Source organism: Bradyrhizobium sp. 61 (assembly GCF_023073075.1).
Classification (GTDB): domain Bacteria; phylum Pseudomonadota; class Alphaproteobacteria; order Rhizobiales; family Xanthobacteraceae; genus Bradyrhizobium; species Bradyrhizobium barranii.
Genome location: NZ_JADPIU010000041.1, coordinates 1 through 113,827, shown reverse-complemented (window position 1 = coordinate 113,827; position 113,827 = coordinate 1). Strand labels below are relative to the sequence as shown.

General features: G+C 61.6%; 110 protein-coding genes and 12 pseudogenes (1 of these 122 cut by a window edge). 71 read left to right on the top strand and 51 right to left on the bottom strand.

The genetic code is table 11. The features are described from left to right. The 3 genes and pseudogenes from IVB46_RS12470 to IVB46_RS12460 form a co-directional block, all read right to left on the bottom strand. Positions 1-341 carry the start of a DUF1254 domain-containing protein gene (locus IVB46_RS12470; RefSeq protein ID WP_247342870.1) on the bottom strand. The gene continues 1,114 nt to the left of window position 1, outside the view, so the window shows 341 of its 1,455 coding nt (coding positions 1-341); the start codon lies at positions 339-341; its stop codon lies off the left edge, out of view. A gap of 52 nt (positions 342-393) precedes the next feature. Beyond that, positions 394-770: pseudogene (locus tag IVB46_RS12465) on the bottom strand (sulfatase-like hydrolase/transferase); the annotation flags it as partial. A gap of 562 nt (positions 771-1,332) precedes the next feature. After that, the gene (locus tag IVB46_RS12460; RefSeq protein WP_247342868.1) at positions 1,333-1,740 is read right to left on the bottom strand and encodes an Ig-like domain-containing protein; all 408 of its coding nucleotides are present in this window, start codon (positions 1,738-1,740) and stop codon (positions 1,333-1,335) included. 491 nt (positions 1,741-2,231) lie between these two features. On the opposite strand from IVB46_RS12460, the gene IVB46_RS12455 reads away from it, so the two are divergent. From IVB46_RS12455 to IVB46_RS12415, 9 genes and pseudogenes are all read left to right on the top strand, one after another. Continuing rightward, entirely contained in the window at positions 2,232-2,855 is a 624-nt protein-coding gene (locus tag IVB46_RS12455) for a nucleoside deaminase (protein ID WP_247342866.1), read from the top strand. Between the two features lie 434 nt (positions 2,856-3,289). Continuing rightward, positions 3,290-3,622, top strand: coding sequence for a hypothetical protein (locus tag IVB46_RS12450; RefSeq protein ID WP_247316043.1), 333 nt, complete (start codon positions 3,290-3,292; stop codon positions 3,620-3,622). Between the two features lie 58 nt (positions 3,623-3,680). Beyond that, a pseudogene (locus IVB46_RS12445) lies at positions 3,681-4,023 on the top strand (haloacid dehalogenase-like hydrolase); the annotation flags it as partial. A gap of 211 nt (positions 4,024-4,234) precedes the next feature. Beyond that, positions 4,235-5,242, top strand: a complete 1,008-nt coding sequence (locus IVB46_RS12440) for an AraC family transcriptional regulator (protein ID WP_247342864.1) — start codon at positions 4,235-4,237, stop codon at positions 5,240-5,242. 497 nt (positions 5,243-5,739) lie between these two features. Further along, positions 5,740-6,681 (top strand): helix-turn-helix domain-containing protein, encoded by a 942-nt coding sequence (locus IVB46_RS12435; RefSeq protein ID WP_247342861.1) that lies wholly within the window; start codon positions 5,740-5,742, stop codon positions 6,679-6,681. A 188-nt stretch (positions 6,682-6,869) separates the two neighbouring features. Then, on the top strand, positions 6,870-8,588 hold the full coding sequence (locus IVB46_RS12430; RefSeq protein WP_247342883.1) for an arylsulfatase: 1,719 nt from the start codon (positions 6,870-6,872) through the stop codon (positions 8,586-8,588). Between the two features lie 292 nt (positions 8,589-8,880). After that, positions 8,881-9,654: pseudogene (locus IVB46_RS12425) on the top strand (hypothetical protein). A 143-nt stretch (positions 9,655-9,797) separates the two neighbouring features. After that, the gene (locus tag IVB46_RS12420) at positions 9,798-10,145 is read left to right on the top strand and encodes a hypothetical protein (protein WP_247316039.1); all 348 of its coding nucleotides are present in this window, start codon (positions 9,798-9,800) and stop codon (positions 10,143-10,145) included. A 72-nt stretch (positions 10,146-10,217) separates the two neighbouring features. Further along, a complete protein-coding gene (locus tag IVB46_RS12415) occupies positions 10,218-10,562 on the top strand; it encodes a hypothetical protein (RefSeq protein ID WP_247342859.1) in 345 nt (114 codons plus the stop codon). Between the two features lie 276 nt (positions 10,563-10,838). Here IVB46_RS12415 and IVB46_RS12410 read toward each other — a convergent pair whose 3' ends face one another. After that, entirely contained in the window at positions 10,839-11,009 is a 171-nt protein-coding gene (locus IVB46_RS12410) for a hypothetical protein (RefSeq protein ID WP_247316037.1), read from the bottom strand. A 735-nt stretch (positions 11,010-11,744) separates the two neighbouring features. Between IVB46_RS12410 and IVB46_RS12405 the strand changes: the two genes are divergently transcribed. Next, positions 11,745-13,877 (top strand): tetratricopeptide repeat protein, encoded by a 2,133-nt coding sequence (locus IVB46_RS12405; protein ID WP_247342881.1) that lies wholly within the window; start codon positions 11,745-11,747, stop codon positions 13,875-13,877. Between the two features lie 77 nt (positions 13,878-13,954). On the opposite strand, the gene IVB46_RS12400 is transcribed toward IVB46_RS12405, so the two are convergent. The 6 genes and pseudogenes from IVB46_RS12400 to IVB46_RS12380 form a co-directional block, all read right to left on the bottom strand. Next, entirely contained in the window at positions 13,955-14,656 is a 702-nt protein-coding gene (locus tag IVB46_RS12400; RefSeq protein ID WP_247342879.1) for an LssY C-terminal domain-containing protein, read from the bottom strand. Positions 14,657-14,857: 201 nt separating this feature from the next. Continuing rightward, entirely contained in the window at positions 14,858-15,940 is a 1,083-nt protein-coding gene (locus tag IVB46_RS12395) for a transporter (protein WP_247342857.1), read from the bottom strand. 974 nt (positions 15,941-16,914) lie between these two features. Further along, the gene (locus IVB46_RS12390; protein ID WP_247316035.1) at positions 16,915-17,100 is read right to left on the bottom strand and encodes a hypothetical protein; all 186 of its coding nucleotides are present in this window, start codon (positions 17,098-17,100) and stop codon (positions 16,915-16,917) included. Further along, positions 17,084-17,218, bottom strand: coding sequence for a hypothetical protein (locus tag IVB46_RS44875; protein ID WP_256468599.1), 135 nt, complete (start codon positions 17,216-17,218; stop codon positions 17,084-17,086). Before IVB46_RS44875 ends, IVB46_RS12390 begins: the two co-directional genes overlap by 17 nt. 760 nt (positions 17,219-17,978) lie before the next feature. After that, positions 17,979-18,230 (bottom strand): annotated as a pseudogene (locus tag IVB46_RS44870) (DUF736 family protein); the annotation flags it as partial. Positions 18,231-18,290: 60 nt separating this feature from the next. Beyond that, positions 18,291-18,657, bottom strand: a pseudogene (locus IVB46_RS12380) (DUF736 domain-containing protein). 184 nt (positions 18,658-18,841) lie between these two features. On the opposite strand from IVB46_RS12380, the pseudogene IVB46_RS12375 reads away from it, so the two are divergent. The 7 genes and pseudogenes from IVB46_RS12375 to IVB46_RS12345 form a co-directional block, all read left to right on the top strand. Further along, positions 18,842-20,478, top strand: a pseudogene (locus tag IVB46_RS12375) (arylsulfatase); the annotation flags it as partial. Between the two features lie 172 nt (positions 20,479-20,650). Continuing rightward, positions 20,651-20,941, top strand: a complete 291-nt coding sequence (locus IVB46_RS12370; protein WP_247342855.1) for a DUF308 domain-containing protein — start codon at positions 20,651-20,653, stop codon at positions 20,939-20,941. A gap of 49 nt (positions 20,942-20,990) precedes the next feature. Continuing rightward, positions 20,991-21,260, top strand: coding sequence for a DUF308 domain-containing protein (locus IVB46_RS12365; protein ID WP_247342853.1), 270 nt, complete (start codon positions 20,991-20,993; stop codon positions 21,258-21,260). Positions 21,261-21,302: 42 nt separating this feature from the next. Then, positions 21,303-21,665: a DUF3302 domain-containing protein gene (locus IVB46_RS12360; protein ID WP_247342851.1), complete on the top strand. Its 363-nt coding sequence runs from the start codon at positions 21,303-21,305 to the stop codon at positions 21,663-21,665. Next, positions 21,662-22,819, top strand: coding sequence for a biotin/lipoyl-binding protein (locus IVB46_RS12355; protein ID WP_247342849.1), 1,158 nt, complete (start codon positions 21,662-21,664; stop codon positions 22,817-22,819). The genes IVB46_RS12360 and IVB46_RS12355 overlap by 4 nt, the downstream gene beginning before the upstream one ends. A 253-nt stretch (positions 22,820-23,072) precedes the next feature. Continuing rightward, positions 23,073-23,531, top strand: coding sequence for a hypothetical protein (locus tag IVB46_RS12350; RefSeq protein WP_247342846.1), 459 nt, complete (start codon positions 23,073-23,075; stop codon positions 23,529-23,531). A 19-nt stretch (positions 23,532-23,550) separates the two neighbouring features. After that, a pseudogene (locus IVB46_RS12345) lies at positions 23,551-23,841 on the top strand (helix-turn-helix domain-containing protein); the annotation flags it as partial. Between the two features lie 246 nt (positions 23,842-24,087). Here the strand turns inward: IVB46_RS12345 and IVB46_RS12340 are convergent. Further along, the gene (locus IVB46_RS12340; protein WP_247316019.1) at positions 24,088-24,270 is read right to left on the bottom strand and encodes a zinc ribbon domain-containing protein; all 183 of its coding nucleotides are present in this window, start codon (positions 24,268-24,270) and stop codon (positions 24,088-24,090) included. A 147-nt stretch (positions 24,271-24,417) separates the two neighbouring features. On the opposite strand from IVB46_RS12340, the gene IVB46_RS12335 reads away from it, so the two are divergent. After that, complete coding sequence (locus tag IVB46_RS12335; RefSeq protein ID WP_247004992.1) at positions 24,418-24,618, top strand: hypothetical protein; 201 nt, start codon at positions 24,418-24,420, stop codon at positions 24,616-24,618. A 139-nt stretch (positions 24,619-24,757) separates the two neighbouring features. Here the strand turns inward: IVB46_RS12335 and IVB46_RS12330 are convergent, their stop codons facing one another. From IVB46_RS12330 to IVB46_RS12310, 5 genes and pseudogenes are all read right to left on the bottom strand, one after another. Further along, entirely contained in the window at positions 24,758-25,177 is a 420-nt protein-coding gene (locus tag IVB46_RS12330) for a hypothetical protein (RefSeq protein ID WP_247316018.1), read from the bottom strand. A gap of 104 nt (positions 25,178-25,281) precedes the next feature. After that, complete coding sequence (gene repC / locus IVB46_RS12325; RefSeq protein WP_247316017.1) at positions 25,282-26,514, bottom strand: plasmid replication protein RepC; 1,233 nt, start codon at positions 26,512-26,514, stop codon at positions 25,282-25,284. A gap of 263 nt (positions 26,515-26,777) precedes the next feature. Further along, positions 26,778-27,794 (bottom strand): plasmid partitioning protein RepB, encoded by a 1,017-nt coding sequence (repB, locus tag IVB46_RS12320; protein ID WP_256468598.1) that lies wholly within the window; start codon positions 27,792-27,794, stop codon positions 26,778-26,780. After that, entirely contained in the window at positions 27,794-28,996 is a 1,203-nt protein-coding gene (gene repA / locus IVB46_RS12315; RefSeq protein ID WP_247315821.1) for a plasmid partitioning protein RepA, read from the bottom strand. Before repA ends, repB begins: the two co-directional genes overlap by 1 nt. Positions 28,997-29,329: 333 nt before the next feature. Then, a pseudogene (locus tag IVB46_RS12310) lies at positions 29,330-30,417 on the bottom strand (hypothetical protein). A 140-nt stretch (positions 30,418-30,557) separates the two neighbouring features. On the opposite strand from IVB46_RS12310, the gene IVB46_RS12305 reads away from it, so the two are divergent. Continuing rightward, a complete protein-coding gene (locus IVB46_RS12305) occupies positions 30,558-30,761 on the top strand; it encodes a transcription factor (RefSeq protein ID WP_247316016.1) in 204 nt (67 codons plus the stop codon). A gap of 284 nt (positions 30,762-31,045) precedes the next feature. Here the strand turns inward: IVB46_RS12305 and IVB46_RS12300 are convergent, their stop codons facing one another. Together IVB46_RS12300 and IVB46_RS12295 are read right to left on the bottom strand one after the other, a co-directional pair. After that, a complete protein-coding gene (locus IVB46_RS12300; RefSeq protein ID WP_256468597.1) occupies positions 31,046-31,414 on the bottom strand; it encodes a DUF5615 family PIN-like protein in 369 nt (122 codons plus the stop codon). Continuing rightward, the gene (locus IVB46_RS12295) at positions 31,414-31,647 is read right to left on the bottom strand and encodes a DUF433 domain-containing protein (RefSeq protein ID WP_247316012.1); all 234 of its coding nucleotides are present in this window, start codon (positions 31,645-31,647) and stop codon (positions 31,414-31,416) included. The genes IVB46_RS12300 and IVB46_RS12295 overlap by 1 nt, the downstream gene beginning before the upstream one ends. Before the next feature lie 212 nt (positions 31,648-31,859). On the opposite strand from IVB46_RS12295, the gene IVB46_RS12290 reads away from it, so the two are divergent. Then, positions 31,860-33,059 carry an RHE_PE00001 family protein gene (locus IVB46_RS12290; RefSeq protein ID WP_247316010.1) on the top strand — a complete coding sequence of 400 codons (1,200 nt, stop codon included), beginning with the start codon at positions 31,860-31,862 and terminating at the stop codon, positions 33,057-33,059. Between the two features lie 9 nt (positions 33,060-33,068). Here IVB46_RS12290 and IVB46_RS12285 read toward each other — a convergent pair whose 3' ends face one another. Further along, positions 33,069-33,254, bottom strand: a complete 186-nt coding sequence (locus IVB46_RS12285) for a DUF2285 domain-containing protein (protein ID WP_247316081.1) — start codon at positions 33,252-33,254, stop codon at positions 33,069-33,071. A gap of 157 nt (positions 33,255-33,411) precedes the next feature. Here IVB46_RS12285 and IVB46_RS12280 point away from each other — a divergent pair, with 157 nt between their 5' ends. Further along, entirely contained in the window at positions 33,412-33,753 is a 342-nt protein-coding gene (locus tag IVB46_RS12280) for a type II toxin-antitoxin system PrlF family antitoxin (RefSeq protein ID WP_247316009.1), read from the top strand. After that, positions 33,750-34,253 (top strand): type II toxin-antitoxin system YhaV family toxin, encoded by a 504-nt coding sequence (locus IVB46_RS12275; RefSeq protein ID WP_247316008.1) that lies wholly within the window; start codon positions 33,750-33,752, stop codon positions 34,251-34,253. The genes IVB46_RS12280 and IVB46_RS12275 overlap by 4 nt, the downstream gene beginning before the upstream one ends. A gap of 406 nt (positions 34,254-34,659) precedes the next feature. Here the strand turns inward: IVB46_RS12275 and IVB46_RS12270 are convergent, their stop codons facing one another. The 7 genes and pseudogenes from IVB46_RS12270 to IVB46_RS12240 form a co-directional block, all read right to left on the bottom strand. Beyond that, a complete protein-coding gene (locus IVB46_RS12270) occupies positions 34,660-34,971 on the bottom strand; it encodes a DUF736 domain-containing protein (protein WP_247316007.1) in 312 nt (103 codons plus the stop codon). A gap of 552 nt (positions 34,972-35,523) precedes the next feature. Further along, entirely contained in the window at positions 35,524-35,820 is a 297-nt protein-coding gene (locus tag IVB46_RS12265) for a type II toxin-antitoxin system RelE/ParE family toxin (RefSeq protein ID WP_247316006.1), read from the bottom strand. Beyond that, the gene (locus IVB46_RS12260) at positions 35,817-36,125 is read right to left on the bottom strand and encodes a type II toxin-antitoxin system RelB/DinJ family antitoxin (protein ID WP_247316005.1); all 309 of its coding nucleotides are present in this window, start codon (positions 36,123-36,125) and stop codon (positions 35,817-35,819) included. The genes IVB46_RS12265 and IVB46_RS12260 overlap by 4 nt, the downstream gene beginning before the upstream one ends. Positions 36,126-36,255: 130 nt before the next feature. Then, a complete protein-coding gene (locus IVB46_RS12255) occupies positions 36,256-36,567 on the bottom strand; it encodes a DUF736 domain-containing protein (RefSeq protein ID WP_247316004.1) in 312 nt (103 codons plus the stop codon). Positions 36,568-37,242: 675 nt separating this feature from the next. Continuing rightward, positions 37,243-38,170: pseudogene (locus IVB46_RS12250) on the bottom strand (zincin-like metallopeptidase domain-containing protein). A 294-nt stretch (positions 38,171-38,464) separates the two neighbouring features. Further along, complete coding sequence (locus IVB46_RS12245) at positions 38,465-39,052, bottom strand: hypothetical protein (protein WP_247342843.1); 588 nt, start codon at positions 39,050-39,052, stop codon at positions 38,465-38,467. 394 nt (positions 39,053-39,446) lie between these two features. After that, positions 39,447-39,734: a hypothetical protein gene (locus IVB46_RS12240; protein ID WP_247342839.1), complete on the bottom strand. Its 288-nt coding sequence runs from the start codon at positions 39,732-39,734 to the stop codon at positions 39,447-39,449. Between IVB46_RS12240 and IVB46_RS12235 the strand changes: the two genes are divergently transcribed. After that, positions 39,681-40,751: an IS5 family transposase gene (locus IVB46_RS12235; RefSeq protein ID WP_247342876.1), complete on the top strand. Its 1,071-nt coding sequence runs from the start codon at positions 39,681-39,683 to the stop codon at positions 40,749-40,751. The genes IVB46_RS12240 and IVB46_RS12235 overlap by 54 nt on opposite strands. Beyond that, positions 40,751-41,095: a hypothetical protein gene (locus IVB46_RS12230; RefSeq protein ID WP_247342836.1), complete on the top strand. Its 345-nt coding sequence runs from the start codon at positions 40,751-40,753 to the stop codon at positions 41,093-41,095. Before IVB46_RS12235 ends, IVB46_RS12230 begins: the two co-directional genes overlap by 1 nt. A 352-nt stretch (positions 41,096-41,447) precedes the next feature. Here IVB46_RS12230 and IVB46_RS12225 read toward each other — a convergent pair whose 3' ends face one another. The 5 genes from IVB46_RS12225 to IVB46_RS12205 form a co-directional block, all read right to left on the bottom strand. Further along, positions 41,448-42,614, bottom strand: coding sequence for a serine hydrolase domain-containing protein (locus tag IVB46_RS12225; protein ID WP_247314852.1), 1,167 nt, complete (start codon positions 42,612-42,614; stop codon positions 41,448-41,450). A 226-nt stretch (positions 42,615-42,840) separates the two neighbouring features. Continuing rightward, complete coding sequence (locus IVB46_RS12220) at positions 42,841-42,999, bottom strand: hypothetical protein (protein WP_247314853.1); 159 nt, start codon at positions 42,997-42,999, stop codon at positions 42,841-42,843. 360 nt (positions 43,000-43,359) lie between these two features. Further along, positions 43,360-43,578, bottom strand: a complete 219-nt coding sequence (locus IVB46_RS12215; protein WP_247314855.1) for a hypothetical protein — start codon at positions 43,576-43,578, stop codon at positions 43,360-43,362. An 84-nt stretch (positions 43,579-43,662) separates the two neighbouring features. Next, positions 43,663-43,818: a hypothetical protein gene (locus IVB46_RS12210; RefSeq protein ID WP_247314856.1), complete on the bottom strand. Its 156-nt coding sequence runs from the start codon at positions 43,816-43,818 to the stop codon at positions 43,663-43,665. A 225-nt stretch (positions 43,819-44,043) separates the two neighbouring features. Further along, entirely contained in the window at positions 44,044-44,253 is a 210-nt protein-coding gene (locus tag IVB46_RS12205; RefSeq protein ID WP_247314857.1) for a response regulator, read from the bottom strand. A 305-nt stretch (positions 44,254-44,558) separates the two neighbouring features. Here IVB46_RS12205 and IVB46_RS12200 point away from each other — a divergent pair, with 305 nt between their 5' ends. The 5 genes and pseudogenes from IVB46_RS12200 to IVB46_RS12180 all read left to right on the top strand — a co-directional run bounded on the left by IVB46_RS12200 (position 44,559) and on the right by IVB46_RS12180 (position 47,490). Next, positions 44,559-44,759: a hypothetical protein gene (locus tag IVB46_RS12200; RefSeq protein WP_247314858.1), complete on the top strand. Its 201-nt coding sequence runs from the start codon at positions 44,559-44,561 to the stop codon at positions 44,757-44,759. A 570-nt stretch (positions 44,760-45,329) separates the two neighbouring features. Then, on the top strand, positions 45,330-45,749 hold the full coding sequence (locus IVB46_RS12195) for a hypothetical protein (protein WP_247314859.1): 420 nt from the start codon (positions 45,330-45,332) through the stop codon (positions 45,747-45,749). 20 nt (positions 45,750-45,769) lie between these two features. Next, positions 45,770-46,030 (top strand): annotated as a pseudogene (locus IVB46_RS12190) (efflux RND transporter permease subunit); the annotation flags it as partial. Between the two features lie 260 nt (positions 46,031-46,290). Further along, complete coding sequence (locus tag IVB46_RS12185; RefSeq protein ID WP_247314861.1) at positions 46,291-46,797, top strand: hypothetical protein; 507 nt, start codon at positions 46,291-46,293, stop codon at positions 46,795-46,797. A gap of 81 nt (positions 46,798-46,878) precedes the next feature. Further along, entirely contained in the window at positions 46,879-47,490 is a 612-nt protein-coding gene (locus IVB46_RS12180; RefSeq protein WP_247314863.1) for a class I SAM-dependent methyltransferase, read from the top strand. A gap of 99 nt (positions 47,491-47,589) precedes the next feature. Here IVB46_RS12180 and IVB46_RS12175 read toward each other — a convergent pair whose 3' ends face one another. Together IVB46_RS12175 and IVB46_RS12170 are read right to left on the bottom strand one after the other, a co-directional pair. Further along, the gene (locus IVB46_RS12175; protein WP_247314865.1) at positions 47,590-47,937 is read right to left on the bottom strand and encodes an ATP-binding protein; all 348 of its coding nucleotides are present in this window, start codon (positions 47,935-47,937) and stop codon (positions 47,590-47,592) included. Continuing rightward, entirely contained in the window at positions 47,889-48,701 is an 813-nt protein-coding gene (locus tag IVB46_RS12170) for a histidine kinase dimerization/phosphoacceptor domain -containing protein (protein WP_247314867.1), read from the bottom strand. The genes IVB46_RS12175 and IVB46_RS12170 overlap by 49 nt, the downstream gene beginning before the upstream one ends. A gap of 643 nt (positions 48,702-49,344) precedes the next feature. Here IVB46_RS12170 and IVB46_RS12165 point away from each other — a divergent pair. Continuing rightward, positions 49,345-49,545 (top strand): hypothetical protein, encoded by a 201-nt coding sequence (locus tag IVB46_RS12165; RefSeq protein WP_247314869.1) that lies wholly within the window; start codon positions 49,345-49,347, stop codon positions 49,543-49,545. Positions 49,546-49,563: 18 nt separating this feature from the next. Continuing rightward, complete coding sequence (locus IVB46_RS12160; protein ID WP_247314870.1) at positions 49,564-49,968, top strand: hypothetical protein; 405 nt, start codon at positions 49,564-49,566, stop codon at positions 49,966-49,968. Positions 49,969-50,132: 164 nt separating this feature from the next. Here the strand turns inward: IVB46_RS12160 and IVB46_RS44765 are convergent, their stop codons facing one another. Further along, the gene (locus IVB46_RS44765; RefSeq protein WP_253075425.1) at positions 50,133-50,450 is read right to left on the bottom strand and encodes an adenylate/guanylate cyclase domain-containing protein; all 318 of its coding nucleotides are present in this window, start codon (positions 50,448-50,450) and stop codon (positions 50,133-50,135) included. 79 nt (positions 50,451-50,529) lie between these two features. Continuing rightward, positions 50,530-50,658: pseudogene (locus IVB46_RS44760) on the bottom strand (hypothetical protein); the annotation flags it as partial. Positions 50,659-50,828: 170 nt separating this feature from the next. Here IVB46_RS44760 and IVB46_RS12150 point away from each other — a divergent pair. Further along, positions 50,829-50,930 (top strand): annotated as a pseudogene (locus IVB46_RS12150) (thiaminase II); the annotation flags it as partial. 257 nt (positions 50,931-51,187) lie between these two features. Here the strand turns inward: IVB46_RS12150 and IVB46_RS12145 are convergent. Next, entirely contained in the window at positions 51,188-51,448 is a 261-nt protein-coding gene (locus IVB46_RS12145; RefSeq protein ID WP_247314871.1) for a hypothetical protein, read from the bottom strand. A 226-nt stretch (positions 51,449-51,674) separates the two neighbouring features. Next, complete coding sequence (locus IVB46_RS12140; protein ID WP_247314872.1) at positions 51,675-51,866, bottom strand: hypothetical protein; 192 nt, start codon at positions 51,864-51,866, stop codon at positions 51,675-51,677. Between the two features lie 840 nt (positions 51,867-52,706). Here IVB46_RS12140 and IVB46_RS12135 point away from each other — a divergent pair. From IVB46_RS12135 to IVB46_RS12090, 10 genes are all read left to right on the top strand, one after another. After that, positions 52,707-53,369, top strand: a complete 663-nt coding sequence (locus IVB46_RS12135; protein WP_247314874.1) for a response regulator transcription factor — start codon at positions 52,707-52,709, stop codon at positions 53,367-53,369. 57 nt (positions 53,370-53,426) lie between these two features. After that, entirely contained in the window at positions 53,427-55,196 is a 1,770-nt protein-coding gene (locus tag IVB46_RS12130; protein ID WP_247314875.1) for an ATP-binding protein, read from the top strand. A gap of 293 nt (positions 55,197-55,489) precedes the next feature. Next, a complete protein-coding gene (locus IVB46_RS44865) occupies positions 55,490-59,443 on the top strand; it encodes an autotransporter domain-containing protein (protein ID WP_256468596.1) in 3,954 nt (1,317 codons plus the stop codon). A 334-nt stretch (positions 59,444-59,777) separates the two neighbouring features. Then, on the top strand, positions 59,778-60,509 hold the full coding sequence (locus IVB46_RS12120; RefSeq protein WP_247314876.1) for a sulfite exporter TauE/SafE family protein: 732 nt from the start codon (positions 59,778-59,780) through the stop codon (positions 60,507-60,509). Positions 60,510-61,706: 1,197 nt separating this feature from the next. Continuing rightward, entirely contained in the window at positions 61,707-62,975 is a 1,269-nt protein-coding gene (locus IVB46_RS12115) for an NHLP bacteriocin system secretion protein (RefSeq protein WP_247314878.1), read from the top strand. Between the two features lie 12 nt (positions 62,976-62,987). Next, positions 62,988-65,204, top strand: coding sequence for an NHLP family bacteriocin export ABC transporter peptidase/permease/ATPase subunit (locus tag IVB46_RS12110; protein ID WP_247314879.1), 2,217 nt, complete (start codon positions 62,988-62,990; stop codon positions 65,202-65,204). Between the two features lie 38 nt (positions 65,205-65,242). Beyond that, positions 65,243-68,095, top strand: coding sequence for an NHLP bacteriocin export ABC transporter permease/ATPase subunit (locus IVB46_RS12105; protein WP_247314880.1), 2,853 nt, complete (start codon positions 65,243-65,245; stop codon positions 68,093-68,095). Between the two features lie 63 nt (positions 68,096-68,158). Then, the gene (locus IVB46_RS12100) at positions 68,159-68,668 is read left to right on the top strand and encodes a cyclic nucleotide-binding domain-containing protein (protein WP_247314881.1); all 510 of its coding nucleotides are present in this window, start codon (positions 68,159-68,161) and stop codon (positions 68,666-68,668) included. Positions 68,669-68,793: 125 nt separating this feature from the next. Continuing rightward, positions 68,794-68,973, top strand: coding sequence for a hypothetical protein (locus IVB46_RS12095; protein WP_247314882.1), 180 nt, complete (start codon positions 68,794-68,796; stop codon positions 68,971-68,973). 369 nt (positions 68,974-69,342) lie between these two features. Beyond that, positions 69,343-70,701 carry a site-specific integrase gene (locus IVB46_RS12090; RefSeq protein WP_247314883.1) on the top strand — a complete coding sequence of 453 codons (1,359 nt, stop codon included), beginning with the start codon at positions 69,343-69,345 and terminating at the stop codon, positions 70,699-70,701. A gap of 99 nt (positions 70,702-70,800) precedes the next feature. On the opposite strand, the gene IVB46_RS12085 is transcribed toward IVB46_RS12090, so the two are convergent. Next, positions 70,801-71,772, bottom strand: a complete 972-nt coding sequence (locus tag IVB46_RS12085; protein WP_247314884.1) for a GlxA family transcriptional regulator — start codon at positions 71,770-71,772, stop codon at positions 70,801-70,803. A 166-nt stretch (positions 71,773-71,938) separates the two neighbouring features. Continuing rightward, complete coding sequence (locus IVB46_RS12080; protein ID WP_247314885.1) at positions 71,939-72,895, bottom strand: GlxA family transcriptional regulator; 957 nt, start codon at positions 72,893-72,895, stop codon at positions 71,939-71,941. A 147-nt stretch (positions 72,896-73,042) separates the two neighbouring features. Between IVB46_RS12080 and IVB46_RS12075 the strand changes: the two genes are divergently transcribed. From IVB46_RS12075 to IVB46_RS12040, 9 genes are all read left to right on the top strand, one after another. Continuing rightward, the gene (locus tag IVB46_RS12075) at positions 73,043-73,921 is read left to right on the top strand and encodes an alpha/beta hydrolase (protein ID WP_247314886.1); all 879 of its coding nucleotides are present in this window, start codon (positions 73,043-73,045) and stop codon (positions 73,919-73,921) included. A 301-nt stretch (positions 73,922-74,222) separates the two neighbouring features. Continuing rightward, positions 74,223-74,366, top strand: a complete 144-nt coding sequence (locus tag IVB46_RS12070; protein ID WP_247314888.1) for a hypothetical protein — start codon at positions 74,223-74,225, stop codon at positions 74,364-74,366. A gap of 42 nt (positions 74,367-74,408) precedes the next feature. After that, positions 74,409-74,783, top strand: coding sequence for a hypothetical protein (locus tag IVB46_RS12065; protein WP_027568291.1), 375 nt, complete (start codon positions 74,409-74,411; stop codon positions 74,781-74,783). A gap of 162 nt (positions 74,784-74,945) precedes the next feature. Continuing rightward, positions 74,946-75,080 carry a hypothetical protein gene (locus IVB46_RS44860; RefSeq protein ID WP_256468594.1) on the top strand — a complete coding sequence of 45 codons (135 nt, stop codon included), beginning with the start codon at positions 74,946-74,948 and terminating at the stop codon, positions 75,078-75,080. A gap of 85 nt (positions 75,081-75,165) precedes the next feature. Further along, positions 75,166-75,333: a hypothetical protein gene (locus IVB46_RS12060; protein WP_247314889.1), complete on the top strand. Its 168-nt coding sequence runs from the start codon at positions 75,166-75,168 to the stop codon at positions 75,331-75,333. 114 nt (positions 75,334-75,447) lie between these two features. Next, on the top strand, positions 75,448-76,458 hold the full coding sequence (locus IVB46_RS12055) for a nitrilase-related carbon-nitrogen hydrolase (RefSeq protein ID WP_247314891.1): 1,011 nt from the start codon (positions 75,448-75,450) through the stop codon (positions 76,456-76,458). Between the two features lie 134 nt (positions 76,459-76,592). After that, positions 76,593-77,414, top strand: a complete 822-nt coding sequence (locus IVB46_RS12050) for an alpha/beta hydrolase (protein ID WP_247314893.1) — start codon at positions 76,593-76,595, stop codon at positions 77,412-77,414. 87 nt (positions 77,415-77,501) lie between these two features. Beyond that, on the top strand, positions 77,502-78,440 hold the full coding sequence (locus tag IVB46_RS12045; RefSeq protein WP_247314895.1) for an NAD(P)H-binding protein: 939 nt from the start codon (positions 77,502-77,504) through the stop codon (positions 78,438-78,440). 265 nt (positions 78,441-78,705) lie between these two features. Then, positions 78,706-79,209, top strand: a complete 504-nt coding sequence (locus IVB46_RS12040) for a hypothetical protein (RefSeq protein ID WP_247314896.1) — start codon at positions 78,706-78,708, stop codon at positions 79,207-79,209. 902 nt (positions 79,210-80,111) lie between these two features. On the opposite strand, the gene IVB46_RS12035 is transcribed toward IVB46_RS12040, so the two are convergent. Continuing rightward, positions 80,112-80,843, bottom strand: a complete 732-nt coding sequence (locus IVB46_RS12035) for an autoinducer binding domain-containing protein (protein WP_247314897.1) — start codon at positions 80,841-80,843, stop codon at positions 80,112-80,114. 204 nt (positions 80,844-81,047) lie between these two features. On the opposite strand from IVB46_RS12035, the gene IVB46_RS12030 reads away from it, so the two are divergent. From IVB46_RS12030 to IVB46_RS11965, 14 genes are all read left to right on the top strand, one after another. Continuing rightward, positions 81,048-81,683: an acyl-homoserine-lactone synthase gene (locus IVB46_RS12030; RefSeq protein ID WP_247314898.1), complete on the top strand. Its 636-nt coding sequence runs from the start codon at positions 81,048-81,050 to the stop codon at positions 81,681-81,683. 43 nt (positions 81,684-81,726) lie between these two features. Continuing rightward, positions 81,727-82,302 carry a type IV secretion protein gene (locus IVB46_RS12025; protein WP_247314899.1) on the top strand — a complete coding sequence of 192 codons (576 nt, stop codon included), beginning with the start codon at positions 81,727-81,729 and terminating at the stop codon, positions 82,300-82,302. Between the two features lie 72 nt (positions 82,303-82,374). Continuing rightward, on the top strand, positions 82,375-82,671 hold the full coding sequence (locus IVB46_RS12020) for a TrbC/VirB2 family protein (protein WP_025038371.1): 297 nt from the start codon (positions 82,375-82,377) through the stop codon (positions 82,669-82,671). After that, on the top strand, positions 82,671-83,009 hold the full coding sequence (locus IVB46_RS12015) for a type IV secretion system protein VirB3 (protein ID WP_247314900.1): 339 nt from the start codon (positions 82,671-82,673) through the stop codon (positions 83,007-83,009). Before IVB46_RS12020 ends, IVB46_RS12015 begins: the two co-directional genes overlap by 1 nt. Continuing rightward, positions 83,002-85,368 carry a VirB4 family type IV secretion/conjugal transfer ATPase gene (locus tag IVB46_RS12010; protein ID WP_247314901.1) on the top strand — a complete coding sequence of 789 codons (2,367 nt, stop codon included), beginning with the start codon at positions 83,002-83,004 and terminating at the stop codon, positions 85,366-85,368. The genes IVB46_RS12015 and IVB46_RS12010 overlap by 8 nt, the downstream gene beginning before the upstream one ends. After that, complete coding sequence (locus IVB46_RS12005; protein ID WP_247314902.1) at positions 85,365-86,087, top strand: type IV secretion system protein; 723 nt, start codon at positions 85,365-85,367, stop codon at positions 86,085-86,087. Before IVB46_RS12010 ends, IVB46_RS12005 begins: the two co-directional genes overlap by 4 nt. After that, positions 86,084-86,329 (top strand): EexN family lipoprotein, encoded by a 246-nt coding sequence (locus IVB46_RS12000; protein ID WP_247314904.1) that lies wholly within the window; start codon positions 86,084-86,086, stop codon positions 86,327-86,329. Before IVB46_RS12005 ends, IVB46_RS12000 begins: the two co-directional genes overlap by 4 nt. Positions 86,330-86,340: 11 nt before the next feature. Then, on the top strand, positions 86,341-87,327 hold the full coding sequence (locus tag IVB46_RS11995; protein WP_247314907.1) for a type IV secretion system protein: 987 nt from the start codon (positions 86,341-86,343) through the stop codon (positions 87,325-87,327). Positions 87,328-87,678: 351 nt separating this feature from the next. Further along, complete coding sequence (locus tag IVB46_RS11990; RefSeq protein WP_247314945.1) at positions 87,679-88,350, top strand: virB8 family protein; 672 nt, start codon at positions 87,679-87,681, stop codon at positions 88,348-88,350. Beyond that, positions 88,347-89,198 (top strand): P-type conjugative transfer protein VirB9, encoded by an 852-nt coding sequence (gene virB9 / locus IVB46_RS11985; RefSeq protein WP_247314909.1) that lies wholly within the window; start codon positions 88,347-88,349, stop codon positions 89,196-89,198. The genes IVB46_RS11990 and virB9 overlap by 4 nt, the downstream gene beginning before the upstream one ends. Before the next feature lie 12 nt (positions 89,199-89,210). Continuing rightward, positions 89,211-90,356 carry a type IV secretion system protein VirB10 gene (gene virB10, locus IVB46_RS11980; RefSeq protein ID WP_247314911.1) on the top strand — a complete coding sequence of 382 codons (1,146 nt, stop codon included), beginning with the start codon at positions 89,211-89,213 and terminating at the stop codon, positions 90,354-90,356. Then, positions 90,353-91,384 carry a P-type DNA transfer ATPase VirB11 gene (gene virB11, locus IVB46_RS11975; RefSeq protein ID WP_247314913.1) on the top strand — a complete coding sequence of 344 codons (1,032 nt, stop codon included), beginning with the start codon at positions 90,353-90,355 and terminating at the stop codon, positions 91,382-91,384. The genes virB10 and virB11 overlap by 4 nt, the downstream gene beginning before the upstream one ends. Continuing rightward, a complete protein-coding gene (locus tag IVB46_RS11970; protein WP_247314914.1) occupies positions 91,350-93,296 on the top strand; it encodes a type IV secretory system conjugative DNA transfer family protein in 1,947 nt (648 codons plus the stop codon). Before virB11 ends, IVB46_RS11970 begins: the two co-directional genes overlap by 35 nt. Continuing rightward, positions 93,268-94,458, top strand: coding sequence for an LPD7 domain-containing protein (locus IVB46_RS11965; RefSeq protein WP_247314915.1), 1,191 nt, complete (start codon positions 93,268-93,270; stop codon positions 94,456-94,458). Before IVB46_RS11970 ends, IVB46_RS11965 begins: the two co-directional genes overlap by 29 nt. Before the next feature lie 488 nt (positions 94,459-94,946). Here IVB46_RS11965 and IVB46_RS11960 read toward each other — a convergent pair whose 3' ends face one another. The 4 genes from IVB46_RS11960 to IVB46_RS11945 form a co-directional block, all read right to left on the bottom strand. Next, positions 94,947-96,149: an MFS transporter gene (locus IVB46_RS11960; protein WP_247342832.1), complete on the bottom strand. Its 1,203-nt coding sequence runs from the start codon at positions 96,147-96,149 to the stop codon at positions 94,947-94,949. A gap of 114 nt (positions 96,150-96,263) precedes the next feature. Next, a complete protein-coding gene (locus tag IVB46_RS11955) occupies positions 96,264-96,746 on the bottom strand; it encodes a cupin domain-containing protein (RefSeq protein ID WP_247314917.1) in 483 nt (160 codons plus the stop codon). 48 nt (positions 96,747-96,794) lie between these two features. Beyond that, the gene (locus IVB46_RS11950) at positions 96,795-98,219 is read right to left on the bottom strand and encodes an NAD(P)/FAD-dependent oxidoreductase (protein ID WP_247342829.1); all 1,425 of its coding nucleotides are present in this window, start codon (positions 98,217-98,219) and stop codon (positions 96,795-96,797) included. An 11-nt stretch (positions 98,220-98,230) separates the two neighbouring features. Beyond that, positions 98,231-98,725 carry a DUF302 domain-containing protein gene (locus tag IVB46_RS11945; RefSeq protein WP_247314919.1) on the bottom strand — a complete coding sequence of 165 codons (495 nt, stop codon included), beginning with the start codon at positions 98,723-98,725 and terminating at the stop codon, positions 98,231-98,233. Between the two features lie 273 nt (positions 98,726-98,998). Between IVB46_RS11945 and IVB46_RS11940 the strand changes: the two genes are divergently transcribed. Continuing rightward, the gene (locus tag IVB46_RS11940; RefSeq protein WP_247314921.1) at positions 98,999-99,715 is read left to right on the top strand and encodes a peroxiredoxin-like family protein; all 717 of its coding nucleotides are present in this window, start codon (positions 98,999-99,001) and stop codon (positions 99,713-99,715) included. Positions 99,716-99,754: 39 nt separating this feature from the next. On the opposite strand, the gene IVB46_RS11935 is transcribed toward IVB46_RS11940, so the two are convergent. Further along, on the bottom strand, positions 99,755-100,642 hold the full coding sequence (locus IVB46_RS11935; RefSeq protein WP_247314923.1) for a LysR family transcriptional regulator: 888 nt from the start codon (positions 100,640-100,642) through the stop codon (positions 99,755-99,757). A 190-nt stretch (positions 100,643-100,832) separates the two neighbouring features. Between IVB46_RS11935 and IVB46_RS11930 the strand changes: the two genes are divergently transcribed. From IVB46_RS11930 to IVB46_RS11920, 3 genes are all read left to right on the top strand, one after another. Continuing rightward, positions 100,833-101,657 (top strand): 3-hydroxybutyrate dehydrogenase, encoded by an 825-nt coding sequence (locus IVB46_RS11930; protein WP_247314925.1) that lies wholly within the window; start codon positions 100,833-100,835, stop codon positions 101,655-101,657. Between the two features lie 70 nt (positions 101,658-101,727). Continuing rightward, a complete protein-coding gene (locus IVB46_RS11925) occupies positions 101,728-102,879 on the top strand; it encodes a patatin-like phospholipase family protein (protein ID WP_247314928.1) in 1,152 nt (383 codons plus the stop codon). A 90-nt stretch (positions 102,880-102,969) separates the two neighbouring features. Next, positions 102,970-103,209, top strand: coding sequence for a DUF2798 domain-containing protein (locus IVB46_RS11920; RefSeq protein WP_247314930.1), 240 nt, complete (start codon positions 102,970-102,972; stop codon positions 103,207-103,209). A 142-nt stretch (positions 103,210-103,351) separates the two neighbouring features. Here the strand turns inward: IVB46_RS11920 and IVB46_RS11915 are convergent, their stop codons facing one another. The 4 genes from IVB46_RS11915 to IVB46_RS11900 are packed head-to-tail and all read right to left on the bottom strand — an operon-like array spanning position 103,352 to position 105,879. After that, positions 103,352-103,864 carry a DoxX family protein gene (locus tag IVB46_RS11915; protein WP_247342826.1) on the bottom strand — a complete coding sequence of 171 codons (513 nt, stop codon included), beginning with the start codon at positions 103,862-103,864 and terminating at the stop codon, positions 103,352-103,354. Continuing rightward, positions 103,861-104,643 carry a DNA-binding domain-containing protein gene (locus IVB46_RS11910; protein WP_247342823.1) on the bottom strand — a complete coding sequence of 261 codons (783 nt, stop codon included), beginning with the start codon at positions 104,641-104,643 and terminating at the stop codon, positions 103,861-103,863. Before IVB46_RS11910 ends, IVB46_RS11915 begins: the two co-directional genes overlap by 4 nt. Next, positions 104,633-105,535 (bottom strand): DUF692 domain-containing protein, encoded by a 903-nt coding sequence (locus tag IVB46_RS11905; protein ID WP_247314937.1) that lies wholly within the window; start codon positions 105,533-105,535, stop codon positions 104,633-104,635. The genes IVB46_RS11910 and IVB46_RS11905 overlap by 11 nt, the downstream gene beginning before the upstream one ends. A gap of 38 nt (positions 105,536-105,573) precedes the next feature. Next, a complete protein-coding gene (locus tag IVB46_RS11900) occupies positions 105,574-105,879 on the bottom strand; it encodes a DUF2282 domain-containing protein (protein WP_027544620.1) in 306 nt (101 codons plus the stop codon). A gap of 296 nt (positions 105,880-106,175) precedes the next feature. Between IVB46_RS11900 and IVB46_RS11895 the strand changes: the two genes are divergently transcribed. Continuing rightward, entirely contained in the window at positions 106,176-108,269 is a 2,094-nt protein-coding gene (locus IVB46_RS11895; protein ID WP_247314939.1) for an adenylate/guanylate cyclase domain-containing protein, read from the top strand. A gap of 1,454 nt (positions 108,270-109,723) precedes the next feature. Beyond that, positions 109,724-111,064 (top strand): Na+/H+ antiporter NhaA, encoded by a 1,341-nt coding sequence (gene nhaA / locus IVB46_RS11890; RefSeq protein WP_247342820.1) that lies wholly within the window; start codon positions 109,724-109,726, stop codon positions 111,062-111,064. A gap of 561 nt (positions 111,065-111,625) precedes the next feature. Here nhaA and IVB46_RS11885 read toward each other — a convergent pair. Both IVB46_RS11885 and IVB46_RS11880 read right to left on the bottom strand, forming a co-directional pair. Continuing rightward, entirely contained in the window at positions 111,626-112,324 is a 699-nt protein-coding gene (locus tag IVB46_RS11885; protein ID WP_247314674.1) for an ABC transporter ATP-binding protein, read from the bottom strand. Beyond that, on the bottom strand, positions 112,321-113,827 hold a 1,507-nt coding region (locus IVB46_RS11880), incomplete at its 5' end, for a branched-chain amino acid ABC transporter ATP-binding protein/permease (RefSeq protein WP_247342816.1). The genes IVB46_RS11885 and IVB46_RS11880, both read right to left, overlap by 4 nt.

The window sequence follows — 113,827 nt, the reverse complement described above, 5'->3', positions numbered from 1 at the left end:
ATGGGCCCGCCCTTCGTGTTCATGAGCGAAAAGACGTACGGGGTTTGATTGTTCGGCGTCAGGAAGCCGTGCCGGGAGACCATCGGCTTCGAGAAGTAAATGATGTCTTCGTTGACGACTGCGCCCAGCTGGCTTTTGGCACTCTTGATCAGGCCCATCATGCTAGCGGCCGGCGCGCCCCAGATCACGGCCTGCGCGCCGCGCTGGAAAGCAAGCTGGTAGGCCAACTCGTCGCCGGCCTGCAACTGCTTGCCAGTGACCTGCTGGGCATTTGCGGCTGGTGTCAACGCCGCACCGAGTAGAAGCCCGAGGATCGCAACAAACTGCTTTCTCATGCTCATCGGATACTCCTTTGTTGCTGCCGGCTCAGCATTGTCATTTTCGCGCGGCGTTGCCGAAGCCCTCCGAGTGGTGGTTCCGCCCGGTCAGCAGCGCGGCCCGCGTCGGTGAGCTCAGCGAGGTCGTATGGAAGTTTGTGTACCGCAGCCCGATGGCGGCGATGCGGTCCAGGGTCGGTGTCGGGATCACGCCGCCAAAGGTGCTGAGCGCGCTGAAGCCAACATCATCGGTCATGATCAGAAGCACGTTGGGCGCGCCCTTCGGGGGGTACGACCCGTGCCGGCCAATAGGGCTTCGTTGGGATCGATCTCGCCCCTGAACGATTGTGGTGGATTTGGCAGATAGCGGCCGTTGACGGTGGTCGTCGCGCCGGGCGAGCCGAGTGTGCCGGTCGTTTGCTGGGCTCCCGCGGAAGCGCAGGCAAAGGCCATCAAGATGGCGGCCAATATCAACGTATTCCTGCCCATGGCATTCTCCTACGTTGTCAGCAGATTCGCAGAGCTTGATAGTCGGCCAGTCGACACGCGGGGTCTCGGACCGCCGCGTGCAGCGAACGCATCCTCTGTCGGTTTCTTGTTCAGTCACCTTACTGAAGGTGGCGGGCCCCCGACTATGCAATTTCGGCAGCATGGCTTTCTCCTGAGCTGGGCACGATGTCGCTGCTGTCTAGATTCGGGCAAACCAGCCGACCCTTCGTAGCGGGGACCCTGTTCGGGTGACCGGCAAGCTGGCTTGCGCAGTTGGTGCAGCGAGACAGAATGGCTCAAGTGCGAAAAGTCGAAGAAAGGCATAGCAGTGCGGTGCCTCATCTGCGTCGAAGGAAGGCGCCGGCTACTAGCTCGATACGATTGATTGCACGGCAAACCGATTCTCTGCTTAGAGGCTCCCAACGCAGTGCTTCGCAGCGACGAAGTCAAATCCTCCGAAGTCCCGGGCCACGCCAGGGTCTTCCAGGTTGAAAAATACGTGATCCGCCGTGCCTTCGGGAGCTGCTCAGCGAACTGTCGCATTCATGGTGATCACCGACATTCCAGCGGGGCCGTCGATATCCTTTCCTGTCGCCTGTATCACGAACGTGTCTGTGCCGGTAAAGCCCGGGTTCGCCGTGTAGGTGTAGGTGGACACATTCACCATGTTTACCCTTCCGTTCGAGGGCGCTTGCGTGATGGTGGCGCTTAGGATTTCACCATTCACATTGAGCGAGAAGAGGCAGGTGCCGCCCGGGGAAACATCAAAATAACCCGTCGCAGGAAATCCCCAGGTGGATGCACTTCCGATCACGGGGCACTGGGTCTGCGCCTGCGCCGTTACGAAGAAGGCGAGCAATGCCAATGTTGTGCCGATGCCGGTGGCCGCAACACCCGCCAGAAGGCCATGCCATAATGCGCGTCGAACTTTCATTGGCTTCCTCCATTCGGTCTTGCCAACTCGACTAGAGTCCAGCCGGAGGAAACGTTTCGTGCTATGCGATTTCGGCAGCTTAAGTTCGCGCATCACCGTTCGAGGTCCGGAGCCTCCAATTGTGCCTCCTCCGCTATGGCGGCCTATGCGGTTTCGGCAACCTGTGCTGCAGTCGATCGGAGTGACGTTAGCGCGCCTTTTGAGGGGAGTGTTGTCGCCCTTCCACGCCGTTGGAAGCACAGGGAGGGGGCAACTCGCCCACACGTCGAAGGACCACTTAAAGGCCGTTCGTCCGCCCCGGGGGCCTCGTTCGGAGAATTCCGAATCTGCATAGTCAGCCTTGCGACCCGACATTAGCTTTGCATGGCTTATCGGTAGGCAAAGCGGGCTGACATCCCTTATCGAGCGCCATCGCGCGGCGTTCGGCGAAAATCCATCAGCGACGCTGCGACGCGCGCTGATGGACAGCGCGAGAACGGAGCGCAATGAGAATGCCCGATTCAGAGTCCGATGCGACCATGATGCGTCGTTGCGTTGCTCTTGCCCAATCTGCGGGGCAAAGTGGGGAGTACCCCTTTGCCGCCGTCATCGCTCGGCGGGGCGAATTCATTTGCGAATCCCTCAATATGGTCAGAGCCGAAGGAGACGTTACGCGACACGCCGAGATGGTTGCCATTGCCTCCGTCCAGAAGAAGCTCCGCACGACAAGCCTTGATGATTGCACGCTCTATTCAACCATTGAGCCCTGTGCGATGTGTTCTTATGCCGTCCGGGAAACCAGGATCGGACGAGTGGTGTTCAGTTTGCGGTCACCGCTCATGGGCGGCCACTCGCGATGGAAGGTTCTGACCGATAGTAACCTGTCCTCGACATTGCCCGAGGTGTTTGCTCCGCCGCCCATCGTCCTGTCCGGATACCTACAACACGAAGTTCAGACGGTGTTCCAGAAACGAAATCCGCTGAGCTGGCAATTTATCAAAGCTCGAAGGGTATTCGTCGAGAGTTCCGGTCTTGAGCATATCGACATTTCGAGCACCAAGTCGCGGCTCGGCCGCTGGCCCAGTCTCGCAAACTTGGCCAGGGCTGTGGTTCTCGATCGGCTTTGGCGTGGTTAGGGATCATCACATCCGCGGCGCATGATCCCGGCGCGCCGCAGCCGCTGGCTCCCGATCTTATCTTCTTTCTCCGGCAGACATCGGACCGACGGTTCGGCCTCCGAGAATGGTTTGAGTCTATGCAGGGTCCGTCGCGATCTGCAATCGGCGATCAGCTGAAACCTCCGCTCTGAAGAGAGTAGAAGCGATGGTCGCCCCCGGGCAAGGTTTCTCAAAGGGCAAGTCGTTTCCCGATTCAACGTTTGCGAGATTCCGAATCTGCATAGTCATGCGAACCTGGCATTAAGACTTGATTGCTCTCGGCAGGCGGGCGATCGGCGTCCGATAGCTGCCAAGTCTTCGTTAGTCTAGCGATCAAACTCGGAAAGGCTGAAGATGAGAGACTGGAGCCCCTTTTGGGGCCAGCCTGAATATTAGATCGAAGGGATGGTGTTATGAAACGTTTATCACTGGCCATCGGCATGGTGGCCGCGCTCGCGGCTACCGGTGCATCGGCTCAATCGCTTAACCTGACCGGCACTTATACGTGCGTTAACATGTGCCGGGGAAGCCTACCTGCCCATATCACGCAGAACGGACCTGCACTTAATCTCTTGACCGAAGGAGGCATACCTGCACAAGCATGGCCGGACTGGTTTGCGCCGACAAGCCGGATCTGGATTGATGCCTTCAACGATGGTGCGGTTTATTCCCCCGATGGCATGGTCATTCAGTTCGACAATGGGACCATCTGGCAACGAGGTTTGTCACCGCGACAGCGAAGATAAAGACCGACAAGCTCGTCCCACCCCGTTAGTGCCAAGATTAATCATGGTGTTGCCCTGATCATCCCCTGCTTTCGCGCGGACCGATCCTTTGCCGTCCTGGAGCGACACGCCCGCAAAACAAGCCATTGTCGAATTCTTAGGCCGCGTCACCAGAACCGGTAGCGCGGATTCATCGCACCTTCCGATTGCATTGCCATATTCGACAATGCCGGCACGCTTTGAGTGGAGCAACCCAACTCGCCTTCGCGCTCGATCGCATCCGGGCGCTCGCCCTCATGCATCCGGAGTGGAAGGACAAGCTGCCTTTCAAGGCAGTTCTCGAAGGCGACATCAAGATGCTGGCCGAGTCCAGTGAGCCCGGCCTTGTCGAACTCATCATGGCTACCCACGCAGGCATGACTGTGGCGTCACAGACCGGGCATTGATTTAAGTCAAGATTCCGCCGATTGATCAGAGGTATTAGAAAAGCTATATTACAACCGCGATTTCGGGTCGCCGCCATCGCACGGCCTATTTTGCTTTTGCGATCCGAAGCTCAGTCCTCCTGACGTCCGTCGCCGTAACACCGGTTGTCTGACCAAATAGTAATTTCTGTCTTGGGGGAGAACAGAAATGGCGTTGAGTAGAGTTCTTAGTTTTACCGATCCGTCGGCGTGCCAGCAAGTTATTCGGTTTGCCGACGTCGAGTTATATCCGATAGCCAAAGGAAGTTTTCATGCCGAGCTTACACAGATCGGCATGAACAGGCTCTGGATGCATCGATTTCATATCGCCCTGCCACAGGTCAATACTGTCGCGGTCAGGCCCGGCCGTACATCGATTGGCTTTCTTACCGAACCTGAGTCATCACCATTCCTGCACTGTGGCTTGGAAGTCTTGCCCGGCGACGTCGTCGTGAACCGGCTCGACATCGTACATCAACGATCCGAGGCTGACCTTCATTATGGAACGATGTCTCTTCCGATCGATGATCTGGACGCCGCTGCCGAGACAATAATGGGGCTTGAGTTTCTGAAAGCGCCGCAGAAACGAATTATTCGCCCGAATTCTGCACTGATGCTCCGACTCTTAAGACTGCACAAAGGCGTTGGGCAGCTTGCGCATGACACTCCGGATATTCTGGAGTTACCCGAGGTCCTTCGGGCGTTGGAGAATGAGCTCACTCACCTCATGGTGAGGTGCCTTGCCGAGGGCGCCGCCATAGAGCCGACCGCCGGCAGCCGTCGTCACGACACCATCGTCGCGCGGTTCGAGGAATTCTTGGAGACAAATCCGGACCGGCCGCTCTTTCTTCCCGAAATTTGCGCAGCGATCGGCGTCGCGGAGCGGACACTTCGCGCCTCCTGCGAAGAGCATCTCGGCATGGGACCAATCCGCTATCTCACCTTGCGCCGAATGCACCTCGTGCGGCGGGAGCTCCTGCGCTCGGATCCGTGCGAGGCCACCGTCACGCAGATAGTTACAGGCCACGGCTTTTGGGAGCTCGGGCGCTTTTCGGTTGCCTACCGCGCACTGTTCGGGGAGCCGCCGTCGTGCACCTTGCGGCGCCCCGCGCACCAACCGGAAGTCTATTTAAAACGCCCGTCAGCGCTCGCAGCCACGAACTTGCAGGTCGCTTGACTGTTCTCCTAACGTCCACTTTGCTCTCAAAGGTGACTTCGGACGTGATGAACACGATCAGGCAGCGCCAACTGGCGGACAGAATCCGTTTAGGGCGGTGCTGAGCTCGCACGCCGAAAGCCGATCTTGCCGATTCTTTTCCGTCGGCCGGCCCCACAATCCCATTCTCCGTGCCGTAATTGAATAGCGGCCTTGGCTCTCAGCCGTATAGCGTTGTCTGACAAATTCTCCGGGAAACGAGCAGCTCGCGCCGTTTCGGTTCTGAAATACCGCCGTCAAGCGGTTCTTCCATAGAACGCGGCACTGTGGTTGCGCCATGTGGTCGAGATCATCTGCCGGCTTGCCGGAATTGCATAGTCGTCACATTCCAACATCAACCTCGAACTTCCGAACCCGCATAGCCGAAGGCGGCCCACTACGTAATGCTGCCTCCATCAGTCAGACCGATCGTTCAATGGGTCGCAAGAACTGTCCGCCGGTCCGACGGGACGGGGCATATGGTAGAAAGTGGTACACGCACCTTTAGCGACGCTGACCGCTACGCCGGCGGATTCGGCGACGCACGCATCAATCTTACGATAACGGGTGCCGGCGATTTCGAGGCACGGTTGACACGGCTGAAGTTGAAACATCTGGAAGTGTGTTGGTACTGCGAAAGCCTTCCGTGCATCGCCTATCTTTCGCTGCCCCTCGGGCAGATTCTCCTGTCATTTCCGCTCGGTACGACGTCCCTTGTATCCGATGGATTTGCATTGCGGAACGGCGACATGGTTTTGCACGGCCGTGGCGGGAGCACGCATCAACGATCCAAGGGTGCATGCCAGTGGGGCTTGATATCGATATCGCCCCAACAGTTTGAGAGCTGCTGCAAGGCGTTGACCGGACAAGAGATTGCACCGCCGCTCGCGAGCAGAATACTCCGCCCCGCCCGCGCGGACGTATCAAGGTTTCAGCGTCTCTTCAGAGAAGCTTGCCATCTTGCGGAAGCCAAACAGAAATTGATCGAGCGCCCTGAGGTTGCAAGAGCGCTGGAGCAGGAAATGTTTCACGCGATCGTCAATTGCCTTGCCACCGACGAGACCGACGACAGTCTCAAGACAAGACACCATCACGCTGTCGTCATGAGTCGTTTCGAGGAAAGCCTCAGCAAACGCATTGATCAAAAACTGAAAATGCCTGCGCTTTGTGCAGAGATCGGCGTGCCGGAGCGTAGCCTGAGGAATTGTTGCGCCAAATTCCTCGGCGTAAGCCCCACGCGATATCTCTTGTTGCGGCGATTGAATAAGGTTCGTTCGGCACTGCGTCGTGCCAACCCTTCGATAGCCACTGTCGCCGAGGTCGCCCGAAATCATCAATTCATGGAACTTGGGCGCTTTGCAGTGACCTATCGCACTACCTTTGGCGAGTCTCCTTCCGTCACGCTGCAACGTGATCCGTAACCTTAACCTGCCGAAAGCGCATAGCGCATCATGGCGCTTCGATCAATTTTCGATTCGCGAGGCGTCCGACAGATTGCCGAATGTGATCCTGCGCGGATCGGCAAAGGCAAAGACGGTCGGTGGGTGGAGTTTGGCGGAGGCTGCGGCCCAAGTTTCGGCAGTCGACACAGAGGAAAGCAACCATGAGCATGTTCAGAACAATCTGGGGCGCTCTTGCCGTGCTGTGTACCGCCACGACAGCGGCGAGCATTCCTGCCTCCGCCCAGCAGGGACAGAAGCCCAACATCCTCTTCATCATGGGTGACGATATCGGCTGGATGCAGCCGAGCATCTACCATCAAGGTCTGATGGTCGGGGAAACGCCGAACCTCGATCGGATCGGCCAGGAAGGTGCGAAGTTCATGGACTACCTCGCCATGCAGAGCTGCACCTCCGGGCGCAATGCTTTCTTCACCGGCATGTATCCGCTGCGCACCGGCATGGTCCAGCCGCAGATTCCGGGCAGTCCCACCTATCTGCAGCCTGGCACGCCGGCGCTCGCCAAGTTCCTGCTCGACCTCGGCTACAACACCGGCGAGTTCGGCAAGAACCACCTCGGTGACCACACCGCCGCGCTGCCGACCGCGCACGGCTTCCAGGAATACTGGGGCTACCTCTACCACCTCGACGCCATGCAGGCGGTGAGCTTCCCCGACGTCAACAAGAATCCGACCACCCAGGCCTTTGTGCCGCCGTGCAAAAACACGCCGATCCCCGGCCTGCCTGAGGTCCCCGGCGCGGTGGACCCGAAAACGACGACCTGCGCGACCCCACCGCGCCCGATCATCTGGTGCAAATCGAGTGACGGCACGTCGAAGAATCAGACGTGTCAGGACCAGGGTCCGCTGACGCTGGAGCGCTCGAAGACGGTGGACGAGGAAATCTCAGCCAAAGTCATCGACTTCCTCGACCGCAACGACCCGAAGAAGACCGGCAAGCCTTTCTTCGTTTGGTACAACCCGGCGCGCATGCACGTCACAACGCTGTTGTCGGACAAATACTTGGCTATGCTCGGCGTAGTAGGCGGCAAGGATTGGGGCATCAATGAAGCCGGCATGAAGCAGATGGACGACAATATCGGCTATGTGCTCAAGAAGCTCGAGGACATGGGCCAGCTCGACAACACGATTGTCGTGTTCACCACCGACAACGGTGCCGAAACGATAACTTTCCCCGATGATGGGATCACGCCGTTCAGAGGTCAGAAAGGCGAAGCTTGGGAGGGCGGCTACCGCGCTCCCGCTGTCATCCGCTGGCCGGGAGTCATCAAGCCCGGTACGATCAAGAACCAGCTGTTCGCCTCGCTCGACTGGTTGCCCACCTTTGTCGAGATCGCCGGTGGTCCGAAAGGTGATGGGCTCAAGAAGCAAATCGAGGCCGGCCAATATCCCGGCATCGTCAAGACGACCCTCGATGGCTTCAACCAGATCGACTACCTGACCGGCAAGTCGGACAAGTCTGCCCGGGACTACTTCTTCTACTACTCCGGAGCCAAGCCTGCGGCGGTGCGTTACAAGAACTGGAAGACCTACTACGACGTGGCCGGGCCCGGGCCTGCTGGCTGGCTCAAGGGGCCCGTGAAGTGGAACTTCCCGCTGATCCAGAACATCAAGTGTGACCCGTTCGAGCAGAACGTGTCCCCCGACGATGCGAAGTCGCTGCTCTATTTCGGCGGCTCATTGGCGGCGCCGAGCACTGCCTACATGTACGACGCGCTTGCCATGTTCCCGATGGGCCAGTCATTGTGGCTCATGGAGTTGGAGTCGTACCGCGAGTTTCCGCCGATGCAGGTGCCGTCGAGCTACAACCTGGATCAGGTCATAGGACAGATCAGGGAAACCAAGACTACAACCCATCAGGGCGAATAGGGGCATCGAGGCAATGAAGAAGGGGGGCGGCCATGGCCGCCCCGCTGTCGATCCGCGCTTGATTGGAGTCCAGGTCCGCGTGCCATGCCCCCTGTCCTCTCTGTCTGAGCCTCAGGTGCGGCATCGATTGAATTGCAGGAGGTCAAAAAGCAACACGAGGCTCATCCGAGCGACTAATCGCGTAGGACAAGTGTGAGCAAGTGGGCGCCCCATGACGGGCGCCCGCACTCGGGACGGTGCAAGAACCAGGACAGACGGAGTCGCAACCATGACCAAGACACACAGCGCTTGCATGATCATCGCCGTGCTCCTCGCCAGCGCGGGACCACTTCTCGCGCAAACCACGCCTGCGGTGCCGCAGCACGTACCGCTGCAGAAGACGATCGGCCAACCCAGCCCGGATATCGTGCCGTCATTGATCGTCATGAACGCCGGCGGCGCCAGCCTGCAGGGCGGTAAACTGACCCTCACCGGCGTAGCGCCCAACTCGATCATTTTCGCGGACCGTCCGGTGCGGGCGGCGGGGCATTCGCTCACGACCGACCTGCTGCAGGAATAGTCGCCAAAGAATGAGAGCGATGAGAGCTTTACCAAGGATCCGCCTAACGCCACCGTCTCGGTGTTCAGCGCGGACGGGTCGAAAGTCCGCGATGCCGTCGTGGTGCTGAAGACGGCGAAGCTCGAAGGTGACCGACTGATGTTCGACGTGGATGTGCTCGAAGGCGACCTGGCCGGCAGCGACGGCCCGGCGGCGATCTTCATCGATCGCTTTGGTTTCGGCGGCTTCCACGCTGGCGGCTTCCATGCCGGCGGCTTCGGCGGCTTCCACGCCGGTGGCTTCCGCGCCGGCGGCTTCCACGGCGGCTTCGATCGCGTCGGGTACGGCCGCGTCGGCGCTGTCGGCGTCGGCTACCATCCCTATGTGGCGCGCGGCGCATGGTATCGCGGGGGTTACGGTGCTGCAGCGGTCGGTGCCGCCGCGGTGGGTGGGGCTGCCCTGGGTGCGGCGGCGGCAAGTGCCGCCTATCCCTACTGTGGCTATTACCCCTACCCGCCTTGCTACTGAGGCAACTCAAATGATGCGGGTTCTATTGGACCACGGTCCAATAGAGCTCGCAGATCAGCCGAGCCGGGTCCGAGCTGGGTTTGGAGGATCGATCATGCGCAAACTAAGAAGCCCTGGGGCTTTTCGCGGCGCTCACAGCCACAATGGCAATCGTTTCGCCGGCATCAGCGCAGCAACCGCGGAAGCCCAATATCCTCGTCATCATGGGCGACGATATCGGGTACTGGAACAATGCCGGCAAGCCCGAAGGGATTCACCTCATGATCGGCCGTCGGCCGTATGCCGCGTTCGGCAACTCCACGGGCGACCGCGAGATGCTGGAGTGGACGGGTGCGGGTGCCGGCGCGCGGCTAAAGATGCTAGTGCTCCATGACGATGCCGTTCGTGAGTACGCCTACGGCCCTGCGCAAGGTCTGCCGGACAGCAAGGTCACGCCTGCGCTCTTTGACGAGGCGACGAAGGACGGCTGGGCGGTAATCAAATCAGCATGAAGAACGATTGGAAGCGAGTGTTCCCGTTCGAGCAGTAGCACTGCCTCCGCAAGCACGTCTTCGAGATTGGCCATGCTGATGTCATTCGGAATGCTTCATCGCCCTCGCGCGCCTGAATTTGCACTGTCGGGTTCGCCCATCACGGCTTTATGCAAGCGCCGCCGACGACGCATCGGGTTTGTGTTCGTGGTCTTTATAGTGCTGAGTTGCTCGACCGGACAATCCTACGGCGCCGAGAATCTCGAATGTCCAGAAATCGGTTCGAGGTCCGTTCCCGATCTCATCGGCGACGTTTCTGGTGGCGGGCTGTTTAGCACCGAAAATCGCGTCGACCTCGCCAACGAGATCACGAGTCGATCAACCGGCTGCAAATCGCTAGCCCCACTATTTCATGGGCCGATGTGCAGAACGCCCTGATCGCTGCCTATTGTCGTGTCGTGGCCCGCAAGCCCGAGATCACCGCCACCGAGCAATGGGAGCGCATGCGCCAGTTCAACAATGTCGGCAGATCGCGGCGAGCATGATGCCAGCGGGAGCACTGATCATCGCCAATGTTCCTCTTCCTCCAGACGTGTATCGGGAACTGAAGAGGCAGGCCGATGTATCCAATCAGACGACGGCCCAATTGATGACAACCATCCTGACGCGCGCGGCAGGGAAATAGCCGATCGTTGGACAATGCTGGTGCCGGGATCATCCCCCTTGGCACTTCAGCTTGGCGAGATCGACGTTGACGCTGCATTGCTCGGCGATTGTCTCGACCGCGCGCGTGAAATCGGGATCGCGCAGCAAGTCCTGGTAACTCATTCCGCGGACGGCCGCCCTTGAAGGCAGCGACAGATTGACAACCAGCGCGACCAGCAAACACAGTAACGTGGTCAAGACAATCTTGGATCTGCGTGACATTTCCGATCTCCCGATTCCACATCGCAGTTGGGAGCAGCAAGGCTGCCGTGCCTGCTCACTCGCCGAGCGTGCATGATAACACACGGTGTGCCTGCTCGACATTGCCCTTTGGGGCCAATCCCGCAAGCCGTTTGATCCTATCGGCGATATTGTTCCGCCAGGATACGCCATCGATTGAAGCGGACGCCCATCAGGGGTGCCGCCGGCTTTCGAGGCATCCATTCGATGACTTAAATGCGATGACTTGGGCCGGCCGACATGCCTTTCTGCCGAAACTGCATAGCGTACTCAGGTCGATTCGACCCAACTTCTCGTCGCGGATCTGCATTAGGATTTTGGGAGTCCTCTTAACCATACAGCGGGTAACAATTCGTGGCGCGCAAGGAGATCAGAGCCGACAGGAGCGATAGGGTTTCGAGGCGCCCTTCGGCCTCGACGGGCGCCCATGCCGATGGCGCGCGCGCCTCGCCCCGCCGCTCGTGGAAGTCGGCGACCCGCATAGTGGTGCTGGCGACAGTCGCCGCCCTCGCCGGCGTGACCTTGCTGTTCGTCACCGAGGACGGATTCGTCTTGCCCAAAGCTCTTCGCAGCAGCGGCGCGTCCCCTGCCCTGGCCTTTGTCGGCAGCGAAGCCTGCGCAGGGTGCCACCAGGCCGAAACCGCGTTGTGGAAGGAATCCCAGCACAAGCATGCCATGCAGCATGCTACGGCCGCTTCCGTGCTCGGCAATTTCGACGACGCCAGTTTTGACTATTTCGGCGTCCATTCCCGCTTTTTCAAAAAGGACAGCAAGTTCTTCGTCAAGACCGACGGTCGCGACGGCAAGCTTGCGACCTTCGAGGTCAAATACACCTTCGGCATTGATCCTTTGCAGCAATATCTGATCGAATTTCCGGATGGCCGCCTGCAGGCGCTTTCGATCGCCTGGGACAACCGGCCGAAGGATCAGGGCGGTCAACGCTGGCTTCACCTCTATCCCAATGAAGAAATCAAGCACGACGACGTGCTGCATTGGACTAGGCTCAATCAGAACTGGAACTTCATGTGCGCGGAGTGCCATTCAACCGGCGTGCAGAAGAACTACGACGCGGCCAGTGATCGTTTCCACACGACATGGGCGGAAATCAGCGTCGGCTGCGAGGCATGTCACGGCAAGGGCTCCCGCCACGTCAGTTGGGCGCACAGCCAGCGGAGCTGGTTTGGAAAAGATGATGACCCGCGCAAAGGGCTGGCCGTCTTCTTGAACGAGCGCGATGGCGTCACTTGGCACTCCGATCAGAAGACCGGCAATCCGCAACGCAGCGTCGCCGCTGCGGCGACACGCAGGGAGGTCGAGACCTGCGGGCTGTGCCACGCGCGACGCGGCGAATTTTCGGAAGACTGGGTGCCGGGACAACCCCTGTCCGACACGCACTCCGTCTCCCTCCTTGCTCGCGGGCTTTATCATGCGGACGGGCAGATGCGCGACGAGGTCTACAATTACGGACCGTTCAAGCAGAGCAAGATGTTCGCGGCCGGCGTCACCTGCAGCGACTGCCATGAACCCCATGCCGCCAAACTCCGCGCTCCAGGCGATGGCGTTTGCCTACAATGCCACGCCTCCGACAAGTATGAAGTTGCCTCACACAATCGCCACCAGGGCGTAACCCCGGCAGCGACCTGCGCGTCATGCCACATGCCTGTCAGCACCTACATGGTGGTCGACAGGCGGCACGACCACAGCCTTCGAATTCCGAGGCCAGATCTCTCCGTGAAGCTTGGTACCCCCAACGCATGCAACAACTGTCACGCCGACAAATCCGCACAATGGGCGGCCGACGCGATCGAGCGCTGGCACGGGACCGACCGGAAAGGTTTCCAGAATTACGCCGAGGCATTCCAGGCTTCCTGGACCGACCGAACCGACGCGGCCACGCTGCTGGCTATGGTGGCGGCCAGTCCCACAGCGCCGGCAATCGCCCGTGCGAGCGCACTCAGCGAACTTCATTCGCGGGTTTCGCCCGCGAATATCGAGCTCGGCCGCAAGGGATTGGCCGATCCCGATCCGATGGTGCGGATCGCCGCGCTTGACATGCTCCACGGCCTTCCGGGCGACCGGATCTGGCCGCTCGTCGCGCCGCTTCTTTCCGATCCAAGCCGCGGCGTTCGTATCAGGGCGGTGTCCGTTTTGGCCGCCGTGCCTCCTGCCAACCAGGGTGTCTCTGACCGCGCAGCATTTTACCGAGCGGCGGCCGAGTTGGTTGCGGCGCAACGCTTCAACGCGGACCGGCCCGAAGCCCGCGCGACCCTCGGAAACTTTTACGCACGGCGCGGGCTGACGGCCGATGCAGAGAGCGAATACAAGGGAGCCCTGCGGCTCAGCCCCCAATATGCGCCTGCGGCGATCAATCTGGCGGACCTTTATCGGCAGCTTGGCCGCGATGGCGACGGAGAAAGCATTCTGAGAACAGCCATCACGTCTTCACGCCAGGACGCAGGCTTGCACCATGCTCTCGGGCTCACCCTGACGAGGCAGAAGCGGCCGAACGACGCGCTTGACGAATTCCGCGCAGCAAGCGAGCTCGAACCTGACCGGTCGCGCTACGCCTATGTCTACGCCGTGGCGCTGCATTCCTCGGGCCGCATTGGTGAATCGATTGACGTCTTGAAGGAGAACCTGGCCCGGCATCCGGACGAGCGCGACACGCTGTCTGTCCTCGTTATGTTCAACCGCGATTCCGGAAACATCAATGCCGCCCTCGAATACGCTGAGCGACTCTCTCGCCTCGTCCCGAATGACCGTGAATTGACTCGCCTCACCGACGATCTTCGCGCACGGGCGAAGTGATATGAGTGACACAGACCGTCGCTATCATTGGCTGACCGCACCGCTGATGCCGTACCAGATCTGATCCTTCAGAACTATCAGCGGTGGTGGGGAATTGTCTCCCGCGATTCTGTTCGCTTGGCACCATCGACCACCAGCGTCGCGACGAGGATTTCTCTGTCCGTATGGTACGGATCGCCTTCGCCATTTCGGCCGAACAAGGTCGGGCCCGTTCCGGAAATCTGGAAGAAATTTTGCGCTATGCCTTGCCTCCCGCAAATCCGCATCAGCAGGTCGCGTTCGGCATCGATGTCCGGAGCGATGTGATGGGTCACCTGCCCCGTATCGTGGCTGAGACCGACATCGCGATCGAACGTGACTAAAACCAGCCAGACCGGACGGCCAACGGTTCCTTTTTCAAGAACCATCCAGAACCGGACGTGGTGCCGCCTATCCGCGCTTCTGCCATCCGGCTTCTCGTGCGCGAGTTGCTCCTTCATTCCTTCATAGTAGAGCGGGCTGACAGGTACATCATGGTATGGTCGATCAAGCACCACGCTGCCGATAATTTCGATACTGGTACGCAACGTAATTGGATCGGCCCGGAACCAGCCGGCTGCATGCATGGCGCTTGGGACATCTTCCTTGCCGCCGATAAGTCCGACATTGAGCGGATCGCCCGGGATGCCACTCGCGGTACGGGTTACCAGAGGCAAGGAAGCGAGACCCGGTTCGCGTTCGTGATGGCTCCAAAATGCGGGCAGTATGACATAGGCCAGCATCAGGTAGGCGATCAGCATCCCCACGAGAACGATCCACCATCGTCGCCTAGCTGCAATCTGCTCCGTGCGTTGCCGCCATCGACTTGATTGCGATAGCGTTGTTCTGCAGTGCACCCTTTCACGCTCGCGAGACCGGCCAAGCTCACGTGCCTGGTTCAGGATCAGCTAGTTCAAACAGGTGCTCCGTTCGTCACAGGGTGACGGGTTGGCACCGCGCTTTTATTTCGTGATCCTGGGCCTCGTGGGCGCAGCGGGCGTTGCCGCCGCAGGCTGAAGATTGAACGTCAGCCAGACGTTCCAGCCTGCTGGCCGATTTTCATTGGCGAATTCGCCGTAGGCTTTCAGGTTCAGATATCCCTGCATGTCTCCGACCGGGAAAATGTAGCCGACCTGCGGTCCGACGCCGAGCACCCGCGACCGGAAGCAGCCGACGCGATCGCCGGAGCCACTGTCGCAGCCGAGTTCCTGATAGGCGTAACCCACGAGGCCGACCTGCCACTGCTTGGTCAGGAATTGCGACGCGCCCCAGTCGAAGTGCATGTCGACGCCACTTTGATACTGCGTAGCCGTGTTTACGAAGTTGTAGGTAAATCCGAGCACTCCCGAAAATTCATGCCCGGTCTGTGGGTTGAAATAGGTGTAGCCGCCGCCAGCGTCGATCGCCCCGTGCCCGAGCCCTAGATTTGCGAGACGGGTTGACTGGTAGGCGCCAACCGGGATGTCCCCGGTAATATAGGTCATGTAGTTGTGAACACCGGCATTCCAGCGCAGCGCGAACTGCGGGATCAGATCGCCAAATGCAATGATCGAGCTGTCGATGCTGTCGAAGCGCGAGAAGGGGAACGTGGCGCCGCCCGGTCCCGTCAATGTCCCCACCAGCGATCCCGCAAGCGATGTGGAGTTGGAGCCGTAGGTCGCCAACAGGCTGGCAGAGGCCTGCCCGCCCAGCACCGGTGTCGCAAAGGTGTAGGTCCCGGCCACAAGGCCAAGATTCACATTCGCATTGACGTTGGCGTTCACGTTGACGTTCAGGTTCGCAGGAATGCGACCGATCGTGATCTCGCGCGCCCGCGCCACGTCGCCACCGGCGGAAACCGAGGTATGATAATAAATCGTGGTCACCGACCAGCCCGACGCCTGCTGGGGCACGGCCGCAAGGCTGCCAAAGAATCCAGGTATCCAAAAACTGATGCCGTCTTGATCGGCGCGCGCCGCGTCGGGGAGCACGAGTAACGCGGCAATTGCCGCGGCGCCCAGCCGCCAACCGAACGCGGCCGCTGATACCGATTTCCCGCTCTTCATCTGCCAAATCCTCCCGCTCTTCTACGGCCCTCCTGTCACAACTGAAGAACGAACCGGCGTGCGAAGACCGGAAATGAGTAGATACTACCACAGCGCGTCTGTGCGAAATCGACGCTTTCCTGCTCGTGTATCATTAGCGAGAGACTGTGCCTTCCATGCCACAATCTCCCGGCGTGCACGCCTCCTGCTTTTGCCGTTTTTGCATAGTGTCTTACAAAAACAATCCCGGCGGCGACGCGCACGAGCTGTGCATCCCAGGAGAGCATCGGCGGAACGCCCAGTTATGTGAGTCTCCTGACGTGCCTTCAAATGTCGAATTGGAAGTGATTTGAATCTCTTGCTTCATCGTGAAGCTTTTCTGCAATCGTCCCGACGCTCATACGCGGCCAACTCATGTCCGACCCAGAGAACTCAGCTCAGGTACCTCGCAGGTTCAATAGACCGCAGCGACGAAGGACAATCGAGACGAGTGAATGAGTACTGGACGGGACGTCGCAGGGTTTCAGAAGGAGTTTCGCCGAACAAGGCTAGAGCCGGGATTTCACTATCACTCAGGAAATAAGCGACCTGCGCCATCGCGGTCACGCCGCCTCCCGACCGCACGGCGGACCTGTCGTCGTGAGGTGCCTTCGCGATGTATTGCTCTTGTTGCCCGGCAGCTCGGGCGGCTGCCTTGCCGCCTGCGAGATTCCCTCCGTGACAGGAGGCGCAACGGCTGGCGGCCCCCGCTGGACTGCGCCAATCGGTTCGAAGCCGTTCTGAGAAGAGAGGCCTGATAGCGGGCATGCTGCGTCCTTCGAAAACTGGACGCGATTCTTGGGCTTGTCGCCTCATGGGGAGATCGCTTTCCCCATGGCGGCAAGTAGAGCCAGGGCCTTCAGAAGGTCAATCGGGAGACATGCAACAAGCAGGGGCCTCGCTGAAGAGTGATCGTAGAGCTCACGCCCCGGAACAGCATTTAGACTTGTTCCAAATCAGTCGCCCTTCTCTTTCATTGGCCGCAACGACCAGCCGAGTTTCTTGAGCTCGCGCAGATCGCTTGACGCTTCCGCAAGCAGCCAGTCGCGGAACGTCACGATCTTCGGCAGTGTTGCGGTGGCCTTCGGGCAAACGATCCAGTAGGTCTTCGAAAGGCGGAGCGATTCAGGAAACGGCCGCACCAGCCGTCCGTTGATAATATCCCAGGCCGCCAAGGTCGATATGTGCGAGCGCGATGCCTTGGCCGTTGATCGCGGCGTCGATCACCGTGCTCGCGCGGTTCAGCACCGGACCGTGCATGACATCAGCACCGTCGAGCCCCGCCGCCTGCAGCCAGTGTGTCCAATCGGCCCGGCTATCCAGATGCAGCAGTGGAAAGTTGAGGATGTCGGCGGGTTAGTTGAGGCGGCGGCGTCCTGATATCAGCTTCGGGCTGCACACACCCGCTCCATCAGCTCGTTGCTTCCCAGGCGTTTCCATTACCAGTCGAGGGCGCTTCCACACGCCCGACCGGTCCCTGCGGCTTCACCGCTTCGGCCGTTCGAGCGCTCGGACCTTCATCCGACTTCTGCGGCATAATTCCCCCGAGGTGCATGGGCGTTTCGCCCTTCCCATCGTTCGGCCCTTCGTCCCGCCTTCGCCGAGGCTTCGGCGGGACTACTATGGCCTCTGCTGACTTCTCGCTCCAACGGCCTCACGGCCGTCGTCGCCCTTTCAGGCGCAAGGCGAGATCTCCCCGGGTAAGTACATTGACCTTCGCTGCACGACCGCCGGATCTACGTCGCCTGGCCTTGGTCACGAGAGCTTCGCGGTTACGTCCCGCTCGCCCTGCTCGGCTCCGCCTTCTATCCGGTTCCTGATCGTCGGCCTGCAGCTTCGTTCCAGCTTCCTTCACGCCGTCCTCGCGGCCCGACGCTATGCGGTTCGCTTCGTTCACTGTGACCAGCTCACGAGAGGACTTCCACCTCCAAGTCAATGCCCATGCCGGACGCACACGCAAAAAGCCCCGCCTCCGGAGAGGCGGGGTGGATGATCCAGATCGATCAGTCGCCGTTGCGGAGATCAGGGTGAAGCCCTCGTCGCCTTCGACCTTCACCAGCGAGGCGTAGATCGGCGCCGGGAAGCTCGGATCGTCGAGCTTGACCGAGAGGTATTCGCGATCGGTGTCGCGGGCGGTCTTCTTCCAGGTAGCGCCGAACTCGGTTTTATGAGGTGTACCGCATAAGCCGATTATGCGGAGCTGAGCGTTATGCGGAGCGGTGTGCTTTGAGTGCCGGATTTCCAGCACGTTGCGGACCGCGGCACTCCGCATAATCTCATGGAGGAGAAGCCGCGGCGCCTCGCGCAAGGCGAGACGCCGCAAGCTTGCGGGTCAGCGCGACCAGACCAGCGCGTAGCCGTCATCGACCGCGACGAGGTTCGCATAGATCGGCGCCGGGAAGGACGGGTCGTCGAGCTTCACCGAGTGATAGACGGTGTACGGTGTTCTCTTTCGAAATCCGCTGCCGCGCGCCGCCTATCTCGACGTTGCCGGCCAGCACGCGCAGGTCCGGAGCCTTCTCGTTCTCGGAGGGTTCGGCCGGAAGGAAGCGCGCCTTCATGTTGAGCGAGAGCGCCTTGATGGTGCCGGTGTACGAGCCATCTTCGGCGCGGGTGTAGGTACCAATCTGAGCTACAAAACTGGGCACTCCAAAGCCCGCCGTTTTTGCGCTTGAAGCGGCGACAAGGGAGAAAGCCATGCTGCCGAAATTGCATAGTCGGGGCCTGCCACCTTCAGTAAGGTGACTGAACAAGAAACCGACAGAAACGGCCGGAAGTGAAGGCGCCTAGGATGCGTTCGCTGCACGCGGCGGTCCGAGGTCGCCCATGTCAAGTCACCGACCATCAAATCATGCGAGTCTGCTGACAACGTCGGAGAATGCGATGGGCAGGAACACGAATACGTTGATATCGGCCGCCATCTTGACGGGCTGGCCTGCGCTCCCGCAGGAGCCCAGCAAATGACCGGCACACCCGGCTCGCCCGGCGCCACCACCATCGACGGCAGATACTTGCCGCCACCGCCACAACCGTTCAGGGGCCAGATCGACTCCAACGCCGCGCAGTCGAAGCCGTATTGGCCGGCGCTCACCGTGCCGCCCAAGGGCGCGCCGAACATCCTGTTGATCATGACCGATGATGTCGGCTTCAGGGCGCCCAGCACCTTCGGCGGCGTAATTCCGACGCCGGCCCTGGACCGCATCGCCCAGACGGGTCTGGGCTACACGGCGTTCCACACCACGGCGCTGTGCTCGCCGACGCGCGCCGCGCTCCTCACCGGCCGCAACCATCACTCGGTGGCTACCGGCGTCGTCGTCGATCAGGCGACCGGCTACAACAGCGTCATCCCACGCGACGCCGTCGCCATCGGCGAGATCCTCCGGCAAAACGGATATGACACGTCGTGGTACGGCAAGGACCACAACGTGCCGCAGTGGGAGGGAAGCCAGGCCGGTCCCTTCCACAACTGGGCGACCGGACCCGTCAAGGGCTTCGACTACTACGGCTTCATCGGCGACGACACCAGCCAATGGGAGCCGAACAACCTGTTCCGCAACACCACACCCATCGCGCCTTATCTTGGCCAGCCCGGCTGGAACCTGTTCACCGCCATGGCCGACGAGGCGATCGCGCGCGTCAAGATGCTGAACGAGGTGCAGCCCGACCGCCCGTTCATGATCTATTACGCGCCCGGCGGCACGCACTCGCCGCATCACCCGACGAAGGAATGGGCCGACAGAATCAGCGCAATGCACCTCTTCGACGAGGGTTGGAACAAGCTGCGCGATACGATCTTCGCCAACCAGAAGAAGCTCGGCGTGATTCCGCAGACCGCTCAGCTCACCGCCTGGCCGAAAGACCTTCCGCAGCGGGACACGCTCTCGCCCGAGGCGAAGAAGCTCTACATCCGGCAGGCCGACGTCTATGCGGCGTACCTGGCGTATACGGACTCCGAGATCGGTCGTGTCATCCAGGCCGTCGAGGACGCGGGCAAGCTCGACAACACGCTGATCGTCTACATCAGCGGCGACAACGGCTCGAGCCCCGAAGGCACGCTCCATGGCCTGTACAGCGAGTTCGCTGTCGCGAACGGCGTGAACCCGACGGTGGAAATGAACATGAAGTTCTACGACGCCTGGGGCACCGACCAGACCTACCCACACTGCGCGGTGGGCTGGGCCTGGGCCTGGGACACGCCGTACCAGTGGACCAAGGAGGTTGCCTCCCACTCCGGCGGCACCCGCAATGGCATGGCCATGGCCTGGCCCGCGCGCATCAAGGACGCCGGCGGCATCCGCGACCAGTTCCACCATGTGATCGACATCGTGCCGACGATCCTCGAAGCGGCGGGCCTGCCGGAGCCGGCGACGGTGAACGGCATCGCGCAAAAGCCGATCGAAGGCGTCAGCATGGCGTACACTTGGGACAAGAGCAGCGCGAACGCGCCAGGTCGTCGGACGACGCAGTATTTCGAGATGTTCGGTTCCCGTGCGATCTATCACGACGGCTGGATCGCGTCGGCGCCTCCCGTCCACGCTCCCGTGGGACGAGACCTTCAACGTCGGCCTCGATACCGGCACGCCGGTGGACGATCTGGACTACCAGGTGCCGTTCCGCTTCACCGGCAAGATCGATATTCTCGACTTGGACAACCCGATAGCTAGCCAATTCCGGGCTTTCAAGGAGAACGCCATGGCGACCACAAATGCACAAGTTGGCAATATCAGACGCGACGTCAATGAGGCGATCCGCAGTCATTGGGTCCTGTTCCTGATCCAAGGCCTGATCATGGCCGCGCTCGGGCTTATAGCGGCGGTCGAGCCGATGGTCGCAACCTTCGCGGTGGAGATTTTCGCCGGCTGGCTGTTCCTTTTCGGTGGCATCATTGGGCTCGCTAGCGTGTTCACAGCTCAGCGTGTACCCGGCTATATTGGTGGTCCCTGCTCACTGCCGTGTTATCGATTGCTGCCGGCGTCTATCTGATCTCGCGGCCGCTTGCCGGCATTCTCTCTCTCTCACGCTCGTCGTTGGCGTGTATTTCGCCGCGCAAGGGATCACACAGATCATCACCGCGATCCAACACCGCAGCGTACTTGGATCATGGATCTGGCTGGTGGTCGGTGGAGTGGTCAATCTCATCCTATCCGCGATCATCGCGTCGGGCTGGCCGGGCACGGCGGCATGGACGCTTGGGCTACTGTTTGGCATCAACCTTTTCATGTGGGGAATGTCATTGGTGATAACCGCGATCGGATGTCGCGCCGTAGCCCGCGCTCCGCATGCGACAAAGGCCGCCGTGTAGCAATGCCGGCGGCCGTGCTGCGCTTTTGAGGGAGTAACCGTAATGGATGCTCTTGTCGGCTTCAGCGTCGGCTTTTGGGACTACGTGACGTTCGTAAGCCTCGCCGTCATCGGCGCAGCCTGCATCGGCGTTCTCATATTCATCCTCGGACTTCCAGGTCGCATCGCCATTGCGCGCAAGCACCCGGAGGCTGAGGCAGTCTATGCTATGGGATGGCTCGGCTTCCTGGCCGTCGTGCCGTGGATCCAGGCATTTATCTGGGCGTTCAAGCCAACCTATATCATCGACATTCGTAATCTGCCGAAGGAAGCAAGACGCGAAACCGACGCGATCATTGCGCGCCTCAAAGGTGAGGCCACGACGCCCGACGCGGGAGGGCCGCCTAACAAAGGTGCGCCGTTATGACCGCCGGACTTCTCATTCTCATCGTCTGCTTTACAATCTTCTGGCTTGTCTTCTTCAAGTTCAGGTTGCTGAGGCTCACCCCCGCCTGGGGCCTCGTCTTTGGCCTTGTTGTTCTCCACCTCCTGCTAATATTCGTTATCGGCTTGAGATTCGTGACACCTAACTCCACCAACGCCACGGTGGTGCAGCACACAATCCAGCTCATCCCACGTCTGCCCGAGCCCACCCTTGTGACCGCCGTGCTCGTCGAAGAGAATACGCCCGTGAAAAAGGGCCAGCCGCTGTTCCAATTTGACCGCCGTCCCTACGAATACAAGGTACAGCAGCTCGAAGCACAACTCGCCGAGGCCAAACAAAATGTCAAAGTTTTGAAGCTAGACGTCGCAGTCGCGGCGCAAGACGCGACGAAGACCAAGGTTGATCTCGAGTACCAGCAATATCAAAAACGGATGTTCGACAAGCTGGCCGAGGAGCAAGCGGTTCGCGAGGACCTAGTCGAACAATGGCTCTCGCGAGTTAACTCTGCGCAGGCGACCAATGACGCAGCGGAGGCCGCGCTGGAACGTGCTCAAGTCAGGTACAAATCCGAAATCGAGGGCGTCAACACCACCGTCGCCAATGTCGAAGCGCAACTTCGTCTGGCACAATATTATTTGGACAACACGACACTAGTCGCTCCGGAGGACGGCCGCATTCTCAATCTGCAGGTCCGCCCAGGAATGGTGTCCGGCATCGTTCGTATTGGCGGCATCGCGGCCTTGATCGCGGAGGCTGATCGCTATGTGCTCGCAACTTTCTTTCAGGAGAACCTCAAATATGTGTGGCCAGGGCAACCGGTCGAGGTTTCGTTCGACCTCTATCCCGGCCAAATCTTCTCTGGAAAAGTCGACAGCATTTGGCGCGGCAATGGAGTGGGCCAATACCTCCCGAGCGACGAAATTCCAAAATTCCAACAGCCCGCCCCCAATGTCCCCCAAGGTCAATACGCGGTAAAGCTCCTTCTAGACGGCACAAACCAGCCGGAATTCCCAATCGGCGCGCAAGGCACTGCGGCCATTTACACGAGCGGTGAATACGGCGCTTGGGCTGCGCTGCGCAAGATTTCGATCCGTACCCATTCATGGTCGAACTGGCTCTACCCAATCAATTTCTGAAAAAATGCGCCGGATCAAACAATCGCCGGAGAAGCACAATGTTTCGCAGAGCGAGTGCCGCTACTACGGCATTTCCGGACGCAACGCCCTTATTATCGTTAGTTCTTCGATGGAAATGCTGGGCGTTCGTACTCCTGCTGAGTGGTCTATTCGTCTGCCTGCCGGGGCGCGGCCACGCGGCTGGCCTCGACTGCCCTGAAATTGGACCTGGCGCGCAGCTCCTAATCTTCTCACCGACTTTCAGGTAAAACTGGTGACGTCCGGCAATAGTGCCGATCTTGCCAACGAAATAAACGACCTGATCAACAAGCTGCAGATCGAGAAGCCCAACATTTCGTACGCTGAGCTGACGAATGTGATTATCGCGGCCTATTGTCCGATTGTCGCGAACACAACGAGTTTAATGGCGTCCGAGAAATGGCGTCGCATGCGCCAGTTCGATAGCATCCTGCAGCAGCAGCTCGCCGCCAACACGTCCGCTCCGGGAATCCTCATCATCGCCAACGTTCTGCTTCCGCCCGCAGTTTACCGTGAGCTCCGCAGCCAGGCAGCAAAAGTTGATCAAAGTCCGGCGCAATTGATGGCGGCGATTCTCTCTCGGGCGGCCGAAATTAGCGTTGCGACGCGCAACTCGATCACCTCGTTGGCGCGAGTGAGCAGAGCCGGCGGGATCGTGAGGCCAGCGCTAGTACCCACTTTTCTTGGACCGTGAGTCGTGATTCAAGGTCGGGATGATCCCCGAAGCAAGAGAAGTCCACCTTTCGCGGAAAGATCGCAAGGTGCTTGAGGCGTGTTGTCGCTCGCCGGTGACGTTGCAGCGGGATTTGAAGCGGGCGCGGATAGTTCTGTTGGCGGCGGACGGGCGCAGCACCCGCTCGATCGCCAAAGAAGTCGGCGTCCAGCCACGGATTGTCAGCCTTTGGCGGCACCGCTATGCCGATCACGGCCTTGAAGGGCTACAAGACAAGCCGCGGCCCGGCAAACAGCCGATTTATACGAAGGCCACCGACAAGCGGATTCTGAACGACGTACTCGCCATCTGGATGCAACCCCGCCCTCCGCATCCATGCGACCGACCGTGCTGCGAGGCGTGAAACAGATGCTAGCGTCGCTGGGCATGCCGGCCCCGAGTCCGGGATGATTCCGCCGGCACGCGCGATGGAACGAAGCTGGGCCTTCGGGGTGCCACGCCCCATCGTCGGAGAGGGTTGTGAGCACAATCGGCCGCTGCAGCAATCCGGCTGCCGGGCTCGATTTCAACTCGAACGTTATTTGGCCGGCGCTCGCAGCGGGCTTTCCGCCCACTTCCAGGCGGCGGGATCGCGCAGCGGATCGTCCTCGCATACCAGGCAGATGTAGCGCGGCCGTCCGGGCGGGACGTCGTCGGGCACGGCCGTCATCGGCTTACCGCACTTCGGGCAAAACTTCCGGCTGAGGTAGAGCGGAGTCATGGTTTTTGCCTGCCGGGACCAGCTTAGTTCCGCGTGCGCCGCGAGCACAAGTAGATCGACGAAAATTGTCCGCATACACCAGACCGCTTGACGTGGAGCGCGTCTCACACTGAAATCCGATTTTCAGTGAAGTTGCGGGGTGGCGGCGTGGAAGAGTTTTACAGGGGCTTCGCGCAGCGGGCGCGCGATCTGGCGGAGAACGCGGACCCATTCACCAAGCGGCGGCTACTCGACCTAGCCCAGCGATACGATCTCAAGAGCCGACCGGGAGCCCCGGGCGGTCGGACCCTCCCGCCGCCGCGCGCGATGCCACCGACGGCGCTGTTTTCCGGCTCCGGCGAAGCTTAAGACTAGTCGGAGCGCGGTCCGGTCGTCGGTTTCTATGTTTTCATCGACCGGTCTGGGTGTCGGCCGCCCGCGGTCGCGGTGCTCGCGTTAATACAAGCTGGCCCAACAGCACTGAGCCACGCACGCGCGCCGCGAAGGGTCATCGCCTGCGCCGCGCGATCTCGTCAGCGACCATGCCCTCCGCCCGCACCAGCCGTTCATGCAGAGTCTCGAACATATCAAGGATGTCATCATTGGGTTCATTCTTGCCCTGCTCGATGGCTTCGGCGACGAGTTCATCGAGAGGCGTCTCCTCCAATTGGCCTTTCTCCAAGAGCTCTTCAAACAGACTGGCGCTGCTCGGCTGCGGTTGGATGCGACCGTCGGAGTTGCACCAGACTGTGAATGTCTGAAGTCCCAGAACAGCGTGCTCGACCATCTCCGCATCCAACGGAATCAGCGTCCCCCAGGCCTCGCCCGCCTCGTCCGCGAACCCCGCCACGTACATCCGCGGCTCCGCGGCGCCTTCATCCCGAGGCTGGAAGAACGGCGTGAGGATGATTGGAGGGTGTTTTGCCATGACGATCTCTCCGAACGCTTTGCGTCGACCCGGCGCAGCAGCCGGATTAGCGCGGGTAATTTGATCACACGAAAAAGGCAACCTGGGAACGGCGCCTCATCGCCTTACGCCCGCTGCTTGTCTCGCCGGCGAGAATTGATCTGCGCCATCAGGATCGGGCCAAGCGAAAATTCGCCGACCTCGGCTTTTCGCGTCAGGCCGCGCAGATAACCGCCGGCGGAATTGATCGCCGTCCCGCGCTGCAGGATACACGCGACGACAATGGCGGCGGGCACCTCGCCCATGACCTTTTGAGCCTCCTCCCAGGCGCTCGGACTGATCCCCAGCATTGATCGTACGACGGCTGCTGTGGCCAGGAAATCGCGCCAGTTCGAAACCCCACCCTTCGCATAATCGACGATGTCAGGACACGCACTCAGGACCATTCCTAACGGATACGCCCCCTCCCCGACTCGCGAGGGTTGAGGTTTGGGCTCAGCTCCCGCCGCCCTGCCTTCTCGAAGGACAGGTTCAAGATCAATAGGGGCCTCTGGTTTTGAATTCTGTATGTGGCGCTCAGAATGGGACTCATTGGCGCTCGGATTCTTGGATTTGATGTGCTCTTCCAGAAGATTGAGTACGTCGTCGGCGAGCTGCGACAACTCGTCGGCGATCGGCTCGAGCTCCTGGCGCGTAGCCGTACGCGGAATCTGGTCGACGATCGCGCGGAAGGCAGCATGCACGACCTGCCAATCGGCAGGCCCCTGCCCTCCCCTTCGCGTCGGAACGGCTTCCTCGATGCCAGTTGCAATCATCTTCGCGATGTCGCGCCGGCAGAGCGTGATGCGCTCTCGTACGAGTTTGAGCGCGCGGGCCTCGGCTTCGATATCGGCCGCCAGGCTCTCGAACTCCTCCGAGCGCACGACCAGCGGCGACAGATCGAAGCCGAAGGCGAGCTCGATTTCGCCGGCATTGTCCTTCCGCGCATAGCGCTTGCCATTCGGACTGTCGCGCCGAACGATCAGGCCCGCGTCAACCAGCACTGCGAGATGACGCCGCAGCGTCGATGCCGGCATGCCGTGCGCTCGCCGAGTGAGTTGATGGTTCGAGGGGAAGACGATCAGATCATCCTCCCCCGTCAGGGCGGTTTCGGGATGGAAGGTCAGCAGCGCGTTTAGGACCGAGAGCGAACGCTCCGATACCCCAAGGCGCGGCCGCGCCGTGCAGATGGCGTGGAAGATCTTCCATTTGTGTACGATCTTTTCGGGAGGACGCTCCGTTGCAACCATCTGGCTTGTCACATGGGCAAGCGTCAGCGATCGCCGCCCAAAGGGCGTCGTTGGGGAGTGTGACTGCATGTCTTTGCCTCATGCGGGCAAAGAAAATCTGCTCGCCGAAACGGCGCCGTTGCTAAAGACGCTTGACTGCGATTCGCGAAAGTGATTCTCTGTCAGTCGCCAAACGTGACGAGAGAAGGCTTTCGGACGGAGACGTTCCGGGGGCCTTTTTTCTTTTCCGCTATGCTCCTACGGTTAGAGGACGGAAACGCGGGTACGCATCGCGCTGCCCGACCATGAGAGGTCCGGTCGGCGCCATATCCAAAGCGGCGACACGCGTGATGTCATTCATCGGTGCGCCCCTCGCGAAAAGATCGGTAGAGTTCCGGCAACCGCGAAATCACAAAGTCTCCAAACGCAGGCGCGGCCTTTTCGTCGAGCGCTAGCGTGACGCGACCTTCGCGACGTTCAATCTTCACAATCTTCTTGCCGTCGTCATCGGCCCAAGTTGTCGGCCGTGGAGCTTTTGGCTTGCGGGGCGCGAGCGCGGCGAACGCTATCGCGAACCGTTCATCGGAAGTGGCGCGCACAAAACGATCGCTAGCAATGCTGTCAGCCAATGCCTTTTGATCGTGGCGACCTACAATCCGCTCTGCGAGCTCCATCCAGCGCCGGCGGCCGGTCTTCGGCGCTGGCCCGATCGCATCGACTAGGCTCCGTGGAAGGGTCCGCGCGACAGTGATGAGGCGGGAGAGCTCCGTCTTGTCGACGCTGAGCGCCGCCATGATGATCTCACGTTTGAATCCACGATCCTCGAGAGCGGTGGCATATGTTGCCCGCTCAATGAAGGAGAGATCCTCCCGCTCACCATTCTCCTTGCCTTGTGCTACCACCAGGTCTTCGTCGCTGAGGTCACGAACCACGGCCCGCGCGGGGCGGCCAAGTTCGGCGAGCGCACGGACGCGACGATGGCCGTAGGCAATCTGAAACCGACCTGGGCTGGTCGGATGCGGGCGAAGGAGGATCGGAACCAGTTGCCCATTGGCGCGTATCGATTCGACGAGAGCGGAGTGCTTCTCGTCGACGCTCGTCATGCGATCCGGAACTATCGAGGCATCAATCAAATCTGGGGCGATTTCAACGACGGTTTGACCGGCGGTGAGTCGTTCGGTCAAGGCCTTGGCGGCATCGCGCTCCGCGGACAACATCTCGAGCGAACGGCTCATGGCACCGACTGCCCCGCGCGACCCGTGTGTTGGTTGGGATGGTCTCCAATTGTCGCTAGGCTCACCTGACGGCTGTTCGTTGACCGCGGTCAACTTGTCGTCCATCAGCTCAGCAAGCAGGTTTTTTCGACCCATTAGGCCCTCCCCCATGCAGCCTGGATAAGGCTTTGGATTTCGCCGTTGACGCTATCCAGCGATTCCATCGCGCGGTCGTAGGTAGCGCGTGTGAACTGATCGCGGCTGACCTCATAGAGCGTTTGCTTCGTGATGCCGGCGTCCGAGATCGCCGTACTTTTCAGCATCATATTGGTGACCATGCGGTCGCCAAACAGCGAGCGCATGAAGCCGACCATTTGGGCCTGCGGTCCATCGCCGGGCTCATAGCGCGTGACGAGATAGCGCATCCAATCGTAATTCATGTTGCCGCCCGCCTTGGCGACGACGGCAAGGAGGTCGGATGTCATGATTAGGAATTGGCACATCGACATGACATCGAGCATTTGCGGATGCACCGGAATCAGAATTGCGGTTGCTGCACAGAGCGCGGAGAGCGTGAGAAATCCAAGTTGAGGCGGACAATCGATCACGACGACGTCGTAACGGTCCTGGACCGTGGCGAGGGCACGCGCAACGCGGGCGAAGAAAAGCGGGTCACCCGACTGGCGCGCAGCTAAAGCTTTCGGGGTTTCATGTTCGAATTCCATCAGTTCGATATTGCCGGGAACAATGTCGAGCCCCAAAAAGTAAGTCTGCCGAATGATCTCATTCAGCTCGCGACGCGCGTCGTCATAGCGGATGGCGCCGTAGAGAGTTCCGTTCTCTTCGACGTCAAACTCTGGCTGATAGCCGTGCAGCGCGGAGAGCGAGGCCTGCGGATCGAGATCGATTGCGAGCACTCGATAGCCCTGCAGTGTGAGATGTTGAGCGAGATGCGCGGCGGTGGTGGTCTTACCCGATCCTCCCTTAAAATTAACGACGCCAATGACTTGCAACTGTTCGCCCGCGACGCGATGCGGTCGGTATCGGCGCACGCCCTTGCCGGATTCGTCGAGATAAGCACGAAGGCTTTGGATGTCCTCGAATGTGTACGATCTTCGACCCGATGGACTGGTGTCCGGCTGAGGGCCCCTACCCTCCAGCGACAATTGGCGGAGGTAACCGTCATTGATACCGACGAGTTTAGCGACTTCGCCAGATGTGAACCGGCGAAGATGCTTGCGTGCTTTTGGCGGGAACAGCTTCGTTCGGTGGGCGTGAAGTTTCGCGGATAGTTCCCGCGCGTCTGCCGCGATCGTATCGTGGATCGCCTGGGGTGCGGCAGATGGGATTGACGCCATCGCTTGTTGGTCGTTCAGGGCCACGGCTTTCTCGCGTAGTTACGAATTTCGGATGCGGGGCATGCGCAAAGCGTGGCAACTACGCCCGATTCTGAGCGGTCGCGCAACAATTAAAGGGTAAACGAATCCTTAACCGGTCACTTCAGCTTGCCACATGCGAATGGAAAAGTTGACCGCGGTCAACTTGGGAGATTCGACGTGCCCGCCCCCTCATCCGTTTGCTCTGGCCAACTCGCGCGCGAGACCGGCCAAAGTTGACCGCGGTCAACTTTCTTGAATTGGGCCGAATCGGCCTTCATGAAGTCTACCTAAGATCGTCCATGGACGGCGCCATCAAAAGCCGTAGCTTCGATCCGCCCAGCGCAGCAGCACGCGAGCGTCGGGATCGGGCAGGCGAATGCGCTGCGCCTTCAGGCTTGCGCAATCGCCATGCCGATGTCGGAATCAACCCAATGGCCGTGGGTCATCAGGAAGAACCAGCCGAAGGACAGGCCGACCTCACTGTCCAAGGCCTCAATCCGATCCATCAGGAGATGCACCGAAACATCCGATGACATGAGCAGCCGCTCCTTCGGGGGCTTCAGCGGCCGGGGGATGAAACCGACTTCGCGCTCGCCCCTGTGGCTATAATCTCGAACATCGAGCGCCCAATGCTCAAAGACGCGATGGGCGCGGGCGCTCGATCCCTCCCAGTCTTGAATGAAGCGCACCTCGCGCGGCACGTACTCGAACCAGTCGGGAACCGCATCGAGGAATGGCGTTTCGCGCGTTCCCTGAGGCCCGACTTCACGGATCACGCGCCGCTCGATCTCGGGCCGCTTGGCCTCCCGCTTCTCGCGCTCGACACGACTGCAGCGATCGAGGAAACTGCGGATATGGACGAATGCGCCGCCGGCGCGGTCGAGCAGGCGGTAGACTGGACCGGCGAGCCGCTCCGTCTCGGGCAGAGACTGGCTGGGCCAACTGGGATCGAGCAGATCCTCTTCGCCCCAAGGTCGATAGTCCGGATTAACGATCGGACCAGCGCGCCACTCGATTTCTCGTCCAAGTGCGATCTGGATATAATCGGCGGCCCCGGATCCGGTCGGGGCGAAGACGAAGGCGCGGGTCCCGCGCCACTCGGTGATCTGCAGATCAGTGTCTCTCAGGCGCGTCCAGAGCGCCTTGATATCCCCGCAATCTTTGACGAGTTCGGCCGTCATCCACTGCCGCAGCTCCCCGACTCGGGTGCAGTCGGGTCGAATGACCGATCGGGTGTCGCGCCAGTAATCATCGTCGACGTGGGCTAGGCTGAAATCGAAACTCGGAAAGGCCGCGGCGAGTGCGGGCATGAGATCCGCGTCGGCCGAGGCGGGATCTAGCCCTGCCAGAACGGCCTCGATTGAGGCCGCATCGGGAATGCGAAGAGGGGTGGCGCTCATAGAACGTTAACCATAATAATTTAGGCCTCCGCCGACTTCTTATGAACTTCTCCATCAGATTTGGCGAGAATCCTCGGCCTTCACGAGATGCATCCGGAATGTTGTATAAGGATACACGATACGCGCTGGAGGAGCGCCTCATGGCCTTCCATATCAAGAAGCCGGAAACCGACGCGCTGGCCCATGAGCGCGAGCAGGGCAGGCCGTCCCTGGTCGACCTAGGCGTCCAGTTTTGTCGCGATTTGAGGACAAAGGCCAATCCGCAAAACGGCAAACCTGCCGACAAGGCGTTCCGCGACAGCCTGTACGAGGAAGCAACGCCGAACTCGACGATACCGGGGTGACTCTGCTTGATGTTGGTGTCGACTTTGGCCGGAAGCTGCGTGCCCGCAGCAATGCGCGGGGGGGGGGCCGATAAGGTACTTCGTGACGGTCTATTCGACGACGCCTGACCTCGATCGCGTCCGCGCAGACGACCGGCGCCAACCGAAAAAACGGCGGAAGGGGAGGGGGCTGGGCTGACGTGGTCGTCTCTCATCCATCCGGGGCCTGGGCGGACGGGATTTGCAGGTGCCTTGGCGCCAGAATCGCCGATTCTGCGGGTTGATTTCCGCCCCTGTCATGAAATTTACGACCCGAGCGGGAGGATACGCACCCGCGCCCGGTCGAGATCGATGGAGATCAAGGCGCCTTCGGCGAGCTCGCGCTCGGTTTGTGCGATTGCACGGAGCACGGCGCTGCCGATCGCCACTGGCGTCAGCAAATCGGCCCGAATCTGGATGACGCTCGGCTTGCGGCGCTGCGTCGCGGCAAGGATCGTCGAAAAATCGAGGTCGTTGGTCACCACTACATGATCGTGCCCGGCCGCCCATTGCATCAGCGTGCGATCAGACGCGTCCACCGCACCCACCGCCGACCAATGCACCGCTTCGAACCCCGCGTTCTGAAGGAAAGGAACCCAGCTCGGCGACAGGTTCATGTCAATCAGGAATCGCATCAGGATGCGTGCTGCAGATCGACCTCGCGCTCCTCGGCCCGCCAGGCGGCGTAGCGCAAGGCCTCAAGCACGTCCTCGCGCGCGAGATAGGGATAGTCGGCAAGCAGCGCATCGATGCTGCGGCCGGCGCCGATCTGGCCGACGATCATGCCGACGGTAACGCGCTGGCCACGTATGCAGGGTTTCCCGCCCATCACGGCAGGATCTTGCGTAATTCGCCTAAACTCGTTCATGCGTTTCACCTCGACATCGCAACGCCAGCCTATCATAGTTGGCGCCAAGCGGGCACTCGAGATGACAGAGCATCCGGGAAGAACAGGCTCCCCCGCAACAGAGGAGGAGGGACGACCTTTGGTCGACCTCAGGGGCCTGGAAACGCGATTTCCCAACACCATCGATAAGCGGTGGTTTCGATTAGGAGAGCTGGCCGGGAACAGGCCTCGCTATGACGGAAGCCAAAGCCATGTTAGCTTCCGTTGCGCCGCTTCCTGTTAAGGTTATCAAGACCTTGCTGCCCAGCTACAAAATCCCCGAACCGCTGCCTTGGGCCCAGCTCGCCGGGCCGCTCGCCGTCGCCGAGGATGCGCTCGCCCGCTTCGACGAGCGGCTGGCCAAAAGCCCAATACGCGACGGCGCGATCAGCCGGATGCACTTCACTGATGCCTGCGCCAGTCTGTGGCTCGACGGCGAACTTGTCCACCTCGACGACCTCGTCCTCCACGACGCCGGCATGGACGTCCGCGCCCCGACCCACGAGCTGACCCGGGCTCATGCCGTGCTGCGCGCCCGTCGGCGCATCGCCGAGGCGAAGCCCGATTGGGTGCTGTCCGTTGCCGGGCTCGCTGGCCTCCGCGGACGGAGCGAGCGAGAGGAGGGGACGGGCAACCGGGAGGAAGATGAGGGAAGTTTTGAGGTTGACGAGGACGCGGAGCGGGAGGAGGCGGGTTTCGAAGGACCGCTTGGCGCCATCAACACCGATCCCCACCTGGCCGCCGCCTTCGCCGCGGTCGACGCCGCGAACGCCAGGGCGGAGCGCAGGCTCGCCGACGAGGCCCGGTCGCGGCCGGAGCGGGATTCCCTCGTCTACGATCCCGACTGGGACGAGGACGGCCGCCTCGACGACTGGCGCGCCGTCGTTGACGAGACCCGCACGCTGCCGCCGACCCTGGCGGCGGCGATCGCCGCGGATGCCTGGAACGCGATCCAACCGCTCGAGCACACGCCTTGGCTCGGCCGCCTGCTCGCAGCTAGCGTGTTGCGGGCCCGCGGCAAGACGCGCTGGCATCTGCCGTGCCTGCATGCCGGGCTGAAGGGCATCTCGCGTGAGCGCCGGCGGCCGCGCGACGCCGCAGCGCGGCTTGCCGTGCAGCTCGAGGCGATGACGGCCGCCGCCGAGGCCGGCCGCAAGGACCACGACCGCTGGCTGATGACCAGAAACCTGCTCGCCCGCAAACTCGCCGGCCGGCGCGCCACTTCAAAGCTGCCGGCGCTCCTCGATTACGTGCTGACCCGGCCGATCGTCTCGGCGGGCATGATCGCCGAAGAGCTCGGGATCACGCCCCGTGCGGCCCAAAACCTCGTTGCCGAGCTCGGCCTGCGCGAGGCGACCGGGCGTGGACGCTATCGGGCCTGGGGCATCCTGTAGGACGCCGAGTTAGTGCGGTGCCCCGCCACGAAGCAGATGCCGATAGCCGTGCTCCGTCATCCAGTGGGCGCGGGCGAGATGGGATCTCCAGGCGCGGCGGGCACGATCAGGCTCTTGGGCCGAATCAAGGTGCAGCACGATCCGCGCAACCTCTTTCCAGTCGGCGCCGTCGGCTTCGGCGTCGAGCAGGCGCAGTTAGGTGACCAGGTGCTCTTCGTCGTAGCCGGTCAGAACGGAGGCGGTCGGTGCATCGCGCACCGTGGCTCTTGCTGTATCTCGATCACGCCCGCTGGCGGCTTGACATACAATGCAAATGCATTACATCGAAGAGTGTGCAACCCCGGAGCCGGCCATGGCGAAAACGGCTGAAATTCTCGAAATCCCCGCCACCATCACTGAGCGTGGCCAGACGACCGTGCCCGCGGCAATCCGGAAAATGCTCGCGCTCGGCAAGCGCGATCAGGTGGTGTTTCGCGGGCTTGCGGATGGCACCGTCGTGATCGCGAAGAAGGTGGCTCAGGTCGAGGATGGCGATCCGGTGATCGGCAAGTTTCTCTCATTTCTCGCGCGCGACATGGCGAAAGAGCCGTCGCGGATTCGGCCGGTGCCGCGCTCACTCGTGTCCCGCGGCAAGGACCTGGTCAAGGGCGTTAAAGTCGATCTCGACGCGCCGCTTGCGGATGACGAGGCGTGAGCGACAAGACGCTCGAAATCAACGGCTGGACGATCTACGCGCACCCGCTGTTTCTCGACCAGCTTGAGGCGATGATCGGCGCCGTCGAAAAAGCGCGGAAGAAAGACCCGCAAGGATACAAGAAGAAGCGCGCTACAAAACTGCTCGCGGCCGTTCTCAAGGTCGCGTTCGAAGACATTCCGAGCGACCCGACGCGCGACACCTACCGCCAGGGCGGCACGCTCGGCGACGCGTACAAGCATTGGTTCCGGGCAAAATTCCTGCAGCAGTTCCGGCTGTTCTTTCGCTACCAGCAGTCCGCGGACGCGAAGGTGATAGTGTTGGCTTGGGTCAATGACGACACGACGTTGCGCGCTTATGAGAGCGCAGACGACGCCTACGCGGTGTTTCGCAGGATGCTCAATCGCGGCAATCCGCCCGACAGCTGGACCAACCTGCTCGCGGCGGCGAGCGCAGATTCGGCGAAGCAACGGCTGGCTCGCGCCGCTCCTAAGACATAGCTCTCGCTCGGCCAGCAACCGAGCGTTCGGTGGGGTTCGGGCGTCTCGGCGGATGGTAGCGGAGCAACTCGCCACCCCGGCGCGACGCAGGATCTCGTCGCGGAGCCCGGCCTGCGCAGGGCGACCAGACAGCGACGTATTGCGCGTGGGACGTTTTGTAATCGTGCCCTGGTGCGGATCAATAAAGGTCACTCTCCTCGCTTAGATTAATGTTAGTTATCGTAGTCCAACTACGACTTTGGCCCCAGTTCAAACTGGTCGGTTCATATCCCCGTAGCAAGGCGGCGATTCACAGGGATAAGCTAAACAGGCTCCATACCCGCGCCGGCGCCCTGAGCGTGCGCACATCTGCTGGTGTCAATGCAGAAGCGGCCCCGCCTTTCGGCGAGGCCGTTGCCGCGGGCCCTCAATCCCGGTTCGGGCGGGACCAGATGAGCTGGTGACCGTCCTGGCCTTCCACCTCGATCAGGGTGGCGTAGATTGGAGCGGGGAAGCTCGGATCGTCCAGCTTGACCGAGAGGTAATCGCGCTCGGTGTCCTTGGCGGTCTTCTGCCAGGCCGCACCCAGCTCGACGTTACCGGCGAAGATGCGGAAGTGCGGTCCCTTGTCGGAGGGGGTCTCGACCCGAACCAGCTTGGCTTTGGCGTTGAGGGCGAGGGTGCGAACCGTGCCGGTGAAGCCGTTGCCGGTCGAGGTGAAGGTGCCGATCGTCGCCATTGTGGTGTCCTTTCAGTTTCCCGGGCCGCGCCCATCGCGGCCTCGATGGCTGGCGACAGACCGGAGGCGGTCGACCCGCACCCCGAAGGGGCCGGCACGCAGTAGAGGGCAGCCAGGGCGCGACTTTCTTGTTTTGCGCGAGGAATGGACGCGCAGCGGCCAGGGGAAGAAAGTCGTAACCGGCTGTTGCGGGGGTAAGAGCGAGGCGGCGCGCAGCGACGACGCCCTTCGGTCAGACATGCCAATCGAGGACGACGTGGGTGTGCCAGAAGAAACGGCCGTGGGACGCGATGGCGGACAACGCTCCCCGCGACGTTGCAACTGATCATGTATTCCAGACCAACAGTGCCCTAAGGCCGGCGCTGAAAGTCCGTGGCGAGCCTGAGTTAACACCGCGCTTGATCAACAGCAGCATTTGGGAGCCCGAGTACGGACACCAAAGGCATCCGACAAACTCTCCGGCCACCTCTTCCAGCCGAACCCGGAGCATTGACAAGAATAGCCGCAAAAAGGGATCCAGCTCCGGTCGCAGGATACTGTACGGAGCCGGCCTCAATCGTCATTGGTAAGTTCGTCGGGCCACATCTGCGCGCCATGAAGCACGCGCAAGATGCGAACGGTTTCACCGTCGACCAGGTAGGCCGCGACATAAGGCGTGCGCGGGATGACCAACTCGCGCGTGCCAGCGACACGCCCGGGCCGACCACTGTCGGGAAAGTCGAGCAGGCGCCGCGCGGCATCGGCAATCTGTTCATCAACATGAACCGCCGCACGGGGATTCTCGGCTTCGATGTAGCTAAAAAAGCCGTCGCGATCGGACAACGCGAAGCGCGACCAGACGAGTTTCACCGTTCATGCTCCGCCGCTTTTCGAAGCGCTGCGGCACGGCGTTGCGCGAAATGCGCTTCGACCTCGGAATTATCGAGATTGGGCCGGGTATCCGCCAGCGCCTGGCGCACCTTCTCGCGAAACCAGCTATCGTAAGCTTGGCTGTTGCTCACGAGCTCCAGCGGAAGCATCCCTTCGTTGGCCGTGCGTGTCAGCAGGATCCGCACAGCGTCGGATACTGTGAGACCCATGTTTTCCAGAACCGCGGTGGCCTTTTCCTTTACGTCCGCATCGATTCGGGTTTGGACAAGGGCATTCGAAGCCATAGCGACCTCCTTTGTTCGCGGCTAATGTAATGCATTTGAATGACATGCGCCAGAGGCGTCACAGCCCCGTGACCGGGGAGCACAACGGCAAAACGGCCCCGCCTTTTGGCGGGGCCGCTGTCGCGGGCCCTCAGTCCCGGCTGGGGCGGGACCAGATGAGCTGGAGGCCGTCCTGGCCTTCCACCTCGATCAGGGTGGCGTAGATCGGAGCCGGGAAACTCGGATCGTCCAACTTGACCGAGAGGTAATCGCGTTCGGTGTCCTTGGCGGTCTTCTGCCAGGCCGCGCCCAGCTCGACGTTACCGGCGAAGATGCGGAAGTGGGGTCCCTTGTCGGAGGGGTTCTCGACCCGAACCAGCTTGGCCTTGGCATTGAGGGCGAGGGTGCGAACCGTGCCGGTGAAGCCCTTGCCGGTCGAGGTGAAGGTGCCGATGGTCGCCATTGTGGTGTCCTTTTTTCAGTTTCCCGGGCCGCACCCCTCGCGGCCTCGATGGCTGGCGACAGACCGGAGGCGGTCGACCCGCACCCCGAAGGGGCCGGCACGCAGTAGAGGGCAGCCAGGGCGCGACTTTCTTGTTTTGCGCGAGGAATGGACGCGCAGCAGTCCAGGGGAAGAAAGTCGTAACCGGCTGTTGCGGGGGTAAGAGCGAGGCGGCGCTTAAGCGACGACGCCCTACGGTCAGACATGCCAAATCGAGGACGACGTGGGCGTGCCAGAAGAAACGGCTGAGGAACACGAATTGCGATCATCAATACCTTGACCGAGGAAAGAACCCGATCACGGCTCATCGCACACATCTGGCAAACCGCCAGGCTTGCGCGTTGAGGTACGAACCGGGAAGGCGGGCGCGCTGCTCGGCCCTCAAGAGTCACACGGCCCGCAAAGTAAACCCGCAGACCACGAGCGTGATTTGCGCGGCAAAGCGACGACCCGTGCAAAGCCAGAAGTCGTACCCTCGAAGGAAGGCAAGCAAGATCGCCGTCAGGTCGCGGTATCCAGCACGAGAAACAGAGGGCGCTGGCCGTCGAGCGGCCAAGCAAGGGGCAGCAGTCTCGGCGCTGATCGCCGGATAAGTAAGGGCCGGCAAGCGCCGGCCCCAATCACGCTGTGCGCTCATCATGCCGCTTCCTCGACGTCTGCTGCCTTCGGCTGCAGGTCGTGCAAATAGGCGGCGGCGCGTTGCGCTTGCGCAGCAGCCGAGAAGATAAAGCGCTTCTCATTAGACAAGACCTCCAACCACGACTTGACGTAGCTTGCATGATCCGGCCGCGGTTCAAGTTCGGGAACGATCCCGAGATCCGCGCAGAGGAAGCAGCTCCCGAGTTCGGCTATCAGCTCTTCGCGCGCGCGTTCGCTCCGATCCTTGCCGTAACGGCTGAGATCGCGATTAACGCGGTGAGCGGGAGCGGTCCAATGCACGGTCTCATGGGCTCTGACGGCGACATAGGAACCCGTGTCGCGAAAACTTTCGATCGGCGGCATCTGAATATGATCGGACGAAGGCGCGTAAAACGCCATCGAGCCGCCGTGCCGAACGATCGCCCCGGTGTTGGCAAAAAAAAGCGTCGGCGTGCGCGTTGCGCTCGATCGTTGATGCGACGGCGGGCGGACGACCGTAGTAATGCGCGGGCAAGCCATCGATTTGATCGACGCAGAAGACGGTATAAGCTTTGAGGAAGGGGATATCCCGTTCGATTTCGTCGCCGTGAGCGTCGGTCTCCGTCTTGGTGAAGCGGCTCGCATACACCACAGTGCTGCCGGTCTCACCCTTACGGACATGCGCACCAAGTTCACTGGCCTGCTTGAACGTCATCCAGATCGGCGAGCAGAAGCCGCGCGCGATGGCTTCTGACCAAAGCAGCAAGACGTTGATGCCCGTATAGGGCTGGCCGTTGTGTCGCAGCGGTCGGGTGATGCGGCCCGCCATATTCGTGGCGGTCCAGGGTTGAACCCAGGGGCGCACGCCGCGTTCGAGCTCGGCGATAATGCGGTCCGTGATGCGGGTGTACAGGTCGCTTCGCGACTTTTCTCCGTTCCTGCTCATTATAATAACCTCCGTTCGGGAGGCCGCGCCATCACGGCCCCTCACGGGGTCCGCCACCGCCGGGCCCAAAGTCCGCGCACCCGAAGGGCCGAAGCAGAGCGAAGGACAGCGAAGCCGTTGCGCGGACATCGGGTCCGGCGCAGGACCACGCACGGGGAGGGGCCGAGGATGGCGAGCAGCACGAGCGGCGATTCCCTTTGTTAAAGCAGCGACATGAAAAAGGCCGGTCTCGACGACCGGCCCGTCACGTGGCTACTGTGGAAGAGGCGCGGGGCCGAGGCCCCGCGCCGGCGGTCAGTCGAACGCCGATATCTGCGCCTTGGCCGCTTTCCGACCGACGGTGTCGGCCGTGTTGTCGATGGGACGCTCGAAAGGCTTCCAGGTCTCGCCGACGACCTGTTCGTAGGCGGCGACGGCGCCTTCGGCGGCCATGCGAAGCGCGTGAGCCTGCGCGCCCATGTCGGCGGCGAATTCACGCTTGCGCTGTGCCTGGCTATCGAAGCCGACCGGACCATCGAGGTCCTCATCGCGGCTGTCGTTGGCGAGCTTGGCGGTCGCATCTCGCGCTTCGGTGACTGCCCGGGTGTAGAACTGGCCGGCGCCGTGGGCCGACCCGACATAAGCACCGACGATCCGTTGCAGGTGGATCTGCATGGCGCGTTCACTCAGGCCATCCCTGAGTGCGTCGGCGGTCTCGATGACGAGCCGCTTGTGCAAGTCGCGGATGCCGTCGCTGTCGAGGACCGCAAGGCCGAAGCTCTCGGAGATGCGCAGTGTCTGTGCGGAGTCGGGGCAGACGAGGCGGACCATTTCGAGGGTCGTGCCGCGGCGGAGCGGGATGACACGGGCCGAGGAGCGGGGAGAGCGGGCGGTCTTGGTCATCATGAGATCCTTTCTCGGTTTCGCCTTGGGAAGCGATCGGGCCCTTGTCCGTCGCCCCCTCGGGTGCGGTCGACCAGAACCGGCTTCAGCGAGCCGCTTCAGGGGGCGGTGGCTGCCAAGGCGAGCATGGGTGGGTTGCGGGCGAGCGGGCCTTCAGGCCTGCGAAGAACGCGGCCCCCATCGCGAGACGGCGGCCGCCGATCGCCTCGCGACTTGCCCTTGAAGCGGATCGCGGCCGGTTCAGACCGCAGCACAAACCGAGGGAGTGACGGGCAAGGGTCAGCGGCGCGCCGAAACCGTGAGAGGTTGGACCAAACCCGCTGAAACTCTCCGCCTAGACATGAAGTGTTTGCGCGCGCGCCGCTCGCGCTCCAATTGGTGGGCCCTTCGCCTCTCACCGCCACGCAGCGGAAACGCGATGACGCGTCCGAAACTGGGCGATCGCCGTCTCCTGCCGATCGAGCTTGCGCGTGAGAGCGTCGATCTCGCCGCGACGAGCCAAGGCGAGCTCCGCGACATGCTGCTGAAACAGCCGCTCATCCGCATTCGTCCAGCTCGATGCGTTACGGCCGCGCTGCCTTCGCTTCGTCCGGTCGGTGATCGTCAGCCGTTCGGCCCGTGACGCGATCTGGCGCTCGATGAGGCCGAGACGGCGCTGCGTCTCGGCTTGCGCGGCTTCCATCCGCTGCGAACGATCCGGACGATTGTGAACGAGGCGCTTTCGGCGCTGGAGCGCGAGTTTGCCGCGCTCTATTCGCCGATTGGGCGGCCGTCGATCCCGCCGGAGAAGCTGCTGCGGTCGATGCTATTGCAGGCGTTTTATTCAATCCGCTCGGAGCGGCTTCTGATGGAGCGGCTGGAATACGACCTGCTGTTCCGCTGGTTCGTCGGAATCGGCGTTGACGACGCAGCCTGGGACCATTCGGTGTTCTCGAAGAATCGCGACCGGCTGCTGGAAGGCGACATCTCGGCCAAGTTCCTCGCGGCGTTGCTGGCGCAGCCCAAGGTGAAGAAGCTTCTGTCGAGCGATCACTTCTCGGTCGATGGCACGCTGATCGAGGCCTGGGCCTCGATGAAGAGCGTCAAGCCGAAGGACGGCTCCGGCGAGCCGCCGGCGCAAGGCGGCGGGCGCAATGCCGAAGCGGACTTCCATGGCCAGAGACGCTCAAACGACACCCATGCTTCGATCACCGATCCCGATGCTAGGCTCTATCGCAAGGGTAAAGGCAAGGAGACGAAGCTGTGCTTCATCGGGCATGGGCTGATGGAGAACCGCCACAGCCTGCTGGTCGATGCCTGTCTGACGCTGGCGGACGGGCACGCCGAACGGGTGGCCGCGCTGCACATGATTGAGCCTCGTGCCGACCGACCGACAGCGATCACACTTGGCGCCGACAAAGCCTACGATGCAGAAGACTTCGTCAACGAGCTGCGCTCGATGAACGTGACGCCGCATGTTGCACAGAACACCAGCGGCCGCAGCTCTGCGATCGACGGGCGAACGACCCGACACGGCGGCTATGCCGTCAGCCAGCGCATCCGCAAGCGCATCGAGGAGGCATTCGGCTGGATCAAGACGATCGCACGGCAAGAGAAGACGAGCTTCCGTGGCCGTGATCGCGTCGCATGGGCTTTTACCTTCGCTGCCGCCGCCTACAATCTGGTGCGGCTGCCGAAGCTGATAGCGGAGGCCGGCTGATGGCCAGGGTACCCGGCTTCACCAAGGCCTTTGCCGGCCGCTGGCGCATCGTCGAAATGGACAACTGGGACAGCGACTTTCTCGATCTTGTCGAAGAGGCGCATCTCACCTTCGAGGGTAAGTCCGACGGCGAAATTGCCTTCGGAGCGCTGAAGGGCTTTCTCGACGTCCGCTACGGCGCGCGAGACGGTTCGGCCTGCGCGGAGTTCTCATGGGAAGGACACGACGAGAATGACCCGGCCTGCGGTCGCGGATGGGTTATGATCGGCGCTGCGGGCAGGCTCGTCGGCCACTTCTACATACATAATGGCGACGATTCAGGCTTCGTTTGCGAACGCGGCTGAGTTCTTCAACAGCCTGCTAGTGCATCTTACAGGTCGATTTGCAGGGACTTTGCGCGAAATCGAGGAACAAACTGTCGTGCGTCCTCTTCGCACCTTTATTCGCCTCTTCAGGCCCAAACAGGAGTGCTTTTAGCGACCCAGTTCGGTACCGAGGTGGCGCGCCGGAGGACCGACGGGTTGGTTGGCGCGTAATGGCCTCATGCGACGGGAAGCACGGCGCGTCATGGATGAGTTGCGGCAGGCGATTCAGCTCCGCCTGAGAGCGAGGCCGGATCATCGAAATCATGGACGTTCAGGCCCTTCGCAGGATTATCCGTCACACTGTCGTCGAAAGGACGGGCCCGGACTTAGGTCAACTCGACGACAAACCAGCCTCGACCTCGGCGTTCAGAAGAGTGGACATAATTTTCTGTCCCACTGGCGAAGCGAGGGCGCCAGCGGACAGAACCACTACGCCATTGCACGACGGAGCGTTTGCGCCGTTCTGAACCCAGCTCTCAAACCCCATCCACGAGCTGAAGCCTGGTACGCCCCCATCTTTCGACAGGACACGTCCCGCGGCGCCGGCGATATTCGGAAAGAACCATCCAATTCCGACCGTGGGGCCCTGCGCCTGTACGCTGCAGGTGCCCGTCGTACCGCATTGGCCACGGGCCGAGCCGGTCTGCTGCTGCGTCTGCAGGATGGCGAATTCCGTTGGCGAAGGCTGCAGTTGGCCCATGTTGTAGAGCAGCCATTGAAGCATGTCCGAGGCGCTACTGACGATCGATCCGCTCCCGAACACCATCGGTGGGCACGGCAGGTAGCTCTGGTTTACGGTGAAAGCCGTCGTCCCGTCATATCCACACGCCATGCTGGGAACTTGGCTCGTATTGAACAACGCGGTGTTGCCCATGCCCAGATCCGCGCACAGCTCCGCGAGTTGCCCGTTGTACGCATTATAGACGTCGACGTAGGGGTTCTGCGGGTTGAGGCCGACGATAGCCAGGAGGGACCAGGCAAGGTTTGAATACGTGTAGCACTGGCCCGCGGGGCAGATCCAAGCCGAGTTCTGTCCGCTGTTGAACCAATCGACGAGCTCGGCGAAGGTCTGCAAGTTACTGGCCGGGCAGAATTGTCCACGCGGATCGGGAGGCAGGCCATTGTCCTGCGGAAACCCCGAAGCATAAGTGACGATGTCGGCAACCGGAATCCCGCTGATTGCTGCAGGCAGGGAAATCGAGGGCATGCAGGACCCAACCGTATTTCCATCATATGTGCCTTGAAGACCGTAAAAAATTCTGGATGTGAAAACTTTTGAAATGGATCCGATTTCGAACAGAGTATTTGGCAGGTTCGCAGCGCTCACGAAACTATGGCTTGAGTCCCAAACCTCAATCTTAGAGGGAGAGAAGAACTTTGCAGAGGGGACGCCGGAGCCGTCAAAATCCGTAAAGACGTATACTGCCATCGCCATGTAATCGCTGACAGCGGCGTCTATGATGCTTTGGATCGCCGAGCTTGGGTCCGATAAAGCCATGAGCGCCTCTCCCCATTACACGCTGGATCGCAAGCAAACTTTAGCGCCTTTCGTTTCGGTTGTCTTCATTATAATAGAACCGTATAGGTTGATTATAAATGCGTAGTGAAGAGCGTCCTAAGTCCCGTGTGGGCGCTATGTCTGGGTTTGGCCCATCTGCGACCTCGGAGACCATCCGCTCTTTGGCCGCTGATGGCGGTAAACCGGACACCAGGCGGCCAGCCGCTCAAAACAGGTCCGCCGCGATGTTCAGGCCGTATGTCATGGCGGCCATCAGCGACAGGAAAAGACCGGCTCCGCAAAAGATCAGGATGGTCTTCAGTCCGTCGGCGTCGACGTCCGCGCCAATGGAATGCGATAGCACTTTCGCCAGTGCGGCCATCATCGGTCTCCTCCTCCAGACAATGCAGCGATGAAGAACAATAGCCTGCGGCGGCGGGATGAAGCCGGACCAGGCGGAGATTTCGCTGCTGCCCGCGCCCGATCTCGTGGAGGAGCGTCGGAAGTCGTTCGAGCCCGTCGCGCTAGGATCCCTCAGCGTCCTGACGGATCGGGTCTCCGGCAACATCGGAATCCCCTAGGACGCGCTGACGCCGATCCTGCAGATGCTGGTCGCCGGTCGGCTCAAGTTCGTGCTGATGCGCGGGTCCCGGTTTCGCCACCGCAGCGTCAGGCTGAACAGCCTCCGGCTCGAGACGAAGCTCACCGAGGACGACGTGTAGACTTGGCCGGGCGGGTGGACCAGTCAGGCCTCGCCCGGTCCGGAGAAGATCGACGCCGGCGGCGTCGTGCGCGGCACCGGCAGCGGGCGCTCGACCGCTCTCGCTGGCCGTACGGCGCTACCGCCCTTCAGGTCGTATTGCTCCGCCAGCTTCTGCAAACGCCTTCTGGTGAAGGGATCGGCCTTCTCGGCCAGGTCGCGCACGCGCTGCGCCAGACCTCTGTAGAACTCCTTCCGCTCCATGACGCACTCCTACGAAATCACTGCTCGCAGGAGTTGACTATATCCGCGGCCGGGGAGTCAAGACGCGGCACTCCCGGCAGTCATTCAGAAGAGAGCGGCTCCGAGCTCGAGGCCGAAGGTCATGACCGCCGCCAGGGACAGCAGCAGACCCGCGCCGCAGAAGATCGCGACGGTCGTGAATTGCTCGATGTCCACATCCGTGCCGGTCGCGCTCGCCAGCGCCTTGGCCGCCCAATCCATGCTTCGATCTCCTCGAAGAAAACGGTGACGACGGCAAGGGTAGCGGATGTTCGCGCCAGCGCGTGTGAAGCTCTCACGCGCCAGCCGAATGTGGATCGGTCCCCGGGCTGGGATTAGTCCCAGTCGTGGTGCGGCGACGGCTGAGCGCGGTATGTCCGCGAGGGAGATCTAATTGACGATCCACGCCGCTCGGCGGCTCTCCGTACTGCTATGGCCGAAGCCGCTTCACTTCGGAGGCTTGAGCTCGCCGGCGAGCCAGCCGACCGCGTCCGTCTGCATCGGATCCACGACGATCGAGATCTTTTCGGTCCGCTCGCAGGTCGAGCACTCGAACGTGCGCTCTTCGAAGCCATGTGCGCCAGGCGAGATGCGCGCCAGCGCCATCCGGTGCTTACATACCGGACACATCGGCCGATCGGTGCTCGATGCGATCATCCCTGTGATCCCCGGCGCGGATCATACGACGTCCGGAGCCGGAGTCTGCAATATTCGTGAGCGGAGCTTTTCCCGTAGCGAGGAACGACGCCGGTCCGGTGCCGTTGCTTCGTCAGGCCGCGCGCAAATGCGTGGCCTGCGCGGCTCCGCCCTCAAGCCCCCCCAGTCCCCAAAGGCGGGGCCACGCTCATCCTGCATCGCGGGAAGTCCGGTTTCGGGCGAGTTTTTCTTGCAGCATTTAACTTGTTTGAATCCCGGCAGCGGACGAGTGATGCATCATGCGGCCACCGCAGGGGGAGATCTCCATGTTCGACGCCGAAACGACAGCGCGCTTGCGCGCCGTCCTCGATGAGGTCTGCGAAACCGTGTCCCGCTATGAAACCGGCACCAGGACACACGTGGCCTCGAAGCTCCTGGAATGCGCCATCAGGGGCGAGACCTCGGTGGTCAATCTCAAGCAGGTCGGGCGGAGAGCCTTGAGCGAAGCGCCCACCATGTGGCGATAGGCCGGCTGGCTCCGCAAAAGACTTCCTCGGACGATGGCCACCGCGGCCTAGGAGCGCATCATGGCGTAGTCGTCTTCACGTGCTGCGCCTCCGCCACGCCTCGACCAGGCAGATCCCGAGGACGAGGAGCAGGATCACTGCCCATCTGAACTCACCGCCGATCTCGGCCGAACGTCTACGCATGCTGCCCAACGCGTTCGCCGCGCAGCGGCTCCTGTTTACGGGACGAAATTTATTCCCTCAATCCGGCTCGTCGCCCGTCCTTGTCGCCGCACTCGCGGCGATCAGTATCGCCTTCGCTGCTTCCCCGACCGAAGCCTGGCCGCGTCCGGCAGTTCCTACAAAGGAGCGCGTTTGAGGCTGCGACGGCCCCTTCGGCCGATGATGCAACCTGGAATCGCCGAGGAGCAGCTCGAGTGTGCGACCCACATCCGATGGAACGGCCGCCGCCCGGACCGATTGATTTGTACGGAAGGGCCGCTCTCAAGGAGCGGTCATCCGTTCGGCACGATTTGAGCGCGCTGTGACTCCGGTGGACATCGCTGGCGGCAACGTCAAGGAGGAATAGCCATGAGCGACCAAGTGCGGCAGGCCATTCATCGGACGGCGCGGATGCTCGCCCTGTACCTCGTGCTCGGCGGATCCGGCCTGGGACTCCAAAACCAGGCGCTCGCAGGCTCCCGCTTCGACGGGACTTGGAATCTGGTCTTCGTCACCCAGCGCGGCGCTTGCGACTCGACCTACAATTTTACGGTCAATGTCGTGAATGGCAACGTCAGCCACCCGAACATCCTGACCTTCAGAGGCCGTGTGACGCCGTCCGGGGCCGTTCGCGCCTCGGTCAGAGTCGGACAGAAGTACGCATCGGGATCGGGCAGGCTGTCCGGAGCGTCGGGCAGAGGCATCTGGATGCGGTCGCGCGGACGGGTCGCGCTGTGCAGGCACTTGGACCGCGCAGAGGAATTGATCCGACGCTCCGGACAGCCTTGAGCTCGACTAATGTTCGTGGAATGACGGTGGTCGCCATCGTGGCCGGCCTGCTGCCGATCATGTGGAGCACCGGCACCGGATCCGAGATCATGCAGCGCATCGCGGTGCCGATGATCGGCGGCATGACCTCCTCGACGCTGCTGACGCTGATCGTGATCCCAGCGATCTTCGGGCTGATCAAGGGCGTCGGTCTGCCGCCCGAGTCGCCCGCGGAAGTTGTGCCTCTGCCGCCGATCAGGTCCACACGGCGTCGGGAGCCGATTCCCGAGCGAGCCGAATGAGGTGAACCATGATGAACGACATGACGTCAGGAATGATGGGAGGAATGGGGCTCACGTTCGCCCTGGTCGTCATCGTTCTGGTCTTGGCGGCTGCGGCGCTGATCAAATATCTCTCCAAGGGAGATTGAGGATGCGTCGTCCCGTTCTTGCAGCATTGGCTGCCACCCACACCTGTTCTCGCGGAGCAGGATGCGGCCGCGCGAGGCGAACGGGATTTCCGGGCCTGTATGCCCTGTCACTCCCTCGAGCCGGATCGGAACATGACCGGCCCCAGCCTCGCAGGCGTGTGGGGCCGCAAGGCGGGTAGCCTGCAAAGCTTGGAGCGCTACTCCGACGCGCTCAAGTCGTCCGGAATCATTTGGGACGACCGCTCCCTTGACGCCTGGCTGACTGACCCGGATCGCATGGTGCCGGGCAACGAAATGCCTTTCAATGGCATCAAGGATGGCCGCGCCCGTGCCGATCTGCTCGCGTTCCTTAAGGAAGCCACGAAACCCGGCGGCCCGGCCCAGCGGAATGCCCAGGCTCCGATGGGCAGTATGGGAGGCATGATGGGCGGAATGATGGGTGGGGGCGGCCGCGATCCCAACTTGAAAAGTCTCGATCCGAACATGCAGGTTAAGGCGATCACCTACTGCCACGACACCTATCGCGTCACCACCGCGGACGGCAAAACGCGCGCATTCTGGGAACGCAATCTTCGCATGAAGACGGATTCCGGCAAAGATGGCCCGCAAAGCGGCGCGCCTGCGCTCGTGCGGGAATGATGGGCGACCGCGCCGATGTGATTTTTGCCGCGCCCGCCGAGATCAGCAAGACAATCGAACCGCACTGCTAGGAGATTCCCAATGGGCTTCTACAACGACGTCATTTTGCCGCGGCTCTGCGATCTTGCGATGCGGAACAAGGATCTACTGCCCTACCGCGAGCGGGCGATCCGTGCGGCACGGGGCCGGGTGCTCGAGATCGGCATCGGATCTGGCCGCAATCTCCCCTTCTACGGGCCGGCCGTGAAGCAAGTCGTGGGGCTCGAACCCGGTCCGAAGCTCCTCGAGATGGCGCGCCACGCCCGACAGCCGGATATTCCCGTCGAATTCGTCGAAGCTTCGGCCGAGGCGATTCCGATAGAGGACCGCAGCATGGATACCGTTGTGACGACCTGGACTATGTGCAGCATCCCGGATATCGACCGCGCTCTCGCGGAGGCCCGCCGGGTGCTGACGCCGGGCGGCAAGTTGGTCTTCGTCGAGCACGGCCGCGCGCCCGAACCGCGCGTGCGGTGGTGGCAAGATCGCCTGACGCCCGCATGGAGGCGCATCTCAGGCGGTTGTCATCTCAATCGAGACATTGCTGACGTGCTTCGCAGAAACGGCTTTGATATCGAAGTGATGCACACCGGTTACATGAATGGACCGAAACCTATGACCTTCATGTATGAGGGCCAGGCGAGCCCTCGTTGATGCCGCCATCGATTCGGGCAAATGGCGTCCCCAAGCCCGCCGAACTTTCAGTTGTTCTCGCTGGCGGACGATCCCGACGGACTCTGGGTCGCGCCAACATTAGGAAGGATTTCGCGCCACGAGCTTTCGATCGACATTCATCGTCACCCGAACGCCCCGGCCGGGCGCGGACTCGACATTGAAGTCCGTTTTCGCATTTTCCTTCAACGTTTGAACAATAAGTGCGCCGATCTTTCCCGGAACCGGCCAGCAAATGCCTTCCGGCAATCCAACTCCATCGTCCGCGACGAAGACGCGATACCGGTTGTCGCTCCGGCGCAGACATTCGATCGTGATCACGCCCTGTTCGCGACCATCGAATGCACGTTTGAAGGAGTTGGTCAGGATTTCATTTACAACTAGTCCGACCGACAGCGCGGTGTTGACGGAGACAGGCGCATATTCCATTTTCTGCTCGAGCCTAATTCCTCGACGGCGCAGGTGTTCATGACCGCGGCGGCGATCTGGCTCAAGTAGTGGCCGAGGTCGATCTCATCGCCGGCGCCGTCGTTCGAAAGCGTCTGGTAAAGCAGATGCAAGGACTCGATGCGACCGGCAAGCGTCTGCAGGTTGACCTTTTCGCCCCGTCTTTCGTTGCGGGCCTCGAGCCGCATCAGCGCGACGATCAGTTGAAGATTGTTCTTCACGCGGTGCTGCAGTTCCCGGAGCAGGATATCCTTGTCGCGAATCTGCCGTGCGTACTCCTCCCGTTCCGCGCGCGCCCTGTCGGTTATGTCGATCAGCGCGGCGATGCGATAATTCTCGGTCCCGTCCTCGTTTTGAATGAGACCGGAGAACGCTTCGACGACAAGCGCCCTTGGGTGCTCCGCCCGGAAGGTGCCGAGAAACTCTTCTTCGCTTTTCAGCACGGACAGATCCAGCGTGACGTTTGAATCGTTTTCGTCCCTGAACCCAGCCAGAATCGACCAGCCCTTGCCGCGGCAATCGTTCACGTTCTGGCCGATTAGAGTTTCAAATGCTTTGTTCGCGTAACAGATGCGCTGATCGCCGCGAAAGAACTTCGACACCACGATGGCAATGGGGATGCAATCGAGGAACTGCTTGAACTCTTCCGTCTCGAGCGCCCTCGAGAGTTCCGCCGAGTCGAAGAGATCGTTGATCTGCTGCGCCGTGGTTTCCGATGGCTCTGGATCGGGTTGCTCGGATGACATGATCGGTCCCTTTCTTCAGCCCCATGGCGCTGCTGAGGCGGCGGCACTATGGCCAGCATCTTTACCGGCGCCGGTGGGAAACGGCCAATGATGGCACAGGTGAGGGACCGGCGTCGCCTGCGTAATCGGGAACGGAAAGTCATCCCCTCGACGACCGGAATGACCGAACGACTCATGCACGAAAGCAACAATGGCGACGTTTGGGCGCGCGCGTGCGATCTGGCCTCGAGGCCATCCGACGTGAAACACCAGGCCGTTAGCGAGCGGTCCGCCGCGAACGGAGCCGAGGAGCAGGGCTCGTATACCATTGCCGCTCGGTCGCACTGAGTGGCCGGCCTGCGCGCCAGCCCCGGTGGCTGCGAAGTCGAACAGAGGGTGCTCCGCCGGTGGCCGCCCCACCGCGCTTCACGAGCTTTCGATTGCGCTCTCCCGGAGGTTGCGCTGAATGAGAGCAATATTGCGAACCGGTTTTCAGCGCAGGTCCGCCGGTAGAGACGACCTTGTCCTCCGTGGTTTCGGGACTGGGTCGCCTGTCTTTGGGGGAATTGGGGCAGCTACTCTGACCGCTCACCTTGTTCAAGATTCCGAATCCCAAAATCGAAAAATTGCGCTAGGATCGGGGTTTCCCGCATAGGGGCATTTCATGTTCGACACCTCCACCACCGCGCTTTTGCGCGCGGTTCTCGACGAAGTCTGCGAGAGCGTTTCGCGCCGCGAGATCGGAGCGCGCACCCACGTCGCCACGAAGATACTGGAAGCCGCCGCCCGCGGAGAGGTGTCGCCCGAAACTCTCAAGCAGGTCGGGCGTCAAGCTCTCTCGCAAGCCCCGACCATGTGGCGCTGACCGGGCGAGGAGGCGGGGGTGAATTTTCAGGTCACGGTGCTGAAGATCCTGGTGAGCTACCCGGATGGATTTGCCGTGATGGCCGACCTCAAGCGCGACATGGCGATCCTGGCGACCAGCGGTCGGGACTGGGCCGACCGCACCAAGCGGCTGGCGGCGCGCGTGCCGGACCTGGACATCTTTTCGCAAGGCCTCGTCGCGCGCGAGAGTGGCGGCTGGAAGATCACTGCCGAGGGGCGGACGGTGCTGGAACTCATGGAGGCGCGCCCGGTCGCCGACCTGGCGATAGAGGCGGTACCGGCCGTAGATGCGCCGTTGCCGCCGCTGCCGCAGCCGGCCGAGCGGGCGAAGCGCCGTCGCGAACGTCGCGAGCGTGCGCGCGAGGCGCGTGAACGGGCCCGGGCGAACGCTTCCTCTGCGTAATGGCGCCCTGCAGACGTTCCTGGATCGAAGCCGTAGGTCATTGCGGCGAGAGAGCGACGCGAGCCATCGCGACTTAACGCAGCGCGCATCGTGCTCTTGTACTCTCGCAACAGGTTCTTCCGTGAGAACCGTCGGCCTTCGCCTCGCCGCATTGCTGCGATCGCTTATGTCGGCATGGGACTGATTGTCATGCGATGGACTTCCATCTTTTGACCGATGCCCTTCAGGTTTTCGTAGTTGCGCGACACCGAGCTTGATTTGACGATATCACCCACGCCTGGCGCCTCCATCACCGTTGCACTGATGCAAACTTCGTCGACTTCTGCGAGACCTTGCACGCGTGCGGCGATATTCACGTCCTGTCCGAAATAGTCGATCCGGTCGTTGAGCGTCACCGCAATCGCCCGCCCCCTGTGGACACCGACCTTGAGGCCCAGCGGTCGCGAAGCAGTCCGGTTGAATCGCGACAGCTCTTCGATCATCTCGATGGAGGGCGCACACCGCGTCCTGGGGACGCTCGAACCCGGCCATGACCGCGTCGCCAATCGTCTTGATAATGGTGCCGGATCGCTCACTGATGATCCTGTTCAAGATCTCGAAGTGTTGGCGAACCAAGAAATACGCGTTCACATCACCAACGCTTTCATACAGCGGGGTCGACTGCTTCAGATCGGTGAACAGAAAAGTCATGTCTGAGACTTTGATGCTCTCGCCCTCATCCACCAGCTGCGCCTTGTAGAGTTCGCGGAAGCTCGGGGTGAGCAGCAACCGCTTGCCCGAAAAAAACGGTTCATATTCGACCAGATGGGGCGCGAAACCGAAGGGATACTGGACGAACCAGAAGCGGCCGCGATCGCCGGCCGGCCCGCGAGGCAGAGTTGATTGCGATCTTCAAGGAAGCCACCCGACTCGAGGCAGACTTCTGGGAGATGGGCTGGCGCGCGGGCCAGCGTGTCGAATAGCCCCTTTGGTAGTTGTCAGGCTCATAACCTGAAGGTCATAGGTTCAGATCCTATCCCCGCAACCAAGATTGATACTGAAAACCCAGCAACCTCAATGGATTGCTGGGTTTTTGTTTTTAAGATCGAACCGTTGCCCTAGCAAAATCAATGACTTGCTTTCGTATGTTCAAATCACCCGCAACCAGTTGCGGAATGCATAAGCGCGTCGGGCAAACAGCGACGATTGCGTATTCCTTGATGTTGGGGAGGAGGACGGATCATTGACGCGCAATCCGATCATCCTTGTCGTCGAACAGTGTGAGGGAGGCGAGGCCGCACAGTCCCGGCCGGCCCATGGGGCGTGAATAGAAGTCTCGCGCGGCCTGCCGCGCGAGTATCCTGACCAAGGCGACAAGGCGTGGGTCGGGCTTCGATGAGGTGGGCAACGCAAGCTCGTTGGGCGCCTTGAAGCCCACACCGATCGCTTTGGGTGCTGTTTTTCCGGGTCTTTCGATTGCGTGCCCGAACACTGCGCGCATGATTGCGTCCTCCGTGGCCACCCCGCATTCATCCGAAGAGCGCGGTCGCGTGGACTGGCGTCAGCTCCGTCGGAACGTTCATCCACGGCAGTTTGACGTTCTACAGAGTCCGGTTTGCGCCAAGTGCAGCAGCCAACAAGAACGAAATGACCAATGCCCTGCCCGCAGGAGCATCGGTCACTGTAAAGGCCCGGCAAGTTCCAACCGATCCCGCCGTTGCTCAAAGTCAGATGGTCGGACTGACCTGAGCAGAACTCATCGTTGCGTACGGCCAGCCACCGCCCGACACTTTGTCCAGGGAGCTGTCGACGAGCGCATCCTTGTCAGGCGCCATCGAGATCTGGGATGCATTGTTCTGAGCCGTGTCCTTGAGAGCTTCGGCTTCACCTTTTGAATTCGTATCCTGCGTGTCGGTCATCTCAATCTCCAAATTCATCAATGCAAGTGTTGTATTCGACGTTGTAGCTGCTCGCTAACCCCCTGGGCCGTTGACCGAGTAGGAGGCTCGCGCTGCTGAACTGAACGGCCAAGAGCCGCCTGACACATCGTCCAGGGAGCTATCGCTCAGCCCATCTGCCGTCGTCGAGATCTGGGATGCGTTGTTCTGAGCGGCGTCCTTGCTGCTCCCGAGAGGCTCCGCCGTCGCCGTTGAATTCGCATCCTGCCCATTGGTCATCTTCAATCTCCACTTTGATCTATGTTGATCAGTCAAACCCGACGTCGGAACCCTGCGCTCGGTGAATTTCGGGGATATGGCGGTCCGAAGGGACCGCGGTCTCTGAGCTGTGTGCTCAAAAACCAATCATGTCCGCTTCCCAGGAATGGAGCGAAGCGGACATGCCAAACCAGGCCATCATGCCCGGAACGTCACCACGCCCCGTGGGTGGGAGGCACGCGACCGCCGGACACATCGTCCAGCGAGCTGTCGTTGAGTGCATCCTTTTCAGACGTCGAGATTTGGGGTGCCTTGTTCTGAGCGGCATCCTTGAGGCTCTCGGTCGATTCGGCCGGCGCTTTCGAATTTGTGTCCTGCCTATTGGTCATATTCAATCTCCACTTTCATCAAAGCTGATCGGTTAAACCCGACGCGGCAATCTTAAGGTGAGCAACCGCAGCGAGATTACCGAAGCGACCACGTGCAAAAAATACGGCAGGTGGCGTATTTCGCATTAAAGTGATCTGGCAAATAGATTTGTGGATCCAAATCCTGGCTTGGCGTTGATTGAGATCTTAAGGCCGTTATGGGCGGGTGCGATACATGGGTGGACTGGTGAGGACGATCATTGCTGACGATCACGCCGTCGTTCGGGAAGGCCTGAAGCAGCTTCTGTCGACCGTGGACGGGCTTGCAGTCAGTGGAGAGGCGGCGGACGGTGAAGCCGTTCACCGGTTGCTGAACGAAAGCTCCGCCGATCTTCTCATACTCGATCTCGGCATGCCCGGTGTGAGCGGATTTCAGTTCATCGCCAACCTGAAAGCCGAATGGCCGGAGCTGCGCGTTCTGGTCCTCACCGCCAATGTTGAACCACGTTCCGTCCGGGCCGCTATCTCCGCAGGCGCGAATGGCTATTTGACCAAGAGCGGCGATCCTTCCGAACTCATCTCTGCCATCGATGCCATCAAAAGAGGCAATGCCTATGTGGCGGAGGAGGTTCGCTTTGCGGTGGACCAGCATGACGGCCCGAATGAAACCCCGGAGCCCACGGCTGCGATAATGTCTCCGGTCGCGCTGACAAGGCGCGAGCGGCAAATCCTGGGGATGATCCCTCACGGCGCAACCAACCGCGACATCGCCAGCCGTCTCGGCATCAGCCCGCTGACCGCCCGGAAACATCGCGAGAATCTCATGCGGAAGCTCGATCTGCACAGCGGCGCCGAATTGACTGCCTACGCGGTTCGTCTCGGCCTTCCAGCGGGCTAGCGCAACGGCAACTCGCAAACGAAGCCGCCGCATCTGCCGGCGCGCGGAGAGGTTTCGATGCAAGAAGACAAGATACGCGCGGCGCTCGTCGAGCTTTTGTATCGCAATTCCTATGGGGTGGTGGTCGCCAACATCCTCATCTCCCTGGCGGCGGCGTACGTCCTGAGGAGCACGGTATCGGCGAGCTGGTTGATCGGATGGCTCAGTGCAGTGTATCTGCTCACCGCCACACGCGTCCTGGCCGCGCGCCGGTTCTTCAGCCGAGATCGAGAGCCTGGGTCCGTGTTGCGATGGGCCTGGCTTGCGGCTGCGTTTTCCTGCGTGTCAGGCCTGCTGTGGGGAATGCTCGGCTGGGTTGGGTTCCTTCCCCAGGAGCCTGTTCTTTTTTCATTCACCGTCATTGTCTTGACCGGTCTGATCTGCGGCACGGTGCCGTCGCTCTCGGCGTTTCCGCCTGCTCTCGTCGGCTCGATCATCGCTACGGTGCTGCCGATCACGGTGCGCTCGATCACCAATGGAGGTGACATCTCCGGCGCATATCTCTCTTTGCTTGCCGGGCTTGTGACCATCAATTTCTATTACTGCCGCACAACGTACCGCATGCTGCGCGAGTCCATCAGGTTGCGCCTGGAAAATGTCGAGCTCGTCGGTCACCTTGAGGAAGAACGCGACCGCGCACAAGCCGCTGATCGTGCCAAAACGCGTTTCCTTGCGGCCGCCAGTCATGACCTGCGCCAGCCGATCCATGCCTTGAGTCTGCTGATCGCCACGCTCGCGGCGCTGGGTCACCGCGGCGCTGTCCAATCCGGCGATGCACGCGATCTGGCCGGCAAGGCAAAATCCATTGTCGGCAACCTCAGCGCCCTTCTGAATGGGTTGCTCGACATCTCCCGGCTTGATGCCGGCGTCGTCACTGTTGCGAGGGAGACGGTGAATCTGTCCCAACTGTTCGACCATCTCAGCAACGAATTCGCTTCAGTGGCGAAGGATCGCGGCCTTGATTGGCGCGTTGTTGAAAGCAGTCTGAAGGTGGACAGCGATCCCATGATGCTGAAGCGGGTCCTGGGCAATCTGCTGTCGAACGCCTTTCGATACACGGGATCCGGCGGCGTTCTGCTCGGCTGCCGCAGGCGCGGCGCTGCGGTGGAAATCCAGATATGGGATACCGGACCCGGCATCCCCGCAGATCAGCAAGCAATGGTCTTCGAGGAGTTCGTGCAATTGCAGAACCCGGCGAGGGATCGCACGCTAGGCCTTGGCCTCGGCCTCGCCATCGTTCGCCGCACCGCCTTGCTGCTTCAACATCCCCTGAAGCTCGTCTCCGTCACCGGGCGCGGTTCGATGTTTTCGGTGACGGTTCCGCAAGCCAGTGCGGTGGCAACTCCTTTGCCCGATAACAAGGCATCGCCCGCAGGCATCGCCGTCAGCATCATGGTTGTGGAAGACGAAGGGGATGTCCTCGATACCATGGTGCAGTTGCTCACGCTCCAGGGGCATCGCGTGTATGGCGGCCGATCTGCCGCCGAGGTGCAACAGATTCATGCAGCGGCGATGGTGGCCGGCGATGCGCCGGTCGATCTGATCATCGCCGACTATCGCCTCGGAGACGGTGCTACGGGGCTGGATGCGATCGAGGCTCTCTGCGCCCATCTCGGCCGCGCGGTCCCCGCCGTCATCGTGACCGGAGATACCTCGCCGTCGCGCATCCGGGAAGCCACCGCCGGCGGTCATCGCATTCTGCACAAGCCGGTCACCGGCGAGGAATTGCACGAAGCGATCGTTGCCGCCTGCGTCGGCGGCAAGGAATCGATCGATAGTGGTCGCTAGAAGGATGTGTGACTGCCCCGAGCTTGGCGATCGTCCCGCCACGGCTGCGATTGTGTCTCGGCGCTGATCTCCACGCCACCATCTGCTGGGCGGGCCCTTCGACATTGGCCTGCCTGCCGGCGACGAAATACGACATCTGCCGTATCGCTCGTGAATCGACCCGGCGATATCTTTCGCCCCGACTGGACGCGCTTGGACAGCAGCCGGTTGGTCAGCTTGACCGGCGCGGCCTCCGATTGGCGCGCTCACATCTCTGTTTGGAAGCGCAGTTGGGTCTGCGGGCTGGAAAAGAATTGCCAACAAGAACCACTTCCGACCCGAAAGTGCGCCGGCGCGGCTTGCTCGCAAGCACCGCACTTGTCGGCGCGATCGTCTCCACCTCCCTCGTTGTTGGCGTCGTCTCCACCTTCGCCGCGGGTGGCGATGGCGGCGGCAATGCCGGATCGGGTGGCGCAGACAGCACGACGACCGCGGGTGGCAACGGTGCACCGGGGGTGGCGGCGGGACAGGGCGGTGGCGGCGGCGGCGCCGGCAGGGGGCCCGGACTTTTCGGCGCCGGCACTGGTGGCGGCGTTGGCGGAACAGGCGACAATGGCGCCGCGGGTGGCGCCGCGGGCAGCGATACGACAGCGGGCAGCGATGGCAGCGCCGGCGTGGCGGCCGGCGATGGCGGCGGCGGTGGCGGTGGCGGCGGCGCGGGGAATGCGCTCGTCACCGGAAGCGGCAGTACGATTGGTAATTTTACTGCGAGCGCGGGTGGCAAGGGCGGCGACGGAAACGGCTCTGGCGGCGGCGGCGGAGGAGGCGCCGGCGGTGCTGTCTTCATTATATCCGGCTCGGGCTCGATAAGTGTCTCTGCCTTCTCTCAGAGCCTGGGAGGCGCGGGTGGCGCGGGTGGCGCAAGTGCGGCGGGGCTGGGCGGTTCGGGCGGCTCTGGCGGTGCAGGCTTTATCCTGTCGACCAGCACCGTGGCGCTGGCCGCGGCTTCCCTTGTCGGCGGCGGCGCAGGTGGCGCGGGCGGTGTTGGCGGCACGGGGACAGGCGCTGGAGGCGCCGGTGGAGCCGGCATTTGGGCCGGTTCCACAACCATCAACAATTTCGGTGGCACGATTACCGGCGGCAATGGCGGTGCGGGCTCGACCAACGGTGCCGGTGGCGCAGGCATCATCGGCTCCGACCTGACGATCACCAACACCGGAACCATCGCGGGCGGACTTGCCGGCGACAGCGTGACGCGGGCCAACGCCATCACCTTCACCGGCGGCACCAATACGCTGGAGCTGCGGGCGGGATCGACCATCACCGGCAATGCGGTGGCGTTCAGCAGTGCCGACACGTTGCGGCTCGGCGGCAGCACGAATGCGACGTTTGACGTGTCTACGATGGGCGCGGCAGCACAGTATCGCGGCTTCGGCATTTTCGCGAAAGCCGGCACCAGCACCTGGACGCTGACCGGCACGAGCGCCTTTAGCGGCACGACCCTCGTCAGTGCCGGGACGCTGCTGGCCGGCAATGCCGGCGCGTTCAGCGCCACCAGCGCGATGACGATCAATGGCGGCATCGTCGATCTCGGCGGGACTGCGCAGACCATCAACAATGTGGCGCTGGCGGGCGGCGTGTTGAGCAACGGCGCGTTGACCGGCGCGGTGACCTCGACCGGCGGCACGCTGAGCCACGTCGGCGGCAGCATGAGCCTGACGGCGAACGGGGGTGTCACCAATATCATCACCCTCAACACGTATACCGGCGCGACCACGGTGAACAACGGCGCAACCTTGCTTGGCGCCAGCCCCGATGCGTTCAGCGCCGCCAGCGTGACGACGATCAACACCGGCGGCACGGTTGATCTCGGCGGTTTTGCGCAGACCATCAACAATGTGGCGCTGGCAGGCGGCCGACTAAGCAACGGCTCCTTGACCGGCGCGGTGATCTCGATCGACGGCGATCTGGTCGATGTCGGCGGCGGCATGAGCCTGACGACGAACAGCGGCACCACCACCCTTGGCGGCACCAACACCTATACCGGCGCCACCACGGTCAACAACGGCGCGACCCTGACGGGCTCCGGTATCAACGCCTTCAGCGCCGTCAGTACGACGACGATCGGCATCGGCGGCGTCGTCAACCTCAACGGCTTTTTGCAGACGATCAATACGGTGGTGCTGGCGGGCGGCCGGCTGGGCAACGGCGCGCTGACCGGCGCGGTAACCTCGACCGGTGGCACCATCGCCAGCGTTGGGGGCAGCATGAACCTGACCGCGAATGGCGGCACCACCATCTTCCTGGTCGGCAACGCCTATACCGGGGCCACCACGGTCAACGACGGTGCCACCCTGTTCAGCGTTGTCGACAATGCGTTCAGCACCGCCAGCACGATGACGATCAACACCGGCGGCACCGTCAATCTCGGCGGCACCGCGCAGACGATCAACGCGGTGGAGCTGGCGGGTGGAACGCTCAAGAGTGGCTTGTTGAACGGCGCGGTGACCTCGACCGGAGGCACGCTCGACGGCCTCCGCGGCGGCATGAGCCTGACGACGAATGGCGGCACCACCACCGTCACCGGCCCCAATGCCTATACCGGTCCCACCACCGTGAATAGCGGCTTGTTGTCGGTCAACGGGTCGATCGTCAGCGACGTGACCGTCAATGCCGGCGGAACGCTCGGCGGCAACGGCACTGTCGGCAACACCACCATTAACGGCGGCGCGTTGGCGCCGGGCAATTCGATCGGCTTGCTCACCGTGCAAGGCAACCTCGTCTTCACCGCGGCTGCGAGCTACATGGTGGAGGTTTCGCCCGTCAGCGCCGACCGCACCAACGTCACGGGTGCGGCGACGCTTGGCGGCGCGACGGTGAACGCGAGCTTTGCGCCGGGCACTTACGTCGCCAAGCAATACACGATCCTCAATGCGGCAGGCGGCGTGAACGGCACATTTTCATCGCTGGTCAACACCGATCTGCCGTCGGGCTTTACTTCAAGCCTCAGCTACGATGCCCATGATGCCCATAACGTGTATCTCAACCTCGTGCTCGCCTTCATTCCGCCGCCGGGTACGGGGCTGAACGCCAACCAGCAGAATGTCGGCAATGCCCTCGTCAATTCTTTCAACAGCACTGGCGGCATTCCGATCGTGTTCGGGGCGCTGACGCCGGCAGGGCTGACGCAGCTTTCCGGCGAAGCCGGCACCGCGCCGCAGCAGACCACCTTCAATGCGATGAACCAGTTTATGGGCGTGATGACCGATCCGTTCGTCGCTGGACGCGGCGACGGCGTCCCGGTCGGCGGGACGGCTGTCGGTTACGCCGATCAGGGAGCCTTGGCGTATGCGCAAACCCGCAAGCCAAGTGACGCCTTGGCTGCGATCTACACCAAGGCGCCGCCGCGCGCGCCTACGTTCGAACAGCGCTGGAGCGTGTGGGCGGCGGGCTTTGGCGGGTCGCAGACCACCGACGGCAATGTGGCTCTCGGCTCGAACAACACCACAAGCAGCATCTATGGCACGGCGGTCGGCGCCGACTACCGTTTCTCGCCGGATACGCTCGTCGGTTTTGCGCTCGCCGGCGGCGGCACCAATTTCTCGGTTGCAAATAATCTCGGCGGCGGTCGCTCCGACCTGTTCCAGGCCGGTGCGTTCATTCGGCACAATATGGGTGCGGCTTATCTGACCGGTGCGCTTGCCTATGGCTGGCAGGACATCACCACGGATCGCACGGTGACAGTTGCCGGCGTTGACCGGCTGCGCGCCGAGTTCAGGGCCAATGCCTGGTCAGGCCGGCTCGAAGGCGGTTACCGCTTCGTGGCGCTAGGTTTTGGGCTCACGCCTTATGCCGCTGGACAGTTTACGACCGTCGACCTGCCAGCTTACGCTGAAGCGGCCATCGTCGGTAGCAACATCTTTGCGCTGACCTACAATTCGAAGAGCGTCACCGATAGCCGCAGCGAACTCGGCCTGCGCGCTGACAAATCCTTTGCGATGCAGGCCGGCATCTTGACGCTGCGCGGGCGCACGGCGTGGGCGCACGATTTCAACGCGGACCGTTCGATCGCGGCCACCTTCCAGACGTTGCCCGGCGCGAGCTTCGTCGTCAGCGGCGCGGCGCAAGCGTCCGACTCTGCGCTTGCCACCGGCGCCGTCGAGATGAAATGGCTGAGTGGCTGGTCGACAGCGACGACATTCGAGGGAGAGTTCTCCAACGTCACGCGCTCCTACGCCGGAAAAGTTGTCGCGCGATACCAATGGTGACCATCTGCGTATCGTTTGTGGGCATCCGGGGACCGCGCAACGGGCCGCCTACAAAAAGGAAATTTGGACATGGCAATTACCGATAGCTCCCACACCCGGCGACCATCGCCACCTCTCAAGGCGTGGACAATCGCCGTCCTGGCTGGCTTCGGCATTTTACACGTCGTCGGGGGATACGTGCTGCATCACGCGTCGAGTATTCGGCCCATCGAAATGGCAGCAACGGCGATCCACGGCGATTAGTTGGATTGGTCGTTGTCGCTCGAGTGAGTTCAGGCGACCTCATGTTGTCCTGCCATTTGACGACGATCACCATTTTTGAGGAAGCGGTACTATGTCAGACATAGCGGCCTATTTGGTACTGAGTGGGGCGGTTTTCGCGGGCGCGTTCGTGTCCGGCCTTTCCGGGTTTGCGTTCTCGGCGGTCGCCGGCGCCATCCTGCTACACGTTTTTCCGCCCATGGAAGCTGTGCCATTGATGATGGCTTGCAGCATCACCGTGCAAGCGGCCACGCTGATTGCGCTACGCAAGAGCATGCAATGGAAAACCAGCCTCGTTTTCATCGCTGGTGGACTATTAGGAATTCCGATCGCGGTCTATCTCCTGCAGAAGGTGGATACCGGGATCTTCAGACTGGGTTTTGGAACTCTCTTATCCCTTTACGCGACATATGCCTTCTTGCGGCCGACGCCTGCCTTCTCGCGTCGGATGGAGAGCCGGAGCCGGAACGTGCTGGTAGGGTTTGGTGGGGGACTGGTCGGCGGGTTGACCGCGATGCCCGGCACACTTCCTGCGATCTGGTGCGACATCCATGGTCTCCCCAAAAATCAGCAGCGCGGCCTGGTTCAGCCCTTTATATGGGTAATGCAACTGTTCGCCCTCGCTCTCATGCTTTCGCACCACAGCCTCTCGTTAAAGGTCTTGATCGACTTTGGCATTTCTCTGCCCGCCTTAGCTGCTGGAACGGCTGTGGGTATCGTCCTGTTCGGACGGATCAACGAATCAGCCTTCAAACGTATTATCCTGGGCTCGCTGCTGTTTTCGGGACTTTGCCTTGTGATCTAGCAGGGGGGCTTTGTGGAAAGGTGTGAGTGGCTTCTGGCAGGACATCTCACACTTCGCCGCCACCTGCGGCGGCGCAGGGCGTCTCGACATTAGCCTCCTGACCGACGACGAAATACGGCATTTGCCGTATCGCCCAGCGACGGAGATAAAGATATGAAGCTCGGTCATGGGGACGAATGTCGTCTCGAGCATTCGCATGAGACGCTTGGCATTGATGAAACCGGAGATGGAATATGACCGTTGCGCAAGATGCGAATAAACAAGGGGAAGCTGAGGGCCTCGCGGACGCCGCTCAGGACAGAAGTTCCCAGACGTTGTTGACGTCTGAAAAGGATGAGCTCGGCGATAAGTCCCTGGACGATGTTTCAGGCGGCAGCTCTGGGCGGCCATTCACTACCACTGGCAAGGGGGGCTAGAAGGCACCTGAGCCGACGACGGCTCGAAGAGGTCACCTCTGCCGCCGCCCATCGGTCCGGAAATGGTCCATCTCGATATAGGCATGTCCGCTCTACCCATTCCTGGAAGAGCGAACATGCATTGAGCGCGGGTTGCAATGTCGGGCCCCGATCAGCATGGATGAAACATGGAGATTGAATATGACCAACGGGCAGGACACGAATCCGACAGGGCAGGCCCAGCCTGGTGAGAGGCCCAAGGACGGCGCCGCGAACACGATCTCGTCGACGTCTGACAAGGATGCACTCGGCGAGGGCTCCCTGGACGATGTAGCAGGGGGCGCTTGGCCGAGCAGCACCACTAAAACCACGGTCGTCCCTCCGACTATCTGACCTCAGGGTTCATAGCGTGACCGGCTTGGATATTGCCGAGCCTTTGCGATGACCGATGGTCCCGCGCGCGGGGCGTCGGTCATTTTGCCTTTGGTGCGCCATTGCGGCGGCGGCATTTGACCGCCTCGAGACAGCCATGCCTGCCAATCAGGCATTGTGCTTCGTATGACGCGGCGGGCTGCGGCCAAAGCGAGCGGACGATGTCGAAAAGCTGTTCGCGTGGCCCGATATGAGCGAGTTCGGCGTGGCTGCACGAATGCCAGGCTGCGAGCTGAAGGTTTGGGTTTCAAAAAGCGCGCGGTCAAAGAATTTGCCAGCGCGGGCAGGCGATATCCTGCTTGAAAAGATGAAAGCATTCCGGCTCAACTTGAGCCCAGCCGAAGTGGGTTCGGCATTTGCGGGAGCCTGTGTGAAGCGGGGGACGGAGCGAATCTTTCGGGACGCGGCCATCGAGCGGCTTTCGAATCCCGAACAGCTCGATCATGTCGTCGGCGTCACGCGCCCGTTCGACTGGATGGCCGCAGCGGCGCTGGCGCTGGGTCTTGCCGTGCTGCTCGCCTGGAGCGTGCTGGGCCGCATTCCGACCCGCGTGTCCGGCGATGGCATTTTGTTGAGCAGCGGTGGTCGCCTGGTCGACGCCGTGTCCGCGGTCAGTGGAAGGCTAGCCTCGCTCGACGTCGGTATCGGCGACGAGGTCCGCCGTGATCAGGTGATTGCCCGGGTCGCGCAGACCGAGACCGAGCAGCGGCTTCAGCAGGCGAGGGACGTCCTGCGCGAGCGCGAGCGCGAGCATGCCGAGCTCACCGGGGCGATCTCGCGCGAGATCGATGCCAAGCTTGCGAATTATGCGGCTCAGGAAGCCGGCCTTGCCAACGTGATTGCGGCCGCCGAGCGGCGCACCGCCTATCTCACAGACGAGGTGGCCAAGCTCGAGCCTGCCGCGGCAAACGGAACCGTCACGCGCAGATATCTCGAGGACCGCCGGGTCGAGCTCAACAATGCGCGGGAGCGCATCACCGACGCGAAGAACGACATCCTCAAGCTCAACGCGCAGCGGCTGGATCTGCAGAGCCAGCGTGAGCGCGATCGGCTGCAGTCGGAATTCAAGGTGAACGATGCAAGGCGGACGGTCGAGCAGATTGCAGCCGACCTGGAGCGGGGGTCGCGGATCGTCAGCCCCGCTGATGGCCGCGTCGTCGAGGTCAAGGTATCCGGCGGCGCCGTGCTGACAACGGGGACGCCGATCGTGGAAATCGAGACCGCGGGCCAGGTTCTGGAGGCGACCGTCTATATGCCGCCGGACCGCGGCAAGAACATCAGGCCGGGTATGGAGGTTCGTGTCGAGCCGACCACCGTCAAGCGGGAAGAATACGGCGCGATTGTCGGCAGGGTGGTGACGGTCTCGGATTTCCCTGTGACGCCGCAGGGCATGTTGGCGGACCTGCACAACGACGCGCTGGTGAAGCGCTTTTCGCAGGACGGCGCGCCCTATGCGGCGAAGGTGACCCTGGAGCGCGATCCTTCTACCGCCAGCGGGTATCGCTGGACCTCCGGCAAGGGGCCGCCGATCCTGCTCTCGAGCGGCACGTTGACCCGCGCCGAAGTCACGACGCGCGAGCAACCGCCGATCGATCTGGTGATCCCGCTGATGAAGCGGCTTAGTGGCATTGGTGGCTAGGAATACCAGTGCATGACCGGGTTATCGCATCAAGCTGACAACCGGCCGGGTTTGCTCGATCGCCTCGGCAACAAGATCGGCCGCATGCGACGGCGCTGGGTCACCCCCACGGTGTTCCAGATGGAAGCACTGGAATGCGGCGCAGCCTCGCTCGCGATGATTCTGGCCTATCACGGTCTTTGGGTGCCGCTGGAAAAGCTGCGCGAAGCCTGTGGCGTTTCGCGGGACGGCAGCAAGGCCAGCAATGTGCTGAAGGCTGCGCGACAGTTCGGATTGACCGCAAAAGGTTTCAGGAAGGAGCCGGCGACGCTCCATGAGCTGCCGATGCCCTCGATCATCCACTGGAACTTCAATCATTTCGTGGTACTGGAAAAGCTGGATTCGGATTGCGCCTATGTCAACGACCCTTCCGTCGGGCGTCGCAAGGTCGGCCACGAGGAATTTGACGCAGCCTTCACCGGCGTGGTCCTGGCGATGGAGCCGGGTCCCGGGTTCAAGGCAGGCGGCCGCGAGCCCGATTTCTTTCCGCTGCTGCTGCGGCAACTGTCGAATTCATTCGGGGCGGTGGTGCTGCTGGTTGCACTCAGCATGGCGCTCGTGGTGCCTGCCATACTGGTCCCGGCATTCGCGAAGATCTTTGTCGATGACGTGTTGATCAAGCGCGCCGAGGGCTGGTTCACGCCTTTATTGATCGGCATGGGGATCACCGCGCTGGCGCGGGCGCTGATGACCGCGTTTCAACAATCGTTGCTCCTACGCATCCAGACCAAGCTCACGGTGACGATGGTCAGCCGGTTGATCTGGCACGTCCTGACCCTTCCGATGGAGTTCTTCACTCAACGGCATTCGGGCGATCTCGCCAACCGCGTCGCTGCCAGCGAACAGATCGCCCAGCTCCTTTCGAACGGGGTGGCCGCCAATGCGCTGAATCTGGTCTCGGTCATCTTCATCGCCATCACGATGGCGTTCTACGACGGCCTTCTGGCCGCGATCAGCGTCGCCATGGCTCTGCTCAATGTCGTCGTTCTCAGGCTGGTTGCGCGCCAGCGCGAGGACTTCAACCGCAAGCTCGTCATCGAACGGGCCAAGCTGAACGGAAGCACCATCGAGATCATCCGCACGATCGAAACCATCAAGGCCGGCGGTCTGGAGGATGACGCCTTCGCGCGCTGGGCGGGATTTCAGGCAAAAGTCCTGAACGCCGAGCGCGATCTCGGCGTCTACTCGACTTTCCTGGACGCCTGCCCGATCTTCCTGACTGGATTGACCATCGCGGTCGTGCTGGGCGTGGGCGGCTTACGGATAGTCGATGGCGCATTGACCATCGGCGGCCTCGTCGCGCTGCAGGCGCTGCTTGCGAGCCTGGTCGAGCCGGTCAACGCGCTCGTACAGCAGACCACTGCGTTCCTTACCATCAAGGGCAATTTGTTCCGGATCGAGGACGTCTTCAACTATCCCGCCCGTCCCTTGGTGCCGATTGAGCACGCGCCGGCAGGCATGCCGCCGAAGCTCTCGGGCCGGGTCGAGCTCAAGGATATTTCGTTCGGCTATTCCGCGCTCGAGCCGCCGCTGATTGAGGATTTCTCGCTGGTCGTCGAGCCCGGCCGCCGGGTGGCCCTGATCGGGTCATCTGGCAGCGGCAAATCCACGATCGGACGGTTGATCAGCGGGCTCTACCGGCCGTGGTCCGGCGACATCTGCATCGACGGCTGGCCACTTGCGGAGATTCCCCAGGAGATCTTCACCAACTCGGTCGCCTATGTCGATCAGGAGATCCTGCTGTTCGAAGCGACCGCCCGCGATAACCTCACGCTCTGGGACGACACCGTGCCCGAAGCCAGCGTGTCGCGCGCGCTGAAAGATGCGGTGATCCATGAGGAAGTCGCTGTCCGCGCCGGCAATTACGATTGCCAGATTGCCGAGGACGGCAGGAATTTCAGCGGCGGCCAGCGACAACGGCTTGAAATCGCGCGGGCGCTGGTGGGCAATCCTTCCGTGATCGTGCTCGACGAGGCGACTTCAGCGCTGGATCCGATCGTCGAAAAGGCAATCGACGATAATCTCCGGCGCAGGGGCTGTACCTGCATCATCGTCGCCCACCGGCTCAGCACGATTCGCGACTGTGACGAGATCCTGGTGATGAACAACGGGCGGGTCGTGCAGCGGGGGACGCATCAGGAGCTGCTTGCCGAGGGCGGCGAATATGTCCAGCTGGTATCGGCCGAATGAACAGTGCGTATCAGCCTCCACATCTCGAAATCCCGCCCTTGAGCGAAGACGCCTCGTCCGCCCCGGTGGCGCTCGAGAGCCATCGACCGCTGCCGATCAATGACGTCGATCGCGTCCTTCACGTCGTGCGTGGCTATGTCGACATTTTTGCGGTGAGGGAGACTGCCGCGGGCGAGCCGAGCCGGCGGCATCATCTGTTTCGGGTCGAGCAGGGCGGCGTCGTTTTCGGCCTGCCCGGTATCTGCGATGCGAGCGGCAATTCGCTTGCCGCTATTGCGGTTGGCGGTCTCGAGACGGAGATCGTGATCGGTCGTCGCGGCCGTTTTGCGGATCGGGACAGGATCGACGCATGGACTGCGCAGGTCGCAGGACTCATCGCAGCCTCCCCTGCAGGAGCACTCGTGCAGCAGGCCGCGATCGGATCGCAATACACCCTGGCGTCGACGGAGTTTCTCCGGTTGTCCGGCCGGCGGGTCGGCTGGATTGGGATCGAGCGCGGGACCATCGGCGTGATGGCGATGCCGGAGAGCGATGCCTCAGACGTCCCCGTGCCCATGCCGCCGGGAACGTGGATCGTCGCCCGTGAGGAGGCCACCCTGACGGTTCGGGAGAGCGGGGCGTTTCCGCTTGCCGAGATATGGGCCGGCCTCGATCGATTCCATGCACGCGTGATGGAGAGCCTGCGTCGCAGGATCGACGAGGACGCCGTCGCGGAGGCCGAGCGCCTGCGCCAGCGTTCGAATCTCAACCGGATGCGGACCAGAAGCGTTGTTGGTCGTCTTGCCGGGATCATCGCCGCCGAAGCCGGATCGCAGTCCGGCACGGTTGGCGCCAGCCATCTGCTTGCCGCCTGCCGGGAGATCGGAGATGCCATGGGCATATCGCTCGAAGCTCCGGCCAGCATGCTGTCCGGAAGCGACGATCTCGCGAACGCAACGATCATCGCAAGGGCGTCGCGGGTGCGGAGCCGCCGCCTGTTGCTGCGAGCGCAGTGGTGGACAAACAGCGCCGGTCCGTTCGTTGCGTTTCTCGGCGAAGACCGACGGGCTGTCGCGGTCCTGCCGGGGCCAAGCGGTCGCCACATCATCGTCGATCCCGGTGCCGGCACGCGCCGCGACCTGACGCGGGCGACCGCATCCGAGCTGGCTCCCGAAGCTGTGACGTTCTATCGGCCGCTGCCGTCGCGGGCCCTGATGGTTCCCGATCTCTTCACATTCGGCGCCGCGATGGTTCGGGCCGATCTCCTGCGCATCATGCTGGCGACCTTGTGCCTCGGCCTTCTCGCGCTGGCGCCGCCCCTGGTCACCAAGCTTCTGATCGATTCCGTGCTGCCGCGCGCGGAAGCCGACCAGCTCCTGATCTGCACCATCGCGCTCATTGTCGTGACTTTGGTCGCCGGCGGATTTCAGATGATGCAGGGGATCGCCATGCTCCGGCTCGAGAGCCGGCTGGATTGGGCGTTTCAGGCGGCGGTCGTCGACCGTCTGCTGCGGATGCCGGTCGCGTTCTTCCGCGACTTTTCCGTCGGCGATCTCGGCGACCGCGCGCTTGGGATCGAAGCCGTGCGCACGATCGTCACCGGCCGCGTCATTCGCGGATGCTTGGCCCTGGTACCCTGCTTCTTCAGTTTTGCCGTGATGCTGTACCTCGATGTCAGGCTTGGCATGTTGGCTGCTGCACTCGCCGTGCTGCGCGTCGCAATCGTGGTGGCGATCAGTCTGGCCCGGCTGTCGCATGAACGCGAGAGCCTTCATCTGCAGGGACTGCTGGAGGGATTGGTTCTGCAGTTTATCACCGGCGTCGGAAAACTGCGGATCGCCAATGCGACCATGCACGCGCTGGCCATCTGGGTCGAGCGCTTCGCCGAACAGAAGCGCAATTTCGTCACGTCGCAGCGCGCGCGAAATCTGCAGAAGAGCCTCGAAGCGGCATTTCCGCCATTGGCGACGCTGCTGATCTTTGCGGTGGCTGAGAATGTGTCTGGCCTCAAGCACGACCTCGGCACCTTCCTCGCGTTCTATGCGGCATTCGGCCTGTCGCTCGCTGCGGTCGGCGAGTGGGCGCAGGCCGTCGGCGAACTGCTGGTCGCCATCCCGAGGATCGAGCGGCTCCGGCCGATCATCTCGACGGCGACTGAAATCAGCGACGACCGGAAATCGGTCGGCGACATCAGCGGCGCGATCGAGTTCGCCAATGTGTCGTTCCGCTATGGTGGCGACGGGCCGCCGATTCTCGACGACATCAGCCTCAGCATCGGCGCAGGCGAGTACCTCGCCATTGTCGGCCCGTCGGGAAGCGGGAAATCGACACTTTTCCGTCTGCTGCTCGGCTTCGAGAAGCCTCAAGCGGGCGTAATTTTTGTCGACGGTAAGTCACTCGAGACTATCGACATTGGACTGCTGCGTCGGAAGGCCGGTGTCGTGCTGCAGAATTCCAGGCTCGCATCCGGCAGCATCTATGACAACATCTGCGGCGGAGCCCAACTGTCGATTGACCGCGCCTGGGAGATTGCACGGCTGGCGGGACTCGATGCCGACATCGAAACCATGCCCATGGGCATGCAAACGATCATTGCCGAAGGCATCAGCACGCTTTCGGGCGGTCAACGCCAGCGACTGCTGATCGCGCGGGCGCTTGCCCACGGGCCGAAGCTCCTGCTGATGGATGAGGCGACCAGCGCGCTCGACAATCGGACCCAGGCCGTTGTCAGCGATTCGATATCGCGGCTCAATCTGACTCGCATCGTCATCGCACACCGGCTCAGCACCGTTCAGTCGGCGGACCGGATTGTCGTCCTGGGTGGTGGGAGGATCGTACAGACCGGCACCTTTGGCGAGCTGATGGCGCAGCCGGGCCTGTTTACGGATTTCGCAGAACGTCAACTGGCTTAGGGAGCCGATATGCGCAAGGTCCTCTTCATATTTGGCGTGCTGAATGATTCCGACATCGACTGGATGGCGCGTACCGGCTTCCGCCGCGGAATTGGACGACAGGAAGTCTTGATCCGGGAGGGCGTGCCGATCGACGCGATGGTCCTGCTGTTGCAGGGAAGGATGGGCGTGAGCGTGTCCGGCGCCGGTGAGATCGCCCAGCTCGAGGCCGGTGACTTCATTGGCGAGATGTCGCTGGTCGATTCGGTGCCGCCCTCGGCCACGGTTGCTGCGAAGATCGATTCCGTCGCCCTTTTTCTCGACAAGAAAATCCTGCTCCGGAAGCTCGCGGGAGACCACGCGTTCGCCAGCCGATTTTATCGCGCTCTCGCAATCCTGCTGTCGGATCGCCTGCGGGCCACCGAGCGCAGGATGGCCTACGGCGAGCAGGACCATGGACTGGGTGACGAAGCGATACGCCTGAAGGATGAGCTTGATCCTGGCGTCCTCGATCAGGTGTCGGTGGCAGGCGAGCGATTTGACCGTCTGCTCAAGTTTGTCGAGCAGGTCGCGATGAAGGGTGCCAAATCCTGAGGTCGAGGCAGGGCCTTTCGGAATTTCCCGCTTACCGACGACGAAGTACGACATCTGCCGTATCGCTCGCAAACGAATCCAACGGTACCTTTCCCCCTCAAGCGCACCAAGCAAAGGAGCATTTGATGACGGACGACAAGTTGCATCAACAAGCGAACAGCGCTCCGACTGGGCAGCAAGTGAGCGAGCAAAAGATCTCGTCAAACTCGCATAAGGATGCGCTCGGCGACAGCTCGCTGGATGACGTTTCAGGCGGGCTTTGGCCGTCTGTAATGTCCGGCAGCACATACAACCGGACCATCTGATTTCTTGCTGACCAACAACGCGCGTCATCCGATGGCGTGATCGAAGAGTTCGGCCCGGCCGCGGTGCATCGGGCCGGAAATAGCCATCGCGTAAATACTCGCTTCTCCGCTTTGCCCATTCCCGGTGGAAAGGGCGTCAGGTCATCGTGCGCCCGACACGGTTCGAAGGTGTGACCTCTGCCTTCGGAGCAAGATAACGTACCCATCCGAAAAATGCGATAGGGCACGCTATGCTACGCTATCCACCTGAAGCAACTGGGTATTCTCAACAACAACAGCGACGTTCCTATCCGAAACCCCGCACCGATTTTCTCCCGCCTGCTTACGCGTTGCTTACTTGGGAGATCGCGCCTGGAACGAAGGAACGTCATGGTCAAGATCACGAAGAGGGTTGTCGAGGCGGCGGATGCCCGAGAGAAGGACTACCTCATCTGGGACGACGAGCTACCGGGCTTTGGACTCCGGGTTTTTAGCTCCGGAAAGCGCAGCTACGTCATCCAGTATCGATCGAGAGGTCGGTCTCGTCGATACACAATTGGGCTTCACGGAGCCTGGGCACCAGAGACGGCACGCCGAGAGGCAAGGGTGCAACTCGGCCGGGTCGCTGGGGGTGATGATCCCGTCGAAGATCGCCAACTCGATCACAAGGCGATCACTGTGAGGGAGCTGTGCACCCGCTATCTCGCGGATCTGCAGGCCGGCCTCATCCTTGGGAAAGGCGGGCGACCGAAGAAGGCCTCAACGATCACCACAGACACGGGCCGCATTGAGCGGCACATCATTCCGCTCCTAGGAACCAGGCGGGTCAAGGATCTCACCAAGACCGACATCAACAAGGTCCTCAAGGACATCATGGCCGGAAAGACCCGGGTGTCGGTCAAGACTAAGAAGCTGCGCGGCAAGGCCATCGTCCGGGGCGGCGCTGGAACGGCCACGCGTACCGTGGGCCTTCTCGGCGGCATCCTTACCTACGCCGTCGAAGCAGGGATCATCGAGAGCAACCCGGCCCATGGTATCCGCAAGCCAAAGGACAATGTGCGAAAGCGTCGACTGTCGGAGGCGGAGTATCGAATACTCGGTCGGATGCTCCGCGACGCCGCCAAGCAGCAGAAATACACCACGATCGGGGACATTGTCCGTCAGATTGCGCTGACCGGCTCCCGGCGAAGCGAAATGATCGGCTTGAAATGGACGGAGGCTGATACCGAGGCGAGTTGTTTGCGACTGGAGGACAGTAAGGAAGGTGAATCGATCCGCCCCGTAGGATTGCCTGTCGTCGAATATCTCGAGCAGCGTCGCACCGACCATGTCGGCACATTTGTTTTCCCGGGGCAGGGCGAGGACAACGCGTTCGGCAGTTTCCCGAGCCATTGGAAGCATATCTTCAAGGACTCCCCGCTATCCGATGTGACGCCGCACGTCCTCCGTCACAGCTTCGCGAGCATGGCCAACGATCTCGGCTTTACCGAGGTGACCATCGCGGCTCTGGTCGGTCATGCCAAAGGTTCGGTGACGAGCAAGTACATCCATACGCTTGACACCGCGCTCATCATGGCTGCGGACACCATCTCGGGCTATATTCAGGGGCTCCTTGACGGCATCGAATTCAAGCAAACCGCCTACGCGTTGGACCGCGATTCACGAAAAGCCGCGCTGGCCCGCTTCTTAAAGAAGGCATCCAACGGCGACCACGAAGACGGCGAAGAGGATCGCCGCTTGGCCGCCTAGGTATAATCGGCGCTTAGTGGGGTTGCAGGCGACTTATCCCCAAAGAGAATGCGCTCCGTAGATGCCAATCCTGACAGAAAACCTCGGCCAGACCCAAAGTCAGGCAGTCGCCACCGCCTCCCGTCGAGCAATCCTGCGCAACACCTCCGGGGGCACACCGAAGGCCCGGAGAAACGCCCGCCGCATGCGTTCGCGGTCAGCAAAACCCGCTTCCTGCGCTACGACGTTAACCGTGTGCCGCCCTTCCTCCATCATGAACCTGGCAGCTTCCAGCCGAAGTCGCTCGACAGCCTTCGCCGGGGGCTGACCCGTCTCGGCCAGAAAAGAGCGGCTGAACTGACGAGGGCTGAGGTTGGCGACGGCCGCAAGCTCCTCGATTGTGAGCGGATTCCGCAGATTTTGACGGATGTACGCCACGACCAATTCTATGCGATCGGATTTCGGCGTCATGTCGAGGAGAGCGGAATGCTGTGTTTGTCCGCCCATCCGACGTTGATTAATGACCATAAGCTTGGCAGCGACCTTCGCAACTTCGGGACCCAGGTCCTTATCGATCATCGCTAGGACAAGGTCGATTCCTGCGGTCATTCCAGCCGACGTCCAGATCGGACCGTCATTGATGTAGATCCGGTCCTCCTCCATCCTGACATCCGGAAACCGAGCCTTGAAACTTGCCGCTTGAATCCAATGCGTTGTCGCACGGCGACCATCAAGAAGTCCGGCTTCAGCGAGAACAAACGCCCCGTTGCAAAATGAAGCGGTGCGCCTCGACGCCCTCGCAGCTTCTTGCACGAAGGCAATCAAGTTTGCGCTCGATGGGGCCATTTCGAACGCGGTGATCGCGCCGACAATAATTGTATCAAAAGCCGGATCGCCGAATGCTTCGGTGTCAACGGTCAAACCACAGGAAGATCGAACGGGACCGCCGTGCTCTGACAACAGATGGAGGTCATAGTGGGTATCGGCCGGAGGCGGCTTCGCAAGCCCGAATCCCGTCATTTCGAATGCCGTCATGGGCGCAAGACTCAAGAGCTGGAAGTCGTGCGGGACAATGAGACCTACCCGATGCATGGCTGCTCCTACTGTCCGAAATGTGGATGATAGTCCAGACGGGTATCATCCAGGAGGCATGCTCTGCTGTCGAACCCGGATGCTCACGCACGGGCCGGATGGCCGAGAGCGCCGTTCGGCCCCGCATTGAGAGCCAGACTCAAGCCTACATTTTTTATAGCCCAAGTCAGGCAGCCGCCACCGCCTCCCGTCGAGCGTTCCTGCGCAATATCTCCGGTGGCACGCCGAAGGTCCGGAGGAACGCGCGACGCATGCGTTCTCGGTCCACAAAGCCCGTTTCCCGCGCCACGACGTTAACCGTGTGCCGTCCCTCTTCGATCATGAACCTGGCGGCCTCCAGCCGGAGCCGCTCCACGGCTTTTGCTGGTGACTGGCCGGTCTCAGCCAGAAAGGCGCGGCTGAACTGGCGGGGGCTCAGGTTGGCGACCGCCGCAAGCTCTTCGATCGTCAATGGGTTCTGCAAATTTTGGCGGATGTGCGCCAGGACCAATTCGATGCGATCGGACTTCGGCGTCATATCAAGGAGTGCGGAATGCTGTTTTTGTCCACCCATCCGACGCTGGTTCATGACCAGAAGCCTAGCGACCATTTTCGCGGCTTCGGGACCGAGATCATTATCGATCAACGCCAGAACGAGGTCGATCCCCGCGGTCATTCCCGCCGAAGTCCAGACCGGTCCGTCATTGATGTAGATGCGGTCCTCCTCCGCCCTGACATCCGGGAACCGAGCCCTGAAACTATCTGCATGAGCCCAATGCATCGTCGCGCGTCGACCATTCAGAAGGCCCGCTTCAGCCAGCACAAACGCGCCGCTGCAGATCGAGGCGATCCGCCTGGATGCTTTGGCTGCCTCCTGCACGAACGCGATCATGGTCGCATCGGACGAAGGCATGTCCATCTCGGTGATCGAACCCACGATAACTGTGTCGAAGGCGGGATCTCCGAACGCCTCGGTTTGCAGCGTCATTCCTGACGAAGACCGAACCGGACCGCCATGCTCTGACAACAAATGGATGTCGTAGCGCTGGTCGGCGGGAGGCAGATTGACGATTTCGAATGCCGTCAGAGCCGCAAGGCTCATCAGCTGAAACCGTTGCGGCACGATGAAACCGACCCGATGCATTTTCGCTCCTGTGGCACGAATGGTGGCAAGAACGACCTACGTCAGCCCCGCCGTAATCGCTAGAGTCCGAGCAACAAATCTCGCACTGGCTCCTCGCCGCTAAGCGACACCCATGTCAGCGCTTCCGTGAGGAAGAAAGGATGATGCATGTCTTCCGATCACGCCGCCTTCGTCGAGCATCGCATTTCTAGGGGCGAAGGAAAAGTCTACGCTCGAGATTATGCGGGTTCTGGCCCGGCCTTCGTACTCATGCACGGCTTCCCCGACAATCTGCACATCTGGGACGACCTGATTCCGCACTTGGTCGCCAGCGGGCGGCGCGTGGTGACGTTCGATTTTTTGGGCCTTGGCGCCTCCGACAAGCCCGCCGGCACCGTCTATAGCTTTAAGCAGCAACTTGGCGACCTTGAAGCGGTGGTCGAGGGTCTGGGTCTGGGTCTGGGGACGATCGTCCCGGTCGCTCACGATTCCTCGGGGATGGCGGCGCTCAACTACGCGCTCACCCATTCGGACGGTGTCGATTCCGCGATCATGCTCAACTCGGCCTATAGCGAGGACTCCACGGTTCTTTGGCCCGAGATGATCACGCTGTTCGCGACCCGGAGCATGCAGCCCCTGGCCATGGCGATCGCCCAGAGCCCCGAACAGTTTGGCTGGCTGCTGAGATGGCAGCAGAAGAAATTCCTGGATTCTTTGCCCGAGGCGCAAAAGTCCCATTTCAGCGCGTTCATCGGTCCGCTGATCAGCGACAACTTTATCGTCCAACCTGGCGCCGGTCCTGCCTTCGTCCAGTTGGCGGCGGAATTCTTCGATGAACATGCCCGAAACGCAAAGCATCTGACGGCGCTCAAGACGCTGGATATTCCAGTCAAGCTGATCTGGGGACGGTACGATCCTTACTTCCCCGCCGCCATGGCCGAGCGGCGCCAGTCTCAGCTCAAGAATGCGTCCCTCACCGTCATACCGGCAGGTCATTGGCTGCAGGCCGACGAGCCCGCGCAAGTGGCGAAGGCGATGCTGTCATGAGCCGCGTCCTCGACAAGCTCGCTGTGAACGCGACCCGCATGACCAGGCTCGCCTGCTTCGGCGCCCTCGTCGCGATGTTCGTAGCGATCAGCCCGGCCACTTCGTCCGCTCAGTCGGCACCATCTTCGGGCCTTGACGTACCGACCACCAAGCTGCTGGCGATCGGACCTTCACAGCCAAAGGGACGCCGGACCAGTGGAAGCCGCTCCTTCCTTCTGAAGTGCGCGACACCGTACGGCTCTATCTCGCTGGGAGAATCGACCAATGGTACCTCAAGCAGGACCAGAGCGGTGTCGTGTTCATGATGAACGTCACCGATCCGAAGGAGGCTCTGGAACTGCTGGGCAGGTTTCCTTTCGGCCAGGCGGGGATGATGGAATTTCAGATCATCCCGCTCGGCCCGATCGCGCCGCTTCGCGTGCTTTTGACCGAGCCTGCGAAGTAGTTCGCGGCGCTCCGGACCAATCTATCAAAAGGAATTAGCAAAATGCCCGACAACAAGAATCCGCGCGTTCATGCCGAGATACTGCCCGCGCTTGCCGCCGTCGTCGTTCCGACGACCAAGATCCTGGCGATCGGGTCGGTCACGGCCAAGGGCACGCCCGCGGCAATCGCACCGGTCCTGCCCCATGAGGTTCGTGCGACGGTCCGCAATCATCTCGCTGGAAAGATCGAGCAGTGGTTCTTCCAGACGGAGGGCTACGGCGTCGTCTTCATCGTGAACGCGACCAGCACTGCGGAAGCGCACGAACTCCTAGAGAAGCTTCCTCTTGGTGTGGCCGGCATGATGGAATTCGAGCTGATCGCTCTCGGCCCGCTTGCGCCGCTCGCCATGCTCATCGGTGAGCCTCCGCGTTCGTGATGCGATCCGCAAACCGCGTTGGGAACTTGGTAGCGCCCCAGACTCCGTCAGACCGCATTCGTAGCTTCGTGACTACCCGATCGCTCCGCTTCGGATGCTTTTTACGGATACTGCGAAGTCGTTCGTGGTCCCCCTACCGATATGCCGAGAGCAAGCAGTAAAATGCCTGACGTCAAGAATCCGCGCGTCCATGCCGAGATATTGCCCGCGCTCGCCGCCGTTGTCGCTCCGACAACCAAGATCCTGGCGATCGGCTCGGTCACGGCGAAGGGCACACCCGAGGCGATCGCCCCATGAGGTTCGCGCCACGGTTCGCAATCATCTCGCTGGAAAAATCGAGCAGTGGTTCTCCCAGACAGAGGGCCGCGGCGTCGTCTTCATCGTGAACGCCACCAGCACGGCAGAGGCGCACGAACTCCTGGAGAAGCTTCCACTCGGCGTCGCCGGAATGATGGAATTCGAGTTGATCGCTCTCGGGCCGCTTGCGCCGCTCGCCATGCTCATCGCCGAACCTCCGGGTTCGCAAAGCGATCCGCGGGTTTCGTTGTGAGCTTGGTGGCGCTCCAGGTTCCATCGCCAACCGATTGAGGTCGACCGGGGTATGGTGAAGCCATGTCGGGGACCAAAGATTACATCAACAACCCGCCAAAAAGGACCCGCCACGATGCCTGTTGTCAAAGCCGCGGCCGTGCAGATCAGTCCCGTTCTCTACAGCCGGGAAGGCACTGTTGGCAAAGTGGTCAAGAAAATCATCAAGCTTGGGCGCCAAGGCGTCCAGTTCGCGACCTTCCCGGAAACGGTCATTTCTTACTACCCCTATTTTTCCTTCGTCGAAGCGCCCTACCTTATGGGCGCGGAGCACTACAAGTTGCTCGATCAGGCCGTGACCGTGCCGTCTGACGCCACCAGGGCTATCGGTGAGGCCGCAAAGCAAGCCGGCATGGTCGTCTCCGTCGGCGTCAACGAGCGCGATGGCGGCACGATCTATAACGCGCAACTCCTGTTCGATGCCGACGGCACACTCATCCAGCACCGTCGCAAGATTTCTCCGACCTATCATGAACGCATGGTCTGGGGTCAGGGCGATGGCTCCGGGCTGCGCTGTGTCGACAGCGCCATAGGGCGCATCGGTCAACTGGCCTGCTGGGAGCATTACAACCCGCTGGCCCGCTACGCCTTGATGGCCGACGGCGAGCAGATTCACTCCGCTATGTATCCTGGCTCGTTCGCCGGTGACGGTTTCTCCGAGCAGATTTCAGTCAATATTCGCCAGCACGCACTGGAGGCCGGGTGTTTCGTGGTCTGTGCGACCGCCTGGCTGAACGCTGAGCAGCAAGCTCAGATCATGAAGGATACCGGCTGCAGCATCGAGCCGATCTCTAGCGGCTGCTTCACCGCGATCGTCTCTCCAGAGGGCGCATTGATGGGCGCGCCGCTGCGATCGGGCGAAGGCGAGGTCATCGCCGATCTCGATTTCTGGGCTATCGACAAGCGCAAGCGCCTGATGGACTCGCGCGGTCACTACAGCCGCCCGGAACTGCTCAGCCTCCTGATCGACCGTACGCCGAAGTCCCATGTGCATGAGCGCAACGCGCATCCAGCGCTGAAATCCCTAGACCCGGCCGATCGGCTGGAAGAAGTCGACTCGCGTCTGGTAGTGGCAGCTACCTCATGACTTCACGCCGGCATCTTCTTCTCACTGGCGGCGGTCTCGTCGCCGCGCTCGGCCTCCCGAAAGCGGCGCTCGCGGACGCGACGAAGGTCGCCAGGCCGCCAGCCCACCAACCTGCTCACAAAGGATCAAAGCTCATGACGACCGCGACAATGAAAGACGGCGCGAAGATCTACTTCAAGGACTGGGGTGCCGGTCCGGTCGTAACCTTCTCCCATGGCTGGCCGCTCACCGCAGACGCCTGGGACGCCCAGATGCTGTTCCTGGCGAACCACGGCTACCGCGTTATTGCTCATGATCGACGCAGCCATGGTCGATCGGATCAGACCTGGACCGGCAACTACATGGATACCTATGCCGACGATCTCGCCACACTACTCGAGACGCTCGACGTCAAGGGTGCGACGATGATCGGCCATTCGACCGGTGGAGGCGAGGTGGCGCGCTATATCGGCCGCCATGGCACATCGCGTGTATCGAAAGCAGTCCTGATTTCCGCGGTACCTCCCCATATGGCGCAGACGCCCACCAACCCTAACAGCGCGCCGATGAGCGTCTTCGACGGTCTGCGCGCGAGCCTGCTTGCCGATCGGGCGGGGTTCTTCAAAGAACTGGCAATGCCGTTCTTTGGCTATAACCGTCCCAATGCAAAGGTTTCGCAAGGCCAGATAGACTCTTTCTGGCTTCAGGGCATGATGGGGAGCCTCCAAGGCGAGCATGACTGCATCAAGGCCTTCTCCGAGACCGATTTTACGGATGATCTCAAGAAGATGACGATCCCAACCCTGCTGCTGCAGGGTAATGACGATCAGATCGTTCCTATCGACATCGCGTCCCGGCGTTCGGTGAAGATCCTGCCAAACGCGAGCCTGAAGGAATATGCCGGTGCTCCACATGGCATGTGCGTCACCCACGCCGATCAAGTGAACGCAGACCTGCTGGCCTTCCTCAAAGGATGACGGGGACGAAATCCTCCTGCCGATCGACCGGCGGCAAAAGCGGATACGTCGCGCGGCAAAGCATATTCATTCTGAGTGAGGCGAAAGATGAGCAAGGCACAACACGAACTTCCGATTCTGGTGACCGGGGCGGCTGGACGGATCGGCTCGGTGGGCCGCTGCGTGACGGAGCTGCTTCTCGCCCGTGGGTTCCGGGTACGAGCGCAGGTTCGTGTCGACGACGAGCGGGCCACAAGGTTGCGCGCGCTCGGTGCAGAAGTCGTGGTTGGCGATCTGCTTGATCTTATGGCGGTACATCGGGCGATCGAAGGGTGCGAACGTCTCTGCTTCGCAATGTCGGTCGCGCCGACCTATCTCGAAGCGGCTGTCAACGTCGCCGTCGTCGCGAAGCACCGCGGCGTAAAGGCGTTCGTCAATCTCTCCCAGATGACCGTCAACGAGATGGACATTTTCAATACGACCCCTAGCCCACAGCAAAAGCAGCATTGGTTGGCGGAGCAGATATTATCCTGGTCCGGGCTGCCAGTGGTGGAAGTACGACCAACGGCCTTCATGGAAGGGCTACTGCTTCAAACCGCGAAAACCGTCTCCATGCAGGACAAAATCATGGCGCCCTTTGGTAGGGGCAAGAACTCAGCCATCGCTGCAGCCGATGTCGCTCGGGTGATCGCCGAGATCTTGAGTGAGCCCGCCGAGCATATCGGCCAGGCCTACCATCTGACCGGCCCGGTTTCGCAGGACATGGACGCGGTTGCACGCGAGTTCTCGGTCGCGCTTGGTCGCACGATCTCGTACGTCAACGTTCCACTTGAGGTCATGAAGGGGCAACTCGCCACCTTCGGAATGCCGCTTCATGTCGTTGCGCACGTGGCGACCATGGCGGAACTACATCAGGACAACCGGTACGATCGGTTCAGCAATGATGTCGAAAGGCTGACCGGCATACGTCCGATGAGCGTTCGGGAATTCGTGCAGAAGAACGCACATGCGTTCGCACCGGTCGCGCCTTCGAGCGCGGCTGAATAAGCACGGCATCGTAGACAGGGGTCCGGCTTCGCTAAGGAGCGTGGTTGCGGGGCCAAGGCGAATCGCGGCCATCACGCTCGCGCCTCTAATTCTACCAGGCCGTTCATCACGAATGAGCCTTATCACGTCGCGCTTAAGTTGGCGGTCGATGTATGGCCCCTAAGTGCGACGAACTTTGGAGATGCAGGTTAGAAGTTCAACGCGTTTGCGATGCGGACCAGGGTTGCTTTCTAGTCACATTGAAGTCATTCATTGGATGAATCTCATGACCGACCTTATGATTTTCGGAATCAGCGTCGCGTTCAGCTTTGTAGCTTGGGGAGCGGTTTGCTCCCGCTACATTTGGCCATTTGTCCGATCCCGCTCATTGCCCGACGCGGCCACGCCGCTGCTTTATCTCAATGTATTTCGCTTCGTTGGGGCGTCTTTCCTTGTTCCTGGTGTCGCGGGCTCATTGCCCAGAGCCTTCGCGGCGCCCGGTGCTTTCGGCGACTTGTTTGCAGTTGTACTCGCTTGGGTGGCCCTAATGCTCCTGCGGAGACCGGCCGGATACGCCGCGCTCTGGCTCTTCAACCTGTGGGGAGCGGGCGATCTTCTATTTGCATTCTACCAAGGCCTCTTTGATGAAGACTTTCACCCCTCGGCACTGGGCGCCACGTTTTACATTCCGACCGTATATGTGCCCCTTCTTCTGTGTGTACATTTTATGCTTTTCGCGCTTCTCCTGAGGGCCCGGTCAATGTCGACCAACGCAGCCGCCGGAAGCTAATAAGGTGAGTCCGCGAAGGAGCGCTTCTGGCGGATATTGTTGAAAAAGTCTATTTGGCGACAAACGAAATTTCTCAGGGCCGCCGATGCATTTCGCATCCAGGGACCTGGGCCCACATCGTTTCACACCAAGACGGCCACCAGCCTTCGTACCAGCGCTGAAGAGCGCTTTAGCGTTAGAGACGGCCAAGAGTGGACATTCGCGCGGTTTCGATGTCGTTCGGGTTTCGTTTTTCAACAGTATCGGCGCGAAGCGGTCGTTGTGGATGTCTCGCTAGCTCCCGCTATCCTGACCTAGCCCGAACAACTTCCTCTCGGTGAACTGGACCGACCTGCATTGCGAGCGCTAAATTAGGCGCGTGTTACTCCCAACTGCTTACTCGCGCGAATGAACCAGAACTGAAGTCCGAGGCTGGGTCTGCATATCGCGTTGTAAAACAAAGGAAGGCTGGCGCACCCGACACGATTCGAACGTGTGACCTTTGCCTTCGGAGAGAAATACTTCAGCCGAGCGAGCGAGGTTGGCTTCTCGATCGGGCGCCATGTGTGGCTATGCCCCCTCGCTCGGATAGGCAGCGAAAGGCAATCGGTCATCTCGCGATGCACCACACGGCAACTTTCATCACTGCGGCAGCGGTTTCCGCGCCAGGCTGGGGAGACCCGCTTGCGGGGCTTCAGCGGGCCAACAGCCCGGCCGCAGGGCGACGGCCAATTGCCCAGCCGAAGGTTCCGCAAAGACATGGCTATGACGAATTGCGAGCAACCATCCATTTCTGGCTGAATGCCGCAAATGATGTAGCGTTGACTTCGTTCGACGCGACCGCTTGCACTCTCCTGGCAAGCTCATCCTGGCCAAACCACGAGTGCATGGCAAGTTGGCCGCACTGGACGGCGGTCGCCCGACTATGGGAGCAATCCTTGCCGAAACGCGAGAGCCACAGCGTGTGGAAGGGTCAGTGCAGCAAGATTTCGCCTGGCATTGTCCAGATGATACTTCACCCCACGCGACGAAACCCCTAGAAGGTCGGCAATGTCCTGCATCGTCTTGCCATCAGAGATCCACGCGAGACACTGCCGCTCGCGCTGAGTCAGCGGGCTTCCCTGCTGACCATCGGCGGGCGTGCGTCCGATTCTGGCGGCGTTCACATGCGCATGATAGGTGAGGCCCATCCTTTCCAACATGTCCCGCGAAGTCTCGATGAAACGGTCGAGTCCAAGGCTGCGATCGTCCACCGCCAGCGTGAACGCTGCAAACTGATTTTGGCTTGCGGGAATGCGAACGGTCAGACCGGTCCTGATCTTGAAGCTGAGCGCGTCGTCAAACAGACGGCGTTCTTTCGCCGACTTTGCGCTTCGCGCCTCACGTCCATCCCACAGGAACATCCGGCTTGTGTTTCGCGGGTCCTGAAGAACGGGATCGATGTTGTCGTATCCTTCCCGAAAATAGTGGCTGGTCCAACTCTTCGGATACGATGAGATCAGTTGGGGACCATTCGCGCGGTGGCCAAAGTAGGCGAACCAGCGAAAGCCCAATGCATGCGCGGTTCGTTCCGCGACGCGTCTAAAATCATCTTCCGTATGGGCAGAGTGAAGACAATCGACAAACTCATCGCATGCTCTTTTGACTTCTTTCATCACACCCCTTTAGAACTATTCTGGTCCCCAAAAGCGACAATCGCGCAACATTCGCGCGCTACGTGTGGGGCATGTATTGCCGCCTTGCGGCAGCTTTGCGGCAAGAACGATTCCAAAACGCCCTGTCAGAACTGACAGCGCAACGCTGTGACCGCGCCTGCTTTCTTGATCTCGAAGCTGTGATTCGTAAGCGGGAGGTTTAGAATGAAGGTCATTGTGCGCACACGTACGGCACTCCTGCAGGACTCCGACCTGACAATGGGAATGCATCGTCTGCGAGGGCGCGTGTTCAAGGAGCGGCTCGACTGGGACGTCTCTGTCGCAGGCGGATTGGAGATCGACCAGTACGACGCACTCAAGCCGACTTATCTTTTGGTGATCGAGCAGCGCGCGGTTGTCGGTTGTGTTCGCCTGCTGCCCACCACTGGGCGCAACATGCTGGCCGACACGTTCCCGGTGTTGCTGGATGGCCACGCGGCGCCCAGAGCAGCCAGAATCTGGGAGAGCTCGCGCTTTTGCGTTGACACCAAAACCGTCGCTGCGACAGCCGAGAACGGCTTGCGGGAAGCGACGTTCCTGCTTTTTGCGGCCATGATCGAATGGGGCCAGCAGCGCGGCCTGCAGGCCATCGCAACCGTCACTGACGTGCGCATGGAGCGAATCCTGCGCCGGGCCGGATGGCATCTGGATCGCCTCGGCACACCCCGTCAAATCGGAGCCACCACGGCCGTCGCTGGGCTGTTGCCAGTCTCCGATGAGGCCCTCGGGGAGATCCGGGCGGCCGGCAAGGTTTCGAAGCCGGCAATTGATGTTCCGTCAAACACGGCGCTCGCGGCATAGCGTCGCGTCTCCAGCTCCCCAAAATATAAAGAGGCTTTCAGCAATGGATCCAACTGCCTTCGTAGCTCTGGTCGAACAGTGCGCCCCGACGCCGGACTTGGTGCGGCCGCTGACGACGATTGTGCGGCAGGCGAGTTCGTTCGAGCCGCTGCTCATCACAGTTCAGGCGCGCAAACCAGTTCCGATTCAGGCAAGTGACCGTGACGAAGCGATCCAGCTCGCGGCCGAGGCCATCGCCACTGGCCAGCCGGTCCGGACCGGTCTCGCTCAGCTCGATGCTGAGGACATGAAAGAGGCGGGGCTGACGACCACCACGACTTTCAACGCCTGCAAGCACATCGCGGGCCTCGGCAGATTGTTCGAAACCCGCTTGCAAGCAGCAAATGCGAACGCCTCGGGCCACGAACAGGCCATTGCCAACGTTTTCGCGAGCTTCGCGATTAAGGCTCCCGCCACACCGCCCGAAGCCCGTACCCGACCGACAGTCACTCGCAGTGCCGACATTTCCACCGGCGACATCCCAACGATCAACACGCCAGCCACACCTACCAGGCAACGTCCGAACTGGGATGTTTACCGCTCGGGCCTCGGCACGTCAGCCTTCGTCTATGAACGATGAGGACCTCTTTTTGCCTCAACTCAACACCGCGGTCCGGGATGGTCCGGCTGCGCCGCCAATCGGAGCCGTGTCATGACTTCTCCTCTTAAACACTCCGCTGCCCTTCTTTGCATGGGGGCCGTTCTCAGCATCGCCTTGGTCGAGCCTGCGCTCGCGCAGACCGCGAACATCGAGGGTGTGCTGCAGAACATCGTCAACATGCTAACCGGCAACGTCGCGCGCCTGCTGGCGACGCTGGCGGTCATCATCGTCGGCATCGCCTGGATGTTCGGCTATCTCGATCTGCGCAAGGCCGCCTATGTCGTGCTCGGTGTCGCCATCACGTTTGGCGCCTCCGAGGTGGTCTCGACCTTGACCGGGGGGCGTTGATGAATGAGGCCGTGCGTCTCACGGAGGACACCTTGTTCCTCGCCTGCACGCGTCCGGCCATGATTGCCGGCGTCACCATGGAAGCCATGGCGCTCAACATGATGTTTTCCTGCATCCTGTTCCTGGTGGCCGGAAGCATCATCTACGGTCTGGTCGCGATCCCGATCCATGGTCTTTGCCGCGTCATCTGCCGGCACGACCCCAACATGTTCCGAATCCTGCTCGCCTGGATCGAAACCCGCGGACGCACGCGCAACGCGTCATTCTGGGGCGGATCGTCCTGCACGCCGCTCAAGCTCGTCCGGCGATATCGAACACGGGACCTTGGTTATGCGTAACGCAGCGCTCAAAACCCGGGAGATCGGGCCCGATGTCTACCTGCCGTTCGGCCGGCACGTCACCAATACGGTGATCAGTCTCACGACGCGGGCCCTGCTGACGGTGATCTGGCTCGACGGCACCTCGTTCGAGACCTCCGAGACTGCGGATCTGAACGACCTGCACGCCAAGCTGAACCTCACCCTGCGCAATGTGGCAGATCCGCGGCTGGCACTCTGGACCCATCTGGTCCGACGCCGAACGTCGGACTACCCGGACGGTGCGTTCCGATCGACATTTGCCGCCTCGCTCGATGCGCAATATCGCGACCGGCTCCGCAAGGCCGCGCTGTTTCGCAACGATCTCTATCTGACGTTGGTTTGGCATCCCGGTCGCGCCCCCGCCGACGCTGCGGCCGCGTTCTTCAAATGGCTTGGTCGGAGTGCTGCGGCTTCCCTCGAGGTCGACAGCGACGCCATCAAGAGGCTCAACGATGCCGCCCGCGATATGGTCGCGGCATTGGAGCGCTACGGCGCCCATGCCCTCGGATTGATTGAGCGCGACGGCATCGTCTTCTCAGAGCCAATGGAGTTGCTCCATGCCGTCGCCTCCGGCGAGTGGATGCCGATGCCATTGCCGCAAGGACCGATTGGCCCCGCACTTTATTCAAACCGGGTCATCTTCGGCCGTGAAGCCATCGAAGTCCGCAGCGCGGGCGGGTCGCGCTTCGCTGGCATGTTTGGGCTTAAGGAGTATCCGGCGTCCACCAGGCCTGGCCTGTTGAACGCACTGCTTTCCGCGCCTTTCGAGGTTATCCTCACCCAATCCTTGGCATTTTTGTCGAAAGCCGACGCCAAGACTGTCCTGACGCGCAAGCAGAACCAGCTGGTCTCGGCTCAGGATCCGGCGGCCTCGCAGGTCGATGAGCTCTCTGACGCGCTCGACGATCTCGAATCCAACAGATTCGTGCTTGGAGATCACCACCTGTCGCTGCTGATCTACGCCGAGACGCCTTCGCAGCTGCAGGATCACATGAGCTTGGCGCGGCGCGCACTGGCTGACGCGGGTGCAGTGGTTGCGCGCGAGGATCTCGGTCTTGAAGCGGCTTATTGGGCCCAGCTTCCGGGACTGTTCAAGTATCGGGCGCGAACTGGTGCGATCACCTCGCGCAATTTCGCGGCACTTTCTCCGTTCCACACCTATCCCACCGGAAAGCCTGCCGGCAACCATTGGGGACCGGCGGTTGCGATGCTCAAGACCGCGTCCGGCTCGCCGTTCTACTTCTCGTTCCATCACAGCGACCTCGGCAACACCTTCATCTGCGGGCCCTCGGGGTCCGGCAAGACCGTCGTGCAGAACTTCCTGCTGTCTCAAGCCGAGCGGCTCGGCGCCACCTACGTCTTCTTCGACAAGGACCGCGGCGCTGAGATTTTCGTCCGTGCCGCCGGAGGCACCTATCTGACGCTCCACAACGGCATTGCGACCGGCTGCGCGCCGCTCAAGGCGCTAGAGCTGACGCCAGCCAATCTTTCCTTCCTGGGCACTCTTATCCGGAAGCTCGTTACGCCAGAAGACCGCGCGCTGACCGTATCCGAGGAGGAGCGGATCGATTCCGGGTTGAGAGCGCTTGGTCACCTGCGGCAGGCGGAGCGCTCGTTCGGTGCGCTGCGGGCTTTTCTGGGCCAACAGGATCGCGAAGGAATCGGCGCCCGATTGGAGCGATGGTGCCGGGGCGCTCCCTACGGCTGGGTGCTGGATGGCGAGCACGACGCGATCGGCCTCGATGCCCGGTTTATCGGCTTCGACATGACCGATCTGCTCGATCATCCCGCCGTTCGCACGCCGCTCATGATGTACCTCTTTCATCGCGTGGAGCGCCTGATCGACGGCCGGCGCTTGATCATCGACATCGACGAGTTCTGGAAGGCGCTCGGCGACGAGGCCTTTCGGGATCTCGCCAACAACAAGCTGAAAACCATCCGCAAGCAGAACGGCGTCATGGTGTTCGGCACGCAGTCGCCGCGCGATGCGCTGGCTTCCCCAATCGCACACACTATTGTCGAGCAATGCCCGACGCAACTTTTCCTGCCGAATGCGCGGGGGACTCGCTCGGACTATGTCGACGGTTTCCATCTGACCGACACGGAATTCCGCCTGATCAAGGAGGAGCTGGCGCCCGAAAGTCGGCGGTTCCTGGTCAAGCAAGGCCACAACTCGGTGGTGGCGGAACTTGATCTCGGCGGTTTCGACGATGCGCTCGCCGTGCTGTCGGGACGGACGGAAACGGTCGAACTGCTCGACCGCGTTCGGGCGGAGGTCGGCGACGATCCGGCCCAATGGCTGCCGGTGTTTCACGCGGGACGAAGGACAATCCGATGACGGTTCAGCATACGCCGATGACACTTACGTCCGTCTCAGTCCTGATCTTCCTGATGGCATCACCCGCGGGAGCGGAGATTGTGTTCGATCCTAGCGTCTATGCGCGGCAATTCGAGCAGCTGACGGAACTGAAGAAGCAGGTCGACACCCTGACGTCGCAGCTAAGGGTGGCGCAGGATCAATTGAACCAGGCCAAGCAGCTCTATGACAGTTTCAACAAGCGGACCAACGCCAACGACATTGGCGCACTCTTGAACACGCCGCAGTTCCGGAAAGTTCTACCCCAACAGTTCTCCGACATCGAACGTCTCGTTGCGGGGCAGGGTGGCGGCAACTTCGCCGACGCGATGAACCATTATCTTTCGCAGAACCGCGCCTATGCCGGCAACAGCGGCAATTCGTATTACCAGAGCGAGCTCGATCGCATCGCGCGGCAGACTGGCGCCAAGCACTCGATGGGCCAGGCGGTCTATGACACGGCGTCGCAGCGTATCGATGCACTCGAAGAATTGAGAACGCGCATCAGCTCGGCGACCGACGTCAAGGAGACGCTCGATCTGTCGGCGCGGCTTCAGGCTGAACAGGCGTTGCTGCAGAACGATGTGCTCCGGATGCAGGGTCTCGCAATGATCCAGCAGGCCCGAACGGACATGGACGGACAACGCGAGCGCGAGAAGCAGCGCCAATTGGTTGATGAAATGAAGGCGGCGCTGCAATGACGATGAAGGCATCCATTCTGGCGATCACCGTCGCAGCCACCCTAACGGGTTGTAACGAGGCCGACAGGAGTGAGCAGACGAAAACCGTCGGCTGGTTTCTTGATCATCGGGACGGTTTGGCGGTGGCCATCAAGGCGTGCCGCGACAATCCCGGAGAATTGGGAAAGACGCCGAACTGCATCAACGCCAACGAAGCAAGCAACAAGATCACCATCCAAGAGATGAAAGACGCTCTGAAGTAAGGATCGCCGCGATGGCCGTAAACGTCTTTGACAGTTTCCTGAAAGAGTTCGAGCAGCCGATCACGGCATTTGTATCGACCTCAGTGTCTAATCTTGCCTCCTACATTGATGGCCCCCTCCGCACGGCCGTGATGCTCTATGTCATCCTGTACGGTTTCGCCGTAATGCGGGGCGCAATCTCGGAGCCAATCATGGAGTTTGCCTGGCGGGCGATGCGGATCGTGGTCGTGGTGCTGCTCGCGACCAACTCGAGTGCGTTCCAGCAATACGTCACCGGTCTGTTCCTTGATTCCTTGCCGAAGGAGATCGGCAACGCCTTGGCGGGCTCTGGACTGAATACCAACTCCGGAGCTCCATTCGATCAGCTTCTGTCCAAAGGAATTGACGTCGCCAACCGGATTTACGAACAAGCCGGTCTGACTAACATCGCGCCCGCACTAATTGCGGCCATTCTCCTGGTCTTTGTTGCGGTTGGGTCCTTCTTGCAGTTTGCCATCCTTCTCTATGCCAAGATTGGTCTGAGCGTCGTCATCGCGCTCGGCCCGGTCTTCATTGCGCTTGGCTTATTTGAGGCCACGCGGCCGTTTACTGAAGCCTGGCTTCGGCAGGTCGCGAATTTCGTGATCCTGCTGGTGCTGGTGGTCGCTCTGGTCGGGTTGATGTTAACGACCGTCACCGGCTTCATCGACAGGTTTGCGGCAAACGCCGGCACAGCCGGCGAGATGGTGGTGGCCGCTGTCGCCATCAGCGCGGTGCTCGGCCTGTCCGGTTACATCTCGCTTCAACTGCCGGTCATCGCAGGCGGCCTCGCCGGGGGTGGTGCGTCGCTCGCAAGCCGGCTGGTCACGAGCCCAATGATCGCCAACGCTTCGGCCGCAGCCAGCGGCGCTTATGCCGGCGCCCGTTGGTCGGCCAGCCGCGGTCTCGCCGCCGTAAGAGCAAGTCGGCAGGGCGGCAGTATGCGGCGCACCCGATCGTCGGGGGCCACAGCCGCGTAAGCAATCATCGTCGGCAACAGACGAGAAAGACAGACAGGGGCATCAGAACGATGTGGCGTCGACTATTCATCATCTGCGTCATCGGATTTCAGCTTGGCGGATGCGCGATCTGGTCAAAGGGACCGCCGTCATGCGATGGCCAAGCTCGGCGGCCGCTCAATCGGTCGTTGTGGGATTGGGAAACCAACACGCCGTTGGCGGCCCCCGAGCCATCACCTGCGCCATCCGCGCCAGGACCAGTCATCCGCAAAGGCGAAGCCAGCCCGGCGGCGCCCTCTAGCCAACTCGCCGCGTCGGACCAGCGCGCCGAGATTGCAGCCTCTTACCGCGCTTGCGGCAAGGAGGCGTGAGATGGTCGGACACGACGAGCTGCAAACCTATTTCGACAATGCGCGGCGATGGGAACAGGATCTGTTGCTGTCGGCGCATCGCTCGCGGCGAACGGCGTGGGTGATTGCCGCGGGCGCCTGCGCGTTGGCGGTCGCCTCGGTTGGCGCGGTCGTAGCACTTGCGCCGCTAAAGACGGTCGAGCCGTTCGTGATCCGGGTCGATAACGCGACCGGGATTGTAGATACCGTCTCCGCGCTCAATTCGACTCCGGCGCGCTATGATGAAGCCGTCACCAAATATTTCCTCGGCCGCTACGTCCGCGCGCGCGAAGGTTACAGCTATCCGGAGGCCGAAACCAACTTCCGCACCATTTCGCTACTTTCGGGTCAGGGCGAACAGGCCCGGTTCGCGGCCTGGTATCGCGGCTCCAATCCCGAAAGCCCACAAGTCGTTCAGGGCCGTTTCGGGGTCGCCACGGTGCGGATCAAGGCGATCTCGCTCCTGGCAGACAATGTCGCCTCGGTCCGTTTTATGAAAGAGAGCCGCAAGGGCGAGGAAACCCGCGTCACCCATTGGGTTTCGACCCTGACGTTTGCCTACGCCAATGCGCCAATGTCCTCCGCCGACCGTCTCACCAATCCCCTCGGATTTCTGGTCTCGGAATATCGCGCCGATCCGGAGGTCGTGCCATGAAATCCTTCGCTCTCTTGATGATTTTCGCCCTGGGATTCGCGGGGCCGGCAATGGCCTTGCAACAGCCGTCACCAGGTCAACATGATGCCCGCGTGAGAACCGTGACCTACGACCCAGCCAACGTCGTCAAGGTCAACGGCGTGATTCGCGCATCGACCCAGGTGTTGTTTGCCGACGATGAGGAGGTCGCGCATGTCGCGATCGGCGACGCGATTGCATGGGAGGTCGCACCGGCGGGCTCAATCCTGTTCCTTAAACCCCGCGAGAAACATCCACCAACCAATTTGCAGGTCGTCACCACGCGTCCTGACGGACGCAAGCGCTCGTATCAATTCGAGTTGTCGATCGCCGAAACGACGCTCGCGGACAGTTACTTCGTCGTCCGCTTCGCTTATCCCGGCGATGAGATCGAACGCCGGCGTGCGGAGGCGACCGCCCGCGGCGCCGAGCGGGAAGGCGCGCTGATCGACCAGACTTTCGACCTGCATCATGCCTATGGCGCCCGCAACTGGCGTTTTTCGGCACAGGGCTCGGTCGACCTCGAACCCGAAGCCGTGTTCGACGACGGCAAGGAGACCACGTTCCGCTTTGCAGGGAACCGCGAAATCCCCGCGATCTACCTGATCAATTCGGACGGCTCGGAAAGCCTGGTGCCCAAGGATGTCCGCGGCGAGCTCGTGGTCGTTCATGCCACGGCCCGGGAATTTCGGCTGCGCAAAGGCGACAACGTGCTCTGCATCTTCAACGAAGCGTTCGACGCTGTGGGGGTCAACCCGGGCACCAATACCACAAGCCCCTCGATCGAGCGGCGGGCGAAGAAATCACCAGCAACCCCAAGGCCACGATAGGCGAGCGGCGACATGACCGAACATCACGATGAGACGATCGCCGGCGACCGTGGCATTACGCCCGTGGGAGGAGGGGACAATGGTCGAGCGGCAATGCTCAAACGCGGCTTCGGCGCGCTGGCACTCACCGCATTTGCCGCTCTGATCATTTGGGGCACCTGGAAAGGTGATAAGCCCGTCAGCGATTCCGCCCGCAAGCTGGTGATCCGCCAGGCGGCGGCGTTCGAGCCCATCCCGGAGCTACCTCCCGCACCGATCACGACGGCCTCAGTTGGAGCCGCGCCGGTCGCAGCCACGCCAGCCGCCCCCGCGCTCGCTTCCGACCAGCTTCTGGAAAGTGCCCGGCGCGCACCGGTGCTGGCCTATAATCGGCCGATCTCTGCGGGGCGTGCTGCCCACGACAGCGTGACCGGAAGTGTCGTCACCGATTCCTATGGATTTGGCCGGGGCGAGCCGCGCAACGACCTTGCCGACAAGCTGAAGCCCACGCCGATTGAGGGCGTGCGCGCAGCGCGGCTTCCCAACCGCAATCTGCTCATCACCCAGGGCACCTCGATCCCGTGCGTGCTGGAGACGGCGATGTCCTCGGACGTGGCGGGTTTCGTCTCCTGCGTCGTCGTACGCGACGTGATGTCGGATTCCGGCAACGTGGTGTTGATGGAAAAGGGCACGCAAGTGGTCGGTGAATATCGCGGCAACGTGCGACGCGGCTCAAAACGCCTGTTCGTGCTGTGGACCCGCGCCAAGACACCGACCGGCGTCATTGCGGCACTGGCCTCGCCGGCCACCGATGCTCTGGGCCGCGCCGGTTTTGACGGCGACATCGACACCCACTTCTTCGAACGGTTCGGCTCGGCGCTGTTGCTGTCGATCGTTAGCGATGCCTCCTCGATCGGACGTCAGCAGCTACAGGACAGCTCCATCCAAATTAACAACACCACCGGCGCCACCAACACCGCCGCCGGTATCGCTGTCGAGCAGTCGATCAACATTCCGCCGACGCTCAACAAGAATCAGGGCGAATTGGTCAATATCTTTGTCGCCCGCGACGTCGATTTCTCCTCGGTCTATCAACTGCGGCGGGTCGAGACCCGCACGCAGATATTGGACCGCACCATCCCCGGGGGCCTCGCCGCCCCGGCCGTGGTGACAAAGTGAGCGCGGTACACTCCGTCGAACGCGATGGCAGCTGGCTCGTGCTGGCGCGCTATCTGGAGCCGCTGGCTCCATTTCTGGCAGACAACTCCCTGACGGAAATCGTCGTCAACCGCCCCGGCGAGATTTTCGTGGAAGGTCCTGGCGGCTGGACCCGGCACGAAGCGCCAACTCTGACACACGCCTATCTTTCAAATCTCGCGACCGCGGCCGCCGGCCATACCCGTCAGGACATCGGTCCGGAGCATCCAGTGGTGTCGACCACCCTGATCGGCGAGGAGCGCTGCCAAATCGTCGTCCCGCCGGCTGTGCCAGCCGGCACGGTCAGTCTCACAATCCGCAAGCCGTCGGCTTTGACGCTGACACTGGACGCCTTTGAGCGGACAAAACTGTTCGATGAGGTCCGTGTCGCCAATGACGATCTCACGGCCGACGAGCATCGGCTTTTGGCGCTGAAAGATGCCGGCGCCTGGCGCGACTTCCTCCAGCTTGCCGTCTCAACTCGCCGCAACGTCATCATTTCCGGGGCGACCGGTTCGGGAAAGACGACGCTATCCAAGGCGTTGATCACGGCGATCCCCGCACAAGAGCGGCTCATCACCATTGAGGACACCGCCGAGCTTGTCATCCCGCATCAGAATTGCGTGCGGCTACTCTACGCCAAGGACGGGCAGGGCGTTGCCAAAATTGGACCGCGCGAACTTCTGGAGTCCTGCCTGCGGATGCGGCCGGATCGAATCCTGCTGCAGGAGCTACGCGACGGGACGGCGTTCTTCTATCTGAGAAATGTCAACTCAGGCCATCCAGGATCGATCACAACGGTTCATGCCGACAGCGCGCGGCTCGCCTTCGAGCAGCTGACGTTGTTGGTCAAGGAAAGCGCGGAAGGCCGCGACCTTCATCGCGACGACATTCGCTCGCTGCTGCTGCTTCTCGTGGACGTCGTCATCCAGATGCAGAAGCGGGACGGCCGCTACCGCATCTCGGAGATTTACTATGACCCCGTTCGCAAGCGCGACCGCATCAGCTAAGGCGGCGCGGGGCATCGCGCTGGCTCTCGCGGCCTGCGCGCTGTTTCTGCTGGTCGCCTCGAATGTTCTGCTGCTCGGGCTGCGGCTTCACGACGGTGGCTTGCACTGGTCGGAGATCGTCACAGGCTGGCCGCGTTACGGCGCCGACCCACGTTTCGACCGGTGGCTGACGCTGGCGACGCTTGCCGGTGTCGTTGTGGTGTTCGGAATGCTGGGTGCTGTGCTCCGTCACCGTCCTCTGCCTCTTCACGGCAGCGCGCGCTTTGCCTCAGAGCGGGAGATCAAGGCCGCGGGCTTGCGTTCCACTGAAGGCATCCTGCTCGGCCGCAAGGACGGTGCGCTACTGTGTTTCGGCGGTTCCGAACACGTCCTCGTCTATGCCCCGACCCGGGCAGGCAAGGGCGTCGGCTATGTCATTCCCAATTTGCTGAACTGGCCAGATTCGGCGGTTGTTCTCGACGTCAAGAAAGAGAACTGGGATCGCTCTGCAGGGTTTCGGGCGGCCCATGCTCAGGAGGTCCATCTGTTCGACCCGCTTGAGGCGAACGGACGCACCGCGCGCTACAATCCGCTCGGTTACGTGCGCAGCGATCCTGCGGATCTTTATGATGATCTGCAACGCATTGCCGTCATGCTGTTTCCGGCGGAGAGCCGCGGCGACCCGTTCTGGTTCGAGGCCGCCCGCTCGGCCTTTGTCGCTGTTGGAGGCTATGTCGCGGAAACTCCAGGCCTTCCCCTGACGATCGGCGAGATCCTGCACCAGCTGTCCGCTGCCCCCGACCTAAAGGCGCATTTCGATAAACTCATCGCGGCGCGAAAGTCAGGTCCGTCACCTCCTTCCCGGCATTGCATCACGGCACTGAATGATTTCCTTGCCGCTTCCGAGAACACCATGAACTCGGTGCGCAAGACCGTGACGGCGCGCCTGGGTTTGTGGCTCAACCCCAGGATCGATGCCGCAACTTCGGCCAATGATTTCGATTTGCGGCAACTGCGGCAACGGCCGATGTCGATCTATCTCGGGGTCACGCCTGACAATCTCGACCGCATGGCGCCACTTCTCAATCTGTTTTTCCAGCAAGTCGTCGATCTCAACACCCGCGAACTGCCGGAACAGAACCCAAAACTCAATCGCAAGCTTTTGCTGCTGCTTGATGAGTTTCCCGCCTTGGGCAATGTCAATGTGCTCGCGAAATCCGTCGCGTTCATCGCCGGATACGGCATCCGCCTGCTTACCGTGGTCCAGAGCCCGGCGCAGTTACGCGCGATTTACGGGACCGACGCGGCCCGCAACTTCATGACCAACCATGCTGTCGAGGTGGTGTTCGCCCCAAAGGAACAGGACGTCGCCAATGAACTTTCGGAACGCATCGGGTACGACACCGTGAAAGCGCGCAGTCGCAGCGGACCGAAAGGGCTGGCGATGCGTTCGACCAGCGAGACGGTCTCCGAGCATCGTCGGGCCCTCATGCTGCCGCAGGAGCTGAAGCTTCTTCCCAAATCCAAAGCGTTCGTTCTGGGTACCGGCATTCCGCCCGTTATCGCCGACAAGATCGTATACTACGAAGACAAGGCGTTCCTGAAGCGATTGCTGCCGGTGCCAGCCCCGGAATTGCCCAAAGGACGTTCAAACGCGCTCCTCGATGCAGAGATCAAGGTGCTTCGCTCTGAGGTCGCCGAGTTGCGGGCGGTGTTCCGGGCCCGGCCGATGACGGATGAGGAGGTGGCTGACCCGTCCACAATTCCCGCCAACGCTAGTTTCGATTTCGGAGACGTGGACGTCGACCTTGAAGGGTTGTCCGAGGACGACATGAAAGCCTGGACCCTGAATTACATCGACGCTCAGGCCATCCCGCCGGCGCGACGGGCAAGCCGGAAGCATAATGGACGGCAACATGAACAACACGCGTGAGAACAGCCAGGACTTCAGCTTCAAACGGCGAGAGCGGACAGGGCACGATCCTGGCACGGATATCACAGCCAAGGAATCCGCAGCGAAGTCAGCATCGGCCGAAAATGCATCCTCCGCGGCGATGGGTGACAATGCGCTACCCGATCGCATCCGCCGCAAATATTACGTTGCGGTCAACGAGCCCGGCAAAGAAGGGGCAAACGGCGGTGCCCGGCTTTATGCCGACGATAAGGGCGAGTATCTCGCGTTCAAGGTCGCCGACGACCGCCTGGTCACGCGCCACGCGGCGGCCGAGGTGATCCGCGACATGGTCAGCGTGGCGCAACATCGGCAATGGACGTCTCTCGAGGTCCGTGGCTCCGTGGAATTCCGTCGTGAGGCGTGGCTCGAGGCCAGCGCACGCGGCATGCAGGTGCGGGGCTATCAGCCGACCGAACTCGACAGGCAGACGCTCGCCGACCGGCAAGACGTCTGGAAACGAACGCAACCGCGAAGTCTGGAGACAGGGCCTAGTCCGGTTTCTGACAAAGATGGGCGCGCAGAGAGACTTGACTACGACAAAGGTGTCTCGGGACGCTTGATCGAGGTTGGCCAGGCACCGTATCGCAATCAAAACGATGCCGAGAAAACCGCCTACGTGGCGATCGAGCTCGACAGCGGCCGTCGGCATCAGGTGTGGGGCGTCGGTCTCGAAAAGGCGACCGCCGACAGCGACGCGAAGCCCGGCGATCGCGTTCAGGTGCGGAGGGACGGCGTCGAACAGGTCACAAAGACAATCAAGGTGATTGACGCCGCCAACGGGCAGGCGCATGTCGAGCGACGGCAGGTGCTGCGTAACCGCTGGCGGGTGACAGCGGAGACGTTTCGCTCAGCCGACCGGCAGACGGCCGCGCGTGATCCCGCCCTTGTGACAGCTCAATCGCAAATGGCGATCATTGAGAGAGCTTTAGAACGCGCATTCCCGGACAATGAGCGTGCACGACAAAAGCTTGCTGGAGTGGCACGGGAGCGAATCTCCCAGCACCTCGAGCACGGACATCTTTTTGCGCGAGCGAACGTTATGGAATCGATGCAAACTCGCAGCCGATCCGGAAATGACAAAGACGATATCCGTCGAGACCCAAATAGTGAGCGTATTAGAACTCAAGGACAAGAGCGGTGAGGATCGGCCGGACGGTCTAGCGATTACTGCGAAACCGTCAGCACATGGTGCTAAAGTTTCCAAGCCATACTGGCTGCACGCTCGTGCGTGATCTCGGTACGAGATAGCAAGCAGTTGCTTTAGGCGTTGGGCTGTCACGTAAACACCCGCTGTTCAGGACAGCCGACTCTTAATCAGCGGGTCCCAGGTTCGAGCCCTGGTTCGCCCACCATATCAATGATTTAGCGAGAAATACCGTTTGAGCAGCTGATTTTTCAAACGGTCTTACCTACTTTCCCTTGACGGTGCGAAGGGGCGGCCGACGGCGGATGCGCCGACATCAGACGTCGGAAACGGAGAGCGTCATCGAGCATTCGAGGGATTCGCTGAAAACTATTGCGGCACTGAGTGCTGACTATTTTCTCGCCGATCAGGAAGTGCGATCCCGGAGCAAAATGCGAAATCGCGGATGGCCAGCCTCGGCCAAAGCGGACTCGGCGAAATAATCGTTAGCTTCTTAGTGACGAAGTCAGCAGCGCCGCCGACACAAGCGAAACTGCGACGCCAATGACGCACGCGGTCCATCCAAAATGATCAAATAGCTGGCCAAGAACTTCAGTGCCGACAAGGCCGCCGAAAAAGTAGCATGCCAGATAGGTGCCGCTGGCAACGCCCCGGTTCTCCCTCGCGGCGTGCCCGACAAAGGCGGTTGCAGCGGCTTGCGCAAAGAAGGTGCCTACTCCGACGAGGACCATACCTGTTAGCACTTCGGGCAGATGTGAGCTAAGCATCAAGGGAAGACCGAGCGCGGCAAAACCCAGCGCACTCCAGATCGTTGGCCGGGTACCGACGCGTGTTGCGACGGTGCCGGCCAGCAAAGTCGTGACGATCGATGGCGCGAACACGAAGTAAACAAAGCCGATCTCCATCATGCCGAGCGACAGTGGCGGCCGCACCAGTACAAAGTTCACGAAAGTGAACGTGCCTATGAACGCAAACAGGATGCAGAAGCCGAGAGAATACGCCGCACGTAGCTGCGGATTCCGCCAATGCGCTATGATCGCAGTAAGCGGGGATTCCGTGATCATCGTTGCCCGCATCGGCTGGACGCGCCTTATCGTGAAATAGACCAGGACCGCACCAGTCAGATTGAGCGCGGCAAAGAAATAGAAGTTCCAGGACAGCCCGAGATGATCGGCAAGTGCCGCCGAAATCAGCCGGCCGACCAGATTGCTCGCGACATTGCCCGTGATGTAGGCGGCAAAAGCGCCTCCGACGTCTATCGCGCTGCATTGCTCTCCGAGGTAGGCGAGCGTTAGCGCAAAGGCCGAAGCCATGCATAAGCCCTGAGCGATGCGCAGAACCGTGAAGACGGTAAGGTTGGGGGCGACCGCGAGCAGGCTTGTGGGGATCGCGAGCAAGGTGAGGCTGAGCAGGATGCCCAACCGCCGGTCGATCCGTGGACTGAAAAAGCCGACGACGAGGCTCGCCGTCGCCATGCCGAAGGTGCTGGCATTCACTGCAAAGCCCATTGCCGCTGGGGTGACGCCGTAGTGGCGGGTCAGCGACGGCAGGATCGCTTGAGTGGCGAACAGATCGACCACGGTCAGGAAGGCGGTCAAGCCGATGACGAATGAACGGAGCAGGACGCCTGGAGAATGTCCATGCATCTCAATTGCTGCCGGTCTTATATGTGTGGTCAGGTCGGTCATGACGTGACGTCTCCTGCATAGAAGGGAGGATGTGACGCCCGGCGCGGGGCTGGCACGGGGATTCCGGGTCATCACATCCGGTAACGAGTGCGGCTGGGGGGCCGGAGGCGCTCGTTACATATTGTGGTCGTGCGGGTCCTTGCGGACGTCGCCGACATAGAGAATGACGGCCTCCTCGCCGAGGTTCTTCCACCAGTGCGAGGTGCCAAACACCTCGGGCCGGAGATCGCCCGCCTTGTGCACGATCGGGTCGATGCAGTTGGAGGCATATTCGACGATCTCGCCCTGCTGCACGTAGATCAGCGCCGGGCGATCGTCATGGCTGTGCCAAGGCACGATGCCGCCGGGTTCGATGGTCAATTTGCGGAAGCGCAGCTCGCGGTCCTTGATATTGGCAGGCTGTTTCTCGAGGTTGATTGAGCCGAGCGTGACATCGGTGACTCCGACCGGCTTGTAGTCGACCATCTGACGTGCATTCGGCTTCATCTTGTCGGCCGGGCATTCGCCGGCGGACGCGGGTTGCGCGATGAGAGTGACGGCGCCGGCCAGAGCGAGGGCAGGCCCGATCGCGCGCAAGAGTTTGGTATTCGTGGTCATCTATGTGTCTCCTCTGTTGGCCGCGACCTCCGGTCACCGGCTATGGCCTCAGCATCGTCGAAATGGCGTGCGTGATGAAATGCCCTCTCGCTCTTGAGACGATAGCGTGTCGCTATGCGCGTCCGAGCATGTGCTTGATGTCGGCCGAAAACGTCGGATAGGCGTAGACGTTGTCTCGGATCTCGCCGGCCGTAATTCGAATTTGATAGCAAGCCCGAAGATGTTGATCAGCTCCTGGCCGCCGTGTCCGACGAAATGCGCACCGAGGATACAGTCGGAGACGCGGTCCACGATCACCTTCGACCAGGCCACGGTCTCGGCATAGGAGCGGGCTGAGAACCAGTCGCGCATGTCGTTGTCATGAACGTCGATGGTGGCGCCGGTTCGCCGTGCCGCGATCTCAGTCAGGCCGACGGCGGCCAGCGCCGGTACGGTGTAGACCGACGTCGCCATGCCCACATAGTCGGGCATGTATTTCGCCCCAGCGACGATGTTGCGTCCGACGATGTCGCCTTCATAGGTCGCGATCGGCGACAGTTGCGGCGAGATCGGGACAGCGTCACCGCAGACATAAACCCGGGGGTTGGATGTCGAGCGCAGGTACTGATCGACCGCGACACGTCCATTGGCATGCGTGACGCGACCGGCGGCGAGATCGAGATTGTCAATATTCGCCACACGTCCGGCTCCGTTGACGACACGATCGGCCATCGCGACCTGTTCGACGCCGTCATGGGTGAAGATCACGCGAAACTGTTCGCCTGCGGGCTCGATGCGTCGGACGCTGACACTGGTACTGATCTTGATCCCGATGCGCTCGCTCTCGGTCTGCAAGCGGGCGACCGCATCGGTGTCCATGGCGGGCAGGAGTTGCGGAAGTACCTCGAGAATGGTTACGTCCGCACCGGCCCGCGCATAGACGTGGCTGAATTCCAACGAAATCACGCCACCGCCGACGAAAATGACGCAGGCAGGCAGCTCACGGTCGCGTAGCATATCGTCCGTGGTGATCATGTGCTCGGCCCCGGGAATCGGCAATGGCCGCGGCTTTGATCCGTTTGCGATCACGATGTGACGGGCTTCCGGCAGACGGTCGCCGACGCGGATGGTATCGGGCGCGACGAAGGTGCCAAAACCCTTGATCACCTCGACCTCACGGCGCGCCATGGCGCGGGCGAGACTAGCAGGAATGTCCTTGATCAGGTCCTTCTCGCGGTCGATCAGCGCGGCCCAGTCGAGCCGGAGCTTGCCGACCGCGATGTGGTGGACCGCGGCGCGCTCGATATCGTGCAGGACCTGCCCTGCGGCGACCAGGACCTTTTTCGAAGTGCAACCCCGGTTGGGGCAGGTGCCCCCGAGATCGGACGCTTCGATCATCGCCACGGACTGGCCAGCACGTCGGACCGCGCCGGTCACGCCGATGCCGGCATTGCCGCCGCCCAGGATCACCACGTCGAATGTCTCGCGCGCCACCGGGGCAGCCGTTATTTGCTGGTGATGGTGGACGTGATCGATTTGACGACCGTCGTTGCCATCTTGAACTGCGCTTCGCGGTTCGTGATGTTGTGGCGCTTTGCGATCCAGTCAAAATCGGTCCACACCGCCCAGACCTCGCCATTGTCGTCTTGCGTCAGCAGCAGGCGCACCGGCCAGTCGAGCCCGGCATTGGGATTGGCGGTGATGAACTGCGTGCCCAGTGGCGGATTGCCGAACATGAGGAGGGTCGAAGGCCGCAGCTTGATGCCGGCGTCTGCGGCAAGCTTTGACTGGTCGACCTCGATGAAGAATTTGATGCCCTTGGCGGCGATGTCGGCCTTGATGCGGCTGATCGCCTCCGGGATCGGCACGGCGCTTTTCACGCGAACGACGCCGTCATCGCTGTCGGCGCGGGCCACCTGGGTGGCCGCCGACAGCAGGAGGAACAACAGCGCCAGCCAGCTGGCGAAACGGGAGAGACGCAAGGCGATTTGGCGATTCATGACCGGCTCCTGTCGGTTGCAGCTTGAACTGCGCGCAGGATGGACGCCGTACCGAAAGAGGTGAAATGCGAACTGGCTCTCGATGCGATAGCTCCTCGCTATCGGGCTGCGATAGGCGACAGCTATCGAACCGATTGGGGATCGGCATTTCCGCTCCCGGGAGATCCGGCGTTCGATGACAGGGCACCCAACTGGCGGGCGTTCACGGTTATCCTTGCAGGGTGGCCCGAACGCAAAATAATGTCACTCTCATCATGGTGCCGGAGCGGTAAGATGACGTCGTTGACCCCAGCCGATGCCGAACGTCTCAAATCAGCCTTCCAGCGCTGCCGCGACATGGAGGGAACGCTGAACGAGCAGCTCCGTGCCTATGCGAGCGCCGGCCGCGAGATCTTCCCTGCCTATGGCGATGCGGTCGATCGCCTGGTGGAGCGGCTGAGCCAGAACGGCGGCGGCGAGAATGCGCCGCGTCCGGGCGAGGCCATGCCGCCCTTTGTGCTGCCCGACGATCGGGGACAGCTCATCGCGCTGCCCTCGCTGCTTGCGTGCGGGCCGGTCGCGGTGATGTTCTTTCGCGGGCACTGGTGTCCTTACTGCCGGCTGAACGTCCGCGCGGTGATCCAGGCAGAGGGGCGGATCAAGGCGATGGGCGCGCAGATCGTCGCGATCATGCCGGAGACGCAGGAGTACACCGAGACGTTCAAGGCCGACTCTGGCGCACCGTTTCCGGTGCTGACCGATCTCGACAATGGCTATGCGCTGTCGCTTAACCTGGCGATCTGGCTCGGCACCGAGATCCAGCAGCTCTTGTCCTATCAGGACATGGCAAAATTCCACGGTAATGATGGCTGGATGCTGCCGATTCCGGCCGTCTTCGTTGTCGGTCGAGACGGCCTCGTCAAAGCTCGCTTCGTCGACCCGGATTTTCGCAAGCGCATGGAGATCGACGATCTGCTCGCGGCGCTGGAGAGCGCGGGGCGGGAGAATTAGCTCTCTCGTTGCCCAATCATCCTTCACGAGGGGAGAAGATCACCCCGCAATCTCCCGCCAGTCCGCGCCACGCAGCATTCGCATCACCGCGTTGGCCACTGCAGTCCGCTGACGGCCGGCGACGCCGTAGAGGTTAACGGTGCGGCGCGCGTCGAGGCCCCTCACAGCGGCGCGCTTGAGGCTCTCGGGCACCGGCGAGGTGTGCGGCACCATCGCAATGCCGATATCGGCCTCGACCAGCTCGATGAGGTCGCGCTCGCTGGAGGTCTCATGGCTGTGGTCCACGTCGATGCCGTGCTCGCGCAGATTCGCCGAGATGCGGCCAGCGTGCTCGCAATAGTTTCGGCTCAGTAACTGCTCCGAGCGCAGGTCGTCGAATTCGATCGTGCTGTGGCCTGCGAGCCGGTGGCCTTTGCCGACCACGAGCTCGAAACCCTCGGTGAACAGCGGCCAGACATCGAGCCGCTCCCAGGCCTCGTCGATCTCGGCGGCGATGCCGAGCTCGGCCTCGCCCTTCTTCAGATATTCGGCGACCTCGCGGCCGGTGCCGCGCAGAAAACGGAATTCGAGCCGGTTGAACTGCCGCTTGATCTGGCTGAGATGGGGGATGAGCAGGGAAAGATCGATCGCATGCGTCAGTGCAACGCGCAGCGCGCCGATTTCGCCGCTCTTGAAGGAGGAGGCGAGTGAGCGCGCACCGGCGGCGGCCTCGTAGCACTGCTTCAGGAGCGGATGCATGCGCTGGCCGAGCTCGGTCAATTGCGCGGCCGGCCGCTCGCGGCGAAACAAATCGCCGCCAAGCTCGGCCTCGAGCTGCTTGATGGCCCGCGTCAGCGACGGCTGCGTCACGTTGCATTCCTCGGCGGCGCGCGTGAAGTTCAGGAGTTGCGCTACCGCGAGGAAATAGCGGACCTGGTGCATTTCCATGGATCGGCTCCCAACAGGATCGGACCGGAACTTAGCCGATCGGGGCAGGGAATGACATCCTGCGCGCGATAGCGGGCACGTATCGTTTCGGAAGCCAGCCGGTATTTCCGTTTCGAAAGGCCGTCCCTCACTGTCTGCGAAAGTCAGGGGGCCGGTCATCGGGCCGCCCGTCGCAACCGGAGGATTGGCCATGAACATTCCCGTCAAGCTGCAGACGTCTCAAGCCACGCGGGCGCTCGCCGGCAAGGTTGCCCTCGTCACGGGCTCGACCAGCGGCATCGGGCTGGGCATCGCCCGGGCGCTTGCCGCAGCCGGCGCCGACGTCGTGCTGAACGGGCTCGGCGTCGCCGCCGAGATTGGCAAGGTCAGGGAGCAGATCGCCGCCGAGTTCGGCGTCAAGGCGAGCTTCTCGCCCGCCGACATGACCCGGCCAAATTCGATCGCCGACATGATCGCGGCAACCGTCGCGCAGTCCGGCCGGCTCGACATTCTCGTCAACAATGCCGGCATCCAGCATGTCGCGCCGCTCGAGCAGTTTCCGGTCAAGAAGTGGGACCAGATCCTCGCGATCAATCTGTCGTCGGCCTTCCACACCACGCGGCTCGCCTTGCCCGCGATGCGTCAGAACGGGTTCGGCCGCATCATTAACGTCTCCTCGACGCATGGCCTCATCGCGTCCCCGTTCAAGGCGGCCTATGTCGCGGCCAAGCACGGCATTGTCGGTCTGACCAAGGTGACGGCGCTGGAGACCGCGGAAGAGCACATCACCTGCAACGCGATCTGCCCCGGCTATGTCTATACGCCCTTGGTCGAGGCGCAGATCGACGGCCAGGCCAAGGCGCACGGCATCTCGCGCGACCAGGTGATCCGTGACGTCCTGCTGGCACAGCAGCCCAACAAGCGCTTCACCACGGTCGAGGAGCTTGGCGCGCTCACGGTGTTTCTGTCGACCGAAGCCGGGGGTTCGATCACCGGCATCGCGCTGCCGGTCGACGGCGGCTGGACCGCGCATTGACATGAGCCGGCGTAACAAATCGCGACGGCCGACGAATATCCGACCAATAGAAGCTCATCAGGAGCGTGACATGAACGGCATGCAGGGCAATACGCAGAGCATCGGGTCCATGGGCCTGCCGGGCCAGGTCGTGTTGGTGCTGCAGGGCGGCGGCGCCCTCGGCTCCTACCAGGCCGGCGTCTACCAGGCACTGCACGAGGCTGGCATCGAGCCGGATTGGATCATCGGCACCTCGATCGGCGCCATCAATGCCAGCCTGATCGCCGGCAATGAGCCGCAGCACCGGCTTGAGCGCCTGAGAGAATTCTGGAAGCGGATAGAGCAGAATCCGGCCTGGAGCTTCCGTACCGCATTCCCCGGCTTCAACGAAAAGCTCACCTATTGGTCGACCGTCACCAACGGGATTCCCGGCTTCTTCCGGCCCAATCCGCTGGCGCATGCCGGCGATTCCTATCCGCTCGGTGCCGATCACGCAGGCTTCTATTCGACCGCGCCGCTCGAGAAGACGCTGAAAGAACTCGTCGACTTCAGCCTGGTCAATCGCTGCATGCCGCGGCTCACGGTGGGCGCGGCCCACGTGCGCACAAGCCGGATGCGCTATTTCGACAGCCGCGACGGTGAGCTGACGGTGAAGCACGTGATGGCGTCAGGCGCGCTGCCGCCGGCGTTTCCGGCCGTGCGTATCGACGGCGAGCTCTACTGGGACGGCGGCATTCTCTCCAACACGCCGACCGAAGCGGTATTCGACGACAATCCGCGCAAGAACTCGCTGATCTTCGCCGTGCACCTTTGGAACCCTCTGGGGGCCGAGCCGACCACAATGGCCGAAGTCCTGAACCGCCATAAGGACGTCCAGTATTCCAGCCGTATCGCAAGCCAGATCACGCGTCAGCAGCAGGCGCATCGCTTGCGTCACGTCATCAACCAGTTGGCCGCGCGGCTCCCCGAGAGCGAACGCAACGATCCCGTGGTGCGCGAACTGACGAGTTATGGCTGTCCCACGCATATGCACGTGGTGCGGCTGCTCGCCCCACAACTGAACCACGAAACCCACACCAAGGATATCGACTTCAGCCCGTCCGGCATCATGCGGCGCTGGGAAGCCGGCTACACACACACACGGTCGGCGCTGGCAAGCAAGCCATGGGAAGGCGAATTCGACCCTCTCGCGGGCGTGATCCTGCACGATCAGCACGAGATGATGCCAATAGCAGCCGAATGAGTAGACTATAGGCACGCGCGAGCATTCCCGTGGGATTGAAAATGGAGTCTGGCCAAGTAAGGTAGCCGCATCGAGATGGAGCGAAACGTCATGCTCGCAATTCCGCGTCGCTACAGTCACTTTGTTTTCGGCGTCATTCAGTCGGGATTGACCTCCCTGATTGCAGCGGGAATCGCGAGCCTCTCTGCCATCGCGAGCGGACATTTCCTGTTGAATTGGATGGCGTCGTGGCTGGTGTCGTGGATCGCAATGGCACCCATCGTTCTCTTGGCCGCTCCGGCCATCAGGTCGTTGTCGCTTACCCTGACCCGCGACGAACCCGTCGCGTGAGACCTGACGAGTGGATGTCCGCGGTAATATAACCACGGACATCCAACTGTCCCTGATGGGCGCGCCTCGAGGATGAGGTTGAACGGCGGCACGGCGGAAACGCGTGGAGCCGCCCTGATGGGCCCCATTGCGCAGTCTCGCGCTACCTGTTGCGATGCATCACAAATCTACAAAGCAGATGATCGAGTGAGATGCGACCAGGCCCGTAGGCCATGATGCCGAGCGCCATCGCGGCCCAGGTGATGTGGACCGGCCAGCCGTCGGGCACGGTGAGCTCGACGATGACGGTCATGATGAGAAGGCCGAGCGCAGCAAAACGTGTGCCGAGGCCGAGCACGAGCAGGATCGGAAACATGATCTCGCCGCAGCCGGACAGGAAGACCATTGTCGCGGGGATCGGGTAATGATAGGGGCCGCCGGGCAGATGCAGCATGAACTCGTCCGTGAACAGCGTCACCGCAACGTCGCTTAGCTTGAGGAAGCCGGTCCATTTGAGGATCCCGGAACGCCAGAACGGGACGGCCAATGCCAGGCGCAGCACGAGCTGCACCATGGACGGAGTCGCGATTGTCTGGACAAGACCTTTGGCTCTATCGACGAGCACACCGAAAGAGGGCAGGGCATTTGCGGGCACGATGCGTTGTTCCGGGATCATCTTGCATCTCCAGACGTCAGCGATGTGATTGCGCCAGCCTCGAACAGGCCGGCGATGTTGGTGGCGAGATCGAAGTCGAGTGCGTCCTCCAGCGCCGCAGCGGCGGCTTCTGCCAGCATGCATCCTGACATCAGGGAGGTCAGGAAGACTGCGCCGCCCGGCGGCAGTATTTGCACCACGACGTCGGCGTCCGGCCGAGTAATCAAGGCATCCTCAGGCGTTGATGCGTCGATCATGCAATTCGGCGCCGTATTGCGGTTGGTGGCAAAGATCGTGACCGCTGCGAAGGGCGAGCGCACCACGCGCGTCGCGGGATGCAGAGTGAAGACGAGGCTGGCAAGACGATCCGACGCGACAGCAGCGAGTGCGGATGGCGACAACGGCGCGCTGTCGGCGGCGTGATAGGCGTCGAGCCATGCCCGCTCGATCCGGGCGACGTCGGCGAGCCAGGGCAACGATTGAGCGAATTCATAGGCTTGAATGAAGGCGGGAAAATCGCGACCGTAGTCGAACAGCAGCGGGGATGTCGGCGGGGATTCGCGGATATAGAAACGCGCCATGGCGCGGAAAAAATCTGCACCCGTCAGACGCAGTACTGCCGGGTAGATCGAAGCGAGTGCGTCGATCAGGCTGACCATGACGTTGTTGCGATAGACGTTGTAGCACTTGACGGCCGATTTTCCGCACGGGCCGGTCACGATGCTGGGCACGTGGCTGACAGGATCGAGCAAGGCCGGCGCGAACGCTGCCGCGTAGGAGGCCTGCGGTTCAGGCTGCATGGCGAATCCTCCGGACATGACGATCCAGGATCGCCTGTGCGGATGCGGCCTCGGCCTTCAGGACCGGCCAATCCGGAATGTTGCTGTCCCATTCGATCAGCGTCGGAATGGGGCCGCAGCGCGCGATCACGATCTCGAACAGCTTCCACACGGCGTCCGCGACGGGACCGTCATGGCTGTCGATCAGCAACAGCTCGCCTTCGCCGCTCTGCTCGGTGTGGCCAGCGAGGTGAATTTCGCCGACGCGCGGCAACGGGAAATCGGCGAGATATTGCAATGCCGAGAAACAGTGGTTTGCGGCGGAGACGAAGACGTTGTTGACGTCGAGCAATAGGCCGCAGCAGGTACGCTCGGCGACAGTGCGGATGAAGTCGGTTTCGCACATCGTGGAGTTGCGAAACGCCACGTATGTCGAGGGGTTTTCCAGCAGGATCGGTCGCCGGATTGCTTCCTGCACCTCGTCGATGTGCTCGCAGACGCGAGCTAGCGTCGCCTTGTTGTAGGGCAACGGCAGGAGGTCGTTGAAGAAGCTCGTCTCGTGTGTCGACCATGCCAAATGCTCGGAGACGAGCGCCGGCTGATAGCGCGCGACGAGGCCGCGAAAGCGTGCCAGGTGCGTGCGGTCGAGTGGGGCGGGTCCACCAATCGACATGCAGACGCCGTGCAGCGAGAGCGGATGATCCCGGCGCAGCCGTTCCAGCATCCGGTGGGGTGGTCCGCCCGCGCCCATGTAGTTCTCGGCGTGGACCTCGAAGAAGCCGCGCTGCGGACCTTCCTCAAGAATCGCGGTGAGGTGCTCGGGCTTGAAACTCGTCCCGGCAACACTGCCGATGGGAAGCGAAAAGCGGAGGGGAATGGCCGCAGACGTCCGGGGCCTGATCGCTGCGTCCATGTCGTCCTCCGCATGTTTGCCTTGATGCTGCGTTTGTCTCAGACCGGCTTGAGCGAGCCCTTCTTGCCACCGGGGAGCTCGATGCTGGCGCAGGTGCCGCCCTGGACGAACTTCCACGCATTGCCCTGGAAATCGACGGTCGAGGTACCCTGGCAGGTCGTGCCCGGTCCGGCGGCGCAATCGTTTTGGCCCTTCAGCGCAACGCCAAAGCACTTTTCCTTCTTGGCTGCGATGGCGGCATCGGCCTCGGCCTTGGTCAGCGGAGCGGCGGTGGCGAGGGTCGCGAGCGCGGTCGAGACGGCGCCGGCGAGCATGAGCGAGCTGATGGTGGTTTTGGCAGACATGAGTTCTCTCCTCTGGAGTAGGGCAATGGGCCCACTGTCTCGTTCGTCCCCGCCGCAGCCGCCGTTACCGGAAAAGCCGCTCACGAGTTGGTGAGATCGTTGGGTGAAGCGCGCGACGTCGTGCGCTTGGGTGACGGATTAGCGGCAGGTGGGAAGATAATTCCAATGCCTAGTCTCTATGGAGACCTTAGCCAGCGGGCATTGGCCGGGACTGCGGGCATTTGCGAGATGTAACGAACGGCTGCGGGCCTGCGAAGGAGGTTACAGTCGGCCTCGCCAACCCGTCGGATCAAGCCATGAACGCCAGCCCCGGACATGCGACATCAGGCCAGGCGCTGCGGCGGCTGACGGTCAGCATCCGTCTCGCGGTGTCGGCGCTGGTCCTGACAGCGATCCTTTTGACCGCGGCCTTGTCCAGCCTTGTCTGGTGGCGCACGGCGGAGGCAACCAGCCGACAACTCGCCTTGACCATCAATGAGCAGATCGTCGCTGCTGTCCGCAAGGAAGTCGCCGCGATCGTCGACGAGGCGCGCGCGGCGCATACCGCGATCCGTACCTTGTTCCTGCAGAACGTCCTCGATACCCGCGAGGCCGACAAACGCGAATTCGTGTTCCTGTCTCAACTGCAATCGCAGGCCACGATCTCCTGGGTCGCGTTCGGGTGGCCCGACGGCGCTTTCTTTGCCGCCCACAAGCTCGGCGACGGCCGTCTCGAGATGATGGAAATCTCGCTCACCGATCATGCCGGCCAGCGCCGCGTCGACGAATACGACGTCGTGCCCGGCGATATCGAATTCGCCAACCGCCGTTTCGAGCCGACTGACTTCCGTGTCGCTGATCGTACCTGGTTCAAGACCGGCATCAAGGCCGAACAGCCCGAGTGGTTCAGGGTCACAGACCATCCGATCGGGGAGCGCTCGTCGATCGCCTTTGCAGGTCCGATCGACGTCTATCAAGAGCGGCAGGGCGTGCTTGCCATCATCATCGAATACACTCGCCTTGCACGCTTCCTTGCGCAGCTCGAGGTCGGGCGCACAGGAACGGCATTCATCTTCGACGGCAGCGGCGAGCTCGTCGCCGCGCCCGACAAGGACGCTGACGAATTGCACCCCGCGCGCGGCGACCAGAAACTGCTGCCGCTGGCACAGAAGGCGCTGGCCCAGGCCGGCACTGGCAAGGACAGCTGGCGCAGCAGGCTTACGTCCGACGGTGCCGCCTATGAGTTCGCACTCACGCCGCTGCCGTTTCCCGGCTGGCGGCTCGCGACCATCATTCCAGAGGCCGAGTTTCTCGGTCCTGTCGAGACGACGTTGCGTCGCTTAATTCTCGGCCTCGCTGTCGGCGCAGTGCTTGCGGCGCTCGCCTCCGCCTTGCTCGCGCGTACGGTGATCGCGGCACCGCTCACCCGCGTCGTCGGAGAGATCCGCCACGTCGAGACCTTTGCGCTGGAGCTGGTGCGCCGTCATCCCTCGCGGCTGAAGGAGATCGCAAGCTTGTCGGGCGCCATCGCAGAGATGGCAGCCGGCCTTTCGGCGTTCCGAAAGTTCATTCCCGCCGATCTCGTCCGCGCGCTGTTGCGCCAGGGTGTCGAGGCAAAACCCGGTGGCGCGATCCAGGAATTGAGCGTGATGTTCGTGGATGTGGCCGGCTTTACCGGCCTCTCAGAACGCATGGGCGACCGCGTCGTGCCCCTGCTGTCGCGCTATCTCGACCTTGCCTCGGAAGTCGTGGTCGCCAATGGCGGGACGATCGACAAGTTTATCGGCGATGCCGTGATGGCGTTCTGGGGCGCACCACAGCCGCAAGCCGATCATGCGGAGCGCTGCTGCCGCGCCGCGCTCGACATCCGCCGCGCCATCGCGGACTCCGGCCTCAGCGACGATCTCGGCCATCCCCTGCAGATTCGCATCGGCATCAATTCCGGCCGCATGCTGGTCGGCAATATCGGCTCCGAGCTGCGGCTGAACTATACGGTGATCGGCGATGCCGTGAATGTGGCGAGCCGCCTGGAAGGGGCCAACAAGAGCTACGGCACACAAATATTGATCGGTGAGGCGACTGAGCGTCTCGCGCGCGGCGCGGTAGTCACGCGCGAGATCGACACTATCGCGGTCTACGGTCGCGAAGGGGGAATCGCAGTCCATGAATTGATAGGTTTGGCGAGCGAGGTGGGCTCAGCGCGCCAATCCGAGACTTGGATCGCACGCTATGAGCAGGGTCTGGCCAAATACCGCGAACGCAATTTCGTCGGCGCGATTGCCGATTTCGAAGCCGTCCTATTGGAGCGACCGCAGGATTCGTCTGCAGTCGAGCTGTTGGGTCGTTGCAGAAAGTTGCTAAGTGATGATCCAGAGGATTGGCATCCGGTTTCTGCATTGAAATCGAAATAGCACACAATAGCCACTCCTTCGTTGCGCCTGCTGGGCAATCAGGCCGACTTTATCTCGGGATCGAGGTCGACGACGCCATCGCAATAGCAGAACAGGTTGACGTCTGACTTCGGGGCAGAGCGGACGCGCTCTGTTCTGCCCTCGCAGACGGCTTCGGGCCACAAGCTGACTTCGGAGGATCTTAGAGTGTCGTAAGGTCGGCCGACGTCACTCGCGGAATGTCGCTTCTATTGCGAGAGCGTGTGTTAGATTGCTTCAAGGTGGTTCTTGATAGGGAAAGACGATGCTCAGTTGGTTTCGCAGAGAGCCTCGGCAACTCACTGACCTTTCACCAGATGTCAGAAGCCTTGGCAGATTATCCCACCTACAAGCCACCTCACTGTCAGGGCCCGAATTGCCCTCGCGGCGTTTCCGATCTAGAGGAGCGAGAGTTCATCACCCGCGGCAAGGAAAAATGTTGGCTACTTTATGGACCATCGCGCGGAACAGCTGGACGCGCTCAAGTACTTTCTGGCGCGCTTCAGTGTAAGTGCGCATTTGCGGGACGATGGTCTCGCTGCTGTATCCGCTTGGCTCCCGGGTCATTACGGCGTACTCATGCCGACATTGCCCAGAGATAAAGTGATGCAAATCTTCTTTCGCCATCTGACGCCATGGGAGGGAACTTTGCGTGGACTGAACGCAATCTTCGACCTCGCCGTATTTTTGGGCGAGTGTGTCATCGCACGAAATCCACGCGCCCACTGGATCGAATTGGCAGCCGTCTCTGACGAGGGCGAAGCCATGGAGAGCGCATCTCAGCTTGGGGGGCATATCCCAGCGCGATGGGTTGGATCCCATGGGAGAAATTATCTACATTTGCGAAGATGACGCGAACGATCTTCGCGACATGACCCCGGGCGAGCGCGTGCGGGCGGATCGACTGCTTGGCAGGGTGCGGGACTATGCGATGCGATAGGGTCGACTGTCACCGCTTGGTCCGCTTCGGGTCTCAAAGACGACATGCCGCTTCGCCAATCCGCACGCAAAGGAAGCAGTCGGGCTGCCCTTAGTTGGCTGGCACGTTTACGGGAGGATGCGGCTTGTCGGCTGGATGACCGGTTGATGTGCGCTCGAGAATGCGAGCGCCAGGGCCAAGAAGGCCACCGTGATGATGATCATTCCCCGCATTGGTCGATCCTAGAGCAAAGTCAGCCTGGACCAATATGACCGAAGTCTAATGCACCTTTAGACGAAAACGTCAGCTCCCCGCTCCGAAGATTTGCCCCCCGGCGATGGAGACTGGATGCTCCCGGAATTAGACCGAACTAACGAGACCGCCCTGAAACAGACAGGCGCCTTCTTCCAAGGTTGAATTGTCATTGCCACGATGTATAACGACGTTCGGGTGCTCGCTGCATTGAGCAGCGACAGGTCAAGCGATGGTCGGGCCGCCACGCGGAAAGCGTGCGCCCGTGAACGATAGCTCTTTATTCGACGATCTGCCGAAAGCTCAGCGGCTCGCGGAACAGGCCCTCAGCACCCTACACAGGTTCCTGCATGTCGAGGCTGTCAGCGGTGCCGTGCTCCTCGCGGCCGCTGCCGCTGCACTTATCTGGGCCAATTCTCCGTTCGCTCATTGCTATCACGCCTTTTGGAACCTTCCGCTCACAATCGGTGTCGGCGAATACGTGTTTTCCCGGTCGTTGCATTTCTGGGTCAACGACGCACTGATGACCGTCTTCTTCCTCGTCGTGGGCATGGAGATTCGGCGCGAGGTCCACGAAGGCGCACTGAGCAAACTCGACCAAGCCATTCTGCCGCTGGTCGCCGCGACTGGTGGCGTCATCGTCCCGGCGCTCATCTATCTGAGCCTCAACAGCGATCCGGCTAGAGGGCAGGGCTGGGCCGTGCCAACCGCGACAGACATCGCCTTTGCAGTCGGAGTGCTCGCGCTGCTTGGGCGAACCATCCCGGTCAATGTGCGTGTGTTCCTGCTTGCTCTGGCGATGATCGACGACATCATTGCGGTGCTGATCATTGCCCTGTTCTACACCGCCAGTCTTCAGCCTGGCGGTTTCATCATCGCGTCAATTGGCGTTCTCGCGGCTTTAGGATTTCAGCGCATCGGCATCGGTTCTGCACCGTTCTACGTATTGCCCGGCTCTTTGGTTTGGATCGGGTTCACGGTAGCCGGGATCCATCCAACCCTTGCGGGTGTCGTGCTTGGGTTGATCACTCCGGCACGCGCCATACCGATGCGGGAGCCGCCGCTGGAAGTTGTGTCGCGAGTGCTGAAACAGCTACGAAGCAGCGATGCGGTGAAAGCGAGGGATCCGCATCTGTTGGAGCAACCGCTGCGAGACCTTCGTGTAGCTCACCGCGAGTTATTGCCGCCGGTGTCACGGGTGCAGATGGCAATGCATCCGTGGGTGGCTTATGGCGTCATGCCGATCTTCGCGCTAGCGAATGCCGGCGTCAGCTTAACCGGCACTGATCTCTCCGCAGGGGGCCACCTGGTGATGATGGGCACTACGCTTGCCTTGGTCGCTGGGAAACCGCTTGGCGTCGTCGGTGCGGCTTGGGTCGCGGTACGAATGGGCTGGTGTCGCCTTGCTCCTGGAGTTTCGTGGGGTGGCGTCTGTCTGGTCGGCCTGCTGGCTGGCATCGGTTTTACCATGTCGATCTTCATCTCGATGCTCGCCTTCTCCGATGAAGGATTATTGAGGGCGGCTAAACTGGGCGTCCTCTTCGGTTCGCTTGTCGCCGCCACACTCGGCCTTGGCTGGGGCGCCACCTACGTTCGACGTCAGTGAAAGCGGGCTCAAATGTCTTTCAAAGCTCCCCACGTATCTTTTGTATCGTTTGCAATCGAGATTCTGCCCTCCGGGGTTACCCAAGCAATGATCGTAGAAACTGGCTTGCATCTAAATCCGAAGCATTTCTCGTACAATAAATCCGCCGTGGAAGGTCTCATTTCGGCCGCGCAGGAATATGTTAGCGTCAACATAGAAGGTCCTGCCGCTATTCGGCTTGTTTCGACCCAAAGCGGGGAGATCTGACGGTCTGCTCCCGTTGTTCGTCGGAATCGGCTCTATTGCGCTTCGCCGTCTCGCCAAGGGTTTAATCCGCCGGTAGATCGTCAATGAATGATGACAAACTTCTATTCTGGCTTTCAGTAGTCGTAGGCCTCCTTGCGCTCGGCTACTCGCTCTACCTTCTCTATTTTATTTTCGGGTGAGCGTGGATCTTTGGCTCCTTTTGGTATGTTTAGGGATGTCGGCTGTTGACCACCATCGCGTGCCGACCGGCCCGGGCCCGGAACACGTAAGCAGACCTGCATGTGGCCGGTGGCGGGACGCGACGAGGCAGAGGAGCTAGACGCCGAGATAGCGCTGCAGCAGCTCCGGCTGGGCCTTGAGCTCTTGCGCCGGCCCTTCGTGGACAATGTGGCCGTTGTTGATGATGTAGATCCGCGTCGCCAGCGCTAGCGTCGCCGCCAGATTCTGCTCGACCAGCACGATGGTCTGGCCGGCGGCCGCGAGCTCGCGGCAGGCCTTGACGAGATCGTGGACAATGACGGGCGCCAGCCCCTCGAACGGCTCGTCCAGCAGCACGATCTTGGGATCGCGCACCAGCGCCCGTGCAATCGCGAGCATCTGTTGCTCGCCGCCGGAGAGCTCGGTGCCGCGATTGCCGCGCCGTTCCTTCAGTCGCGGGAACATCTCGTAGATGCGGCCGAGCGGCCAGCGTTGCGGCGCGGTGATCCCCGCGAGAACGATGTTCTCCTCCACCGACAGGCTGCCGAAGATGCGCCGCTCCTCGTGCACGAGCTGCATGCCCGCCTGCGCGATTTTGTGGCTCCTGCGGCCGGCGATGTCGATGCCGTCGAACTTCACGCTACCGCTGCGCGGCGTCACCACGCCCATCAGGCTCTTCAGCGTGGTGCTCTTGCCGGCGCCGTTGCGGCCGAGCAGCGCTACCACCTCGTGACGTTCGACATGCATCGCGACGTCGAACAGGATGTGCGAGTCCCCGTAATAGCTGTTCAGGCCGTCGACCTCGATCAGGCTCATGCGGCGATCTCTCCGTGCACGCCGCCGAGATAGGCTTCCTGCACCGCGGCGTTGGTCTTGATTTCCTCCGGTGTGCCGTCCAGCAGCACCTTGCCCTCCTGGAGCACCGTCACGCGCTCGACCAGCTCGAACAGCGAATCCATGTCGTGGTCGATGATGATCATGGTGCGGCCGCGCGCGATCGATTTGAGCAGCTTGACGGTCTCGACCCGCTCGCGCGGGCTCATGCCCGCGAGCGGCTCGTCGAGCAGCAGCAGGCGCGGCGAGGTGGCGAGCGCAAGCCCGATCTCCAGCCGGCGCTTCTCGCCATAGGCGAGCTCGGATACCGGCGTGTCGGCGCGGCGGGTCAAATTGACCAGGGCAAGCGTGTGCGCCACCTGCTCCGTCAGGCCCTTCACGCCCGAGACCTTGCGGAACAGGTCGAGCCGGAATTTGCCGCGCAGCTCGGCGAGTGCGGCGATCGTCAGGTTCTGCCGCACCGTGAGGCCCGTGAAGAGCTGGTTGACCTGGTAGCTCTTGGTGAGCCCGAGCTGGCAGACCTCGGTGACCTTCAGTCCCGTGATGTCGCGGCCCTCGAACAAGATCCGGCCGGAGGTCGGCGCGATCTCGCAGGTCAGCATCTTGAAGAAGGTCGATTTGCCGGCGCCGTTGGGGCCGATGATGCCGCGCAGCTCGCCCTGATTGACGCTGAAATCGATGTCGCTGTTGGCGACGAGACCGCCATAGCGCTTGGTCAGGCCCGTGGCTTTCAGAATCGGTCCGGAGTAGGCGGGATGCTCGACCTCCTTGGCCTGCATTGGTGCAGGCGGAGCATGCTGTGGCGTCTCGATCTCGGCCTCCTCCTCCGTCTCCGCAGCCTTCCGCGCTCGCTTGCCGGACACGAGGCCGTAGAGATCGACGAGACCGCCCACAATGCCGCCGCGCAGGAAGCAGACCAGCACCACGAACACGACGCCGAGCACGAGCTTCCAGGCCGCGCCGAGGCCCAGCGCCGCTTGGAGAAAGTCCTGAAGGAAGAGCCAGACCGCCGCGCCGAGCAGCGGTCCGAACAGCGTGCCGCGGCCGCCAATGGCGGTCTGCATCACGAGCTGGCCCGAGGTGTCGAAGGTGAAGGCGTCGGGCGGCATGAAGGCTTGCAATACGCCGAGCAGGCCGCCGGCGAAGCCCGCATAGGCCGCAGCGATCACGAAGGCGGTCAGCTTGTAGCCGTGGATGTTGTGGCCGACGGCGGTGGCGCGCAGCGGATTGTCCCGGATCGCGCTGAAGATGGCGCCGACAGGCGAGCGGACGATCCTGAGCGCGATGATGACGCCGATGAAGTAGCACAGCGCGATGAACTGGTAGAGCGACCAGCCATTGGTGAAGTGGATGGTGGTGAAGCCGAGATTGAAGCTCGGCGTCGGTACGCCCGGCAGGCCGTTCTCGCCGCCGGTGAAGTCCGAGAGCGGATTGAACTCGACGAAGAAGAACACCTCCGCGATCGCCACCGTGATCATGGCGAAA

Coding starts and splice junctions, on each gene's coding strand:
- IVB46_RS12460 (WP_247342868.1), bottom strand. CDS start 1,740: ATGAAAGTTCGACGCGCATTATGGCATGGCCTTCTGGCGGGTGTTGCG.
- IVB46_RS12455 (WP_247342866.1), top strand. CDS start 2,232: ATGCCCGATTCAGAGTCCGATGCGACCATGATGCGTCGTTGCGTTGCT.
- IVB46_RS12450 (WP_247316043.1), top strand. CDS start 3,290: ATGAAACGTTTATCACTGGCCATCGGCATGGTGGCCGCGCTCGCGGCT.
- IVB46_RS12440 (WP_247342864.1), top strand. CDS start 4,235: ATGGCGTTGAGTAGAGTTCTTAGTTTTACCGATCCGTCGGCGTGCCAG.
- IVB46_RS12435 (WP_247342861.1), top strand. CDS start 5,740: ATGGTAGAAAGTGGTACACGCACCTTTAGCGACGCTGACCGCTACGCC.
- IVB46_RS12430 (WP_247342883.1), top strand. CDS start 6,870: ATGTTCAGAACAATCTGGGGCGCTCTTGCCGTGCTGTGTACCGCCACG.
- IVB46_RS12420 (WP_247316039.1), top strand. CDS start 9,798: ATGGCAATCGTTTCGCCGGCATCAGCGCAGCAACCGCGGAAGCCCAAT.
- IVB46_RS12415 (WP_247342859.1), top strand. CDS start 10,218: ATGCTGATGTCATTCGGAATGCTTCATCGCCCTCGCGCGCCTGAATTT.
- IVB46_RS12405 (WP_247342881.1), top strand. CDS start 11,745: ATGCAGCATGCTACGGCCGCTTCCGTGCTCGGCAATTTCGACGACGCC.
- IVB46_RS12400 (WP_247342879.1), bottom strand. CDS start 14,656: ATGCTGATCGCCTACCTGATGCTGGCCTATGTCATACTGCCCGCATTT.
- IVB46_RS12395 (WP_247342857.1), bottom strand. CDS start 15,940: ATGAAGAGCGGGAAATCGGTATCAGCGGCCGCGTTCGGTTGGCGGCTG.
- IVB46_RS44875 (WP_256468599.1), bottom strand. CDS start 17,218: ATGCACGGTCCGGTGCTGAACCGCGCGAGCACGGTGATCGACGCCGCG.
- IVB46_RS12370 (WP_247342855.1), top strand. CDS start 20,651: ATGGCGACCACAAATGCACAAGTTGGCAATATCAGACGCGACGTCAAT.
- IVB46_RS12360 (WP_247342851.1), top strand. CDS start 21,303: ATGGATGCTCTTGTCGGCTTCAGCGTCGGCTTTTGGGACTACGTGACG.
- IVB46_RS12355 (WP_247342849.1), top strand. CDS start 21,662: ATGACCGCCGGACTTCTCATTCTCATCGTCTGCTTTACAATCTTCTGG.
- IVB46_RS12340 (WP_247316019.1), bottom strand. CDS start 24,270: ATGACTCCGCTCTACCTCAGCCGGAAGTTTTGCCCGAAGTGCGGTAAG.
- IVB46_RS12330 (WP_247316018.1), bottom strand. CDS start 25,177: ATGGCAAAACACCCTCCAATCATCCTCACGCCGTTCTTCCAGCCTCGG.
- repC (WP_247316017.1), bottom strand. CDS start 26,514: ATGCAGTCACACTCCCCAACGACGCCCTTTGGGCGGCGATCGCTGACG.
- repB (WP_256468598.1), bottom strand. CDS start 27,794: ATGGGTCGAAAAAACCTGCTTGCTGAGCTGATGGACGACAAGTTGACC.
- repA (WP_247315821.1), bottom strand. CDS start 28,996: ATGGCGTCAATCCCATCTGCCGCACCCCAGGCGATCCACGATACGATC.
- IVB46_RS12305 (WP_247316016.1), top strand. CDS start 30,558: ATGGCCTTCCATATCAAGAAGCCGGAAACCGACGCGCTGGCCCATGAG.
- IVB46_RS12300 (WP_256468597.1), bottom strand. CDS start 31,414: ATGCGATTCCTGATTGACATGAACCTGTCGCCGAGCTGGGTTCCTTTC.
- IVB46_RS12295 (WP_247316012.1), bottom strand. CDS start 31,647: ATGAACGAGTTTAGGCGAATTACGCAAGATCCTGCCGTGATGGGCGGG.
- IVB46_RS12290 (WP_247316010.1), top strand. CDS start 31,860: ATGACGGAAGCCAAAGCCATGTTAGCTTCCGTTGCGCCGCTTCCTGTT.
- IVB46_RS12280 (WP_247316009.1), top strand. CDS start 33,412: ATGGCGAAAACGGCTGAAATTCTCGAAATCCCCGCCACCATCACTGAG.
- IVB46_RS12270 (WP_247316007.1), bottom strand. CDS start 34,971: ATGGCGACGATCGGCACCTTCACCTCGACCGGCAACGGCTTCACCGGC.
- IVB46_RS12260 (WP_247316005.1), bottom strand. CDS start 36,125: ATGGCTTCGAATGCCCTTGTCCAAACCCGAATCGATGCGGACGTAAAG.
- IVB46_RS12255 (WP_247316004.1), bottom strand. CDS start 36,567: ATGGCGACCATCGGCACCTTCACCTCGACCGGCAAGGGCTTCACCGGC.
- IVB46_RS12245 (WP_247342843.1), bottom strand. CDS start 39,052: ATGACCAAGACCGCCCGCTCTCCCCGCTCCTCGGCCCGTGTCATCCCG.
- IVB46_RS12240 (WP_247342839.1), bottom strand. CDS start 39,734: ATGGAAGCCGCGCAAGCCGAGACGCAGCGCCGTCTCGGCCTCATCGAG.
- IVB46_RS12230 (WP_247342836.1), top strand. CDS start 40,751: ATGGCCAGGGTACCCGGCTTCACCAAGGCCTTTGCCGGCCGCTGGCGC.
- IVB46_RS12225 (WP_247314852.1), bottom strand. CDS start 42,614: ATGGCTTTATCGGACCCAAGCTCGGCGATCCAAAGCATCATAGACGCC.
- IVB46_RS12220 (WP_247314853.1), bottom strand. CDS start 42,999: ATGATGGCCGCACTGGCGAAAGTGCTATCGCATTCCATTGGCGCGGAC.
- IVB46_RS12215 (WP_247314855.1), bottom strand. CDS start 43,578: ATGGAGCGGAAGGAGTTCTACAGAGGTCTGGCGCAGCGCGTGCGCGAC.
- IVB46_RS12210 (WP_247314856.1), bottom strand. CDS start 43,818: ATGGATTGGGCGGCCAAGGCGCTGGCGAGCGCGACCGGCACGGATGTG.
- IVB46_RS12205 (WP_247314857.1), bottom strand. CDS start 44,253: ATGATCGCATCGAGCACCGATCGGCCGATGTGTCCGGTATGTAAGCAC.
- IVB46_RS12200 (WP_247314858.1), top strand. CDS start 44,559: ATGTTCGACGCCGAAACGACAGCGCGCTTGCGCGCCGTCCTCGATGAG.
- IVB46_RS12195 (WP_247314859.1), top strand. CDS start 45,330: ATGAGCGACCAAGTGCGGCAGGCCATTCATCGGACGGCGCGGATGCTC.
- IVB46_RS12185 (WP_247314861.1), top strand. CDS start 46,291: ATGACCGGCCCCAGCCTCGCAGGCGTGTGGGGCCGCAAGGCGGGTAGC.
- IVB46_RS12180 (WP_247314863.1), top strand. CDS start 46,879: ATGGGCTTCTACAACGACGTCATTTTGCCGCGGCTCTGCGATCTTGCG.
- IVB46_RS12175 (WP_247314865.1), bottom strand. CDS start 47,937: ATGGAATATGCGCCTGTCTCCGTCAACACCGCGCTGTCGGTCGGACTA.
- IVB46_RS12170 (WP_247314867.1), bottom strand. CDS start 48,701: ATGTCATCCGAGCAACCCGATCCAGAGCCATCGGAAACCACGGCGCAG.
- IVB46_RS12165 (WP_247314869.1), top strand. CDS start 49,345: ATGTTCGACACCTCCACCACCGCGCTTTTGCGCGCGGTTCTCGACGAA.
- IVB46_RS44765 (WP_253075425.1), bottom strand. CDS start 50,450: ATGATCGAAGAGCTGTCGCGATTCAACCGGACTGCTTCGCGACCGCTG.
- IVB46_RS12145 (WP_247314871.1), bottom strand. CDS start 51,448: ATGCGCGCAGTGTTCGGGCACGCAATCGAAAGACCCGGAAAAACAGCA.
- IVB46_RS12140 (WP_247314872.1), bottom strand. CDS start 51,866: ATGACCGACACGCAGGATACGAATTCAAAAGGTGAAGCCGAAGCTCTC.
- IVB46_RS12135 (WP_247314874.1), top strand. CDS start 52,707: ATGGGTGGACTGGTGAGGACGATCATTGCTGACGATCACGCCGTCGTT.
- IVB46_RS12130 (WP_247314875.1), top strand. CDS start 53,427: ATGCAAGAAGACAAGATACGCGCGGCGCTCGTCGAGCTTTTGTATCGC.
- IVB46_RS12120 (WP_247314876.1), top strand. CDS start 59,778: ATGTCAGACATAGCGGCCTATTTGGTACTGAGTGGGGCGGTTTTCGCG.
- IVB46_RS12110 (WP_247314879.1), top strand. CDS start 62,988: ATGACCGGGTTATCGCATCAAGCTGACAACCGGCCGGGTTTGCTCGAT.
- IVB46_RS12100 (WP_247314881.1), top strand. CDS start 68,159: ATGGCGCGTACCGGCTTCCGCCGCGGAATTGGACGACAGGAAGTCTTG.
- IVB46_RS12095 (WP_247314882.1), top strand. CDS start 68,794: ATGACGGACGACAAGTTGCATCAACAAGCGAACAGCGCTCCGACTGGG.
- IVB46_RS12090 (WP_247314883.1), top strand. CDS start 69,343: ATGGTCAAGATCACGAAGAGGGTTGTCGAGGCGGCGGATGCCCGAGAG.
- IVB46_RS12085 (WP_247314884.1), bottom strand. CDS start 71,772: ATGCATCGGGTAGGTCTCATTGTCCCGCACGACTTCCAGCTCTTGAGT.
- IVB46_RS12080 (WP_247314885.1), bottom strand. CDS start 72,895: ATGCATCGGGTCGGTTTCATCGTGCCGCAACGGTTTCAGCTGATGAGC.
- IVB46_RS12075 (WP_247314886.1), top strand. CDS start 73,043: ATGTCTTCCGATCACGCCGCCTTCGTCGAGCATCGCATTTCTAGGGGC.
- IVB46_RS12070 (WP_247314888.1), top strand. CDS start 74,223: ATGATGAACGTCACCGATCCGAAGGAGGCTCTGGAACTGCTGGGCAGG.
- IVB46_RS12065 (WP_027568291.1), top strand. CDS start 74,409: ATGCCCGACAACAAGAATCCGCGCGTTCATGCCGAGATACTGCCCGCG.
- IVB46_RS44860 (WP_256468594.1), top strand. CDS start 74,946: ATGCCTGACGTCAAGAATCCGCGCGTCCATGCCGAGATATTGCCCGCG.
- IVB46_RS12055 (WP_247314891.1), top strand. CDS start 75,448: ATGCCTGTTGTCAAAGCCGCGGCCGTGCAGATCAGTCCCGTTCTCTAC.
- IVB46_RS12050 (WP_247314893.1), top strand. CDS start 76,593: ATGACGACCGCGACAATGAAAGACGGCGCGAAGATCTACTTCAAGGAC.
- IVB46_RS12045 (WP_247314895.1), top strand. CDS start 77,502: ATGAGCAAGGCACAACACGAACTTCCGATTCTGGTGACCGGGGCGGCT.
- IVB46_RS12040 (WP_247314896.1), top strand. CDS start 78,706: ATGACCGACCTTATGATTTTCGGAATCAGCGTCGCGTTCAGCTTTGTA.
- IVB46_RS12035 (WP_247314897.1), bottom strand. CDS start 80,843: ATGAAAGAAGTCAAAAGAGCATGCGATGAGTTTGTCGATTGTCTTCAC.
- IVB46_RS12030 (WP_247314898.1), top strand. CDS start 81,048: ATGAAGGTCATTGTGCGCACACGTACGGCACTCCTGCAGGACTCCGAC.
- IVB46_RS12025 (WP_247314899.1), top strand. CDS start 81,727: ATGGATCCAACTGCCTTCGTAGCTCTGGTCGAACAGTGCGCCCCGACG.
- IVB46_RS12020 (WP_025038371.1), top strand. CDS start 82,375: ATGACTTCTCCTCTTAAACACTCCGCTGCCCTTCTTTGCATGGGGGCC.
- IVB46_RS12015 (WP_247314900.1), top strand. CDS start 82,671: ATGAATGAGGCCGTGCGTCTCACGGAGGACACCTTGTTCCTCGCCTGC.
- IVB46_RS12010 (WP_247314901.1), top strand. CDS start 83,002: ATGCGTAACGCAGCGCTCAAAACCCGGGAGATCGGGCCCGATGTCTAC.
- IVB46_RS12005 (WP_247314902.1), top strand. CDS start 85,365: ATGACGGTTCAGCATACGCCGATGACACTTACGTCCGTCTCAGTCCTG.
- IVB46_RS12000 (WP_247314904.1), top strand. CDS start 86,084: ATGACGATGAAGGCATCCATTCTGGCGATCACCGTCGCAGCCACCCTA.
- IVB46_RS11995 (WP_247314907.1), top strand. CDS start 86,341: ATGGCCGTAAACGTCTTTGACAGTTTCCTGAAAGAGTTCGAGCAGCCG.
- IVB46_RS11990 (WP_247314945.1), top strand. CDS start 87,679: ATGGTCGGACACGACGAGCTGCAAACCTATTTCGACAATGCGCGGCGA.
- virB9 (WP_247314909.1), top strand. CDS start 88,347: ATGAAATCCTTCGCTCTCTTGATGATTTTCGCCCTGGGATTCGCGGGG.
- virB10 (WP_247314911.1), top strand. CDS start 89,211: ATGACCGAACATCACGATGAGACGATCGCCGGCGACCGTGGCATTACG.
- IVB46_RS11970 (WP_247314914.1), top strand. CDS start 91,350: ATGACCCCGTTCGCAAGCGCGACCGCATCAGCTAAGGCGGCGCGGGGC.
- IVB46_RS11965 (WP_247314915.1), top strand. CDS start 93,268: ATGGACGGCAACATGAACAACACGCGTGAGAACAGCCAGGACTTCAGC.
- IVB46_RS11960 (WP_247342832.1), bottom strand. CDS start 96,149: ATGACCGACCTGACCACACATATAAGACCGGCAGCAATTGAGATGCAT.
- IVB46_RS11955 (WP_247314917.1), bottom strand. CDS start 96,746: ATGACCACGAATACCAAACTCTTGCGCGCGATCGGGCCTGCCCTCGCT.
- IVB46_RS11945 (WP_247314919.1), bottom strand. CDS start 98,725: ATGAATCGCCAAATCGCCTTGCGTCTCTCCCGTTTCGCCAGCTGGCTG.
- IVB46_RS11940 (WP_247314921.1), top strand. CDS start 98,999: ATGACGTCGTTGACCCCAGCCGATGCCGAACGTCTCAAATCAGCCTTC.
- IVB46_RS11935 (WP_247314923.1), bottom strand. CDS start 100,642: ATGGAAATGCACCAGGTCCGCTATTTCCTCGCGGTAGCGCAACTCCTG.
- IVB46_RS11930 (WP_247314925.1), top strand. CDS start 100,833: ATGAACATTCCCGTCAAGCTGCAGACGTCTCAAGCCACGCGGGCGCTC.
- IVB46_RS11925 (WP_247314928.1), top strand. CDS start 101,728: ATGAACGGCATGCAGGGCAATACGCAGAGCATCGGGTCCATGGGCCTG.
- IVB46_RS11920 (WP_247314930.1), top strand. CDS start 102,970: ATGCTCGCAATTCCGCGTCGCTACAGTCACTTTGTTTTCGGCGTCATT.
- IVB46_RS11915 (WP_247342826.1), bottom strand. CDS start 103,864: ATGATCCCGGAACAACGCATCGTGCCCGCAAATGCCCTGCCCTCTTTC.
- IVB46_RS11910 (WP_247342823.1), bottom strand. CDS start 104,643: ATGCAGCCTGAACCGCAGGCCTCCTACGCGGCAGCGTTCGCGCCGGCC.
- IVB46_RS11905 (WP_247314937.1), bottom strand. CDS start 105,535: ATGGACGCAGCGATCAGGCCCCGGACGTCTGCGGCCATTCCCCTCCGC.
- IVB46_RS11900 (WP_027544620.1), bottom strand. CDS start 105,879: ATGTCTGCCAAAACCACCATCAGCTCGCTCATGCTCGCCGGCGCCGTC.
- IVB46_RS11895 (WP_247314939.1), top strand. CDS start 106,176: ATGAACGCCAGCCCCGGACATGCGACATCAGGCCAGGCGCTGCGGCGG.
- IVB46_RS11885 (WP_247314674.1), bottom strand. CDS start 112,324: ATGAGCCTGATCGAGGTCGACGGCCTGAACAGCTATTACGGGGACTCG.